Raw genomic sequence first — 115,343 nt, forward strand, 5'->3', positions numbered from 1 at the left:
AGTTGCTGCAGCTGAATCTACCAAGGGTGATCGCAAATCAAAAGGACTGCAACGCCGTGCAGGTGCAGTTGCCATTCAATGCCCCCAGATCAACGCCTCGGTCCACCCCAGTTCGGCAAAGTCCTCAGCGCGTAAACCGGCCTCCCCCGCGCAGAAAAACTCGTCCAGCTGCGGCGGCTCAACCGAGGTAGCGCTGAGCATTGAATGGACTTGCCCGCGATGGTGAATCTGATGTTCGAACAAGTGCGAAAGCATGCGCAAACGGCTGTCATGCTGCGGCGTTTCACGGGCAATGGTGACGATCTTGCCCAGATCGCCATCACGCATCTGCTCGCAATAGGCGATCAGCCTACGGTCCACCAGCGCTTGTTCACGTTGAAGCTCGGCCGTCGTCGCACAGGGGGCATGCCCCCTGAAGAACACCTGGCAATCGGGATGCGGATCATCGCTGCGCAACTCGCGCTCTAGCGCATCCACATAGAACCAGTCGCAGGTCAGAATGTGGTTCAACGTTGCCGTCAGACTCGGGAAGAAGCTGACCCGTGGTGCCGCCAATTCGCCCGGGCTCAGACGGCCCCAGGCTTTGGCGAGCCGGTAATTGGCCCAGGCGTTTTGATAAGCCATGGTCAGCAGATGATGCGACAGCGTTTGAGACATGGCCTCGCCTCCCGGTTGTCAAACCTCGGCAAAACGTTGCAACTGCATTTCCTGTAGCCGACTGAATGTGCGGCGGAATGGGAATTGCAAATAACCCTCAGTGTAAAGCGCAGCCATGGATACCTGCGCCTCGAGATACAGCGGCACCTTGCGGTCGTAGCACTCATCGACCAGCGCGATGAATCGACGCACGCCGTCATCATGCACCGACAACTGCGGTAACTCGCGGTCACCAGCGGCCACTCGCACGACCCCATCTTCAGTGCCCCGGGCAATGCGTCCGGTACGCTTTTGCGCACTGAGGTTCGGCAATTCACTCAATACAATAGCCTTGAAGGTATCGCATAGGACCATGAAATCCATCGCAGCGAAGGGTTGCTCGCACAGGTCGGCGTACCGACACCAGAGGACACTCTTACTGGCCTGTACCACCTTCAGCAGACGGTGACCGACCGCGATCGGCTCGCTGGAGATCGACTGACCGAGGGTCAAAGCCCTGAACACTTCGTGCAGGGCACTGGACTTGCCAGGCTCTGCCACCCAGTAGCGCTGCAGCCCTGTACCGGGGTGCAAGCGGTGATCTTCAGCGCCATCCACTGCGATCACCTGCATATGCTGTTTGATCGCCTTGATGGCGGGCACGAACCGGTCGCGGTTGAAACCGTCGGCATACAGGTCGTCCGGGGGCAGATTGGAAGTGCACACCACGACCACGCCCTGCTCGAACATTACCTGAAACAAACGCCCGAGGATGATCGCGTCGCCAATGTCATTGACGAACAGCTCATCAAAGCACAGCACCCGAACTTCTTCGGCGAGTTCCCGGGCCAGGGTTTTCAGCGGGTCCGCAGTACCGGTCAGTTGAAAGGAACGTTGGTGCACCCAGCCCATGAAATGATGGAAATGCTGACGCCGGGCCGGGATTCGCAGGCTCTGATAGAACTGATCCATCAGCCAGGTCTTGCCGCGCCCCACAGGGCCCCACAGGTAAACCCCGGTCACGGGCGCGCGATCCTCGTGCAAGGCCTCGAAGCATTTCTGCAGGGCCCACACGGCGTGTTCCTGGGCTTCGTCCTGAACGAAGCCGTTTTGTGCGATAGCCTGCTGCCAGGCGCTGAGCGGCGAGTCGATGGTCATGCGCGCCAGTATGCCATGGGCGCTCAGGCGCTAGCTGCAGGCCAACACAAAAATGCCTTGACGCAAAACGGCCCGGCTCGGTCTGCTGGCGCAACTCGCGCGGTCAGAGGTGCCCCGGTGCGGCGATCGCGAGCAAGTCGGCGCCTACAACGCGCCGACGACTTTATGCCTGGCCGCATAGAGGCAAAGCATTTCCATCGCCAATGTCGCCGCAGCCAGTGAAGTGATCTCCGCGCTGTCGTAGGCCGGAGCGACTTCGACCACGTCCATCCCCACCAGGTTGATTCCGCGCAAGCCGCCGAGAATTTCCAGCGCCTGAACCGTGCTCAAGCCACCGCATACGGGGGTGCCGGTGCCAGGTGCGAATGCCGGGTCCAGGCAGTCGATATCGAACGTCAGGTACACCGGGTTATCCCCCACCCGGGCGCGGATGGCCTCGACAATCGACTCGCAACCGCGTCGGTGTACCTGGCGTGCATCCAGTATGGCAAAGCCCATGGCATCGTCATTGGTCGTTCGCAAACCGATCTGCACCGAGCGCGACGGCTCAACCAGGCCTTCCCGGGCCGCATGCCAGAACATCGTGCCATGGTCGACACGCTGGCCCTCTTCGTCCGGCCAGGTGTCGCTGTGGGCGTCGAAATGGATCAGCGACAGCGGGCCATGTTTACGCGCATGGGCCTTGAGCAGCGGATAGGTGACGAAATGATCTCCACCGAAGGTCAACATCGCGCTGCCCGCCGCGAGAATACGCTCTGCGTGGGCCTCAATGCTTTGCGGTATCGAGTGCGGCACGCCGTAGTCGAAGGCGCAATCACCGAAGTCGACCACCGCCAGATGGTCGAATGGATCGAACGCCCAAGGCCAGTGGCGTTCCCAGGCGATCCCGGCAGACGCTGCACGAATGCCTCGCGGACCGAAACGAGCGCCGGGGCGATTGCTGGTCGCGGTATCGAACGGCACCCCGCTGACTGCCACGTCGACTCCCCGCAGATCGCGGCTGTAGCGACGACGCATGAAACTGGTGATACCGGCGTAGGTGCTTTCTGCGGCGGTGCCGTACAGGCTGTCGCGGGTCATGGCCTGATCGTTCGACAATGGAGCGTCCATCTCGTATTCCTTGTTTTGACGTCTACGGAGTGACGCCAGAATGCGCGATCGAATACATTGGACAAATATCAAGTTTGTTGTCCTGACATTATCAAGGAGTAATGTTTGATGCTTGGCCAACTCCACGACCTCGACCTGCATCTATTGCGTCTGTTTGTGCGCGTGGTCGAGTGCGGTGGTTTCAGCGCCGCCCAGGGCGAATTGGGCTTGAGCCAGTCGAGCATCAGCCAGCACATGGCCAAGCTTGAGACCCGGCTGGGCTATCGGTTATGCAGCCGTGGCAAGGGCGGATTTAAGGTCACGCCCAAGGGCCAGGAACTGCTCGGCGCGATACGCAGCCTGTTCGAGTCGATCGAAACCTTCCGCCATCAATCCAATGGCGTGGCAGGGCGTTTGATTGGTGAAGTGCGAGTCGGGTTGTCCGAAGCGCTCGATCAATCGGTGCTGCAACGGGTGGCGGAGGCGATACGGCGCTTTCGCGAACGCGACGAGTCGGTGCGCATCGAACTGATCAGTGCGATGCCCGGCGAAATGGAAAGACTGCTGCTGCAACAGCGCCTTGACCTTGCCATCGGCTACTTCTCCCTGGCGCAACGCGCGTTTGACTACCGTGAGTTGTTCAGGGAAGCCCAGCAGCTGTACTGCGCCTCGGGCCATCCATTGTTCAGTGCCGATGCACCGGTCGACCAAGCGCTACAGGCCAGTGATCGCGTGGACCACCCCTACCGTTTCCTGCGTAGCGATGAACCCTTCCTAGGCACGCGCTGTTCGGCGCGCTCAGAGCAAGTGGAAGGCACGCTCGCATTCATTCTTTCGGGCAGGCACATCGGTTATCTACCCTGCCACTACGCCCGAAGCTGGGAGGACAAAGGCTTGTTGCGCGCGGTGCAGCAGGACGGAATGAGTTTCGACGTGGCGTTTCAGCTCGCCCGCCATCGCGCGCAGTTGCCGGGGGATGCGCAAAAGGCGTTCGAAGAGGATCTGCTGGCAGCGTTCAAGCCCTGGAATTGATGTTCCTGTCACTGGGGGGCAGCAGGTTTTCTGTAACCCTTGGTTACTGTTTCTCGAGCTTTCTGGCATCCTGCGCCTCCATTTTCTGACCCGGCCCGCCTTTCGGCACGAACATCACCATGACCGCCTCTGAAAAAGCCCCTGCTATGCGCAACAACGACCTGATCTATGGCCTCAACGATCGCCCCCATCTCACCGCCACCGTCTTCGCCGCCTTGCAGCACGTACTGGCGAGTTTTGTCGGCATCATCACCCCCACCCTGATCATGGGCAGCGCCCTGGGCCTGCAAAGCGAAGTGCCCTACCTGATCAGCATGGCGCTGTTCGTTTCCGGGCTGGGCACGTTCGTCCAGGCTCGACGCTTCGGGCCGATCGGTTCCGGGTTGTTGTGCCTGCAAGGCACCAGCTTCTCCTTCATCAGCGTGATTCTCAGCGCAGGTTTCATGGTCAAGGCCCGCGGCGGCGGCACTGATGAAATCCTTTCGACGATCTTCGGTGTGTGCTTTTTCGCGGCCTTCATCGAAGTGGTCTTGAGCCAGTTCATTGGCAAACTGCGGATGCTGATCACTCCGGTCGTCACCGGCACCATCATCACACTCATGGGCCTGTCGCTGATAAAGGTCGCGATGACCGATATCGCTGGCGGTTTCGGTGCTACCGATCTGGGTGGCGCCCATCACCTGGCGCTTGCCGCATTGGTGCTGGGGACTATCGTGGTGCTGAACCGGGTCGACGTGCCATTCCTGCGCCTGGGTGCCATCGTCATCGGCCTGACCCTTGGCTACTTCGTGGCCTGGCTGATGGGTGACGTCAGTTTCTCAAGCATGCCCGACGTGCCCTTGATGAGCGTGCCGGTGCCGTTCAAATATGGTTTCAATTTCGACTGGGTCGCGTTTATCCCGGTGGCCGTGATCTTCCTGGTGTCGCCGCTGGAAGCGGCAGGGGACCTTACGGCCAACTCGATGATTTCCCGGCAACCGGTCAAGGGGCCGATCTACATCCGGCGGATCAAGTCCGGCCTACTCGCCGACGGACTCAACTCGGCCATGGCCGCCGTGTTCAACAGCATGCCCATGGTGACCTTCGCCCAGAACAACGGGGTGATTCAGCTGACAGGCGTGGCCAGCCGCTACGTGGCGTTTTTCATTGCCGGCCTGCTGGTAGTGCTGGGGCTGTTCCCGATGATCGGCGCGGTGTTGCAATTAATGCCCAAACCGGTGCTCGGCGGCGCTGAGTTGGTGATGTTTGGAACCGTGGCGGTGGCCGGTATCAAGATCCTCGCGGAGGCCGGCCTGCACCGACGCAATATGCTGATCGTGGCGATTTCCCTGGGCATGGGCCTGGGCGTTGCGGCAGTTCCCCAAGTGTTGCGCGAGTTGCCCTTGGCGCTGCACAACATCTTTGAATCGCCGATCACTGTCGGCGCGTTGTGCGCTATCGTGCTGAACATCTTCCTGCCCGAAGAATTTATCGAACTGGAGGAAGACGATTTTGACCCGGAAGCCTCGATCCTCCAGGTCATGGAAAACCCTGATGTTGCGGCCAAGGGTGAACCGGCAACCGTCGCGGCGGTCGCACAGTTAAACCGCTGACACGACTTGAGGGCTGAGCCGGCGGCGGTTCAGTCCTTTACCTGAAGAGAGCCTGTCCATGCGTAGTATTCACGCCGTTATCCTGTCCTTGCTGATGCTCTCCCTGAGCGCCTGCGCCCTCTTCCCCAATCGCGACCCGGTCAATATCAACGTGGTGGGTATCGAGCCCCTGCAGGGCCAGGACATGGAAGTGCGTTTTGCGGTGAAAATCCGTGTACAGAACCCCAACGAGAGTCCCATTGACTACAACGGCGTGGCCCTGGACCTTGAGGTCAATGGCCAGCCGCTCGCCTCGGGCGTGAGCGATCAGACGGGCTCGATCCCACGCTTTTCGGAAACCGTGCTGACCGTACCCGTCAGCGTTTCGGCGTTCTCGGTATTGCGCCAGACCCTGGGGCTCAGCCAGACGCAGACACTGAACAACCTGCCCTACGTGCTGCGTGGAAAACTCGCCGCAGGCTTGTTCGGCACCATGCGTTTCGTCGATAGTGGCAAGCTCAGTTTGCCGGGGACGACGTCCGGCACCTGGTAACGTTGACTCAGCGGCCTCGCGAGCGTGAACAGTTCGTAAAGCCAGGCTGCAGCCTACTTGGCAGCCATCAGCCGATTGACTTCACTGCGCACCATGTTGGCAAATTCCGGGGGTGACATGGCGTCGAGTTCGGAGCGGACCCATTCGGACCATTTACCTTTGCGTTTGGCGCGCTCGCCAAACAACCGTGCGGCCTCGCCCTTGGCTTTGCCCAGGTTGCTTTGCCAGAGGTCGAACAGACGGGATTTTTCATCTTCTAGCGCGGCGCGCTCGGAAAGGGGTTTGTCGGCCAGATTGAAGCTCATGGGGTTTACCTGCTGTGTAAATTGGCGACATCTTACACCCTGGTAGGAAATGTCCTGCGCTGGATTTTCGCGCGCATCCCATCTTCCCGCTAAATCCCTGCAACTTTTCCTACCGCTCTACACTCCATTGTTCACTGTCTATCCATCAGCAAGGAGTACTTCAATGGCCCGGAAAACTGCCGCGCAAATTGCCGAAGATCAAATCAAGGATCAAGCGTTCAGCGATCTGCAAGCATTGATCGAAGAGTCGGAAAAACTGCTCAAGAGCAGCGCGTCACTGGTCGGCGAAGAGGCGGAAACCCTTCGCGGGCAGGTCGCCCAGAAACTGCAGCAGGCCATGGATTCGGTCAACAGCGTGCGGGATCGGACCAAGCCTGCCGTTGAAGCCACAGAGAGCTACATCGGGGGCCATCCATGGCAAACCGTGGCGATCTCTGCTGGCTTTGGCCTGGTAGTGGGACTGCTACTCGGTCGCCGCTGATTCAACAGCAACCTTTGCAGCGGCTGGCGCTGCCAGCTGCTTGGGCTCTTGAACACAGGCAGGTTCAGCCCCCTGCCAGTGCTCGCAGATTGTCTAATGTCTGCGCATCCAGCTCGATACCTCCAGCCGCTGACTTTGCCCGCTGCTGATGGCGGCGGTCTCCCGGTAAACGTTTAAGCCCTGCACCATGCATCTGCCGCACCAGCTCCTCGCTGCGCTCGGCAAAACTCTGCCCTGCCGCCTTGCTGGGGTCGATCACAATCAGCAGTTGCCCGGTCCACGGCGTCTTGGCCCCCGGGTGATTCGACCAATCGAACTCGAAAGAAAAATTCCCACCCGTCAGCGCCGCCGCCAACAACTCCACCATCATCGACAGGGCCGAGCCCTTGTGCCCACCAAATGGCAGAAGCGCGCCGCCCTCAAGTATGGCCTTGGGGTCCTCAGTCGGCTGTCCAAGGCTATCCACCCCCATGCCCGTTGCCAGACGCTCACCCTTGCGCGCCGCGATCTGCACGTCACCATGGGCAATCGCGCTGGTGGCCAGGTCGAAAACGATAGGATCACTGGCGGCGCGAGGCGCGGCAAAAGCAATCGGGTTGGTGCCGAACAGCGGTCGGTCGGCGCCATGCGGTACTACGCACGTCATGCTGTTGACCACGCTCAGTGCCACCAGCCCTTCGTAGGCAAACGGTTCGACATCCGGCCATAACGCGGCGAAATGATGGGAGTTGCGGATAGCCAGCACCGCGATGCCTGCACTGCGAGCCTTTTCCACCAGCAAAGCACGCGCTGCTGCCAACGCTGGCTGGGCAAACCCATTGCCGGCGTCGACTCGAACGAAACCCGAGGCCACGTCTTCGACCAGCGGAATCGCCTGACCATTGACCCAACCACTTTGCAGGGTCGACACATAGCCGGGTATGCGGAATACCCCATGGCTGTGCGCGCCGTCCCGTTCGGCTCCCGCGCAGTTGAGGGCCAGGGTTCGGGCGACGTCAGCGCTGGTGCCATGGCGCAGGAAGATTTTTTCGAGCAACTGGGTCAATTCATCAAAAGACAGGTTTTGCGAAGCCTTCGCAGGGGCAAGGTCGTGTGGCGCGGACATCTGAAGCTCCAGATTAATTATTGGAGGGGGCAACAGCGTGTGATGAGAAACAAACCGATTAAACAACGAGCGCCGGATGGGCTGTCAATCTTTCAACTGGGCGGCGTTCAGCCCGGCCAATGTAACCGACCCGGCGTCGAGTTTCGCGATAAGTATTTATCACCCGTAGAGGGTAGCCAGCACTCTGGTTTGAAGTCTTATTAAGAAGGGTCGGTCCTGGTCAGCAGCGATCTGAGCTCTTTGGTCGCCTCGCCCCCGGTAGGAGCTGCCGAGCGAAGCGAGGTTGCGATTTTTTGATCTTAAGATCCATCGCCCCTCCCGCTCACTGATCCGCGCCACGCGACAGTGCGGAATCGCTGTCGATGGCCTGGGTTACTTTCACGGCGCGGTTGAAGCCCACCACCCCAAGCGCGAGGAATATCACGCCTTGCCGACATAGCCTCGACAAATTTTCTACATTTGAGCCTTCATGATTTGCCAATCTCGTACGTCTTATTGAATGAGAGCACCCACAATTACCCGGACAAAGCTCGGAAAGGAGTTTTTTGCATGTATAACGCGCAACTGCCAACGGACGGTAGCACTGCACCAATGGGAACCTCCATTGGCTCCGGCGTTTTCGATCAGCGTACCGATCGCCATCGCAACGAACGCATCAGGTGCCTGCTCAAGAGCTTTGGCCTGCGCACCAGCCTGATCCGCCTGAAAGTCATCGACGCCCTGCTGAGCGCTGCCGAGCAGGAGCGCACCCTCGGCGTGCGGGGACTACACAGCCAGCTGCTGGACCTGGATATTCCCCTGTCCTTTCTCAGCGTGCGCGAAGTGTTGAAACGCTTGTGTAACGAAGGTGTCGTCACTCTCAACGCGGACAAGAGCTACAGCCTCACCCCCCAGGCATTCGCCGCATTGCGCGGCGAATAATCATCCGATGTTGCGTCGTTCAGGGCTTTACCTTGCGACGCATCACGCCGTTGATCACGACCACCAGCACCGCCACGCCAATAGCAATGTACTGGAACGTTTTCTCGCCGATGACGCCGGTGTTCTGCAGGTACGACAGGCCGAACATGATCGCCAGTACTACAAGAGAGATCAGAATCGAGTATTTCAAACGTTGCGACTGGGTCATGGGGCATTCCTGGTCTTGAAGAGTTGTCCGCCTGCCTGGGCCGCGGCAAAACGGGTCGGCATATTACAGGACTCGGTTACAACCGGCACCGATGGTTTGCTTCGCATCTGTCCCTCATCCTTCCTTCAGCGTTGATCTACCATGATCCTGGCGCTGCATTTTGTAGTACTTCGAAACACTCCTTGAATGCCTGGCCGCCGAAACTGGTCAGAATGCATGTTTTCGACCGTCATTCGAAACGAGATACCCTATGCGAACCCACCTGCGACTGGCTGCCTTGGGCGCCCTGTTCATTTCTTCCCTGGCCCAGGCCGCTGACCTCATCCCGATCGAGGTCCATCGCGACGCCAACTGTGGCTGCTGCAAAAAATGGATCAGCCACCTGGAAGCTAACGGCTTCAAGGTCGAGGACCACGTTGAAGCCGACATGAACGCTTTCAAGCTAAAACACGGTGTACCGCCGCGTCTGGCGTCGTGCCATACCGGGCTGATCAACGGCAAATTTGTCGAAGGCCATGTACCGGCCGAGCAGGTCATGGCATTGAGCAAGCGCGACGACCTGCTGGGTGTTGCTGCCCCAGGCATGCCCATGGGCTCGCCGGGGATGGAAATGGACGGTATGAGCGACGCCTACCAGGTGATCGGCCTGAACAAGGATGGCGTCGACGTGGTGGTGGCGGACTATCCGGCCAAGTGATTGCTGGCGCTTACCTGGGGCTGTTCCTCGCTGCCTTCGGCGCCGCCACGTTGCTGCCACTGCAATCGGAAGCCGTGCTGGTGGGTTTGCTGCTCAGTGGCAAGTACTGGCTCTGGTCACTGCTGGCGGTGGCAACCCTGGGAAATGTGCTGGGGTCATTGGTCAACTGGTGGCTGGGCCGTGGCATTGAGCGCTTTCGTGATAGACGCTGGTTCCCGGTCAGCCCCAGGCACCTGGAAAAAGCCCGTACGCATTACCAGCGTTATGGGCATTGGTCGCTGCTGCTCAGTTGGCTGCCAATCATCGGCGACCCGCTGACCCTGGTGGCGGGTGTGATGCGTGAACCACTGGGGCGGTTCCTGCTGATCGTCACCCTCGCCAAGGGCGCCCGTTATGGTGTGCTAGCCGTGGCGACCCAAGGCTGGGTCGGTTGAACGATTGGACTTGTGCATTGCCTGTTTACTATTGCCCTCATGAGGCCGTCCCAGGATCGGTCGATTTTCAAGGAGTTAACCCATGCCCCTCGCCTTTTTCCGCTGGCTGCCCGGTCTGCTGCTGAGCGCTGCGTTGCCCACCGTTGCCTACGCCGACGGACCGGAATACGGCCCGCAGCTACAGGGCTTCGAGTACCCCTACACGGTGAAACATTTCGCCTTTGAATCCCAGGGAGAATCCCTGCAGATGGGCTACATGGACGTCGCTGCCGAAGGTAAGGCCAACGGTCGCAGCGTGGTGCTGATGCACGGCAAGAACTTCTGCGGCGCGACCTGGGACACATCGATCAAGGCGCTGAGCAAAGCCGGATACCGGGTCATCGCCCCGGACCAGATCGGCTTTTGCACCTCCAGCAAGCCTGCGCATTATCAGTACAGTTTCCAACAACTGGCGACCAATACCCAGCAATTGCTCAAGGCCCTGGGCGTCCAGAAGGCCACCCTGCTGGGGCATTCCACCGGTGGCATGCTCGCCACCCGCTATGCGCTGCAATACCCCGAACAGGTCGATCAACTGGCCATGGTCAACCCCATTGGCCTTGAGGACTGGAAAGCCCTTGGCGTGCCCTATCGCACTGTTGACCAATGGTATGAGCGGGAGCTGAAAGTGACCGCGCAAGGCATCCGCAACTACGAACGCAGCACTTACTATGACGGGCGCTGGAAGCCCGAATACGACCGCTGGGTGGACATGTACGCCGGCCTGGCCAAAGGGCCGGGCAAGACCCAGGTGGCTTGGAACTCGGCGCGGATCTACGACATGATCTTCACCCAGCCGGTGTACTACGAGTTCAAGGACCTGAAGATGCCCACTCTGTTGCTGATCGGCACGTCCGACACAACGGCCATCGGCAAGGACATCGCTCCGCCCGAGGTCAAGTCGAAAATCGGCCATTACGAAGTGCTGGGCAAACAAGTGGCCAAACTGATTCCACAGTCGACCCTGGTGGAATTCCCCGGCATGGGCCATGCACCGCAAATGGAAGAGCCGGAAAAATTTCACCAGGCCCTGCTCGCCTGGTTGAGCAAGACCAACCCCGTTCCTTGATGAGGTAAGGCCAATGGCTGTGCAGATTGCGGTGCTCGATGACTGGCAGAATGTGGCGCGCGACGTGGTGGACTGGTCAGTGCTGGACGCGATTGGGCAAGTGAGTTTCCTGCACGACTTCCCGGCCGATAACGCCACCATCGCCGAGCGCCTGCAGGCATTCCAGGTAATCTGCGTGATGCAAGCACGCCACGCCGGAGTTGACCTGGGCGCTGATCATGGCCGCCACGCGCAATCTGCTCGCCGTAGCCAGCGCTCTGCGAGCCGGCCAGTGGCAACAAGGCCTGAGCAGCGACTTGCACGGCAAGACCCTGGGCATTCTTGGCCTCGGCAGCCGCGGGCTGGTGGACGAGTCGGCACTGATCGAGGCGTTGCAAAAACAGCGATTAGGCGGCGCGGCACTGGATGTATTCGAACAGGAACCTTTGCCGCCCCATCATCCCTTTCAGAACCCTCGACAACGTGTTGGCAACACCGCATGTAGGGTACGTGAGCCGGCAGAACTACCAGCTGTTCTTTTCGCAGATGATTGAAGACATCCAGGTTTGGTCGGCGGGAGCACCGATCCGGCTGCTGACCTGATCGGCAGTCAAGCAGAACTTCACCACTTGGGCTTTGCTTACAATGGACCGCTGCAAAGAATTGAACATTTGCCGGCGCGGCGATGTTCTATAGGTATCCCCCCTGAGGATTGGCTCATGAATACTCGTCTCGCCTGGTGCTCCCCACTGCTGCTGGCCGTCGCGCTCTCCAGCCCACTTGCCTTCGCCAACGGTGACGAAGAGGAAGAACCGGCCAAGCCCAATTGTCCCAAGGGCCAGGTCTGGGACAGCAAACAGCAAAAATGTCTGATGCAGGACAGCAGCCTGCTGCCTGACGCCGATCGCACCACTTACGCCTATCGCCTGGCCAAGGACGGTCGCTACGAAGAGGCCCTGGCGTTGCTCGACACGCTGAAACAACCCAACACCGCCAAGGCACTGAACTATCGCGGCTACGCCACGCGCAAACTCGGGCGCACCGACGAAGGCATCGGCTATTACCTGCAGGCGGTCAAACTCGACCCGCAGTACGCGCAGGTCCGCGAATATCTCGGTGAAGCCTATGTGATCAAAGGGCGACTGGACCTAGCCCAGGAACAGTTGCAGCAGATCAAGTCCATCTGCGGCAATATCCGATGCGAGGAATATCAGGACTTGGCAGAAGCGATCAACGATTCCTCGAAAACCTGAGGCGGCGTCGGGCCCGCAGGCTGTAGCTTCACCAAGTCCTGGGCCCTGGCGGGTTCGCCTGAAGGCTCGCTGATCAGCGTGTACCTGACCTCGTCGCCGACTTCAAAGCAGGCAGCCTCCTGCAGCGTGGGCAGTCGTATCGCCCATCTCGACGTACGATCGGCGCAGGTGACCATCGCAAATTTCAGGGCGCAGTCCGCGACCCTGACCTGCCTGATTGCTGTGATGGTTCCAGTGGCATGTCTTATTGTTATGGACGCTCCCACATCATCTCTCCCTTGCACTTGAAGACATTGAAGCCCTCAGCCCTTGGGAGTGACAACTGTCAAGGGTGACAGTTATGCCGCTATCAGACCTGGATTGCCGTACCGTTCGTCCATCTCAGGTCGGGCTGGCCAACCATAATCTGAACCTGGCACCGCCCAGGGGCGAAGCCTCCACCGTCAGTGTCCCGCCTTGAGCCTCCAGGGCGCGACGGCTGATGGCCAAGCCCAGGCCGAAACCGCCCGTGGCCCGGTCGCGACTGCGATCAAGCCGGTAGAAAGGTTCGAAAATCCGCTCTCGCTCGTCATCGGGAATCCCGATCCCGTCGTCATCCACCCAGATCTCGCAGCCGTGGGCCAGCACCTGCACGCTGACCTGAATGCGTTTCTCGCAGTAGCGCATGGCGTTGCGCAGGAGGTTCTGCAGCGCCCGCGCAGTGAGGCGCGGGTCGAGGCTGAAGCGCTCGAGTTGGCCATGGAGCCACACGTCGATCACGATGTCCGGCGATTCCAGTTCTTCATCGACACTGCCCAACACGCTGTCGATGAATTCATCCAGTGAGACCTCGACCTGCTCCGGCAGCCGTACAGGGTTTTGCAGGCGGCTGTAGGACAACAATTCAAGCACCAGTTCATCCAGCTCGCGAATGTGCGCCACCAAGCCTTGCAGGCGTTCGCGACTGGTCGCTGGCAAGTCATCGGAGAGTGCCAGAGCCAGGCCGAAATCCAGGCGGGTCAGAGGCGTGCGTAACTCATGGGAGACTGCGTTAAGCAGGTCCCGTTGCTGATTTAGCAGGCTTTCGATATCACTCGCCATGGTGTCGAACACGTGCGCCAGGCTGCCGATATTTGAGCGCGGCGAAATCTTTGTGCGCTCAGTCAGTTGGCCCTTGCCAAAACGTTCAGCGGTGCCCTTGAGGCGCTCCAGATCGCGCCAGTGCGCACGTAGCCACAGCAACAGGCAAGCGAGCATGGTCGCGCCAATCAGCAGGTTGATGCTCCAGTACAACAGGTTAACGTCCAGCGGGTCCGGCGGCACCACCATCTTGACCACGGTTTGCTCGTTCAGCGGCGCTACCGCCAGGGTGCGCCAGCCCCAGTCACCGATGCGCACGACCTTCTCGCCCCGTTGCAGGCGCTCCCTTTCCGCCGGGGTGAAATCGACGTCGTCGATGCCTGCCAACACGATGTGCAGCGGTTCGAATTCCTTGTCCATCTGCTCGGCCAGGCCCGGCCACTGCTCCTGCGGCACGCCATGAAACTGCTTGACGATCAGGCTTTGCAAGCCGCGGGAATAGTCAAGGTTGTAGTTGACGAAGCGCTCGTGGAATAGCTTGATCACCACGTCAGGGACCAGGTAAATCGCCGCGCTGTAGGAAACGATGGTCACCAGGTACAAGCGGAACAGGAGTCTGAACATAGGCTCAGCATTCCCACTCGGAGCGGCTGAACAGGTAACCCTTGCCCCACACCGTCTTGATCTTGCGCGCCTCTGCGGCGGTGTCGTCGAACTTGCGCCGCAGTTTGGAAATCGCCACGTCCACCGAACGGTCGGTGCCGTTGAACTCGATGCCCCGCAGGCGTTGCAGGATCTGGTCCCGGCTCAACACTTCGCCCGCGTGCCGGGCCAGCACCACCAGCAGGTTGTACTCACCGCTGGACAACTCCACCAACTGCCCACGCCAGGTGACGGTGCGCTCGGACAGGTCGATGCACAGGTTGCCCATGAGAATCCGGTCGTTGGCTGTCTGCGGCTCGCCGAGGCTGCTGCGACGCAACAAGGTGCGCACCCTGGCCAGCAGCACCCGGGGCTCGCAGGGCTTGGTGACGTAATCGTCGGCGCCCATTTCCAGGCCCAGGACCTGATCGTGGCTGTCGTCGCGGGCGGTGAGCATCAGGATCGGCAAGGTCGCCGAGTCGGTGCGCAGCAGGCGGCAAACCTGCAAGCCATCGAGCCCCGGCAGCATCAGGTCGAGGATGACCAGGTCCGGCGGATTGAGTCGCGCACGTTCGCGCACATGATCGCCGCGGCCTATCACGCTGACGGAGTAGCCGTTGCGTTCCAGGTAGCTGGCAATCAGCTCGGCGAGGGCAGTGTCGTCTTCGACCAGGAGGATGTTGGGCATGGGTGTTTCCAGAAAGTACGGTGACGCCTGCCGGATTGCTGTCGCGGGCAAGCCTTGCTCACACAGCGATGCTCGTTGGACACAAATCCTGTGTACACCACAGATCCACTGTGGGAGCGGGCTTGCTCGCGAAGGCGGCATAACAGGCGCAATAGGTATCAAGGCATGCAGGATATACGCCCTCACCCACCCTTGAGTAAAACCCTTACACAATTTCACACGGCACGTACAAAGCTTCACCGCTACTCTCGCCACCTCCCCGTAGGATGCCGGGGGTCATTATTGGGGTATTACATGTCGAAGAATCTGCTGGCCAGACTCAGTCTGATTGCACTGGCGCTGACGCTGGGCGCGTGTGACAAGTCGTCGATCGCCGAAGAAGCGGCACCGCTGGCCACCGTGCGCATCGAAACCATTGAGGCGCGACCACTGTCGATTACCAGCGAACTAAGCGGACGAATTGCCGCGCCGCGCATGGCTGAAGTCCGCGCCCGGGTGCCTGGCGTGGTCCTGCAGCGCACCTTCCGCGAAGGCAGCGACGTCAAGCAGGGGGACGTGCTGTTTCGCATTGACCCGGCCCCCTTCAAGGCCGACCTGGACAGCGCCGAAGCTGCGCTGCGCAAGGCCGAGGCCAACGCATTCCAGGCGCGCCTGCAGGAACAGCGCTACGCCCAACTGGTGGAAGGCAACGCCATCAGCGGCCAGGATTACGACAATGCCCGGGCTGCGGTTCGGCAAACCGCCGCCGATGTCGCCGGCAACAAGGCCGCCGTCGAACGGGCCAGGCTCAATCTTGGCTATGCCACCGTCACCGCGCCAATTTCCGGTCGCATCGGGCGTGCCCTGGTAACGGAGGGCGCACTGGTCGGGCAAAATGAAACCACGCCCCTGGCGTTGATCCAGCAACTCAACCCGATCCATGCCGACCTGACTCAATCGACCCGCGAGCTCAACGACCTGCGCCGCGCGTTCCGCTCCGGCCAATTGCAGCAGGTGGGTCAGGGCCAGGCCAAGGCCACGCTGATCCAGGACGACGGCAGCCTCTACCCGCTGCCGGGCAAACTGTTGTTCACCGACATAACGGTCGACCCGGGCACCGGCCAGATCACCCTGCGCAGCGAATTCCCCAACCCGGACCTCGACTTGCTGCCCGGCAGTTTCGTGCGGGTGCGCCTGGAACAGGCGATCGACCAGCAGGGCATCAGCGTGCCGCAACGGGCCGTCCAGCGTGACAGCGCGGGGGTCGCCCAGGTGTTGCTGCTCGATGCCGAACAGCGGGTCGGCCAGCAGCCAGTTGACCTGGGTGCGGTGCAGAACGATCGCTGGATTGTCAGCGGTGGCCTTAAACCGGGCGACCGCATCGTCATCGAAGGCCTGCAGCACGCCCGTCCCGGCGAGAAAGTCCAGATCGACGACACCCCTCTTCCACTTGTCCAGGTTTCTGGCCAGTAAGCAGGACGCTTTTTATGCCGCAGTTCTTTATCGATCGCCCGATTTTCGCCTGGGTGGTCGCCCTGTTCATCCTGCTGGCGGGTGCCCTGGCGATCCCGCAGTTGCCGGTGGCGCAATACCCCGACGTCGCGCCGCCGCAGGTCGAAATCTACGCCGTATACCCTGGCGCCTCGGCGCAGACCATTGACGAAAGCGTGGTCAGCCTGATCGAGGAAGAGCTCAACGGCGCTGACAACCTGCTGTATTTCGAATCCCAGAGCAGCCTGGGCAGCGCGACGATCAAAGCCACTTTCCAGCCGGGCACCAACCCGGAGCTGGCCCAGGTCGACGTACAAAATCGCCTGAAAGTCGTCGAATCTCGACTGCCCCAGGCGGTGAACCAGCAGGGATTGCAGGTAGAAAAAGTGTCTTCCGGCTTCCTGCTGCTGATCACCCTCACCTCCAGCGACGGCAAACTGGACGAGACGGCGCTCAGCGATTACCTGGCGCGCAATGTGATGAACGAAATCAAGCGCCTGGACGGAGTCGGCAAGGCCCAGTTGTACGGCGCCGAGCGGGCCATGCGCATCTGGATCGACCCGCAGAAACTGATCGGTTTCAACCTGACCCCGGCCGACGTCAACGCCGCCATCGTCGCTCAGAACGCCCAGGTTTCGGCCGGTAGCATCGGCGACCTGCCGACCCGCAGCACTCAGGAAATCACTGCAACCATCCTGGTGAAAGGCCAACTGTCGACCCCGGAAGAGTTCGCCGACATCGTGCTCAAGGCCAATCCTGACGGCTCTACCGTGCGCATCGCCGATGTTGCCCGGGTGGAAATCGGCAGCCAGGAGTACCAGTTCGGCACTCGCCTGAACGGCAAGCCGTCGACCGCTGTCAGCGTGCAACTGGCACCCAGCGCCAACGCCCTGAGCACCGCAACCCTGGTCCGGGCGAAGATGGATGAGCTGGCGCGGTATTTCCCCGCAGGCGTCGAGTACAAGATCCCCTACGACACCTCGCCTTTCGTCAAGGTCTCGATCACCAAGGTCGTTTACACCCTGGTCGAAGCCATGGTGCTGGTGTTCGCAGTGATGTTCCTGTTCCTGCAGAACATTCGCTACACGCTGATCCCGACCCTGGTGGTGCCGGTCGCGCTGATGGGGACCTTCGCCACCATGCTGGCCCTGGGATTCTCGATCAACGTGCTGACCATGTTCGGCATGGTCCTGGCCATCGGCATCCTGGTGGATGACGCGATCGTGGTGGTGGAGAACGTCGAGCGGATCATGGTCACCGAAGGCCTGTCGCCCAAGGAGGCGACGCGCAAGGCCATGCAGCAGATCACCGGGGCGATCATCGGCATTACCCTGGTGCTGGTGGCCGTGTTCATTCCCATGGCGTTCATGCAGGGCTCGGTTGGGGTAATCTACCGGCAGTTTTCCCTGTCGATGGCCACCTCGATCCTATTCTCGGCGTTCCTTGCCCTGACCTTGACCCCAGCGCTGTGCGCGACCTTGCTCAAGCCCGTCGCCAAAGGCGAGCATCATGAAAAACGCGGATTCTTCGGCTGGTTCAACCGCCGCTTCGACCAACTGACCGAACGTTATCAATCCTGGGTGGCCTACGCGCTAAAGCGCACCGGGCGCTATCTGCTGATCTACGGCGTGCTGCTGATCGGCCTGGGCATTTGCTTCGTGCGCCTGCCCTCCTCGTTCCTGCCGGTTGAAGACCAGGGCTACACCATCACCGACGTGCAACTGCCGCCGGGTGCGAGCAAGAACCGCACGGTGGCGGTGGTCGAGCAGATTGAGGCGCATAACGCCAAGGAACCTGGAGTGGGCGACAGTACAGTCATCCTTGGCTTCAGTTTTTCCGGCAGCGGGCAGAACGCGGCGCTGGCGTTCACCACGCTGAAAGACTGGTCGGAGCGTGGCAGTGATGACTCGGCGAGCTCGATTGCCGACCGCGCCAACATCGCCCTGAGCCAGATCAAGGACGCTGCGGCGTTCTCGGTTTTGCCGCCACCGGTGGACGGCCTGGGCACCTCCAGCGGTTTCGAGTTCCGCTTGCAGGATCGTGGCGGCCTCGGTCATGCCACGCTGATGCAGGCTCGCACCGAGTTGCTGGAGGCAGCAGAGAAAAGCCCGATACTGATGAACGTGCGTGAAAGCGCCCTGGCCGAGGCGCCACAGGTGCAATTGATTGTCGACCGCAAGCAGGCCAATGCCCTGGGTGTGTCGTTCGCCGAGATCGGTAACGTGCTGTCCACCGCCGTCGGTTCCACCTACGTCAACGACTTCCCCAATCAGGGGCGGATGCAACGGGTGGTGGTACAGGCCGAAGGCGACCAGCGCAGCCAGGTGGCCGACCTGCTGCAAATGCACGTGCGCAACACCGCCGGAAAAATGGTGCCGTTGTCAGCCTTCGTCGAGGCCAAATGGACCCAGGGCCCGGCGCAGTTGACCCGTTACAACGGCTACCCGGCGATCAGCATTTCCGGTGAACCCAAGCCGGGGCACAGCACCGGCGAAGCCATGGCCGAGATCGAGCGCCTGGTTGCGCTGGGACCTGCGGGTTTGGGCCAGGAATGGACGGGGCTGTCCTTGCAGGAGCGGCTGTCCGGAAGCCAGGCGCCGATCCTGCTGGGGTTATCCTTGCTGATCGTGTTCCTGTGCCTGGCGGCGTTGTACGAGAGCTGGTCGATCCCGACCTCGGTGCTCCTGGTAGTACCGCTGGGCGTGCTGGGCGCGGTACTGGCCGTGACCTTGCGTGGAATGCCTAACGACGTGTTCTTCAAGGTCGGGTTGATCACCATCATTGGCCTGTCGGCGAAGAACGCGATCCTGATCATCGAGTTTGCCAAGAGCCTGTATGACGAAGGCCACGACCTGATCGACGCCACTCTGCAAGCGGCACGTTTGCGCTTGCGGCCCATCGTGATGACGTCCCTGGCGTTCATTCTCGGCGTAGTGCCGCTGGCCATTGCGACAGGCGCCAGTTCGGCCAGCCAGCAAGCCATCGGCACCGGGGTCATTGGCGGGATGATCACCGCCACCTTGGCGGTGTTATTTGTACCGGTATTTTTTGTGGTGGTGATGAAGCTGGTGCGCAAGCGCCATAAAGACCTATAGCTGCCCCCCGTTGTAGGAGCGCGCTTGCTCGCGATGAACGCAAGAACGCCGCTGTGGGTGTCAGGCTCCCAGCGTCATCGTTAACGACCATCGCGAGCAAGCTCGCCCCTACAACAGGACCGCGCTATGGTGCACTGACGTTCTGCCACCGTGAGTCCCCATGCCCCTCCTCGCCCGCACCCACCCGCGCCTTTCCGCCGCCATTACCCTCGGCATCGCAGTAGGCATCCTGGCCCCCGCCGACTCGATCATCAGCAAGATCCTCGTCGGCTGGAACGCCGGGGTCTGGACCTATCTGGTGCTGATGCTCTGGCTCACCGCCCGCGCCAAAGCGCCTGACGTGAAACGCATCGCCGAAGTCGAAGACGAAAACGCCGGTCTGGTGCTTTTTGTTGTGTGCATCGCCGCGATCGCCAGCCTGGCCACCATCGCCTTTGAGCTGGCGGGCAGCAAGCAACTGGAAGCCACGACCAGACTGCTGCACTACGGTTTCACTGCACTAACCGTGATTGGCTCATGGTTGCTGATCGGCGTGATCTTCAGCGTGCACTACGCACGCCTGTTCTACACCTGGAGCGGCAAGGACCCGGCACTGCGTTTCGCCGAGGGCCTGACCACGCCCAACTATTGGGACTTCCTGTATTTTTCGTTCACCATCGGCGTTGCGGTGCAGACTGCGGACGTGGGTGTTGCAACCCGTGATATGCGCAAGATCGTGCTGGCCCAGTCGCTGATCGGTTTTTTGTTCAACACGGCGATATTGGGGTTTTCAATCAATATCGCCGCAGGGTTGTTTGGCTGACGTCGCATTATTTAGTCGTCATCTGCGCGATTAACGGCAGCGAGTTGCCACCCGCATTTTTCGCGAAAATCCGCACGTCGTAGCGGGTTTGTGGACGCAGGACCTGCATCAAAACCCTGTTAACTACGCTGTAACGAAGCTCACCTCCCTGTGGGCCGGTCAATACAACCTCATAACCGGTTACCTCCATCGTCGCTATCGGAGCATCCCACTCCATTATTGATAATGCACCCAGTTGTGAGTAACGGAAGTTTTGCGGAGGATTTGGCGGGGCGTTCCTGGAAGACACGCAAGCCGGAATAGACCAATTTCCGGCAGCATCTCTGGCACGTACTTCAAACCTTTCGACGACGCCATCTATCAAACCAGTGACCGGACAGCTGGTTCCACTCACCGCGACCCAGGCTTCGCCATTGCGACGCATTTGATAGCCTGTCACGCCTACGTTGTCTTCAGACGCACGCCAGTCAAGTGTTGCATCACCCCGCGCGGAGGCGGTGAGCTTCAAATTACCCGGCTTGGTGGGGGGCACTCGATCATGAGTGACCACCTGAATAGACACAGGCATCGCAGGAACGGGACCTGCGATTCTGCGAGGCTGGATGTTGAACGTATATGCTTTTTCGGGAATCAAGTCCGTTAAAATGTGTTCCAGTGCAGTGGTGCGTACAGGTTCACGTCCTGGGCAGGTTATTTCGTAATCGATCAAGTATGACTGATCTACCGGGCTTTCCCACTTCAACCACGACTCGGAAAACGTTCTGCCTGGATTGTGTACGCCGCGCGGTTGCGTCATGTCCGGACCGGTTATGACAGAAGTACTAGAGGGCTCTGAGTAACCACTTTCGTTAAAAGCACGAAGCTCTAGGAAGTATTTCGTATCAGGTGCCAGATATATAATGCTGTGATGGAAGTATTTGGTTGTATGCCTGCCAATCACTTCAGGGTACTTATCATCCAGGCCATAAACGAATTCAAAATTCGGGGCTGAACTCCCGACCCAATTGACCTCAACTTTATCGAAGGTCACAACCTTATGCATCGGCCCTGGACGTGACGGGATGGGGGGACCATCCAGGGTTTTTTGGGTGATCCGCGTGGGCAAGGAACTACCGTTGGCGTTGGCTGCAGCGACCTCGACAAAGTACAGCGTATTTTTACTCAACCCCGTTAATTGATAGCTCGTGGAATACACCGTTTCGGTCTGAGCGGCGCCGCCGGACTCGACCCCATGCCTGACAATATATCTGTTCGCCCCTGTGGAGGGGGACCATGTCAGATCCATCGTCAGGATCGCCGGCGTTGCGTGCACGCTTGCCGGAGGGGCGGGAACCTGCAACGTTATTGCAGTGGCGCGCACTGATGGTGAATTGCCAGCAGTGTTATAGGCCAGGAGATCGAAATAATAGGAGGTATTGGAATTTAAACCACTCATTGTACCGCCCGGCGTCAGGAAAGTGGCGGTGTCGATGACCGAGCCATTGGGGTGCAAGCCGTAACTCACACGATATCCAGTTGCAAGCGCAGATTCTTTCCAGGTCAATGCCACTGAATAACTCGCCGAGCCAGCACTTAGATCGGTGGGTGCATCGGGTAACTCCAACCCTTGCTGGGTATGGGTAACACCCTCCGGAAAGTCCACCCATCCTTGACTGGTTAGCACGCGGACATTGACAAAGTATTTGGTTAGAGGCTGCAGCCCTGTAATGGTATTGGTTTTATTAACCGATTCGAACGTATCAATCCGGGTCGGCCACTGGTCGTCGCGCCCATACCCAACCTCGAACTTTATGTGGGCGTCGTTGTACATGGACGTGACTCTAAACGAAGTTGGCGTATGCCCATCAAAATATAAAGGCAGCATTGCTATGGGCGCCAACATTCCACAAGACTGCGTCAATGTAAGCACGCTGAGTATTTCCGAACTAATGACTTGCAAATCTTCAGCCAGCAACGTCATCTGCAACTTCGATTTATCATTTAAACTATTCAAATAGTGCAGGGGGATTTCAAACCGTAGATCACTGTTGCGCGCGCGATCGTCGAGTGGCTCCACCTGGCGCAGTTGCAATCTGGACACTGAACCATCCGCCAGGACCCCGCTGCAGGTCAAAGTGGTCATCTCACTTAATGCAAGCTCTGCCCGAGACTTAATCCGGATCGAAGCGGCGCTAAGCAGATGGCGACAGTCCAATACGCGCTCCGTAGCGTCAGGGCATTCGAAAATCGTAGATATACGGGCCATGGGGTTTCTCTCCGGACGATGGTTCATGCGACATAGTAGAGTTCGCACTCGCTCGGAACGCCACTAGCAGATCAGTTAGTGGCACTTTCCTGTACATGCACTAACGTCGGCGCTGGCTGACAATTTTGTTTCACTCCCCCCTTGACGACCCATCAGGTTATGGTGTCTTCTGAAACCGGTTTCAGCGAAAACACACCGCCGCTGCTTCCTAATAAATTCAATAATAAGGTCGTGCCCGTGAACAGTTTCTCCGCCGCCCAACGCAGCCGCGTAACCATGCTCGATGTTGCCGAGCGCGCTGGGGTCTCCAAGGCCAGCGTGTCGCGGTTCATCGGCGACGACCGCGCCCTGCTCTCTGATGCCATAGCCTTGCGCATCGAACAGGCGATCACCGAGCTCGACTATCGCCCGAACCAGATGGCCCGCGGCCTGAAGCGCGGCCGAACCCGCCTGATCGGCATGTTGGTGGCCGATATCCGCAACCCCTATTCGATTGCCGTGATGCATGGCGTGGAAACCGCATGCCGCCAGCACGGCTACAGCCTGGTGGTGTGCAACACCGACCGCGATGACGAGCAGGAACGCCTGCATCTGGCCCTGCTGCGCTCTTACAACATTCAAGGTTTGATCCTGAACACCCTTGGCCATCACCGAGACGAATTGCTTGAATTACACCGGGAGATGCCGCTAGTGCTGGTGGATCGCAAGGTCGAGCTCCTCGAAAGCGATATGGTTGGGCTGGATAATCCTGCAGCCGTCGACATGGCCCTCGCCCACCTTGAAGAACGTGGTTACCGCGACGTAATAATGGTGACCGAGCCTTTTGACGGCACCAGTTCGCGGATCGAACGGGTCAGCAGCTTCAAGGCGCGGATCGAGCAGCGGCCCGCGCTTCGCGGGACGATCATCGAAACCGGCAGCGAGCTGACGGCGAATATGAAAACCTTCCTCGACACACATGGCCCCGGCCCGAAAGCGCTGTTTTGCGCGAACGGGATTGCGGCGTTGGCCAGTACCCATTCATTGCGTGAACTTGGGTGCAACCTGTTCGAGGACGTGGGACTGATTGCCCTGGATGACCTGGATTGGTACCCCCTGGTGGGCAGCGGCATCACCGCGCTCGCCCAACCGACCACCGAGATTGGCGCCAGCGCGTTCGAGTGTTTGCTCAAGCGTTTGCGGGGGGATGACGGGGCGGTGAGGACGCTGGATTTTTCCGCGCGATTGATTGTGCGGGGGTCGACTCTTGGAGATCTGCGGTGAATGTACCGGCCCCATCGCGAGCCTACTCGCAATGGGGCGCGAAGAAACACTACAACCCTGCACGTCGATATTGTTTCGAGCAAAAATGAAACCGGTTTCAGAGGTAAAAATACAATGCATAAACCCGCCGTTTCCATCAGCCTGTCCAGCTACGGCGCCGACTTAGTGCGCCAGCGTGGCCAAGGCAGCTTCATCGATATTCTGGCCAGCGCCGGCGCCACTCGCATCGAATGGCGCGAAGAATTGCTCACCGTCGAAGCCCCCGCGCAACTCGCTGCCGCCGCTAAAGCCGGGGGCCTTGAAAGCGTGTATTCCTCGCCAATGGAAATGTGGCTGGCCGGCCAGTCCAAACCCAATCGCGAACTGATCGGCGCGTTGCAGCGAGCCGAGGCATGCGGGGCCAAATGGCTGAAAGTGTCCTTGGGTTACTTCACGGACAACAGCGACCTTGCGGCCCTGACTCGCACACTCGCCCAGAGCCCGGTGCAGCTGTTGGTTGAGAACGACCAGACCCTGCACGGCGGTCGCATCGAACCCTTCCAGCGTTTTTTCGATGCAGTGGAGCGGCACAATCTCCCCATCAAGATGACTTTCGACATCGGCAACTGGCACTGGCAGGACCAGTCGGCTGCCAGCGCTGCGCGATTGCTCGGTCGCCATGTGGGTTATGTGCACTGCAAAGCGGTGACCCGTCGCGCCGACGGCAAGCTGGTCGCTATCCCGCCCGCCGCCAGCGACTTGCAACAGTGGGAACACCTGCTGGGGCACATGGCCCAAGGCGTCATGCGCGCGGCGGAATACCCGTTGCAGGGCGATGACCTGGTGCAGTTGACCCGCGAACACGTCGCCACCCTCGCCCACCTGGGCCAATCGAAGCGGAACTTCCCCCATGTCTGAGATCGATATTCTGTCGTTCGGCGAAACCATGGCGATGTTCGTCGCCGAACAGGCCGGCGACCTGTCCAGTGTCAGCGCTTTCCGCAAACGCATTGCCGGGGCCGACAGCAATGTCGCCATTGGCTTGTCGCGGCTGGGGTTCAAGGTGGCATGGTTGAGTCGGGTGGGTGCCGATTCCCTGGGCCGGTTTGTCATCGACACGCTGGAAAAGGAAGGTCTGGATTGCCGCCACGTCGATATTGACCTCGCCCACCCTACCGGTTTCCAGCTCAAATCCCGCACTGACGATGGCAGCGACCCCGCCGTCGAGTACTTCCGTCGCGGTTCGGCAGCCAGCCACCTGTCGCCGCACTCGATCGTGCCCCATTTGCTCAAGGCCCGACACCTGCACGCCACCGGCATCCCACCGGCGCTATCGCAAACCGCACGGCAGATGTCGTTCGAATTGATGACCCGCATGCGCGAGGCCGGGCGCAGCGTTTCCTTCGACCCGAACCTGCGCCCCGGCCTGTGGGACAGCGAGCAACAGATGATCAGCGAGATCAACCGCCTCGCCGCACTCGCGCATTGGGTGTTGCCGGGGCTGAGTGAGGGTCGCTTGCTCACCGGTTTCGACGATCCGGCCGACATCGCCGCCTTCTACCTCGATAAGGGCGCCGAAGCGGTGGCGATCAAGCTGGGGCCGCATGGCGCTTACTACCGCACGCATCTGGATGCCGGTTTTGTCGACGGCGTTCCGGTGAAAACGGTGGTCGATACCGTCGGGGCCGGTGATGGATTCGCCGTCGGCATCATCAGCGCCCTGCTCGACAACCACAGTTTTACCGAAGCTGTGCAGCGGGCCAACTGGATTGGCAGCCGGGCGGTGCAAAGTCGGGGGGATATGGAGGGGTTGCCGACCCGATCCGAGATGTCCGTAGAGTTCGAGGCCGCCAGCGCGAGCAGGCTCGCTCCCACACTGGACCGGATTCCAACACAAATCCCCTGTGGGAGCGAGCCTGCTCGCGATGAGGCCTGACCATTCACTGAAGATTTCGAATTCGTTACCTGCTGCGACAAAAACAACAAGCTCAGGAGCACCACCATGAAAACCGCAACCCTCGCCACCCGCCGCTGGTGGTACATCATGCCCATCGTGTTTATCACCTACAGCCTGGCATATCTGGACCGCGCCAACTACGGGTTCGCGGCTGCCTCGGGCATGGCGGCAGATCTGATGATCACCCCAGGCCTGTCATCCCTGCTCGGCGCCCTGTTCTTCCTCGGCTACTTTTTCTTCCAGGTACCGGGCGCGATTTATGCGCAAAAGCACAGCGTGAAAAAGCTGATATTTGTCAGCCTGATCCTCTGGGGCGGGCTGGCCACCCTGACCGGGATCGTCTCCAATGCCTACTGGCTGATCGTCATCCGCTTCATGCTTGGGGTGGTCGAAGCTGCGGTGATGCCAGCGATGCTGATCTACCTGTGTCACTGGTTCACCCGCGCCGAACGCTCCCGCGCTAACACCTTTCTGATCCTCGGCAACCCGGTCACCATGCTGTGGATGTCAGTGGTTTCGGGGTATCTGGTGCAGCATTACAGCTGGCGCTGGATGTTCATTATCGAAGGTCTGCCGGCGGTGCTCTGGGCTTTTATCTGGTGGCGCCTGGCGGACGATCGTCCGGCTCAGGCCAAGTGGCTCAGTGACCAGGAAAAAAACGATCTGGAAAGCGCCCTGGCCGCCGAGCAGGTCGGCATCAAAGCGGTGAAGAACTACGCCGAAGCGTTCCGCTCACCCAAGGTCATCCTCCTGGCCTTGCAGTTTTTCTGCTGGAGCATCGGTGTCTACGGCTTCGTGCTATGGCTGCCATCGATTCTCAAGGCTGGCGCGCAAATGGACATGATCGAAGCCGGCTGGCTTTCGGCGCTACCCTATCTGGCGGCCGTCATTGGCATGCTGCTGGTGTCCTGGGGCTCGGACAAGCTGCAAAAACGCAAGCGTTTCGTCTGGCCGCCGCTGCTGATCGCGTCGATTGCTTTCTATGGGTCCTACGCGCTGGGCGCCGAACACTTCTGGTGGTCCTACACCTTGTTGGTGATTGCTGGTGCCAGCATGTATGCGCCTTACGGGCCGTTTTTCGCCATCATTCCGGAAATCCTCCCGGCCAACGTTGCCGGCGGCGCCATGGCGTTGATCAACAGCATGGGCGCGCTGGGTTCGTTCGGCGGCTCCTACCTGGTGGGTTACCTGAACAGCGCCACCGGTTCGCCCGGTGCTTCGTACCTGCTCATGAGCGGCGCGCTGATGCTCTCGGTGGTGCTGACCATTTGCCTCAAACCTGGCGCCAGTGACCGGGAGCGTCCCACGGTCGGCTTAACCCGCGCTGCCGCCCACTCCTGATCGAGATCATGACAATGAAAAAGCAGGTTGTTCTGTACAAAAAACTCTCGCCGCTGCAGATGGCTCGCCTGCACGCGCAGGCCGAAGTGACGCTGATCGAACGCCTCGACGCCGATGGCCTGGCCCGATTGCGCGATGCCCTGCCCCGCGCCCATGGCCTGCTCGGTGCCAGCCTGAAGCTGGATGCCGAACTGCTCGATCTTGCGCCTGACCTGGAAGCCATCGCCAGCGTCTCAGTGGGCGTCGACAACTACGACATCGAATACCTGACCGAGCGGCGCATCTTGCTGAGCAATACCCCGGACGTGCTAACCGAAACCACCGCCGACACCGGTTTTGCGTTGATCCTCGCGGCCGCCCGACGCGTGGTAGAACTGGCGAACATGGTTCGCGCAGGCAGTTGGAACCGCAACCTTGGCCCCGCACATTTCGGCAGCGACGTGCACGGCAAAACCCTGGGTATCATCGGCATGGGCCGCATCGGCGAAGCACTCGCCCAACGCGGGCATTGCGGGTTCGGCATGCCGGTGATCTATCACAGTAACTCGCCAAAGCCAGCAGTCGAGCAGCGCTTTAATGCGCAGTACCGCAGCCTGAGCGAGCTGTTGCAACAGGCGGATTTCATCTGCCTGACCTTGCCATTGACCGCTGAAACCGAACGGTTGATCGGCACAGAGGCATTTGCCCTGATGCGACCACAAAGCATCTTCATCAACATTTCCCGGGGCAAGGTGGTGGATGAAGCGGCGTTGATCGAGGCGTTGCGTGCGGGGCAGATTCGCGCGGCGGGGTTGGATGTGTTTGAGCGTGAGCCGCTGAACTACGACTCGCCGCTGTTGCAGATGGACAACGTGGTGGCAACGCCGCATATGGGCTCGGCAACCCATGAGACCCGGGAGGCGATGGCTCGGTGTGCGGTCGATAATCTGCTGGCGGCATTGGCGGGTGAGCGTCCGGCAAATCTGGTGAATCGGGCGGCCTGGAAAGACTAAGATCAAAAGATTACAGCCTGCGGCAGCTCCTACATCGGAACGCGTACATCCGTAGGAGCTGCCGCAGGCTGCGATCTTTTCTCAGGCCCGCCGCGCTTCCAGAAGGTCCATGGCACACAGCGCAATCCGTCGACATGCATCAGCCAGTTTGCGCTGGTCCACCACCAGGCCGATGCGGATATGCCCCGCCGCACTCGGCCCGAAAGCCTCACCTGCCAGCACCGACACGCCATACCCTTGCAGCAGCCGCTCAGCGAAATGCTGAGCGGACAACCCGCTCTGGCGCACATCAGCCATCACGAACATCCCGCCATCCGGCCGAATGGCCCGGATACCAGGACATTGGTTCAGGCTCGCACACACCAGGTCGCGCCGCTGGCGATACTCTTCGCGCATCAGCGCAACCTCCGGAAGATCTTCATCCAGCGCCAGTTGCGCCGCCTTTTGAACGAACTCCGGAATGCCAAACAGCATGCTCAACGAGAGATGCTCCAGATGGTCGTTCAAGGGTTTGGGCCCGATCACCCACCCCACCCTCCAGCCGCTCATAGCATGGGATTTGGACAGGCTGTCGATGGTCGCAGTGCGCTCGGCCATGCCTGGCAGACTGGCCGGGCTGGTGTGTTCGCCCTCGTACAGCAGATCACCGTAGACCTCGTCACTGATCAACCACAGGTCGTGACGTACACACAACAAGGCCAGCTCCTTCCAGATTGTCAGCGACAAACTGGCGCCGGAGGGGTTGTTCGGGCTGTTGAGCAACAGCGCGCGGGTCTTGGGGGTGATCCGGGCCTCAACATCCGCCGGATCGACCCGAAAGCCGTTCTCCGGACGGACCGCCACCGGCACCACGGTGGCGCCGCACGCGCCAAACACGCCTTCATAGGACACGTACATCGGCTCGGCGACTATTACTTCGTCACCCGGATCAAGCAGGCACTGCGCGACCGAATACACCGCGCATTGCGCGCCAGGCATCACGATCACATGGTCGGCATCCACCACCTGACCACTTCGACGCCGATGACGGCGGGCAATGCTGTCGCGCAAAGCCCGATTTCCGCGCACCTGCGAGTAGTGGGTATCGCCGGCCAGCAAGCTGTCGATGGCGGCCTGGACGATGGGGCTGGGTGTATCGAAATCCGGGTCGCCGACCGACAGCAGCAGTACGTCGACACCCTCTTCGCGCATTTGCAGCGCGCGGTTATGAATCTGCCAGGCCGCAGCGCCTTCACCGGCGATGCGTTGGGTCAAGCCTGAATAGCGCATGTATTTCTCCAATCGCGCGAGTTCCTGAGTCAACCCTATCTCAAATCGCGCCGCGCGCCAGTACCACCTTGAAATCGACGAACGGATGGGGTGATAAAAAATTCAGAGATATCTCCTACACAGCTTGATCCCTTTGCTGACAGCCAGTTCTGCGAAGTCCGATTAAAGTCCACTACCTGTAATTTGTGACAGGTTCCAAGCGGGGTGATTCGCGCTATAAGGAAACCGAGCCTCCAGCCCTGAAGTCAGGTGCCTGAAGGACGGTCGCGCGAACCATGCCATCAAGATGTAGGAAGATTCCACCGCGCCCACGCCGTCAATGATGATGAATGGGAGATTCAACTATGTACCGTGCCAATACCGTGTCGGTTCGATCATCGCCAACCCAGACCGGTTTCCAGCCGCCAGAGCGCCCACAACCTGAAGCGATCAAGCTGACGGCGCGGGAACAGGAGCTTTTGCAGTGGGCCGCCATTGGTAAATCCTCCTGGGAAATCGCGCAGATCATCCAATGCACCGAGGCTGGTGTGAATTACCATTTTTGCAATATCCGCCGAAAATTCGGCGTGAGGTCGCGCTGGACCGCCATGGTCATGGCACTGGAACGAGGTCTGATTCACGCACCTTGAACCACGTCTCTTCAGCGGTCGGCCTGTCATTGACCCCTGTTGAGACTTTCATGATGCTGGCCCCCATACCTCGATCCCAACCGTTTGAACTCTCCCGCGCCAATGCCTGTGACGACACGCCAGTGCCCCATGGGCATCAACCCAACAAAGCGCTGCGAATCATCATCGCCGACGATCATCCGGTCGTGCTTTCGGGCATCGAAATGGTGCTCTCCTCCTATGCCGACACCCCATATTCAGTGGTCGCCACGGCTGAAAATGCCGATGAGCTGATCCATCATCTGCAGCGCACGCCCTGTGACCTGGTGATCAGCGACTACGTGATGCCTTATGGATGCTTCCCCGATGGGCTGGCATTGATGAGTTACCTCAAACGGCACTTCGCCTCCCTGCCGCTGATTGTGATAACCATGTTGCGCAACCCCTCCTTGTTGCAAGCCTTGCTCAATGTCGGTGTGAATAGCCTGTTCGACAAGCGCAGCGCCTTGAGCGAGTTGAAACGAGCGGTTTACTCTACCGCTAGGGGACGTCGATACCTTTGCCCGACTTTTGCCGCGATTCTCGATGCCCAGGCCTTGCCCATCGCTGGTTCGAACACACCTTCAGTGAGCCTCTCGAACCGGGAAATCGAAGTGGTCAGGTTGTTTGCCCAGGGACTGTCCGGGCGACAAATTGCCGCGCAACTGAACCGCAGCGAAAAAACCATCAGCAGGCAAAAACGTACCGCCATGGACAAGTTGGGACTTGTGCATGACGGTGGGTTGATGGAGTTTGCGCGGGTGAGTGGGTTGCGAAGTACTTGATTAAAATGTATCCGCATGGAATGCGGATACATTCAAGACACCATCGATCAAAAACATCCCTTACACGTTAAAGCCGAATCGGTCTTTAGTCCGTCGCGCGAGATCTGGCATACGTAGAACCCGGTTGCGCACCGGCAAATCAAAATATATATCTAACCGTTCTTGCCCCCTACCTGTCATCCATACCGCACCTGGTATGGTTTCATGTGGTCCTATAGTTGAGCCTTCCTTACTCATCTTTAGCGCATCTGCATACGCTTCTGGAAAGTGTTTCTTATTATGCTCAGGGTTATGTTCTTTCCATTTCGGCAGTTTGATCTTCGTCGGCCGGGGTACATCAGAACGTACATTACCTCCAGCAGCCCCATTATCCAGTACATCCAAGTCGTAGTCCGGCGCCGGCTCTGGATCTGGCCCTGCTGAAGGAGATCTCTTAATATTAAGCCCCGCCATATCATCTGTGACATTCGACATACCGGATGCGCCGGGCCGACCTGTCCTTCCGGCATGCGAGGAGCCGGACTTAACAGTTCTTGTTACGGATCGCCCCGTTCTTCCCATATTCGCCCCCATCCGAGTCACATCGTCGCCGACACCGCTCATAAGCACCACGAAGAGTTTGGCAAGTGCGGAATGCCCTGAATCATCCCTGAACTTGATCGGATTTTCCCGTAATCGTGTAGGTCACTTCGCCTTTACCCCACGAAATGCCGGTGACGAAAATAGGCTGGATGTGAGTGCCGAAAGGTTCGATAAGCCACACGATTCCCTCATCGGCCTGCTCTTGAGAAATGTTGGTGAAGGTGAATTCTTTCTTGGCGCCGGCCACGTGTTCCGGAGTCGTAAAATTTTTATACGCCTCCCACGTCACCTTGACGTCATCGCCCGCGTTCATGTGAACACTTGGTGGGATTCTGTACTGGAAGCCGTAACTGGTGCTGGCGTCGTTCCAGCGCAAGGAACGACAGGTAAGGGATCGGCCATCGGTCGTATGCAAAGGTTCGGCCGGCGGCATTGTCAGGACCAGGAACTTGATCTCAACCGGTGTACGGATTTTCGGTTCTTGCGGGTTTGCGTGGCCCGGGTTCGTCAGCAAGTACCACACTGGCATAGCATCGTTGGGGCCTTGGCTGCGGATAACGTCCCAGTCGAGCTTGATCTCGATAGTGTCCCCCGCGCTGTCGTCCAGTATATCGATAACATAGGGATTACCGATCGGTGTTCCGTTCCACATGACCTGGTACACATCACCGGTGACCAAGGGTGCGACGAGCGGGATTTTGGCAAATACATCCTTGTTCTCATCGGCAGAGACCAATACGTTATCTACGTCGGAATCCCCTACAATCGTGACCGCCGTCAAATCGGGGTTGCCAGGTTCCGGCAAAGGGTTCACCGGCCCGGTATTGGACAGGTTACATTTAACGGTTTCAACCGCCGAGCCAAAAGGCTCGACACCGCGCTCCACCGTGTAACTTACAGGGGTATCCACACTGCCAGTCGCACTACCATAAACCCGCAAAATTATCTCCCACGGCACGAAAATGTCAAAACCGTTAACTGGGTTAGGTCCCACAGGTGTACCGGGTCTAAGCTCCTGATCTTTCCATTTGACGACGATGGTGTCGGTTTCTTTGCCGTTGGCTATTTTGTCTATATGGACGATGACTCCACCATTGATGATGTCCGAGCGAAGCAGCTCCCCACCGGTAGAATCCGTAACCTCAGGCTTAGCCAGAGGCACAAGCGGTAAGGGCCCCAGCGCTACCGACATGAGCTCATACAAAGACAGCGCGCTGGGATTGCCCGCCTTGTCGATCAGGATGTACCCCCCGCAACACAGGCCGTCCCCCGCATCCGTGAATCGGGATTTGGGGATTTTTACCTTGCCGCCGGCGAGGATCGGCTCCGGTCCGATCAGAGGGATGCCAGCGGGATCTTCGGGCAACTCGCCTTTCAACCAAGCGAAGGCGACCTTGGTGCCAACTGGATCGCCGGTCCAGTTGGGAATTGTTGCCTCCAGGAAATCATCCGTGCCAAACGTTGTATCGATGATGGGAGACGTGATGGAGAACACCATCTTGCTCGGAGGTATCCCTGCATTCGGAGCGATCTTATCGATAAAGATGCGTACGCGGTTGGAGTGGTCAGTAGATCCTTGATGGCTGACATGCTCATACCTGAGGTCGAAAGCACCTTCGTTTTCCGAATCCACCAGAAATACGCTGGGGATAGTGAAGTCCAACTGTGCCCAGGTATCCCCACCGGTGAAGGAATGCTCTGTCAATACTGTCCACTCGTTACTGCCGCCACGCGCAATCTGGAGCCTGAAATAATCAACGTCCGGGGGAGCGTCCGGCAGCGTTCCACCCCATGTAACGATCGTGGTCTTTTGATCTGTATTCAGCGTTGACCGGAGTATTAGTCCGGTAGTGTCCCCGGCTATCACGATATGTCTGACATCCGGATCTTGAACAACCAATGTTGCGGCCCCGCCGGATGTTGCTTGCCCGACAGGCATTGGTTGCTCCTTATTATCTTGACCTGACATGTTGTCGCTCTCCGTGTTCACCACTGCCACCATGGGCTCCCATGGCGCTCGAGTTCGAAAGCAGACCGAATACTGTCGGGAACAGTCCAAAAGCCTCCCGCCGTTCTGCGTTGGGGAGAAGTAGATCGCTTTTTTCAAAACCGCGTAACTGTCAATGTTGACAGGTAACTGCTATTACAGCCGCAAATCCCACAGGGCCTGAATTGATCAATCAGTCAATATTTGCTATTGAAAGCACGTATCCTCCACACCCCGTCTTACCTCCACCGTCGCGAGGACAAGTTGTCTAAAGGCATCGCTCTATCGGTCACGGCCTCCGTGCTGTTTGCCGTCATGTATTACTACACCTCGCTGCTCGCCCCCTTGAGCGGCGTGGAGATTTTTGGCTGGCGCATGCTGCTGACCGTGCCGTGCATGACCGTTTACATGGTGGTGTCCGGCGAATGGAAGCGGGTGGTCGAGCTGGTACGACGTGTTATCGCCACGCCGAAATTAATTGCCGGCCTGGTCGCCTCCTCTGCCCTGCTCGGCGTGCAGCTGTGGTTGTTCATGTGGGCGCCGCTCAACGGCTACAGCCTTGATGTTTCGCTGGGGTATTTCCTGCTGCCTTTGACCATGGTACTCACGGGAAGAATCGCCTTTGGCGAGCGCTTGTCCTATCTGCAAAAAGTTGCGGTGGTGTTCGCCTGCCTCGGGGTGATCAACGAGCTGTACCAGGTGGGTGGTTTTTCCTGGGCGACCCTGCTGGTGTGCATCGGTTATCCAACATTTTTTGTACTGCGCAAACGCCTGAAATCAGACAACCTGGGTGGCCTGTGGCTGGACATGGCGCTGACCCTGCCGGTGGCGTTCTGGCTTGTGCAAAGTGGCGACCAGGGCTTTGCGGTGTTTGACCTGTACCCGTGGTTGTCGCTGCTGATTCCGCTGCTTGGGGTCATCAGTGCGTCGGCGCTGGTGGTCTATATCATCGCCAGCCGTTTGTTGCCGTTCAGCTTGTTCGGGCTGTTGAGCTATGTTGAGCCGGTGCTGTTGCTGGGGGTGGCTTTGTTGCTGGGGGAAAGCATCAAGCCCGGTGAATGGCTGACCTACATTCCGATCTGGATGGCGGTATTGGTACTGGTGTTTGAAGGGTTCAAGCATTTGATGCGCCATCGCCGGCCCTAGAAACACCACAAAACAATGTGGGAGCGAGCCTGCTCGCGAAGGCGGTGTGTCAGTCAACATTAACGTTGAAAGCACAATCGCTATCGCGAGCAGGCTCGCTCCCACAGTTTTTACGGTGTAACGATTTAATCAGTGCTCAGCACGCCACGACGCACTTGATCCCGCTCGATCGATTCGAACAGCGCCTTGAAGTTGCCTTCGCCAAATCCATCATCGCCTTTACGCTGGATGAACTCGAAGAACACCGGGCCCATCAGGGTTTCCGAGAAGATCTGCAGCAGCAGGCGCTTGTCGCCCGACTCCGACGAACCGTCGAGCAGGATGCCACGCATCTGCAGTTCGTTGACCGGCTCACCATGGTTCGGCAAACGGCCTTCGAGCATCTCGTAGTAGGTCTCAGGCGGCGCGGTCATGAAGCGCATGCCGATCTTCTTCAGGCGGTCCCAGGTGTCGATCAGGTTGTCGCTGAGGAAGGCCACGTGCTGGATGCCTTCGCCATTGAACTGCATCAGGAACTCTTCGATCTGCCCGGCGCCCTTGGACGACTCTTCGTTCAACGGGATGCGGATCATGCCGTCCGGTGCGGTCATGGCCTTGGAGGTCAGACCGGTGTATTCACCCTTGATATCGAAGTAGCGGATCTCGCGGAAGTTGAACAGCTTCTCGTAGAAATTCGCCCAGTACGCCATGCGGCCGCGATAGACGTTGTGGGTCAGGTGATCAATGATCTTCAGGCCCGCGCCTTCTGGGTTGCGGTCCACGCCTTCGATGAATACGAAGTCGATGTCGTAGATCGAACTGCCTTCACCAAAACGATCGATCAGGTACAGCGGCGCACCACCGATGCCCTTGATCGCCGGCAGGTGCAGCTCCATCGGGCCGGTCTCGATGTGGATCGGCTGGGCGCCGAGTTCCAGAGCGCGCTTGTAGGCCTTCTGCGAATCCTTGACGCGGAACGCCATGCCGCACACCGACGGTCCGTGTTCGGCCGCGAAGTACGAGGCAACGCTGTTGGGCTCATTGTTGAGGATCAGGTTGATCGCGCCCTGGCGATACAGGTGCACGTCCTTGGAGCGGTGGGTCGCCACCTTGGTGAAGCCCATGATCTCGAAGATCGGCTCCAGGGTGTTCGGGGTTGGCGATGCAAATTCGATGAACTCGAAGCCCATCAGGCCCATTGGGTTTTCGTATAAATCTGCCATGGTTGGCGCCTCATCATGCTTTTAGAATTAACAGCTGAAATAACAAATGTTAGTTGCTGGCAATGCTGAGGTCGGCGGGCGGCGCGCAGGAGATACCTCTCACGCTGCGCGCGAGGAAGTCACCATAGATCAGTTGAAACCCAAATATCTTCATTGTCGACCCAAGGCTAAGACGGGCGAGGCTTCTGCTGCCAGAAGACGATTATTCTTGTATGCGTAACCGGATTCTACACAGCGTAAACATATTTGTCCGCCTTCTGTATCAAATCCTCATTCAACGCTGTCGCGTAAGGGGTGTATTGTCCCGGGCAGACTGGCCAAAGGCCAACTATCATGGCCGCTGTCACACTCTTTTTGGAAGGCCTGTGGTTGTCCTGCCAGCAGTTGAGAGCCCTATCTCGTCACCCAGGTTTACCAAATGCAATTGAGCACCAACACCCGCCGCAAACGCAGTTTCCGCATCATCGTCACCCTGCTCAGCGCACTGCTGCCGATCCTGCTGGGCGTTGTGATTCTTTACCTGCAGGCGCAACGCGCCCTGGAGCAGAGTTCGCGCCTGACTGCCGAAGAGGCCATCCTTCAATTCGACCTGATGCTCGACAACACCGCCCAGGCAGCAGAAGAACTATTGCCGTTGGCCGGTCAGCCTTGTGTCGACGTCAAACTGGCCCTGCGCGAACAAGTCACCCGCCGCCCCTTTGTACGCTCGACGAGCCTGTTGTGGGACGACACGCTCTATTGCAGCTCGCTGTTCGGTGAAGCTCACGAAAAAATAATGCCGGGTGATTATAACCAAGGGCAGTTACTGCTGATGAAGGGTAACCCGGTGACACCTGACACCGCTTTGCTGGTCTATCGGCTGCGCAAAGGCGAACAGGGCGCATTGAGCACCCTGGACGGTTATCACCTGAGCAATATCCTGCGTCTGATCGGGCGCAAGAGCATCTTGCTGTTGCAGGTAGGCCCTAACTGGCTTGACGCCAATGGGCAGTTCCACGAGGGCCCCCTGCCCGTCTTGCCTGTGGCGCAAACGGCCCTAGACTCGCAACATTATGCCTTTAACGTGACAGCGGGTTTCCCCGAAGGCGAGACCTGGCGCTACATCAGCACCGAGTACCCGCCGCTATTCAGCCTGCTGATTTTTTTTGGCGTGATCTCCGGGCTGATCGGGCACATTCTGCAGAAGCGTTCGACTTCGCCAAGTGTCGAGATGCAACGGGCACTGGAAGCCAGGGAATTTGTTCCGTACTTTCAGCCAGTGGTGTCGGGCGACAGCAAACAGTGGTCGGGCGCCGAAGTGCTGATGCGCTGGAACCATCCGAAAGAGGGCCTGGTGCGGCCAGACCTGTTCATCCCCTTTGCCGAACATTCCGGGCTGATCGTGCCCATGACCCGCTCATTGATGCAACAAACCGCCGAACTCCTCGCGCCCATCGCCAGCTCTTTCGATCAACCATTGCGCATCGGCATCAACATAACTGCCAGTCATTGCAAGGACCTGCAACTGATCAACGATTGCCGCGAATTCCTCAGCCATTTCACTCCGGGCTCGGTCTGCCTGGTGCTGGAGTTGACCGAGCGAGAACTGATCGTCCCCACTGACATCACCCACCAACTGTTCGAACAACTGCATGATCTCGGGGTAAATATCGCCATCGATGACTTCGGCACCGGGCATTCGAGCCTCGGCTACTTGCGTCAGTTCAATGTCGACTTCCTGAAAATCGATCAGAGTTTCGTCGCCATGATCGGCGCCGATGCGCTGTCGGGGCATATCCTCGACAGCATTATTGAGCTCTCGGTGAAGCTCAATCTGGGCATCGTTGCAGAGGGTGTGGAAACCGAAGAGCAAAGTGATTATCTGACGGCTCGTGGTGTCGGTTTCCTGCAGGGTTATCTGTTCGCGCGACCGATGCCCGGCGCGCAGTTCATTAAGGCATTAACAAAACGTTAATTTATCGACTCGAACGGAGCACTAATGACGCCGCGCGCGAACACTTCGACACGCGGCTGTTGTTACATGTAGAAAAGTTCATTATTTACTCTTTTCGCGTTAACCACTACACTTTTTACTGCTCGCACAAATATGCGCGAACGAGCCACTAGCACCGAGTCGCTTCAACGCGCCTGGCTTATAGCTTTGTTTGCGGCAGGCATCAGTCACATACACTATTGGAGTAAATATATTGTCCAGACTCGCTGAATTTCGTGCCGCTGAAAAGGCCCTTCAAGAGCAGCTCAAGCAGCTTGAGACCTTGAAGAACGACGCCGGGCTCAAGAAAGAAATGGAATTTGAAGAGAAGCTCCAGGGGCTGATGAAAACCTATGGCAAGAGCCTGCGTGACATCATCGCCCTTCTCGATCCGAACCCCGCGAAATCGAGCCTGCAGTTGGCATCCGCCCCAAAAACCCGGCGTGCTCGCGTAGTCAAGGTCTATCACAACCCACACACCGGTGAATCGATTGAAACCAAGGGCGGCAACCACCGCGGCCTGAAATCCTGGAAGGAACAGTACGGTGCGTCGATGGTTGAGTCCTGGCTGCGCGGGTAAGTACTTGCAGTCATAAAAAAGCCCTGCCCGTACAGGGCTTTTTATACATATCGCCACTAAGTTTTTGCTTAATATTTTAGGACAACCCTATTCAACTTGCATGATCACAACTACAGTTTCAAATTGTTGCGAGCCGCTGCTATCTCATCTTTTCCGGCCTTGTAGGCCTCGGCCTGTCCTGCATAAGAAAGTACGTATGCCTTATCGGAGCCCACTGCCGCAACCAGTGTCTGAGTGAGCACGTGTCGTCCGTTCTGGGTAATGGTGCAGGTTGTCTCCAGGGCCTGCAAATCACTCAGGCGGGCCGCATGGATCTTGTTACAAACACTTTGATATCCGCCCTGGAAAAAGTCCTTTTGTACCGATTTGCGCATTTCCAGCAATACGCCTTGCAGGTTGACCTGATGCCCGGGTTCCACCGGGGTCATGGTCAGCTCCATCACCAGCAAGGGCATACCGCCCGGATCGTTTTTTACTGCACGTTGGCGCGAGACTTTCGAGGCGGCGTCGGCCTGGGGAGCGGCTTCTACCTCCCAGCCGCCAGGCCAGGTGATCAGCGGCGGTGCTGCTTGGGCCGCGGCAATTACCGACACCAGGCCGGTCAACAAACAGAATCGAATCATTGCACAGTTGTACTCAAGGTTTGAGTCTTCAAGTCTGGGCCCGCTCCGACTGTCAGGCAATAGCGGACGCTTTGGGTTTGGTGATGTCGAATCCCTTGCGTATCATTGCTGCCATTCGTTAGCCCATTTATTGACCGGAGGGCCCATGAGCCTGCACGAATTGAACACCTTCCCTGGCGTCACCGCACAACCCGACAGCGCCACGCAGAAGTTCGTCTTCAACCACACCATGCTGCGGGTCAAAGACATCACCAAGTCGCTGGATTTCTACACGCGAATCCTCGGTTTCTCCCTGGTGGAAAAACGCGATTTCCCGGAAGCCGAATTCAGCCTCTACTTCCTGGCACTGATCGACAAAGGGCAGATCCCGGCTGACGCCGCTGCACGCACCGAATGGATGAAGTCGATCCCAGGCATCCTGGAACTGACCCACAACCACGGCACTGAAAATGCCCCGGAATTTGCTTACCACAATGGCAACACCGACCCGCGGGGATTCGGTCATATCTGCATCTCGGTCCCTGACATCGTTGCCGCATGTGAGCGCTTTGAAGCACTGGGCTGCGACTTCCAGAAACGCCTGACCGATGGCCGCATGAAAAGCCTGGCCTTCATCAAGGACCCGGATGCCTACTGGGTCGAAATCATCCAGCCCGCTCCGCTCTGAAGCCGCCCCCTACGGTTTTCGACCTCGCACAAAAAACCCCATGCTCTGTCATGGGGTTTTGTGTTTTCAGCCTTGGCGTTTATGCCGGCGCCGAGGTGCGGATCAGGTGATCGAATGCGCTAAGGGAAGCCTTGGCGCCCTCGCCCACCGCAATCACGATCTGTTTATACGGCACCGTCGTCACGTCGCCGGCAGCGAACACGCCGGGCATCGAAGTCTCACCCCGGGCATCGACGATGATCTCACCACGGGGCGACAACTCGATGGTGCCTTTGAGCCAGTCGGTATTGGGCAGCAAACCAATCTGCACGAAGATCCCTTCCAGCTCGACGGTGCGCAGTTCGCCTGACTGACGATCCTTGTAACGCAGCCCATTGACCTTTTGTCCGTCGCCGGTCACATCAGTGGTTTGTGCACTGGCGATCACGGTCACGTTCGGCAAACTGTGCAACTTGCGCTGCAATACGGCATCGGCACGCAGTTGTGCATCGAACTCCAGCAACGTCACATGGGACACGATTCCGGCCAAGTCGATGGCCGCTTCGACGCCGGAGTTACCGCCGCCGATCACCGCCACGCGCTTACCCTTGAACAGCGGGCCGTCGCAGTGCGGGCAGTACGCCACACCTTTGTTGCGGTACTGCTGCTCCCCGGGAACGTGCATTTCCCGCCATCTTGCGCCGGTCGCCAGAATCACGGTCTTGGCCTTGAGCGTTGCACCACTGGCGAAATGAACTTCGTGCAGTTGCCCGTCCCTGCCTGGGATCAACTTGTCGGCGCGTTGCAGGTTCATGATGTCGACGTCGTATTGCTTGACGTGCTCTTCCAGGGCTACGGCCAGTTTTGGCCCTTCGGTTTCCTGCACGGAAATGAAGTTCTCAATAGCCATGGTGTCGAGCACCTGGCCTCCAAAACGCTCAGCTGCCACGCCAGTGCGAATGCCTTTGCGAGCGGCGTAGATTGCGGCCGATGCACCGGCCGGGCCACCGCCCACAACCAGGACATCAAAAGCTTCTTTGGCGCTGATTTTTTCGGCCTGGCGCTCGATACCGCTGGTGTCGATTTTTGCCAGAATCTCTTCTAGACCCATGCGGCCCTGGCCGAAGTTGACACCGTTAAGGTAGATGCTAGGCACGGCCATGATCTGACGCTCATCGACCTCAGCCTGGAACAGCGCGCCGTCGATAGCCACATGGCGAATATTGGGGTTCAGCACCGCCATGAGGTTCAACGCCTGCACCACGTCCGGGCAGTTCTGGCAGGACAGCGAGAAGTAAGTCTCGAAGCTGAACTCACCTTTGATCGAACTAATCTGTTCAATCACTTCAGCGCTGGCTTTCGAAGGATGGCCGCCTACTTGCAGCAGGGCCAGTACCAACGAAGTAAATTCGTGGCCCATGGGGATACCGGCAAAACGCACGCTGATATCGGCACCCGGCCGGTTGATCGAGAACGATGGTTTACGTGCATCGTGACCGTTGTCGAGCAAGGTAATTTGGTTGGAAAGACTGGCGACGTCTTTCAGCAATTCAAGCATTTCCCGGGATTTCGCACCGTCGTCGAGGGAGGCAACGATCTCGATCGGCTGGGTGACCCGTTCCAGGTATGACTTCAACTGGGCTTTAAGATTGACGTCCAACATACGGGCGATTTCCTTTTTGCTGATTCATATAAAGCAGGCATAAAAAAACGCCCGAACGAGTCTCGCCCGGGCGTTTTTATTGGGCGGTTGCAGCTTACTGAGGTGCGGAAACCCGCCCTGACGAGGCTTTTGTCACAGACTTAGATCTTGCCGACCAGGTCCAGGGACGGCGCCAGAGTGGCCTCGCCTTCTTTCCACTTGGCCGGGCAAACCTGGCCTGGGTGAGCCGCTACGTACTGAGCGGCCTTGATTTTGCGCAGCAGCTCGGAAGCGTCGCGACCAACACCGCCATCGTTCAGTTCGACGATCTTGATCTGACCTTCCGGGTTGATCACGAAGGTGCCACGGTCAGCCAGGCCAGCCTCTTCGATCAGCACGTCGAAGTTGCGGGAGATGGCGTGGGTCGGATCGCCGATCATGGTGTACTGGATTTTGCCAATGGCTGGCGAAGTGTTGTGCCAGGCAGCGTGGGCAAAGTGGGTGTCGGTGGAAACGCTGTAGATTTCGACGCCCAGCTTCTGGAAGGTTTCGTAGTTGTCGGCCAGGTCTTCCAGCTCGGTTGGGCACACGAAGGTAAAGTCGGCTGGGTAGAAGAAGACGACCGACCATTTGCCTTTGAGGTCAGCGTCTGAGACTTTTACGAAGTCGCCGTTTTTGAAGGCGTCAGCTTTAAAGGGTTTAACTTGGCTGTTGATGATAGGCATCGATGACTCTCCGTCAGGGGTTGATAAGTTGATGAGATGAATCCTACCTATCCAATCCCTCGATGGCTCATTGGCAAACCTCATGCTGCTGATTGGCTTTCGCTATTAGCCAACTCTATTAATAGAAGAAAATGGAATCTAGGACGCCAATGGCTTTTCAGTAAGGCGCGTCATGCCGGGGAACGGACTGGCTTCGACGTAGCGCATTGCCGATTTCATGTCTTTCCAGCCGACGTAACTCATCAACGATTTCAGATCCCACCCACTCTGATGGGCCCAGGTGGCAAAACCCCGCCGCAAGGAATGGCTGGTGTAGTGTTCAGCGGCGATGCCCGCTCGCTGCAACGCCTGGCGCAATAGCGGAATCACGCTATTGGGGTGCAAACCCTCATCGCTCAAATGCCCCCAACGGTCGATACCGCGAAACACCGGGCCGCGTACCAGCGCGGCGGCGTTGACCCAGGCGATGTACGCCTGCACCGGACACAAGCGCTGGAGCGCTGGCGTCTGGTAGGTCTTGCCGAGATTGTCGCGATCACCCTTGCTGCGCGGCAGGTACAGGCTAATGCCGGCACCGGCGCTGGCTTGGACGTGCTCAATCTGCACCCGGCATAGCTCGTCACTGCGAAAACCCCGCCAGAATCCCAGGAGGATCAGCGCCGTGTCACGCCTGGCTCGCAGCAAGCCCGATTGATCATGTTCGGCCAGGGCGATCTGCGCCTCCCGCTCAAGCCAGGCAATCACCTGCTCCAGATGCTGCAACTGCAAAGGCTCGGCCTGCTTTTCCTGTGCCGGATGCAGCGCGCGAATCCCTTTAAAAACCTTGCGCACCACCGGCGCCTTGGTGGGATCGGCAAAACCCTGGCTGCTATGCCACTGGGCTAGCGCAGACAAGCGCAGCTTGAGGGTATTGATCGATAGCACGCCGGCATGGGCCACCAGATAACGCGCGACGCTATCGGCGGTTGCGGGCAGGAAGCCGCCCCAGCTGACTTCAAAGTGCTCGATGGCTGCGCGGTAGCTGCGTCGGGTGTTGTCGCGCGTGGCGGCGTTTAGATAACGATCCAGATCGCTCATGGAACCTGCCTCCTGTAGGAGCGAGCTTGCTCGCGAGGGTCGTTAACGATGGCCCGGGGGGTCAGGTGGCCCGCGGCGCTTGGGGGGTTTTCGCAAGCAAGCTCGCTCATGCAGGGATTGGTGTACGGATTTGGGGCCGCTGATCCCTGAAATAGCCCGTCACACGGGATAATACCAATATATCCCATGTTATTATTCTGTAATTATGTCTAATTATTTAATCATGGTACAATCGTATTTTCGTGGTATGTACCACAGTACGAAATCGTAGGAGAGCTCATGGCTCGCGGCGGCATTAACAAAGCAGTGGTTCAAACGGCTCGCCTGGCAATCCTTGCCCGGGGCGAACATCCGAGCATTGATGCGGTACGTATAGAAATGGGCAATACCGGCTCAAAGACCACCATTCACCGATATTTAAAGGAGCTCGACGATGGCGGCGAACCCGCAGACACGGTCTGTGAACCCATCGACGACGAGCTCGCGGGGCTGGTAGCCCGCCTCGCCCAGCGACTTAAAGAGCAGGCACAAGAACCCATCGACCAGGCTCGCGCGCAGTTCGATCAGCAGAAAAAGTTGTTGGATGCGCAACTGGCGCAAGCGCAGCAAGCCAATATCGAGCTGCAACAGCAATACGAAGTGCAAACCCTGGCCCTGACCCAGGAGTCGGACACTCTGCAACACACGCTCCTGTTATTGCAGACCGAACAGACTCGCAACGCAGGACTGAGCCAGGCGCTGGCAGACTTCGAATTGCGACTGCAGGACAAGGATGCGCAGATTCGCTCCCTTGAAGAAAAGCATCTGCACGCCCGCGACGCGTTGGAACATTACCGCAACGCCGTCAAGGAACAGCGCGAACAAGAGCAGCGCCGCCATGAGGGGCAGGTGCAACAAATTCAGATGGAGCTTCGCCAAGCTCAACAGAGCGCCCTGATACGCCAGGACGAGATCACGCAACTGCACCGCGACAACGAACGCCTGCTGACGGAGAACCGCGGCACGCTTCGGGAGCTGAGCTTGCTGCAGGAACAGCTCAAGCATACCCATAACCGCCAGGATCAATTGCTGGAACAGGTGAGCCGCATCGACAGCGAGCGCACCCTTCTTCAGGAACGCCTGCGTGCAGCTTTGCTGGAAAGCCAGTCGCTTAAACAGAGCGCTGAGGAGCAGTCGCAGCTAAAAAAGGGATTGGAAATCGAACTGCTCAAGACCCAGGCAAGCCTTGATGACAGCATGCGCCTGGCGGCTGCCGTTGCGACAGCGCCAGTCACGGCAAAGGCCGATTAACCGCCGACAGGCGTGCGCATGGTGACGAACTCTTCGGCGGCCGTTGGATGGACGCCGATGGTTTCGTCGAAGTCCCGCTTGGTCGCACCAGCCTTTAGCGCGATCGCCAAGCCCTGGACAATTTCACCCGCGTCGGGGCCGACCATGTGGCACCCGAGAACCTTGTTGGACTTCGCGTCGACCACCAGCTTCATCAAAGTGCGTTCCTGGCACTCGGTCAGGGTCAGCTTCATCGGCCGGAAACGACTTTCGTAGCTCACCACCTCGTGCCCGGCTTCCAGCGCCTCTTCCTCGGTCAAGCCGACGGTGCCGATATTCGGCAAGCTGAACACCGCTGTCGGGATCATTTTGTAATCCACCGGACGGTATTGTTCGGGTTTGAACAAGCGCCGCGCGACCGCCATACCTTCCGCCAGGGCCACTGGTGTCAACTGGACCCGACCAATGACATCACCCAACGCGAGGATCGACGGGTCGGCAGTCTGGTATTGCTCATCAACTTCCACAAAGCCTTTCTTGTCGAGCTTGACGCCAGTATTTTCCAGGCCAAGGTTGTCCAGCATCGGCCTGCGGCCCGTCGCGTAGAAAATGCAATCAGCTTCCAGCTCACGACCGTCCTTGAGAGTGGCTTTGAGACTGCCATCGGCCTGTTTGTCGATGCGCGCGATGTCGGCGTTGAATTGCAGGTCCATGCCGCGCTTGGTCAGCTCTTCGTGCAAATGCTTGCGCACTGCGCCGTCAAAGCCGCGCAGGAACAGGTCGCCACGATAGAGCAAGGTGGTCTTGGCGCCCAGACCGTGGAAGATCCCCGCGAACTCGACAGCAATGTAGCCACCACCGACTACCAGCACGCGCTTTGGCAGTTCTTTCAGGAAGAACGCCTGGTTGGAGCTGATGGCATGCTCGTGCCCCGGAATTTCCGGGATCTGCGGCCAGCCGCCGGTAGCGATCAGGATGTTCTTCGCGGTGTGGCGCTCGCCGTTGATCTCGACCGTGTGCGGATCAACGATCTTGGCATGCCCCTCGTGCAAGGTCACACCGCTGTTGACCAACAGGTTGTGGTAGATGCCGTTGAGGCGACTGATCTCGCGATCCTTGTTGGCAATCAGGGTCGCCCAGTCGAACTTCGCCTCGGCCAGGCTCCAGCCGAAACCGGACGATTGCTCGAAGTCCTCGGCAAAGTGCGCCCCGTACACCAGCAACTTCTTTGGTACGCAGCCAACGTTCACACACGTGCCACCCAGGTAACGACTCTCTGCCACCGCCACCTTGGCGCCAAACCCGGCGGCAAAACGCGCAGCTCGCACTCCGCCGGAACCGGCGCCAATCACATAAAGGTCAAAATCGTAGGCCATTTTCAATCTCCTCGGCAGGCGAACAGCATACCTGCAGACGCGTGCCGGGCAAGTGTTGAGCATTTATTGGGGGGCCGAAAAAGAAAAAGCCACCCGAAGGTGGCTTTTCATTCCAAGCAATCCTGGCTATCAGTAAGCCTTGCCAGTCTTGTAGAAGTTCTCGAAGCAGAAGTTGGTCGCGTCGATGTAGCCTTCGGCGCCGCCGCAGTCAAAACGCTTGCCTTTGAACTTGTACGCCATGACGCAGCCGTTCTGCGCTTGCTTCATCAGGGCGTCGGTGATCTGGATTTCACCACCCTTGCCGGGCTCGGTTTGTTCGATCAGATCGAAGATGTCTGGAGTCAGGATGTAGCGACCGATGATCGCCAGGTTCGACGGCGCATCTTCAGGTTTTGGCTTTTCAACCATGCTGTGCACGCGGTAGATGTCGTCGCGGATCATCTCGCCGGAGATCACGCCGTATTTGTGAGTCTCCTGCGGATCGACTTCCTGGATGGCCACGATCGAGCAGCGGAACTGCTTGTAAAGCTTGACCATCTGGGTCAACACGCCGTCACCTTCGAGGTTGACGCACAAGTCATCCGCCAGGACCACAGCGAATGGTTCGTCACCGATTAGCGGACGGCCGGTCAGGATGGCGTGACCCAGGCCTTTCATTTCAGTCTGGCGGGTATAGGAGAACGAGCAGTTGTCGAGCAGCTTGCGAATGCCGACCAGGTATTTTTCCTTGTCGGTGCCCTTGATCTGGTTTTCCAGCTCGTAGCTGATGTCAAAGTGGTCTTCCAGCGCGCGCTTGCCGCGGCCGGTCACGATGGAGATTTCGGTCAACCCAGCGTCCAGGGCTTCTTCAACGCCGTACTGGATCAGTGGCTTGTTTACCACCGGCAGCATTTCTTTGGGCATGGCTTTAGTCGCTGGCAGGAAGCGAGTACCGTAACCGGCTGCTGGAAACAAGCATTTCTTGATCATAAAAGTCCTTGTAAGGGCTGTGTGTACGAGTTTCGGCGCAGTCTAATCAGGCGACGGGCACCTTACAATGCCCCGCACTGGCTAACCGATGCCATCATAGAGAAATATTCTGTCAGATAGTTCCCCAGAACAGATCGCCTCCTATAGCTATAGATAGCAGAGAAGCTGCACTTTGCACTTTGGGGAAACCGGTGCGCAATCCCACCACCATACGCCCATCAGCACCCTATGGGTGCATTTGGCGCTATCATTGCGCAATTGAACCAGCCAAAGAGGCAGATAGATGTCGGAAGCAAAAATAGTCAACGGTTACCAGATCAAGCAAGTCAAGCCTGGCGAATGGCGAGTGGCGGGGGCCAACGGCGAAGATGTCGGCGCCGGGGCCTTTCCGTCCGAGGAGATGGCGATCTCGGTAGCCTCGGTACTGGAGCTGGAGCACCCAAGCGCTGGCCGACGCGTTAATAAAGACAAGCGCTGATCAGAGCTTGTCGCAGCCAAGCCCTGGCTCGTTCAGGGCTTTTTTGCGAGATATCGCAATAGAAGTGGCCTTTAGCTATAACCTTTTGATGCCAGCGCTGTCACAGGCTTAGCCCTATCATCCTGACGACGACAACGACATGAATAAATTTTTGCCACTGATTGCAGTATTGGCCCTTAGCGGCTGTGCCACCTCAGAAACCACTTATCTGAACAACGGAGAACAAGGGTTGGCCATCGACTGTTCCGGAGAAGCCAATTCCTGGGCGACCTGCTATGAAAAAGCCGATGCATCCTGCGCGGGCACCGGCTACCGGATCGTCGGCACCGACGGCACGCCTTCGCTGAAGGAAAGCGACAAGACCCTTGGCGTAGACGTGGGTAACTTCAAGAACCGCAGCGTGGTGGTGGTCTGCAAGTAAGGCGCCCTGCCCTACATGTGGATTTCCGCAAATTTGATCCCGAGGCCGCGCACGGTCTCGATCAGATCGTCGAGACGGCTGAAGGACTCGACTTCGTCGTTGTCATCCACCAGGAAATAACTGCGCCCGGCGCTCTTCTTGAAAAAAACGATCCACTCTCCCGGATTCGCCGGATTCTGAATCACGTGGGTGGCCGAAATGTGCCCCTCTGCGTGACGTACCTGTACCTGCTCTCGCTTCATATTCCACTCCAGAAATGACAATGCCGCCAAAGCATTGTGATGGCGGCATTGGTGCTGACAGGCAGATTCTATCAGCCGGAGATGCAGGCAGTCGCGGCATTGCGCACATCCCAGGGGCGCAATGGCACATTGGAAATGCGCTCGTGCAGCTTGATGCTGCTGCCGCCGGAACGGTCTTCGATGTCAAATACCGCGGCCGGCCCCGAAGAAAACTTCTGCGGCACGATGACGCGCACGCCATCCTTCTGCGGCTCGATCTGCAAGGCACCACGGCTGCTGGCGAGCTTCTCGGAAAGGCACTGTGCATATTCATGGGGCTTCTTACCGGAGATCACGCTCATGGTCGGCAGCGTTTCATTGATCTCCGAGACACTTGCGCAACCACTGATCGCCAACGAGAACGGCAGGAACCATACACCCCACTTCATACAAAACCTCCGATAAAGAACCTCCGACAGCACAAACGCTGTTTTTCTCCGAGACTCACTGCGTTTATCGCTCATGGATCTCCAAATAACCGTTTTTAATTGTCAAAGTGGACCATGGCGACCAGATAATAACCTGTTCGGGCTGATAAACTGCGCCAATCGACCAAGCTATCGTTTTGATTTTGTAGAAAAAGCCCTTCTGGAGGCGCCTCATGAAATTTATCCACCAGCGCGAGCACCTCAATGAAGACGACATCGTCGTCATTCAATGCTCGCAAACCTGCAACATCCGATTGATGAACGACGCCAACTTTCGAAGCTTCAAAAATGGTGGTCGCCACACTTACCACGGCGGCGCGTTCGACACTTTCCCAGCGCGGATCACTGCACCGAGCACCGGTTTCTGGAACATCACGATCGACACGGTGAGCAACCGAGCGATCAGCGTGACCCGCAAACCGACCTTGACGCACTCGATCAAGATCATCCGCCGCTCCAGCTCGAAACTGAGCTGAGTGGTATTTCCACCTCCCGACTCGCAGGTATGAACGTGGCCCAGACGACCAAATACGTCATCAAATACAAGCTCAACGGCGAACGCCGGTTCGAGTTCGCTCTGCTTGAAAACGGCACCGCCGAAGAAGCCAAGGCTGCGCTGGACGCGATTCACGGCCAAGGCGCTGATGTCATCAGCGAGATCAGCGTGAGCAAGGCGCTGTAACGCCGACATCTTCCAAACCGCGGATCATTGTCACGATGAGTGATGACCTATGAGACCTGCCACTCCGGATCTTTTCGCCGATCACGAACCTGTACAACCGCCAACGCGCGAGCAGATCGGCGAACAGTCGTGGGTGCTGCGGGGCTTCGTCCTGCCCTGGCTTGAACGCTTGCTGCCGGGACTGGATGCGGTCCTCGCGGCCGCGCCCTTCCGGCAGATGGTCACCCCCGGTGGCTTCACCATGTCGGCCGCCCTGAGCAGCTGCGGCACCTGGGGCTGGACCACCGACCGCAGCGGCTATCGCTACACCCGTCAGGATCCGTTGAGCGGCAAGCTCTGGCCACCAATGCCCGAGGTGTTTCTTCAGTTGGCCCAGGCCGCCGCCCAGGAAGCAGGGTTTGCAGGTTTTGTCCCGGACTCCTGCCTGATCAATCGGTATGCCCCTGGCGCAAAGATGTCATTACACCAAGACAAGAACGAAACCTCCATGGCGGCGCCTATCGTCTCGGTGTCCCTCGGACTGCCGGCGGTATTTCTGTTTGGTGGATTTGAACGCAGTGACAAATGTCAGCGGGTGTCGTTGTTCCATGGCGATGTCGTGATATGGGGCGGTGTCGATCGCTTGCGCTATCACGCAATATTGCCGATCCAGCACGGCCAGCACCTGCGGCTGGGGGAGCAGCGCATCAACTTCACCTTCCGGACGGCGCGGTGACTTTTTCGAGTTCCATCGCAAGCCGCGGAGTGTTGCGTTGCGCTCCACCCACTAGTCTGGATCAAACACTTCAATGCAGGTGAGGCCATGACCACTTCTTCGACGACCATCGCCATTGCGGACGACCCCCGCTGGGCTGCCGTGGTTGCTCGTGATCCGCGAGCAGATGGGCAGTTCGTCTACGCGGTGAAAACCACCGGCATCTATTGCCGCCCCAGTAGCCTTGCGCGGTTACCCAAACCGCAGAATGTGCTGTTCTTCGATACGGCCGAGCAAGCCCAGGCGGCGGGGTATCGCCCAAGCAAAAGGGCTGCCAAGGACCAGAGCGATCTCGCTGCGCAACATGCGGTGACGGTGGCTGCGGCCTGCCGCCAGATCGAAGCCGCCGAGGAAGTGCCGGCGCTCAATGACTTGGCCTCGACTGCAGGTTTGAGCAGCTTTCACTTCCACCGCGTGTTCAAAGCGGCCACCGGCCTGACTCCCAAGGGTTATGCCGCCGCACATCGTGCGCGCAAGGTGCGGGAGCGGCTCGCCGATGGCGGCTCTGTCACAGAGGCGCTGTACGACGCCGGGTTTAACTCCAATAGCCGCTTTTACGCCGCAGCGGACAATGTGCTGGGCATGAAGCCGGCCGATTACCGCGCCGCCGGCCAGAACAACGACATTCGTTTTGCCGTGGGCCAGTGTTCATTGGGCGCGATCCTGGTAGCGCAGAGCGACCGCGGAGTGTGCGCGATCCTGCTGGGGGACGATCCCCATTTACTGGTGTGCGATCTGCAGGATCGGTTCCGCCAGGCCAATCTGCTGGGGGCTGATCAAGCGTTCGAGCAGTTGGTTGCCAAGGTGGTCGGCTTTATCGAGGCCCCGGCCCTGGGCCTGGATTTGCCCCTGGATGTGCGCGGCACCGCGTTTCAGGCGCGGGTTTGGCAGGCTCTGCGCGAGATCCCGGTGGGCAGTACGGCCAGTTATGCTGAAATTGCCCAGCGCATTGGCGCACCCAAAGCCTTTCGCGCAGTGGCTCAGGCTTGTGGGGCGAATCATCTGGCGGTGGCCATTCCTTGTCATCGGGTGGTGCGCAGTGACGGCGATCTTTCAGGGTATCGGTGGGGAGTGGAGCGCAAGCGGGAGTTGCTGGAGCGGGAGTCGCAACCCAGCTGTGTGAAATGAGGCCTGGGTGAAATGACTTCTGTGGGAGCAAAACGGCCTTGCCTCCAACATCAATGGCGACTGACAAGATGCAATCGCAAGCAAGCGCTGCGCACAGTCTTGTGTGGCGGCTACCAGGCAACAGCGATGGCCTTGGCGCCGCCATTGCTGGTACAAATCCACGTCGACGTCCTGCCCTGTTTACCTCCCCGGGAGCCCCCAAAATGAGTCAATGGCCAGACACCCGCATTCTTGACCTGCTTGGCATCGAACTGCCGATCATTCAGGCGCCCATGGCGGGCGCGACCGGTGCCGCCATGGTGATCGCCGCTAGCAACGCCGGGGGATTGGGATCAATGCCCGCCGCCCTGTTGAGCACCGACCAACTGCGCGAAGAACTCAAGGCCATTCGCGCTCAGACCCAACGCCCAATCAACGTTAATTTTTTCTGCCATCAACCGCCTGTGGCCGACGAACAACGTGCCCGGAACTGGAAGAATCTGCTGCAGCCCTACTACCGCGAACTGAGCGTGGACTTCGATGCGCCGACGCCGGTGTCCAATCGCGCGCCGTTTGATAACGCCACCTGCGAGGTCATCGAGGAACTGCGGCCGGAAGTGGTGAGTTTTCATTTTGGCCTGCCCGAGAAATCCCTGCTCGACCGCGTCAAGGCGACTGGCGCAAAGGTGCTGTCGTCCGCCACTACTGTCGAAGAGGCGATCTGGCTGGAGCAGCATGGTTGCGATGCGATCGTTGCCATGGGCAACGACGCGGGCGGTCATCGAGGCATGTTCCTCAGCGATGACGTGAGTAGCCAGGTGGGTACATTCGCCCTGGTACCGCAGATTGTCGATGCAGTGAAGGTCCCGGTGATCGCGGCAGGCGGCATCAGTGACGCCCGCGGCGTGGCGGCGGCGTTCATGCTGGGGGCAAGTGCGGTGCAGGTCGGCACGGCCTATCTGTTTACCCCGGAAGCCAAGGTCAGCGCCGCCCATCACAAGGCACTGCGCACCGCCAGGGAAAGCGACACTGCAGTGACCAATCTTTTCACCGGGCGCCCGGCACGGGGCATTCTCAATCGAGTGATGCGCGAGCTGGGGCCGATGAATGACAAGGCCCCGGCCTTTCCGCTTGCAGGGGGTGCGTTGATGCCACTGCGCGCCAAAGGGGAAGCGGATTTCAGCAACCTCTGGGCAGGCCAGGCGTTTACCCTTGGGGTGGAGATGAGCACGGCGGCGCTGACCCGAAGGCTGGCGGAGGAAGGGCTGGCGAAGCTAATCCGCTAAAGCGCGAGTCGCTGGCGGTCTCGTGTATACAATCGTGTTCCGTTTGCAGGTATTTCGCTATATATTTCCCTACATAGCGTTTGTTCCCGTTGCTTTACATGCCCGTCACGGAGCCGTTCATGACCCTTCGCGCCTCACGTTTTGCCCCTGCTGCCCTTGCCGGCCTGCTGGCTGCCTGCACTTTGGGAGCGGCCCAAGCCGACGAAGTCCAGGTCGCCGTCGCATCCAACTTCACCGCCCCCATCCAGGCGATCGCTACCGACTTCGAGAAAGACACCGGACACAAGCTGGTGGCTGCATACGGTGCAACCGGCCAGTTCTACGCGCAGATCAAGAACGGCGCGCCCTTCGAAGTGTTCCTGTCAGCCGATGACACCACGCCGCAGAAACTTGAAACAGAAGGCGATACCGTCAAGGGTTCACGTTTCACCTACGCCATTGGCACCCTGGCGTTGTGGTCGGCCAAGGAAGGATACGTCGACAGCGAGGGCAAGGCCCTGAGCGATAATCAGTATCAGCATCTCTCCATTGCCAACCCGAAAGCGGCGCCTTACGGGCTGGCCGCTACCCAAGTACTGGCCCAGCTGGGCCTCACCGATCAAGTCAAAGCAAAGATCGTCGAAGGCCAGAACATCACCCAGGCCTACCAGTTCGTGTCCACCGGCAACGCAGAACTCGGTTTCGTCGCCTTGTCGCAGATTTACAAAGACGGCAAAGTGACCGGTGGCTCGGCCTGGGTCGTTCCGGCCGACATGCACGACCCGATCAAGCAGGACGCGGTGATACTCAACAAGGGCAAGGACAGTCCAGCCGCCAGGGCTTTGGTTGAATACCTGAAGGGGCCAAAAGCCGCCGCCATTATCAAATCCTATGGTTATCAACTTTAAATGAGCCTGACGAGTGCCGATTTTGCTGCCATCTGGCTGACCCTGAAACTGGCGTCGCTGACGACGGTGATCCTGTTGGTGATCGGCACTCCGATCGCGTTATGGCTGTCGCGTACCACATCCTGGCTACGCGGCCCGGTCGGGGCAATCGTCGCCCTGCCCCTGGTCTTGCCCCCTACGGTAATTGGCTTCTATCTGTTACTTGCGCTGGGCCCCCACGGCTTTATCGGCCAGTTCACCCAATCACTAGGGCTTGGCACCCTCTCCTTCAGTTTTGCAGGCCTGGTGATCGGCTCGGTGCTCTACTCCATGCCATTTGTGGTGCAACCCCTGCAAAATGCTTTTTCGGCTATCGGCACGCGCCCACTGGAAGTGGCGGCGACGTTGCGGGCCAGTCCCTGGGACACTTTTTTCAGCGTGATCCTGCCCCTGGCACGACCCGGCTTCGTAACGGCGGCCATTCTCGGCTTTGCCCATACGGTCGGCGAATTCGGCGTAGTGCTGATGATCGGCGGTAACATCCCGGACAAAACACGGGTGGTCTCCGTCCAAATCTACGACCATGTCGAAGCCATGGAATATGCCCAGGCACATTGGCTGGCCGGGACGATGCTGGTCTTTTCGTTTGCCGTGTTGCTGGCGCTCTACTCCAGCCGCAAGACCCGTGCGGGCTGGAGCTGATCGATGATTCAGATGCGTTTGAAACTGGACTATCCGGGGTTTGCCCTGGATCTCGACCTGCAATTACCCGGTCGTGGAGTGACGGCGCTGTACGGGCATTCCGGCTCCGGGAAGACTACCTGCCTGCGTTGCATCGCCGGGCTGGAGAAGGCTGAACAGGGTTTTATCCAGGTTAATGATGAAGTGTGGCAAAACAGCGCGAAGAAGATTTTTGTGCCTGCACACAAGCGCGCCCTGGGGTACGTTTTCCAGGAAGCGAGCCTGTTTCCTCATCTGTCGGTGCTGGCCAATCTGCAGTTCGGCCTCAAGCGCATTCCGACCTCGCAGCGCAGGGTCGACATGGCGCACGCCACCGAGCTGCTGGGAATTGGCCATCTGCTCGATCGCCATCCGCTCAACCTGTCAGGGGGTGAGCGCCAGCGCATCGGCATCGCCCGTGCATTGCTCACCAGCCCCAGGCTCCTGCTGATGGATGAGCCGCTGGCGGCGCTCGACAGCCAGCGCAAGAACGAGATACTTCCCTACCTGCAGCGCCTGCACGACGAACTGGAGATTCCGGTGCTGTACGTCAGCCACTCGCAGGATGAAGTGGCGCGCCTGGCCGATCATATCGTCCTGCTCAGCGACGGTAAGGCCCTGGCCAGCGGCCCGATCGGTGCAACCCTGGCACGTCTCGACCTGCCACTGGCGCTGGGTGACGACGCTGGCGTGGTCATCGAGGGCCTGGTCAGCGCCTACGACGCCGACTACCAGTTGTTGACGCTGCAACTCCCCGCCAGCGACATGAGCATTCGCGTGGCGCACTCCCCGATGAGCCAAGGCCAAGCGCTGCGGTGCAAGGTTCAGGCGCGGGATGTCAGCCTGAGCCTGCACAGCGTCGAGAAAAGTAGCATTCTCAATCGCCTGCCCGTCACGGTGATCAGTGAAATGCCCGCCGATAACACCGCTCACGTATTGATACGCCTCGAAGTGGGCGGCACGCCGCTGCTGGCTCGCATCACCCGTTATTCCCGGGATCAGTTGGGCGTGCACCCCGGTCAGCACCTGTGGGCGCAAATCAAGGCGGTGGCGGTGCTGTCTTGAATCCGCCGGCACCACTGCAACGGCGTGCGGTCAATGGCTGTAACGGCCACTGATTCCAAGCCAGGACTACCGCCATGCACGATACCGATCTGCCCGTTGCACTGCCACCCGCCCTGCTCTATGTCGACGACACGCAACCCGGAATCACCCGCAGGAAATTGCGCGGCAAGTTCTGCTACTTCGACGTGAATGGCCAGCGCATCACCGATCAGGACGAGGTCAAACGCATCAATGCCCTCGCGGTACCGCCGGCCTACACCGACGTGTGGATTTGCGCCGATCCGCGAGGCCACCTGCAAGCTACCGGTCGTGATGCACGCGGTCGCAAACAATACCGTTATCACGCGCGGTGGCGCGAGGTACGCGACGCCGATAAATATTCGCGCCTGAGAGATTTCGGCCTGGCTTTGCCCAAGTTGCGCAAGCAGCTTGAAGTATTGCTGCAGGCCCCGGGTTTCAGTCGTGACAAGGTTATGGCCACTGTCATCACCTTGCTTGACGCGACCCTGATCAGAGTCGGCAACACCCAATACGCGCGGGACAACCGCTCTTATGGCCTGACTACCCTGCGCAGCCGTCATGTTGAAGTCAACGGCAGTGCGATCCTGTTCCAGTTCCGCGGCAAGAGCGGTGTCGAACACCAGATCACCGTCAAGGATCGGCGCTTGGCGCGGATCATCAAGCGCTGCCTGGAAATTCCGGGGCAGAACCTGTTCCAGTATCTGGACGAAAACGGTGAGCGCCACACAGTGAGTTCTTCAGACGTCAACGCCTACCTGCAAACGCTCACTGGCGCCGACTTCACCGCCAAGGATTACCGCACTTGGGCGGGCAGCGCGCTGGCGTTGTCAGTGCTGCGCGAGTTGCACTGGGAGCCGGAGTCGGACGCCAAGCGGCATGTGGTGGAAATGGTGAAGAATGTCGCCAAACAACTGGGCAACACCCCGGCGGTGTGTCGTAAGTGCTACATCCATCCGGCTGTAATGGAGGTTTTCCTCCTGGGCGCTCTGGCTGAACTGCCGAGACCAAGAACGCGCAAAGGACTGCGAGCCGAGGAAGTTGGCTTGGCGATGTTCCTGGAGAAATGGGGCAAAGCTACGCACGACGCCGACTTGCGATAATCCTCGAAATACTTGTAGGCTAGGCATCCCCGCTCTCACAGGTTGACCTTCGACGTGAATAACTAAGCCTTCCAGAAATGCGCTCGCGACAAGCCGTTCATTGCGCTTGTTGATCTTCTCGAGATTTTTCGGAGGTGCCGATGACTCACGTCACGCGTCTGCCTGCACTCGTTTCCCTGAACCAACTGGGCTTTCATTTCGCCGATGGCGAAACAATTTTTAACGGCCTCAACTTAAAATTTGATCGCGTCCCCACCGCCATCGTCGGCCGAAACGGCAGCGGCAAAAGCGTGCTGGCACGCTTGATTGCGGGACAGCTGCGGCCCACCTCCGGGACCCTGACGGTCCAGGGCCGGGTCGCCTATGTAGCACAATATCTTCCCGACGAGCCGGGGCATACTGTCGCCGATGCGACGGGTACTCGTGCGGTGTTGCAAGCATTGGCGAGAGTCGAGCTTGGCCACGCTGGCGACGAGGACCTGCAAGCCCTGGCCGGGCGTTGGAACCTGGCTGCTCGCCTGCGCAGGCAACTCGACGACGCGAGGCTTTGCCACGTCAATCCCGATACCCCGACCCACACTTTGAGCGGGGGCCAACAGGCGCTGGTTGCATTGATCGGTGCGTTCCTGGGTGATGCGCAGTTGATCGTTCTGGATGAGCCAACCAACCACCTGGACGAAGAAGCGCGTGGTTGGCTAATGCATCAATTGGCACAGTGGCGCGGTGGTCTGATCGTGGTCAGCCATGATCGGCGATTGCTGAGTAGAGTTGATCGAATCGTCGAAATCAGCCCAATCGGCGCCAGGACCTTTGGCGGCAATTATGCTGAGTTTCAGGCTCAGCGGGAGACGGAAAAGGCGGCGGCGCACGCAATGCTTGATCAGGCCCGCACCGAGCGCAAACGCGAGAGCACCCGCCTGCAACACGAACATGACACTGTGCAGCGCCATGCCGCCTCGACCCGAAAGAAGGCGGAGATCGCCAACGTCTCGGGCTTCGAGCGGGCAAAAATAAAGAGCGCGGCCAGGGACGCCATGGGCCCGCTTCGCCAGACTCATCAAGCGCGCAAGGACGGCCTGGTGGCCAGGGTGCGCGATGCCAGCGCCAGAGTTCTGGTCGAGGACAGTGTGCTGGTCAACCTGCCCGGCACCCGGGTCCCGGCTAATCGCCAGGTGCTGACGTTACTCAATATGCACCCTGCCCCTGCAGGGGTGGCGACGGCCAGTCTGACCTTATCCATCGCAGGCCCCATGCGCATCGCAGTCAGCGGACCCAACGGTTGCGGTAAAACTACTTTATTGCGCACGCTGGCCGGGTACATCGCCCCGCGTAGCGGTCAGTGCCAGACCCACGTCCCCTGCGCCTTTCTCGATCAGCATCTGGCGATACTCGATGACCAGCACTCCGTCCTCGAACAACTGCACATGCAAGGTACTCCGTTACCAGAGGATATCCTGCGCAGCCAGCTGGCGCATTTGCAACTGAACGCCGACCGGATCACACGACCTTGCGGTTCGCTGAGCGGCGGCGAACGCCTGAAGGCCGCTATCGCCGTCGCGTTCTGGGGCCAGACGCCTGCGCAGTTACTTTTGCTGGACGAGCCGACTAATCACCTCGACCTTGAGTCTGTAGAAGCTTTTGAGAAAGCTCTGCAGACTTTTCCCGGTGCGATCATCGCGGTTTCCCATGACGAGCATTTCCTGGCGGCACTGGCGACGACCCACCTGCTCAAATGGCACCCGCAGGGATGGCTGCTGTCACCCAATACGCTGGATCAGTAGAAAATTTGCGCTACGGAATTTTTGCACGATTGCAAATGGCTCCTATAGTTGATGTGAACAAGAATCTGCTGCGGTGGAGCCATGGAAGACATATTCGTCGTCAAGCGTTGCAACAAGATCATCATCCATGGCCGCAGAGCCGGTGAAGTCAGCCATGCGCCGCCCGATGCAACGGTCTGGTACCGCGTGGCGGACACGCGCACCCGCGGCTTCATCGGCGACGGATTCGATCTGGAAGAAGACGCGCGCCGCGAATGCAAGCGCCTCAATGACAGGTCGTGTGTGACGGCCCGACAGGGCTGAAGTTCGGGTCTATACTTGAAGCGCTGACGGAGCAGCTTACCCATCGGCAGACTGCTCGCACCTTGCGAGGTTTTTGCTGCCATTTACCAGGTTTCTTGAACGGAGGTGTGTCATGTCCGAAAAAGAGTCCATCACCACCCTGCTTACCCTGCTTGATTCACGCCAGGCGCGACTGGCGGCTGCGTGCAAGGAAATTGCCGACTGGGTCGATCATCAAGGGGGGCACCCGACTGCCCTGCGCATCCGTGATCGGCTAAATGACATTGAAAAAGACACGCCGCTGATTCGTAACACGCTGTCTTCGCTGCAACCGATCGACAGGCCGCTGCCGCGATTCAGATAGTTCGACCTGGACACCTCGATGCACACACTGGTCTGACTCAGGACGCATGAATGGCGACGTGATCGTCACCGTCTGCGTCCTTGCCTGGTTGTCCTTTCTCCCCCGCTTTTGTCGCTCCGGTCTGGCACAGTTTCTTTCACGCCCCTTTCACATCTGGTGCCCTACAGTGGATTCACTCCTTTGATGAATCCCCTTGACCCGCCCGCATGCGGGTCATTTTTTTGCGTTGGGATTTAGTGGGCGCCCATGTAATGGAACTAGCCAATTCAACACTTTTCAAATCCCATAGGCCCCGATTTGAGACTGCCTCCGGGGTTCGAGGAGCGCGCATTTAAAAATGCGCAACAAAAAGGGCCTGCATGAAGTATCTCATGCAAGCCCTTGATATATATGGTGCCCGAAGCCGGAATCGAACCGGCACGCCCTTACGAGCGGGGGATTTTAAGTCCCATGCGTCTACCAGTTTCGCCATTCGGGCGGTAGCGCGGTGAAGCAGCCTGAACCTGGCCAACGAAAATCTGGCAGATACGACGCTTATGCAGCAGAGGTGGGAATATATACATCCCGACCGGGTGAAGCAAGTTCCCAAGCGACCTTTTCAAGACTAAATCTTGCAAGTCTGCTTGGTTAAATCTCTCAGCGAATCATGGATCTAGAGCGCATGTCTACAGTGGTGGGCGAAGTCGCACACTGGCGAATGAAGAATATCCCTCCATTACCTGTAAAACTAGCCATTTCAATAGGTTATCAGCTTTTTGGCTGCGTAAGCTACTGATTTCAAAGAGATGCCTACCAGACGTATCCCCCCGTCCGGATCGCTTGGCACGCCTTCTCTAACTAGAAACAGACATCTCCACTGGACAGCCTCGCGCCCGACAAATCTTCTCGTTGCACCGTCAGCAAATGCGTCGCGCATCATCCTGGACATTGGTTAGCAAACCTAGAGCCCTTTCAAGTAAGGGGGCTAGCGTTTGCTGCTGTTCGGTGGTGAGCGTTTCCAGGACCTGTGCGTGACCTGCGCACGGGCCTGCAACACCTTGCAGGCCCGCTGTTGGCCCTCAGGAGTGACACGCAATACCACGGCTCGCGCATCTTTTTCACTGCGAAGGCGTTCAACCAAGCCTTCCGGCTAAATCAGCCGCACCGGACCGGACCGGAAACAGGCTGCACCTATGAATACCGAAACCCTACGATATAAAAAGCAATTCAAAACCATCCCCGGCAAGCGTATCGACTGAGGGGAACAAAATGGCTCTTGAAGATAATTTTTTCATTGAAACCCTATTGCCGAGCGCGATTCTCCGACCTTTAAGCAAGGCTGAGCACTCAGAGTATCGCCGCCCGTTCTTGAGGGCGGGTGAAGATCGTCGCACCACGCTGGCAGGGCCGCGGCAATTACCGATTGCTGGTGAGCCTGCCGATACCGTTGCACTAATTGCCAGCTACGCGGACTACCTTTCGAACTCGAAAGACGTGCCAAAGCTCTTCATAAATGCTGAGCCAGGCGCATTCCTGGTTGGTTTCGCACGCGACTTTGTGCGTACATGGCCGAACCTCAAAGAAGTAACAGTCAAAGGCGCTCATTTTATTCAGGAAGATTCGCCGCATGAGATTGGTGAAGCTATCTCTGAATGGCTGCCTGACTGAAGCGGCCATCCAGTGCATGTCACTATCCGCGTGCTTTCTTCAGCCCTTTCAAGCGTACATTCGCCCTTTGCACAGCGGCCATTTTTTCAGGCCGCTTCATGCGTTTCCACTTTCTGATGTCTTCCTTGCTGCGCCCGCAGCTCACACACATATCACCACTCAGCTGGCAAACGGAGATGCAGGGGTTTTCGATGTCTTTAGCCATCATCAATAACCTTTGGCCAGACGCTTCTGCCAATCGCCACCGTGAGTGCGCTGGCACTCTTCCTCGGAGTCAAAGCGGACACTGCGGTCTGAAGGGCTCAGATCGATGTTAGCCTCATTGAACGCGATGGCCGTCAACTCAAAAATGCGCGCCTTGGCGCCAACCAGGGCGAGCTTTCTGTCGGCGAGGGTTTCGAATACCCAGATTACCTTCAGGGTTTCATCCAACGCGTTCAGGTCAGCGATGTGGGTGAGCCAAGTAAAGCCTTTGATTTCAGCTTTTGCTGTTTCGCATGCTTCGGTGAGCGTGGTAATCAATCGGCGCTCGACCCGCGCCAGTTCACGTTTCCCTATGGGCATTGCAGGTTCCTTTGAAGACAATGGAGGGGTAATCAGACCGGTCTAAACTCGACCGTCAGATGACTGACTTCGTGAACCGACTTGAGACGTTCACGAATGCTGTCTGCGTTCGCAGTTGCCTCACCGAGGACGCTCACGATGGCTGCATGGGCTTGCGGCCCAACCCGCCAAACGTGCAAGTCCGTGATAGTGGCATCCCCCGGTTTCTCAACCAGCTCGCGGATTTCCTCGGCAACGTGCGTATCAGTCTGATCCAGCAGTACACCTGCAGTGACCCCCATCAAGGTCCATGCCCAGCGCGCGATAACGACTGCGCCGACGATGCCCATGACCGGATCCAGCCATACCCAACCAAGATACCGGCCGGCGAGAAGTGCCGCGATGGCCAGAACCGAAGTCAGCGCGTCTGCGATGACGTGGACGTAGGCAGATTTCAGGTTGTTGTCGTGGCCGTGATGGGCATGATCATGATCGTGGCCATGACTGTGCCCATGGCCCAGCAGGAGAGCACTGACAATATTGACGATCAAACCGGCAATCGCGATGAGCGTCGCGGTGCCGAACTGAACGTCCGTTGGCTGCAAGAGGCGCATGACAGACTCAACGCCAATTCCCAGAGAGACCATACCAAGAATTAATGCCGAGGCGAATCCTCCCAAGTCTCCAACCTTTCCTGTGCCGAAACTGTAGCGCTGGCTGGAAGCGTGGCGTTTCGCGTATCCGTAAGCGGCCGCCGCGATGCCCAATGCGCCGGCATGGGTTGCCATATGAAAGCCATCGGCCAGTAACGCCATCGAGCCCGTGATATAGCCGGCGGTGATCTCGCCCACCATCATCACAACGGTCAGCGCCACAACCCAAAGCGTTCGCTTCGCATTTTCGTCGTGTGCTGAACCAAGGAACACATGGTCGTGCGTGTAGTTAATGTTCGTACTGTTCATTAGTGTATGCCTGGATACGCTCACTTGGAGTAACGGCGGATCGCCTCAAGAAGTTCTTCGACGCCCTTGTTACGCTCTTCTTCGCTGAGTGCAGGGTTCGCCACATGCTCCCGCGCATGATCCTCAATGATTTCCTCCATCAAGCCGTTGATGGCTCCGCGGGTGGCGGCAACAAGGTGCAGTGTTTTGGCGCAATCAAGATCCGATCCCAATGCCCGCTCAATGGCCTGTATTTGTCCGGCGATGCGCTTCACGCGCTTGAGAAGATCGTCTTTGTTGGCTGCGATATGACCCATTGGATACCCCCTACCTATACCTATGCATAACGCATGATAGGCATACCCCCTACCCCTATACAAGCTCGCTGGACAGAGCCCTTATCTACAGCCCCTGGCAGCAGAGCATGGCGTCACTGTGAGGGGTGACGGGAGAGGAACGGCTCGTCCGACGTATAGTTGCTCTTATAAAACACCGATGGTGAACTATCAGCCACTAACTATCGGCGTACATATATTAGAGATTTTTTTGACGCCATAATTGAGTCAATAGCCCACTCGTCACAACGCCACAAACCGGCTTGCTCTTTCAAAGACCAATGCTAACGTATTACCAGTTGTGTAATTTTATTAAAAATCATCCAACCCCTGAATCCATCATCAGGCCTTATATTGATCCACAGCCATGGTAACTCCGTGCAATATAAATTTAGAGTGTTTTTTATAACACGGGTTTTCGAATGTTTCATGCCGCACCTATTAATGTTAGGTGTCTTTATATTATTAGCGTGCAGCAGCTATATCGCTTTCCCCTTCCCCTTCGATGCCACCTTCCGAGCCACACTGATAAGGATATCGCCATGAATTTCTCACTCCAGGCTCCCGCCGACAAGCTGGAAAGCGTTCAAATGCTGCGCGCCATCGCAGCACTCGCCGTGGTGTTTTTTCATATACCATTGTTCCGCAATGGCGACTGGGGTGTAGATATTTTTTTCGTTATCAGCGGCTTCATCATGGCCATGGTCACCGCTCAATCAGGTGGCCACTTTTTTACCAAACGAGTTATTCGTGTCGTTCCGCTGTATTGGCTCGGCACCCTTGGTGTTTTCGCCGTTGCGCTACTGTTGCCGAGTCTGTTGGACAACACTACGGCAGATGTGTCAGGGCTGCTAAAATCGCTATTCTTCATTCCATACCAGAAAGGCGAGTTTGTTCAGCCCTTGCTGTACTTGGGCTGGACTCTGAACTTTGAAATGTTCTTCTATGCCTTGTTCGCCATCTCCATGACCATCAGCCACCGTCACCGCCTGCTGATTTGTTCGAGCCTGCTCTTGGCCCTAGTACTGGCGGGACACCTGGTGACGTTCGACGCGCTATTGGCCAAATTCTATACCCAACAGATTCTCGCCGAATTCGTCTTGGGCATGGGCTGCTATGCCGTATACGCACGCACGGCTGTGTGGCGCGCCTACGGCCCCCGCAACGGTGCGCGCGTTATCTTGATACTGATCGGCCTGGCTGCTCTGCTTTACATGCCGTTTTCCGCTCATTTGACGGAGTCCCTGGGACGTGGACTGGCCTGGGGCCTACCGGCAGCAGTTATATTCCTGGCAGTGGTGCATGGGTTGTCGGGAGTCCATTTGCCTGGATGGGTGGTTTTGATCGGCGATGCCAGTTACTCCCTCTACTTGTTTCACCCGTACGTGTTGAAGGTCTTCAATAAGGTATTCCATGTTTTCGACGCACCCGGCGCCCTCGCCTATCTGATGACCCCCGTGAGCATTATCCTGTGCTGCATCGTGGCAATCGGTATTTACCGCCTGGTGGAACTTCCAATGACCCATTGGCTACGAGCCATTTTCATCGACAGGAGAAAGCTGCCCAACCGGCCGCAGATCTTGCCCGCGGGAGGCGGCGAGTCATAAAACACTGCAGTCGCAGGACGGCTTTGCCCGCTTGCACGGAGCACTGCGCCGGAGAGGAATTTCATGCGCTGTTACAACAACGAACACCGGCACAGTCGAAATCGCTTCATCATGCCGGCTGAGCCGCATTGACTGGACTATCAGTTCCTGCGCGGTGACATTAGCGGTACAAACTAGCTAAATAGAAAAAGCCGGCACGGTGGTCGGGACCAACACCACACTTTCCCGAAACCAAAAAAAAACCCGCAACTCAGTGAGTTACGGGTTTTTTAATAGTGGAGGCCGAGGTCGGAATCGAACCGGCGTAGGTGGATTTGCAATCCACTGCATAACCATTTTGCTACTCGGCCTCAAAACATTCGGTGTCGTGTAGCGCAACATCAAATGTGTACAAACTTGGAGCGGGAAACGAGACTCGAACTCGCGACCCCGACCTTGGCAAGGTCGTGCTCTACCAACTGAGCTATTCCCGCGTCTTGGTGTGGCGCATTCTATAGAATCCAGAAGCCCCGTCAACCCCTTGATTCAAAAAAGTTTTATTTCTTTTCAACCTCAGTCTTCAGATGCGGCCAGGCAGCCCGCAGGTACTGGACCATCGACCACAATGTGAGGCCAGCAGATATCAGCAACAGCGCATAACCCACCAGCACCCAGAAGGTGAAATCCGATGGGTTGGCCAGCAAGATCACCAGCGCAAGCATTTGCGCGGCGGTTTTCCATTTGCCCAGGCTCGACACCGCCACATGAGCACGGGCGCCGAGTTCGGCCATCCACTCGCGCAATGCCGAAACGACAATTTCTCGACCGATGATCACGGCAGCCGGCAGCGTGAGCCACAGATTGCCATGCTCCTGCACCAGCAGCACCAGCGCCACAGCAACCATCAGCTTGTCGGCCACAGGATCGAGAAACGCCCCGAAAGGTGTGCTTTGCTCCAGACGGCGGGCCAGATATCCGTCCAGCCAGTCCGTCGCGGCGGCAAATGCGAAGACCGACGCGGAGGCCATATAGCTCCACTGGTAAGGCAGGTAGAACAGCAAAATAAAGATCGGGATGAGCAGGACGCGTAAAACGGTAATCAGATTAGGGATATTCATCGGCACAACTGGCTACGAGGTGAGGTGGCATTCTACTCGCTGTGCAGATTTGCATAAATCAACTCTGCGAGCTTTTTACTGATTCCTGGTGCTTTGGCTATCTCTTCGATGCTTGCACGAGACAGCTCCTGCAATCCACCAAAATGTTTCAACAAATCACGACGACGGGTTGGCCCGACACCGGCTACGCCTTCCAGCGTAGACGTTCGACGGGTTTTACCACGGCGGGCACGGTGACCGGTAATGGCAAACCTGTGTGCTTCGTCGCGGATCTGCTGGATCAGGTGCAAGGCGGGGGAATCGCCACGCAGGGTGAATTCGTGGGCAGCGTCATTGAGGTACAGGGTTTCAAAACCTGCCTTGCGGGTTGCGCCCTTGGCCACGCCCAGCAGAATGAGGTCGGGTACCGCCAGCTCATTGAGCACGTCGCGGGCCATGGAGAGCTGGCCCTTGCCGCCGTCCACCAGAAGGATATCCGGCAGTTTGCCCTCCCCGTCCTTCAGCTTGCTGAAGCGCCGGGTGAGGGCTTGGTGCATCGCCGCATAGTCATCGCCCGCAGTAACACCTTCGATGTTGTAACGTCGGTAGTCGGCCTTGATCGGCCCCTCGGGACCGAACACCACGCACGACGCAACAGTCGCTTCGCCGCTGGAATGACTGATGTCGTAGCATTCCAGGCGCTGGGGCGGCTCGTCGAGGTTCAACACTTCTGCCAAAGCATCGAAACGTGCCGCAACATGTTGCCGGTTGGCCAGGCGTGCGCCCAGGGCCTGTTCGGCGTTGGTTACCGCCAATTGCTGCCAGCGTGCACGGGTACCACGCACCCTGTGACTGATGGACAACTCACGACCGCGCAGCTCTTCAATGGCCGCGATCAACGTCGGGAAGTCTTCGTGAACCACGTTGACGATCAACTCGCTGGGCAAGTCGCGCTCGGGGCTGCTGATGAAATAGTGACCGAGAAAAGCCGCCATGACCTCTGAAACGTCTTCGTCGATACCCACCTGCGGAAAGAAATTCTTGCTGCCCAGGACCCGGCCTCCGCGCACGCTGATCAGGTGCACGCAAGCACCGCCGGGGTTAACGAACGCTGCGATGACGTCCACGTCGCCGGTTCCGCCTTCCATGCTCTGCTGATCCTGCACCCGGCGCAGCAGGGAGATCTGGTCGCGCAACTCAGCCGCGCGTTCAAACTCGAGATTGATCGCGGCTTCTTCCATGCCTGCGGACAATTCATCGGTCAGCGCATTGCTGCGCCCTTCCAGGAACATTACCGAGTGCCTGACATCTTCGGCATACACTTCGGGCTCCACCAGGCCCACGCACGGCGCTTTGCAACGCTTGATCTGGTATTGCAGGCACGGTCGCGTGCGGTTCTTGTAGTAGCTGTCCTCACACTGGCGGACGAAAAAAGTCTTCTGCAGCAAACTCAGGCTTTCGCGAATGGCCCCCGCACTGGGATAAGGACCGAAATATTTACCCTTGGCCTTTTTCGCGCCGCGATGAATGCTGAGCCTCGGGAACTGGCCATCCGAAAGAAACACATACGGATAGGACTTATCGTCGCGCATCAGGATGTTGTAGGGTGGACGCCATTCCTTGATCAACGTCTGCTCGAGCAACAGCGCCTCGGTTTCATTGGCCGTGATGGTCGTCTCAACTTGGGCGATACGTGCCACCAGCGCGGCAGTCTTCGGCGCGAGCCCAGACTTGCGGAAGTAGCTCGACAGCCGACTCTTGAGGTTCTTGGCCTTGCCGACGTAGAGCAGGCGCGCATCGCTGTCGAACATGCGATACACACCGGGGCGCCCACTGACCGTGGACAGAAAAGCGCTGGGATCGAAAATTTCAGTCATTTCAGAGACTGGCATCGACCATGCCGTGACGTACCGCCAACAGCGTCAACTCGACGTCACTACTGATCGAGAGCTTTTCGAAAATGCGGTATCGGTAGGTGTTGACGGTTTTTGGTGACAGGCACAATTTATCGGAAATGATCTGCACCTTCTGGCAACCGACAATCATTAGCGCAATCTGGATTTCCCGCTCGGACAATGCGTCGAACGGTGAATCGCTGGTTGGCTGGAAGGACTTGATCGCCAGTTGCTGGGCGATTTGCGGGCTGATGTAGCGCTGCCCGGCAAACACCAGGCGTATGGCCTGGACCATTTCCGGCAGTCCGGCGCCCTTGGTCAGATACCCCGCCGCCCCGGCCTGCAATAGCCTGGTAGGAAACGGATCTTCTTCGCACACGGTCACCGCGACCACCTTGATGTCAGGATGACTGCGCAACAACTTGCGCGTGGCTTCAAGGCCACCGATGCCTGGCATCTTCACGTCCATGAGGACCACATCGGGTTTCAACTCGCGCGCCTTGAGCAGAGACTCTTCCCCTGACTCGGCCTGGCCGACTACTTGCAGGCCATCGATGTCAGCCAGCATTCGTGTAATGCCTGTACGAACGAGATCATGGTCATCGACTACTAGCACCCTAATCAAGCAGACACCTCACGCAATGGTCTTGTTGGTTGCCGGACACCTTAGCAAAAAGCGACTGCCAGACCTAGCGCCAAGCGCCAACTAAAAAGTTTCAATACGTCTTGCGAAGCTTGTCGCCTGCGCGCTTCAGCGAATACTGCGGTCACGGACAATTTCTGATTGAATCCGCCGGGCAGCCTCTAGTAAGCTCCACGCATCCATCGGAGACAGACAATGTTCAATGCCCTTTCACAGCTTCGTACCGCCAGCGCCCCGCGCTCGGTTGCGGCTGCCCGGGTCAATGACGTCTGTGCGCCGGTCAGCTTTTATTTTGGGTATTGGTTTAGCCACTGGCGCGCCTGATACCCACACGGCGCCCACTTAAACGGGTCGCCACCAGAGATTTCTCAACCCCCGGTCGGCCTCCCGACCGGGGGTTTTGTTTTTTTGGCTCCACATATTTTTAGCGTCACAACAGACACCTTGAGGATTACGCAATGAACTACGCCACTTATTACCGTTACGACACTTTTACCGCCTGGCGATTTACCAGCCTCCGCTCGGGACAGCCTGCCGCCTCCGATCGGTCACCCACAGGTGGCAAGCACACACACGCAGCCAATCCGGCCAATTGTCGAACACCCCAGTAGGGCCGAGCGCGCGGGAACGAACCCGCCACTCGCCCAGGAAACCTGAATATGAACTCGTCCGTCTCCGCTCTGCCGCTGTCCCCCCTGAGCCCTGCCAACGAAGCGCTGACCCTGCGCCTGCCCAGCTCGTTGCAACTCAAGCAGCAATTGCCCCTCAGCACCGCCCTGACCCAGCAAGTTGCCGCCCACCGCGATGCCGTCCGCGCGATCCTCAACGGTGAAGACTCCCGTTTGTTGGTGATCGTCGGCCCCTGCTCGATTCATGACCCACAGGCCGCCCTCGAATACGCCGCCCACCTTGCACGCATGGCCGCTGACGTCAGCGACGAAATGCTGCTGGTGATGCGCGCCTACGTTGAAAAACCGCGCACCACCGTTGGCTGGAAAGGCCTGGCCTACGATCCCAAACTGGATGGCAGCGATGACATGGCTGGCGGCCTCACGCTGTCGCGGGAGTTGATGCGCGAAATGCTGCGACTCGGTTTGCCGATCGCCACCGAGCTATTGCAACCCATGGCGGCAGGTTACTTCGATGACCTGTTAAGTTGGGTGGCCATTGGCGCACGCACCACCGAGTCGCAGATTCACCGGGAAATGGCCAGCGGCCTGGGCATGCCGGTCGGGTTCAAGAACGGCACCGATGGCGGCGTCGGCGTTGCCAGCGACGCGATGCGCTCGGCCGCCCACCCACACCGTCACTTCGGCGTCGACAGCCAGGGGCACCCGGCAATCATCCAGACCCCGGGCAACCCGGATACCCATCTGGTATTGCGTGGCGGTCATCGCGGCCCGAACTACGATCGAGCCAGTGTGGCCCAGGTAAACAGCGACCTGAACCGCCTGAAGATCCCGGCCCGGGTCATGGTCGACTGCAGCCACGCCAACAGCGGCAAGGATCCACTGCGGCAACCGGCGGTATTCAATGAAGTGCTCGAACAACGCCTGCAAGGTGATCGTTCGCTGATTGGGATGATGATCGAAAGCCATCTGCTTGAAGGCTGCCAGCCACTGGGCTCGGCCCTGCGTTATGGCGTGTCGGTCACGGACGGGTGCCTGGGCTGGAACGCGACCGAGCAATTGCTGCGCGAAGCGGTGCAGCGCCTCAGGGCTCGGCGTGACATTGCGATATAAGAAACGGGGGCATGTTTACTGACGCCCCCGCAATTTTTCTCACCTCGCCAAATCCTTTTTCCGCAACAGAGCGCGGCCTTTTCAGACAGCTCGCCTCGCAGCAGTGCATTAGAGTGGGCCGCAGGACACGTCCCGACACTCGCGTAACAAAAGGAATCCACACATGCAACGGAATGCACAGACCCACTACCCGATCCTGCTGGTCCACGGGCTTTTCGGCTTTGATAAAATCGGCCCGTTCGAACACTTCCACGACATTCGGCCCGCACTCTTGGGCGCGGGCGCCAGGGTGTTTGTCCCGCACCTGTCTGCCAGCCACAGCAACGAAGCCCGAGGTGAACAGTTGCTGGCGCAAATTCAAAGGGTGCTCGACGGCACCGGGGTGAAAAAGGTCAATCTCATCGGCCACAGCCAGGGCGCACTGGCCGCGCGCTACGCCGCCGCAGTGAACCCTCGGGTGGTTGCGTCGGTCACCTCCGTCAGTGGTCCCAATCACGGCTCAGAACTGGCGGATTGCCTGCGCAACGCGCTCACGCCCGGGCGCCTGCCGGAGCAGGTGGCCGAGACTATCGCGAGCTTGTTTGCCGACTTCCTCTCTGTGCTCAGTGGCAAACCCGAAATGCCACAGAACGCCGTCGCGGCGCTAAACGCACTGACTACCGAGGGCGTTGCTGCGTTTAACCGCAAGTACCCCCAAGGTTTGCCCGATACCTGGGGCGGGATGGGCCGCGAAGTCGTTGCAGGGGTTCGCTACTTTTCCTGGAGCGGCACCGTGCAGGGCAACCTGATCGAAGCCGGGCGCAATGCGCTGGACCCGCTGCACATCTTTTCCCGGGCCCTCTCCCGCTACTTCACCAAGGAAATCGATCAGAACGACGGCATGGTCGGTCGCTACAGCTCTCACCTGGGTAAAGTGATACGTTCCGACTACCCGATGGATCACCTGTATGCCATTAACCAGACCGCAGGACGCGTGAGCAAAGGCGTCGACCCCGTCGAGTTGTATGTGCAGCATGCACAACGGCTGCGCAAGGCCGGCGTGTAGGACCGATTGAACTTTGAGAAGAAATGGGCCACTGAATCCGGTAGGCTCACCACTTTACTGAACATTGATTGGAGTTTTACCCATGCCTAAAGCCACTGCCCGTCACATCCTCGTTGCCAGCGAAGCCAAGTGCAACGAACTGAAAACCCAGATCGAGGGCGGCGCAGACTTCGCCGAAGTCGCCAAATCCAATTCCACTTGCCCTTCCAGCCGCCAGGGCGGCGACCTCGGTTCGTTCGGCCCGGGCCAGATGGTCAAGGAGTTCGACACCGTAGTATTCAGCGCACCGATCAACGTGGTGCAAGGTCCGGTCAAGACCCAGTTTGGCTACCACCTGCTGGAAGTGACCAGCCGCCAGGACTGATCAGTCCGCGCAGCTTGTACGACGACGGCCCGCCCTTTGGTGGGCCGTTGTGTTTGGGACGATTAATTCGGCTGGCGAGGGATGCGCCGCTAGCGTACAAATTACGGTTATCGACCACCCGCTTCTAAGGCTGACAATGCGACTGGCTTTCCCTACTGTGTTATTCACTGCCATGGCCCTGTTGATCGGCGGCGCTGGTGTGAATGCAGCACCGCAACATGCGCTGACCGTGTACGGTGAACCGGCCAAGTATCCCTCCAGTTTCAGTCATTTTGCCTACACTAACCCACTCGCTCCAAAGGGCGGCACCCTGCGACGTTCGGCGATCGAGATCGGCCACTTCGACCACATACTTCCGTACATCGACAAGGGCATCGGCGTCTCGCAGATCGACGGCATGCTCTACTCTCCCCTCGCGCAGCGTTCGATGGACGAGCCCTATACCGTGTATGGCCTGGTAGCGCAGCAGATGGAACGCTCCGATGACGGGTTGTCCCTGCGTTTCTACCTGAACCCCAAAGCACGCTTCGCCGATGGCACACCCATCACTGCTGCAGACGTGCGCTACACCTTTGACCTGCTGATGACCCAAGGCAGCCTGCGTTACCGCACCCAGTTTGCCGACGTCAAAGGGGTCGAGATCGAATCGCCGCTGACGGTTCGGTTCGATTTCAAGAACAACGAGAACCGCACCCTGCCCTTGGACATCGCCACCCTGCCGGTGCTGCCCGAGCACTGGTGGAAGACTCGGGACTTCGCCGGTGGCGGCGGTTACGAGCCCCCGCTGGGTAGCGGCCCCTACAGGGTCGGCAAAGTCGACTCCGGACGCAGCATCACTTTCGAGCGCAACCCCGGCTGGTGGGGCAAGGACTTGCCGGTAAGTCGCGGCCTGTACAATTTCGACCATTTCAGCATTGAGTATTTTGGTGATACCGACGTGGCCCGACAGGTGTTGCGCGGCGGCGCCTATGACTACAACCGCGAGTTTTCCGCCACTGGTTACTCCATCGGCTATGACAGCCCCGCCCTGCGTGACGGCCGCTTGCAAAAAGCCCACCTGGCCACCCAGGCTCCACAGCCGAGCCAGGGTTTCGTGTTCAATCTGCAAAACCCGATGTTTCAGGATCGGCGCACGCGCCAGGCGCTGGCCATGCTCTGGGATTTCGAATGGAGCAACCGGCAGATGATGCGCAACCTGTACATCCGCCAGCAGAGCTTCTTCTCCAACACCGAGCTAGCCGCGCGGCTTCTGCCCGATGCCGCAGAACTGGCGATACTCCAACCGCTACGCGGGCAGATACCCGACGAAGTGTTCAGCCAGGTGTTCGAAGCCCCGAAAACCGATGGCAGCGGGGTGATTCGCGACAAACAGCTGCAGGCCCTGGACCTGCTTGAACAGGCCGGCTGGAAACCCGAGGGCGATCAACTGGTGAACGCCGAAGGCAAGCCGCTGAGCTTCACCTTCCTTGTTAGTCAGAACGGCATGGACCGTTTGCTGCTGCCTTACAAGCGCACGCTGAAACAGATCGGCATCGACCTAAACATCCGTCGCATTGATGCCTCCCAATACGTCAACCGCCTCATGAGCCGCGATTACGACATGATCGTCACCGGCTACCCGGTCACTACTTCACCCGGCGGCGAGCTGCTCAACTATTTCGGCTCGGCTTCGGCCAACGACCCGGGTGCCAATAACTACATGGTGCTGAAGAACCCGGCGGTGGACACCCTGATCAACGGCCTGATCCGCGCCTCGACCCAGACCGACATGCTGCGCTATGCCCATGCCCTGGACCGGGTGCTGCAGTGGAACTACTACTGGATCCCCAACTATTACCCGCCGGGCACGTCCACCGTCTGGTGGAATCGTTTCGGCATGCCCAACGAGCAGGCCAGCAATGACGAAGCGATCGAAAGCTGGTGGGAAATGAGCACCACGCCCCTGACCAACCAACAGATGACCGCCGAGCGCATCAGCCGCAGCAAACCCGGAGGGCCGCACTGATGTGGGCTTACACGTTACGGCGGTTGCTGCTGATCATTCCAACGCTGGTGATTATTCTGCTGGTCAACTTCGTCATCGTTCAGGCAGCACCTGGCGGCCCGGTAGAACAAGCTATCGCGCAGCTGCAAGGCATCGGCGGTGGGAGTGTCGGCGGCGGTTCCGGAGAGGCACCGTCAGTTACTTCGCGGGCCAGTCGCGGGCTTGATCCGCAATTGATCAAGGAGATCGAAAAACAGTACGGTTTCGACAAACCGGCCCATGAGCGGCTGTGGCTGATGCTCACCAGCTATGCGCGCCTGGACTTTGGCAAGAGCTTTTTCCGCGGTGCCACGGTCACCGACCTGATCTTGGAAAAGATGCCGGTTACCATTTCCCTGGGCCTATGGGCCACGCTGATCACCTACCTGGTGTCGATCCCACTGGGCATTCGCAAAGCGGTGCACCATGGCAGCCATTTCGACATCTGGAGCAGCACCGCGATCATCATCGGCTATGCAATGCCGGCGTTCCTGTTCGCCATGTTCCTGATCGTCATGTTCGCCGGTGGCACCTCACTGAATTGGTTTCCGGTGCGCGGCCTGGTCTCGGACAACTTCCAATCGCTGTCCACCATGGGCAAGATCGCCGACTACTTCTGGCATCTGGTGCTACCGGTGACGGCTCTGGTCATTGGCGGATTCGCCACCCTGACCATCCTGACCAAGAACTCCTTTCTCAACGAAATCACCCGCCAATACGTGGTCACGGCCCGCGCTAAGGGCATGAGCGAGCGCCGAGTGCTGTACGGCCATGTGTTTCGCAACGCCATGCTGCTGGTGGTCTCGGGCATTCCCCAGGCGTTCATCAGCGTGTTCTTCGCCGGCTCGCTGCTGATCGAGGTGATTTTCTCTCTAGACGGTCTAGGCCGCATGAGTTACGAAGCCGCCGTTTCGCGGGACTATCCGGTGGTCTTCGGCTCACTGTTCATCTTTACCCTGTTCGGCCTGCTGATAAAGCTGATCGGCGACCTGTGCTACACCCTGGTCGACCCGCGCATCGACTTCGCCGCGAGGAACGCCTGATGTTCAAGCTCTCGCCGCTAGGTCGTCGCCGCTTCGAACGTTTTCGCAAGAATCGTCGCGGCTGGTGGTCCTTATGGCTGTTCATTGGCCTGTTCCTGCTGACCCTGGGGGGCGAACTGATCGCCAATGACAGGCCGCTGCTGGTGAGTTACCAGGGCGAACTGTATTTCCCGGCTTTCAAGCGGCATACCGAGCAGGAGTTCGGCGGACAGCTGCCCTTCCAGGCGGATTACCGCAGCGAGTATGTGCAGAAGCTGATCGAGAAAGACGGCGGCTGGATGCTGTTCCCGCCCATCCCTTTCAGCGCTGACACGCCCAATTACGAGCTGAGCAAACCCGCCCCCAGCCCTCCTTCGAGCGTGAACTGGCTGGGCACTGACGACCAGGCTCGCGATGTGCTGGCACGGGTGATTTTCGGCGCACGGGTGTCAATTCTGTTCGCCCTGATGTTGACCGTGGTCAGCGCGCTCATCGGCGTTGCCGCCGGCGCCTTGCAGGGCTATTACGGTGGCTGGGTGGACTTGATCGGCCAACGCTTGCTGGAGGTGTGGTCCGGGTTGCCGGTACTGTACCTGCTGATCATTCTCTCGGGTTTCGTCGAGCCGAATTTCTGGTGGCTGCTGGGGATCATGGCGCTGTTCTCCTGGCTGGCCCTGGTGGACGTGGTGCGTGCCGAGTTCCTGCGGGGGCGTAACCTGGAGTACGTCAAGGCTGCGCGAGCACTGGGGCTGACTGATCGAAAGGTCATCGTGCGACACATCCTCCCCAACGCCATGAATGCGACACTGAGCTACCTGCCCTTTATTCTGACCGGCGCGATTTCAACACTCACGGCCCTGGACTTCCTCGGTTTCGGCATGCCCGCCGGTAGTGCGTCCCTGGGTGAACTGATCGGCCAGGGCAAGCAGAACCTGCAGGCACCCTGGCTCGGGTTAACGGCATTTTTCACCCTGGCGCTGATTCTTTCCCTGTTGGTGTTTATCGGCGAGGCACTGCGCGATGCATTTGATCCCCGGTCCTGATCCACGATCCTGAGAAGCGAATATGAGTAACCTGATCGAAATCCGTGACCTCAGTGTCGCCTTCAGCGGGCAGGCCGTGGTGCGTAACCTGTCCCTGGACATCCGCCCCGGCGAATGCCTGGCACTGGTGGGCGAGTCCGGCTGCGGCAAATCGGTGACCGCGCACTCCATCCTGCAACTGCTGCCAGAGACCGGCACCGAGACCAGCGGCAGTATCCGTTATCACGGCAAGGAGTTGCTCGGCGCCGACCCCAGGGTGCTGCGCGAATTACGCGGCAACCGGATCGCGATGATCTTCCAGGAGCCGATGACTTCGCTCAACCCCCTGCACAGTATCGAGAAGCAGATCGGCGAAACGCTCCTGCTGCACAAGGGCCTGACCGGCAAACCGGCTCAGGCACGCATCCTTGAGTTGCTGCAACTGGTGGGCATTCAAAAACCCGGGGAGCGGCTCAAGTCCTACCCGCACCAGCTGTCTGGTGGTCAACGGCAGCGGGTGATGATCGCCATGGCCCTGGCCTGCGAACCGCAGTTACTGATCGCTGACGAACCCACCACGGCGCTCGATGTCACGGTACAGCGCAAGATCCTGCTGCTGCTCAAATCCCTGCAGCAGCGACTGGGCATGTCCTTGCTGCTGATCAGCCACGATTTGAACCTGGTGCGCAGCATCGCCCAGCGCGTATGTGTCATGAAGGCCGGGGAGATCGTTGAACAGGCGCCCTGCGAGACCCTCTTCACTGAGCCGAAACACCCTTACAGCTGCGAGCTGCTGAACGCCGAGCCGGAGGGCGAAGCATTGCCCCGGGATGAGCGCGAGAATGTGCTGGAAGTTGATGGCCTGAGCGTGAAGTTTGTGCTGGCCGGCGGGCTTTTCCAGCGAAAGACCTATCTGCACGCCGTCGATGGCATCAGCCTGAACATCCAGCGCGGCAAGACCTTGGGCATTGTCGGCGAGTCGGGCTCGGGCAAGTCGACATTGGGTCAGGCGATCCTGCGCCTGCTCGAGTCCGAAGGCAGCATTCGCTTTCAGGGCGAGGCGCTGGACGGCCTCACGCAAAAACAGATGCGCCCGTGGCGCAAGAAAATGCAGGTGGTGTTCCAGGACCCCTTCGGTAGCCTGAGCCCACGAATGTCGGTGGCACAGATCATCAGCGAAGGTCTCGAAGTGCACAGCCAACTGACCCCTGATGAATGCAAGGCCGAGGTGATCCGGGCGCTGGAAGAAGTCGGCCTTGACCCGCAAAGCCGCCATCGTTATCCCCATGAATTCTCTGGTGGCCAGCGCCAACGCATCGCTATTGCCCGGGCACTGGTGCTGAAACCGGCGCTGATCCTGCTGGACGAACCGACCTCGGCACTGGATCGCACCGTACAAAAACAAGTGGTCGTCCTGCTGCGTCAGCTCCAGGAAAAACATGGCTTGACGTACATGTTCATCAGCCATGACCTGGCCGTAGTACGCGCGCTGGCGCACGATATGATCGTGATTAAGGACGGCAAGGTGGTCGAACGTGGGGCGAGCCATGAGGTGTTCGATTCGCCACAACATCCTTATACCAAGGAGTTGTTGGCTGCGGCGCTGCTTGGGGCCACATGAATGGGTGCATGCCTTGAGACTGAGCCGCAGCCATCGCGGGCAAGCTCGCTCCCACAAGAGACCTGTTTCGCCAACGAATTCCCTGTGGAAGCGGGCTTGCTCGCGAAGAGGCCTGAACAGCCACCGCATATTCTGGATTAGAACCCCATGAACTCCACCGAAAGCCTCAAGGACTACCAGCGCGTGCGCCTGCTGGCGATCCGTTCGCTGTTCGAAATCATCGAGCAGTCGAGCGAAGGCACGGTCATCGTCGACCGCGATGCCAACATCGTCTGGATGAACGAGCGCTACGCCCGACGGTTTGGCCTGGATTCGGCTGAAGTGGCGATCGGCAAGCCGTGCGAAAGCGTGATCCCTGGCAGCCTGCTGCGTGAAGTGGTGCGCACCGGCCGGCCGATTCTGCTCGACATGCAGGACACCCCCAAGGAGCCGCTGGTGGTTATGCGCCTGCCGATCCATGACGACACCGGCGTGGTGATCGGCGCCATCGGCTTTGCGCTGTTCGACGAATTACGCAGCCTTTCGCCGATGCTCAAACGCTACATGAGCATGCAGGAGGAACTCGCCTCGACGCGCTCGCTGCTGCGGGCACGCCAAAGCAAATACAACTTTGCCCACTTCATCGGTACCAGCACCGCGACCCTCGAGGTCAAACGCCGCGCCCGTCGCGGTGCCAGCGCCGATTCCCCAGTGCTATTGCTCGGCGAAACCGGCACCGGCAAGGAATTGCTCGCCCAGGCGATCCACGGCGCATCACCCCGGGCGCACAAAGCCTTCGTCAGTATCAACAGCGCGGCCATCCCCGAAGCATTGCTGGAAGCCGAATTCTTTGGCACCGCACCGGGTGCGTTCACTGGCGCGGATCGCAAGGGCCGCCTCGGCAAGTTGCAGCTGGCTCAAGGAGGCACGCTGTTCCTCGATGAGATAGGTGATATGCCGCTGCCCTTGCAGAGCAAATTGCTGCGGGTGCTTCAGGAGAAGGAATTCGAGCCAGTAGGCTCCAACGAAATGATCCAGAGCGACGTTCGCGTCATCGCCGCGACCTCAACTGACCTGGAAGCGGCGATCAAGCGCGGCGAGTTTCGTGCAGACCTGTATTACCGCCTCAATGTCCTGCCGATCCATGTGCCACCCCTGCGTGATCGACTCGACGACCTGCCAGCGCTCAGCGAGGCGATCCTGGAGGAGCTGCGCAGCCAGCATGAACTCAACCACGAGGCGCTGGGGCTATTGGCGCAACACGCCTGGCCGGGGAATATTCGTGAACTGCGCAATGTGCTGGAGCGTGCGGCATTGCTCAGTGATGATTTGATCCTCGACGCGCAGCAGATACGCGCGGCGATCGGTACGTTTACGCCCGTGGCGCGCACGGCGCAGCGGGTGATCGAGTCGGTTGCGCATGAAACGTTCAGTGAGGCGCGCGAACGGTTTGACCGACAACTGATTGAATCGGCCCTCGCGCAATGTGCTGGCAAGGTGACTGCAGCGGCGGCGAGATTGGGATTGGGGCGGTCGACGCTGTACAAGAAGATGGTGGCTTTAGGTATTGCAGAGTCCAAATAAAGAGACTTTTGTCTCTATAGGGAGACAACCGCATTTCAGCGCTGCAGGCTGCTTCCTACACTTCATCTCCTTGACAATCTGCGCAGCGCTGAAACCGGCTCGTTAGTAAAAAGGCCCTGAAAATCCAATAAAATCTCAAAACAGAGACAAAACTGTCCACCAACACTAAAGAATTAAAGAAATATCCTTATATTTCAATGCGTTGTTGGTTTGGCACAGATCTGGCTATAGCCCTCTCCACACGCTTCACCCCAAAAAAATAACAATCCAGGAGACACACCATGAGTGTGATCATCGCCTTGGCAGCCCTGGCGCTGCTAATGCTGGCCGCCTATCGCGGCTACAGCGTCATCCTCTTTGCCCCTATCGCCGCCCTCGGTGCCGTCCTGCTCACCGACCCTTCCGCCGTTGCACCTGCCTTCACCGGCGTGTTCATGGAAAAAATGGTGGGTTTCATCAAACTGTACTTCCCGGTATTCCTGCTCGGCGCAGTATTCGGCAAGCTGATCGAGCTGTCCGGCTTCTCGCGCTCGATCGTCGCAGCAGCGATCCGCCTACTGGGCACCCGCCAGGCGATGCTGGTGATCGTTCTGGTGTGTGCGCTGCTGACCTATGGCGGCGTGTCGCTGTTTGTCGTGGTGTTCGCGGTCTACCCGTTCGCCGCCGAAATGTTCCGCCAGAGCAACATCCCCAAGCGCCTGATCCCGGCGACCATCGCCCTCGGCGCCTTTTCGTTCACCATGGACGCCCTGCCCGGCACCCCACAGATCCAGAACATCATCCCCAGCACCTTCTTTAATACCACCGCATGGGCGGCGCCGTGGCTGGGAGTGATCGGTGCTATTTTCGTGTTTTGCGCCGGCATGCTGTTTCTGCAGCGCCAGCGCAACAGGGCCCAGCGCGCTGGCGAAGGCTATGGCACCGAGCTGCGCAACGAGCCGGAGACCGCCGAAGACATCCGGCTGCCCAACCCCTGGCTCGCACTGTCGCCTCTGTTGGCGGTAGGCGTCATGAACCTGCTATTCACCCACTGGATTCCCCAATGGTACGGCAAGACTCATAGCCTCGCGCTGCCGGGCATGAGCGCGCCGGTCACCACCGAAATTGCCAAGCTCACGGCTATCTGGGCGGTACAGGCCGCACTGCTGATCGGCATCCTCATGGTCTTGGCGTTTGGCTTTAAGGCGATTCGCAGCAAGCTCGCCGAAGGCAGTAAAAGTGCAGTCAGCGGTGCGCTGCTGGCGGCCATGAACACCGCCTCGGAATATGGTTTTGGAGCGGTGATCGCCTCGCTGCCAGGCTTCCTGGTGCTGGCCGACTGGCTGAAGAACATACCCAACCCACTGGTCAACGAGGCGGTGACAGTGACGTTACTGGCGGGAATTACCGGCTCGGCTTCCGGGGGCATGAGCATTGCCCTGGCGGCGATGTCCGAGCAGTTCATTAGCGCTGCCAATGCCGCCAACATTCCCCTGGAAGTGCTGCACCGGGTGGCCGCCATGGCCAGTGGCGGCATGGACACCTTGCCGCACAACGGCGCGGTAATCACCTTGCTGGCCGTTACCGGCCTGACTCACCGGGAAGCCTATAAAGACATTTTCTGTATTACGCTGATCAAGACCCTGGCGGTTTTCGTGGTGATCGGCACTTTCTACGCCACTGGCATTGTGTGAGGTATTCATGACCACTCTTTCGGGCAAGACCGCACTGGTTACCGGCTCCACTAGCGGCATCGGCCTGGGCATTGCCCTGAGCCTGGCCAAGGCCGGCGCCAACGTGGTGCTCAACGGCTTCGGCGATGCCACGACAGTGACCGCCGAGGTCCGGAAATTCGGCGGCAAGGTTGGCCATCATCCGGCTGATGTCAGCGATCCGGCGCAGATCGCCGAGATGATTGCCTACGCCGAGCGCGAGTTCGGCGGCGTCGACATCCTGGTCAATAACGCCGGCATCCAGCACGTGGCGGCCGTGGAGGATTTCCCCGTGGAGCGCTGGGACGCGATCATCGCGATCAACCTCTCGTCGGTGTTCCACAGCACGCGCCTGAGCCTGCCCGGCATGCGGGCGAGAAACTGGGGACGGATCATCAACATCGCCTCGGTGCATGGCCAGGTAGGCTCCGCCGGTAAGGCCGCGTATGTGGCTGCCAAACACGGGGTTATCGGCTTGACCAAGGTGGTCGGCCTGGAAACTGCCACGACCGGCGTCACCTGCAACGCGATCTGCCCGGGCTGGGTGCTGACACCGCTGGTGCAGAAACAGATCGATGATCGCATTGCCAAAGGTGCTGATCCGCAGCAGGCGCAGCATGATTTGCTGGCGGAGAAACAGCCGTCACTGGAGTTCGTCACGCCGCCGCAGCTGGGTGAGTTAGTGTTGTTCCTGTGCAGTGAGGCGGGAAGCCAGGTACGGGGGGCGGCGTGGAACATTGATGGTGGATGGCTGGCGCAGTAAGTCACCGATAAGTGTGTGAATAAATAACAAGAAAGAGGCCACGCCATGTCTAACATCCTCTGGCAACCCGACGCCAAACGCATTGGCAAGACTCGCATGGACTCGTTTCGGCGGTTTATCAATCAACGCCATTACCTGCATATCAATGACTACCCTGCCCTGCATCAATGGTCCATCGACCAGCGCGAAGACTTCTGGCAAGCCATTGTCGACTTTTTCGACATCCGCTTTCACGATCAACCGGACGCCGTATTGCTCGAAGGCGCGCAGATGCCCAGCGCCCAGTGGTTCCCCGGCGCCACTTTGAACTTCGCCGAACACCTGTTGCGGCGCCGCGACGATGCAGTTGCCGTGGTCGCCATCGCAGAGAACGGCCAGCGCGAACAGTTGACCTGGGCGGAACTCGGCGAACACGTCGCTGGCTTCCAGAACAGCCTGAAGGCTGTTGGCATCGGCCTGGGCGACCGGGTTGCCGCGTGCATGCCGAATACCTGGCAAACACTGGTGGCAATGCTCGCCACCACCAGTCTGGGGGCCATCTGGTCCTGCTCCTCGCCAGACTTCGGCACCCAGGGCGTGATCGACCGCTTTGGCCAGATTGAACCGAAAGTGCTCATCACCTGCGCCGGATACCGCTACGCCGGCAAGGACATAGACCAGACCACCAAGGTCAATGAAATTCTCGAGCGGTTGCCGTCCCTGCAACAGCTGATCGTAGTTCCTTACGCACGGCCACAGGCCCGCGCTGACGACTTCCACAGCCAGGCCAATGTCAGCCTTTGGGCCGAATTCTACGAAGTCGGTGGTGAACCCGATTTCGTCGCCGTGCCCTTCGCGCACCCGCTGTGCATCCTCTACTCCAGTGGCACCACCGGCGTGCCCAAATGCATCATCCACAGCACCGGGGGCGTGCTGCTACAGCATATGAAGGAACACGGCCTGCACGCCGATCTCGGCGTCGGCGACCGGCTGTTCTACTACACCACCTGCGGGTGGATGATGTGGAACTGGCTGGTGTCGGCCCTGGCGGTGGGCAGCGCGGTGGTGCTGTACGACGGTTCGCCGTTCCATCCTGGCCCGGAACGCTTGATCGACCTGATCGACGACGAACGCATCAGTGTCTTTGGCACCAGCCCGAAGTTTCTCGCGACCCTGGAAAGCAGCGGTGTGACCCCCCGGCAGAGCCATGACCTGAGCAGCCTGAAAACTCTCCTGTCCACCGGCTCAGCGTTGTCGCCACAGAGCTATGACTACGTCTATCGGGATATCAAGAGCGACCTGTGCCTGGCCTCGATGTCCGGCGGCACCGACATCGTCTCGTGCTTTGTCATCGGCAACCCGCTATTGCCGGTGCGCCGTGGCGAAATGCAGGGCAAGAGCCTGGGCATGGCCATTGAAGTGTGGAACGACAATGGCCAGCCGGTCATCGGCCAGAAAGGCGAACTGGTGTGTACGCGGCATTTCCCGGCAATGCCGATCGGACTGTGGAATGACGCCGATGGCGAAAAACTGCGGCTCGCCTATTTCAGCCAGTTTCCCGGCGTATGGGCTCAAGGTGACTACGCCGAGCAGTTAGTGCATGGCGCGATGATGATTCACGGGCGCTCGGATGCTGTGCTCAACCCGGGCGGTGTGCGCATCGGAACTGCGGAAATCTATCGCCAGGTGGAAAAAGTGCCGCAGGTCGCGGACAGTGTGGCCATCGGTCAGCAATGGCAAGACGATGTTCGGGTGGTGCTGTTCGTGAAGCTGCGCGATGGCGTGGAGCTGGACGAAGGACTGGAACAGCAGATTCGTCAAACCATTCGCGCCAGTACCACGCCACGGCATGTGCCGGCGAAGATTGTCGCGGTCACGGACATTCCCCGCACCATCAGCGGCAAAGTGGTGGAGTTGGCGGTGAGAAACGTGGTGCACGGGCAGAATGTGAAGAACACCGACACCCTGGCCAATCCCGAAGCGCTGGAGCAATACCGTGACCGCCCCGAATTGCAGAACTGACAACCCTATCACGTAGCTGCCGCAGGACAGCGTCAATCCAAAAGGCCCCACTCACCGGACGCAGGCGCGGCCCCCGGCGTCGCGTCCGAATGCAGCTTAAGCCGCAAGCGCAGATTGTTCGCCGAGTCCGCATGCTTCAACGCTTGCTCCTCGTCGATCGCCCCTTCGACCACCAGCCCGAACAACGCGCCATCAAACGTCTGCATCCCCTGCTCGGCCGATTTCTCCATGATGCCCTTGAGTTCATCGAGCTCATTGCGCCGGATCAGGTCGGCGATGGTCGGCGTACCCAGCATCACCTCCACCGCCGCCCGACGCTGGCCGTCACGGCTGCGGACCAGGCGCTGGGAGACGAACGCCTTGAGGTTGTTGCCCAAGTCATGCAGCAACTGGGTCCGGCGCTCATCTGGAAAGAAATTGACGATTCGATCCAGTGCCTGATTGGCGTTGTGGGCATGTAACGTGGAAATCACCAGGTGCCCAGTGTCGGCAAAAGCCAGGGCGTGCTCCATGGTTTCGCGGTCGCGAATCTCGCCGATCAGCACCACGTCCGGGGCCTGACGCAAGGTATTCTTCAGCGCGGCGTGAAAGCTGCGCGTATCGACCCCCACCTCGCGCTGGTTGATGATAGAGCGCTTGTGCCGGTGGATATACTCAACCGGGTCCTCAATCGTGATGATGTGGCCGCTGCTATGGCGATTGCGGTAGTCGATTAACGCGGCCAGCGAGGTCGACTTACCCGAACCGGTGGCGCCAACGAACAGAATCAGGCCTTGCTTGAGCATGATGGTTTCGAGCAGCACTGGGGGCAGGCTGAGGTCTTCGAAGCGGGGAATGTCGAGCTTGATATTGCGCGCCACAATGGACACGTCGTTGCGCTGCTTGAAGATATTGACTCGAAAGCGCCCAATGCCCGGCATGGAGATCGCCAGGTTCATCTCCAGCTCCCGATCGAACTCCACGCGCTGTTCGGCGTCCATGATGGACGCCGCAATGGCGGCGATCTCTCCCGTCTTGAACGGTTGCTCGGCCAGCGTCTGTAGTATTCCATCGAACCGGGCGCTGGGCGGCGCTCCGGTGGAAAGATAAAGATCGGAGCCGTTGCGGCGGGCTAAAAGCGTTAACAGTGCATCGATTTGCATGGCAAAAAACACCCGCGAAGCATTCAATTGAACAGTATGACCCCAACAGGCCACCCAGCGTCTACCGCCTTGCAAGCATACATAGTAGACGCCGTCAGACCGACATTAGTGCAGGACAATTTGATGAACGCATCACCGACCGGCAGCGATGCCCAGGCCTTGATCGCCCGAACCGACTGGAGCCGCAGTGCATTGGGCGCCGCCAGCGCCTGGCCGCAAAGCCTGAGAACCGCCGTGGACATCGTGATTCATTCGCCGATGCCGATGCTGCTACTGTGGGGGCCAGAGCTCACACAGATCTACAATGACGGGTTTGCCCTGCTGGCCGGCAGCAAACACCCTCACGCGTTTGGCCAACCGGCACATCGGGTCTGGCCGGAGCTCAAGGACTTCACCGACCCGATCTATAGCGCAGTGCTGCAAGGCCAGGTGCGCACCTACAGTGAACAGCGTTTCACCTTGCAGCGCGACGGTATTGACTCGGACTTCTGGCTCGACTTGACCTACAGCCCGATCCGCGACGAAGCGGCGCAGGTCGCTGGCATTCTGGTCACTGCGATTGAAACCAATGAACGCCGGCGCATTGCCGTTGAACTCGAGCAACGCTCCGCAGCCAGTCTCAAGGCCCAGCGCGAAACCGAAGAGCGCCTGCAACTGGCCCTCGCCGCGACTGACTCGGTCGGCACCTGGGACTGGGATATCAACGAAGACCACTTCATTGCCGACACCCACTTTGCCCAGTTGCACGGGGTCGACCCGCTACTGTCCAGCCAGTTACCCATCAGCGCCTACCTGCAAGGCGTGCACCCCGAAGACCGGACCATCGTTGCCCGAGGCATCAAGCACGCCATCACCCAAGGCAGCGAATACGCCGAGGAATACCGCCTGCTGCAGGCTGACGGCCAGGTGCGCTGGGTGTTCGCCCGAGGACGTTGTTACAAGGATCATCACGGCCGGCCGATCCGTTTCCTCGGCGCCGCTTTGGACCTGACCGAACGCAAACATACCGAGCAGGCCCTGCGCCAGAGCCAGACCGAATTGCAGCTGATCATCAACGCCATGCCGATCCTGATCAGCTACGTAGATCGTGAAGAACGCTTTCGCCTGAACAACGCCGCCTATCTAGACTGGTACGGCCGCACGCCACAGGAACTGTATGGGCGCACTATCCGCGAAGTGTTGGGCGAGCAAGCCTACGCGTTACGCGCCACCCACATTGCCGAAGCGCTGAGCGGCAAGACCTGTTGCTTCGGCATCAACACCCGCCACCGTGACGGCAGCCACCGGCACGCTTTGATGAACTACCTGCCGCGCCATGGGGCGGACGGTGCGGTGAACGGCTTCTACATTTTCGTGATTGACGAGACTGAGCGCAAAAACACTGAAGAGGCCCTGCGCAATCTCAATGAAACCCTGGAACAGCGCGTGGCCGCCCGCACCCAGCAACTGGCCGAAGCCAACCAGCGCCTGCAAAACGAGATGCTCGAACGCGAACGCGCCGAAGATGCCTTGCGTCATGCGCAAAAGATGGAAGCCGTCGGTCAACTCACCGGGGGCATCGCCCATGATTTCAACAACATGTTGACCGGGATCATCGGCAGCCTCGACCTCATGCAACGCTACATCGCCGACGGGCGCGCCGCCGAGGTCGGCCGATTCACCGAAGCCGCCGTGTCGTCAGCCAATCGCGCCGCCGCCCTGACCCACCGTCTGCTGGCCTTCTCTCGCCGCCAATCGCTGGATCGCAAACCATTGAACGCCAACGACCTGATCCACTCCCTGGAAGATCTACTGCGCCGTACCAAAGGCGATCATATTGAGCTGCGCCTGCGGCTGGTCGAAGGCGCATGGCCGGTCAGTACCGACGTCAGCCAACTGGAAAATGCGCTGCTCAACCTGGTGATCAACGCGCGTGATGCCATGCCCGACAGCGGCGAGTTGCTGATCGAAACCGCCAACGTCTACTTGGAAGACAGCGATATCACCACCCTGGAACCGGTCGACGCAGGGAATTACCTGATGATTGCCGTCAGCGACAACGGCACCGGCATGACGCCCTCGATACTGGCCAAAGCCTTCGATCCGTTCTTCACCACCAAACCGATCGGCCAGGGAACGGGCTTGGGCCTGTCGATGATCTATGGTTTTGCCCAGCAGTCCGGCGGTCATGTCCACATCGACAGCGTACCGGGCCAGGGTACCTGTGTTCGCCTGTACCTGCCTCGCTTGCAAGACATTGAACCGCCAGGCACCCTGCTGCCCTTCACAGGCGAAGCGCCGGCAGCCAATGCCGGTGAGACCGTGATGCTGGTCGAGGATGATCCGGCAGTACGCATGCTGGTGCTGAACCTGCTCCAGGAGCTGGGTTACCAGGCCTATGAGGCGCGGGATGCGAAAAGCGCCCTGCCCTTGCTGGAGTCGGACGCGCGGGTCGACCTGCTGGTGACTGACGTCGGCTTGCCGGGCATGAACGGACGTCAACTCGCGGAAATCGCCCGTCAGCGCCGGCCCGACCTCAAGGTACTGTTCATGACCGGGTACGCTGAAAAAGCTGCCGAACGTCAGGACTTTCTTGAGCAGGGCATGGACATGGTGGCCAAGCCTTTCTCGATCGACCTGTTGGCCAACAAGATTCGCACGATGCTCGGTCAACCGGGGTGAGTTGAGGCATAATCGCCCGCCCCACGCGGGGACCAACATAGCCACCACCGTTGCAAGGTACCGCCAATGAAAGCTCAAGCCCGCCATATCCTGGTGAAAACCTCGGAAGAAGCCGAGCAGCTCAAGCAGCGCATCGCCAAGGGCGAAGCCTTCGATGTGCTGGCCAAGAAGTACTCCACCTGCCCGTCAGGCAAACGCGGTGGTGACCTGGGTGAGGTGCGGCCCGGGCAGATGGTCGGGGTAATTGACGCGGTGATTTTCAAGAAGCCGTTGCGAGTGGTGCATGGGCCGATCAAGAGCAAGTTCGGTTATCACCTGGTGCAGGTGTTCTATCGGGACTGATCTTGCGGGATCAGCGCCCCCGCTACCTGAATCACCCGTCTCGCCAGGTAAGCCGCGTTGAACGAATCCCCAGCCACCATATGGAACAGAGCCTGCTCGTCCTGCACGGTGAACAATGCCAGATCGACATGGGGGCCGCACTAAGGTCCCAAACCTAAAAACAGGTTTCCATGGTCTCGATGACATTCAACTGCTCGTCCACCAGACACCCCACCCGCCACTTGTCGAACGTCAGGCAGGGATGCGAAGTGCCAAAGGAAATGATGTCCCCCACCCGCAGCTCAATCCCAGGCGCCACTGTCATGAATGCATGCTGGTCCATGACCGAAGTCACTTTGCAGGCACCCACGTCGTCGCCGACTGCGGGCACTACCCCGGCCTTGTAACGCCGCAACGGCAGGGGCAACCCGGCATCATAGGCGACGTCGCGCTTGCCCAGGGCAATCACCGCAAACCCTGGCTCCGGAAGCGACTGCACGTGGGCCCACACTTCCAGTGACGGGCGCAAGCCTTCGTGCAGATCACTGCGCCGCTCAAGTACGCAGCACTGCGCCTCCTTATAGATGCCGTGGTCATGGGTCACATAACTGCCTGGGCGCAGCACGCTGAGGAACCGTCCTGCGGCATTCTGCGCCTCGAAGGATTCGGCGATTAGGTCATACCAGGCCGACCCCGAGGCGGTGATGATGGGCTTGGCTATGGCGAATGCGCCGCTGTCCTGCAACTGTACAGCCAGACGCACCAGGGACGTGGCGAACGCGCGTATCCCATGCTCGGCATGATCACCATGGATCACCCCTTCGTAGCCTTCGATGCCGGTCAGCGCCAGGGCCGGTTGCGCGCAAATGGCTTTGGCCAGCTCGACCACTTCCTGTTCGGTGCGACAACCGCACCGGCCGCCGACCACGCCATATTCGATCATCACGTTCAAACGCACACCGCGGGACGCGAAGTAGGCACCGAGGTCGGCGACGTTATCCGGATGATCGACCATGCAGTGAAAGTCAAATTTCGGGTCCGCTAGCAGATCGGCGATCAATGCCATGTTCGGTGTGCCGACCAGTTGATTGGCCATTAATATCCGGCGCACCCCATGAGCGTAGCCCGCCCGGGTCTGAGTCGCGCTGGCCAGGGTAATGCCCCAGGCACCAGCGTCCAGTTGGCGACGAAACAACGCCGGCGTCATGCTGGTTTTGCCATGAGGGGCAAGCTCGGCGCCGCTGTTGCTGACAAAGTCCTGCATCCAGCGAATGTTGTGTTCCAGCGCTTCGCGATGCAGCACCAGTGCCGGCAGGCTGACGTCGCGGACCAGGCTGGCGCCGGCCCGGGCCGCCCCCTTGTCCACAACGGAACTGATTTGGGCAGTAGTCATGGTCGAACTCCTCAGATTTCGCGACCTCATACAGCCGCGGTCATATCTGCGTTCATGATTTCAGGCCTTTTTCCTATAGGCCACGCAGTCAATCTCAACCTTGCAGTCGACCATCATATTTGCCTGCACACACGCCCGGGCAGGGGCATGTTCCGGGCTGAAGTACTCGGAAAATACCTTGTTGAAGCTCCAGAAATCCCGCGGGTCTTCCAGCCACACACCGGTACGAACCACGTCCTCCAGACCATAACCGGCCTCTTCGAGGATCGCGACCAGGTTCTTCATAGTCTGGTGAGTCTGCTCGACGATACCGCCGACAATGATCTCGCCATCCAGCGCCGGAACCTGGCCAGACACGTACAACCAGCCATCGGCCTCCACAGCTCGGGCAAAAGGCCGCGGCTGGCCACCTCCTGCGGTGCTGCCGGTGCCGTAACGAGTAATGCTCATGGGTATTTCTCCTGATTGGGAATGCTGGGTGCACCTATCCTGAACTTGCGCCAGCTGAGAGATTGAATCGCGAGCAGGCTCACTCCTACAGGAAATTGTGATCGATCACAAAATCTGTGGGAGCGAGCCTGCTCGCGATGAGGCCTTCAAGAGCCCGACAAGATTACTCGCTGTGAGGTACCAGCAACACTCGGGTCACTCGACGCTCCTCAACCGCCATCACCGTCATCCGCCAGCCGTGCCACTCAAGGCTGTCACCCATGACCGGGAGGCGATCCAGCAAGCTCACTACCAGGCCAGCCATAGTCTGGTAATCCTCGTTTGGTTCTGCCGCGAAGCCGGTACGCTGGCGAACCCGCATCAGGTTCAAGGCCCCGCTGACGATGAACCCGCCATTGTCCTCAACCACATCTGGGCCTTCGATTTCGCTGGCGTCAGGCAACTCACCGGCAATCGATTCGAGAATGTCGGTCATGGTCAGCAACCCAACGAAGTCACCGAACTCATTGACCACAAAGGCGATGTGAGTCGAGGCCTTACGCATCTGTTCCAGGGCATTGAGGACCGAATAGCTTTCCAGCAGGTTGATGGTCTTGCGCGCCAGGTGCTCGAGGTCAGGCTCGTTGCCGGCCAGGTACTCCTTAAGCAACTCCTTCTTGTGCACGAAGCCCAAAGGCTCGTCCACCGCACCGGCGCGTATCAGTGGCAGGCGCGAATAGGATGAGTGCATGAGCCGCGCACGAATGGCTTCGGCGTCATCTGCCAAGTCAATGTGATCGATGTCGGCACGCACCGTCATCAAGGTGCGTATCGGTCGTTCGGCCAACTGCAGCACACCGCTGATCATCACCCGCTCGCGCCGGTCGAACAGCGCTTCACTCGGTGCTTGGCCATTGTCCAGCAGGTCGGCGATCTCTTCGTCGACGTCCTCTGCCGCTAATGTGCGCCCGCCCAGCAAGCGCATCACTGCATGAGCTGTGCGTTCGCGCATTGGCCGCACGCCCTGCAACGACCGTTTGCGACGAGCGCGGGCGATCTGGTTGAAGACTTCGATCAGGATCGAGAACCCGATGGCCGCGTACAGGTAGCCCTTCGGAATATGGAAGCCCAGGCCTTCGGCGGTCAGCGCGAAACCGATCATCATCAGGAAGCCCAAGCACAACATGATCACAGTCGGGTGAGCGTTGACGAAACGGGTCAGCGGCTTGCTGGCGACGATCATCAGGCCAATGGAAATGATCACCGCGATCATCATCACAGCCAACTCATCGACCATACCTACGGCGGTGATCACCGCGTCCAGGGAGAACACCGCGTCGAGCACCACGATCTGCGCCACGATGGGCCAGAACAGAGCGTACGCCGTATTGGACGTGCGCTCGCCGATATGCCCCTCAAGGCGCTCGTGCAATTCCATGGTGGCCTTGAACAGCAGGAATACACCACCAAACAGCATGATCAGGTCGCGGCCGGAGAAGCTCTTGTCGAACACCTCGAACAACGGCTGTGTCAGGGTCACCAGCCAGGAAATACTTGCCAGCAGGCCCAGGCGCATCAACAACGCCAGGGACAAACCGATGAGTCGCGCGCGGTCGCGCTGCTCGGGGGGCAGTTTGTCCGCCAGAATCGCGATAAACACCAGGTTGTCGATACCCAGTACCAGTTCCAGCACAATCAAGGTCAACAGGCCCAGCCACGCGGTGGGGTCAGCTATCCATTCCATGAAAATTTCTCTACCTCTTCAGTTGATTCAGAATGCCAGACACGGCAAGGCGCGGCGTGCACGCCGTAAAAATGCTTGGGGAGTAGATATCTGGATTCGGAAGACTGGGTGCTTCGCGTGCATCAAGACTGCGCGGGTGCGCTTGGAGGAAGGGAAACTGGGAGGCTCCGAGAGGGTGTTCATGCAAATCCTGCAGAAAAAAAGGATTTCTAGCGTACAGGGAAATGTGAATTTTCCTACACATGAAAATCATTACAAAATCTGTACATTCTTCTGGCTTTCGCACCACCCCCTGGACTGGCGAGCTCGCTCGCAGAAGACCTGAGGGCTGCGGGGCATCAGGCTTTTCCCGTTATCGTTGACGACCATCGCGAACCTGATCGATATACCTGCCCACCGCCGCCGACTTCTCAAACCGCCGATAAATCAATGACAACCACGAACTCGCCTCACAACCCTCGATCTGCCGATACCAAACCCCGGGCAAGCCGACATGACCGACCACCGATTCCGGCACCACGGCAACGCCTTGCCCCAGGGACACCAGCGCCAGCACCGCCACCAGTCCGCCCGGTTGCGCCCCAAGCTGGGGCGCAAAGCCGCCTTCGGCTGCCACCTGCAAGGTGCCGCTGATCTGTTCGGGCAGAATGAATGTTTCATCCTGCAGGTGCATCGGGCTGATTTGTGCCAGACGGCTCAGCCATGATTGGCCCGATACCGCCAACACAAAACCTTCCGCATCCAGGCGAACAGCTTCCAGGCCCTCCGGCAAGGTCATCGGCGAACGCACGTAACCTACGTCATGTCGTCCATCCAATACCATCGCCGGTAACGCTGCCATTGGGCTTTCGCGCACATTGAGGCTGACATCCGGATAGTCGCGAGTGAAGGCCTGAACCTGCTTTTGCAGGAGCCCGGAATAGACTGCTGACGCCACATAACCCAATTCGATGTGCCCGATATCCCCGCGCCCGGCGCGCCGGGCACTGCGCTGTGCCGATTCGAACTGGCGCACGGTAGCCTCCGCCTCAAGCACCAGCGCGGCGCCGGCCTCGGTCAGGCTAACGTCACGCTGCTGACGGGAAAACAGTCGGGTGCCGAGTTCGCTTTCCATGTCCTGGATCTGGCGACTCAAGGTGGGCGGTGCGATGCCCAACTGTTCGGCGGCACGGGTGAAGTTACGCTGACGAGCCACGGCAAGGAAATAACGGAAATGGCGGATATCCATCGGGGCATTAGCTCAAAGGTAACGAAGTCATGGAGTTTGCCTAACATGGAACAGAGCTGCCAGCCATAAGCTGCCAGGACGTCCACAGTAGAGAACAGCCGCCATGCCCGTCAAATCCAAGGTCAGCCCACACTTGACGTTACTCACAGCCTCAGGCGTCTGCTCGCTGATCGTCCTTGACACCAATATCGTCGCCGTAACCCTGCCGACCATTGCCCGTGATCTGGGGGCCAATTTTGCCGACATCGAATGGGTGGTCAGCGCCTACATGCTCGCATTCGCTGCCTTGTTGCTACCGGCGGGGAGCATCGCCGACCGTTTTGGCCGGCAGAAAACCCTCCTGTGGGGCTTGGGCATTTTCATCCTTGCCTCCATCGGTTGCGGGGCCGCACCCAACGCTCTGTTCCTGGACATCGCACGGGCGATCAAGGGTGTTGGTGCAGCGCTGCTGCTGACCTCGGCACTGGCGTCCATCGGCCACGCTTTCCACGATGAGCTGGAACGGGCCAGGGCCTGGGCGTTTTGGGGCGCCTGCATGGGGGTGGCGATGACCGCCGCACCGACCCTCGGCGGGTTGATCACCGAAACCATAGGCTGGCGCTGGATCTTCTACCTCAACCTACCGGTGGGGCTGTTCCTGATGTTCATGGTGTGGCGCGCTGTTCCCGAATCGCGCGACCCGCAATCCGCCCGCCTGGACCCTTGGGGCAGCCTCGCCTTCAGTGCCAGCCTGCTGTGCCTGATCTGGGGCCTGATCGAGGCCAACCGCATTGGCTGGAGTCATCCGCTGACCTACGCCCGGCTCATCGGCGGCGCGACGTTGATGGGGGCATTTGTGCTCATCGAGCGGATGCAACAACGGCCCATGATTGACCTCCAGTTGTTCCGGCACCCGCGCTTCATCGGCGCCCTGCTCGGCATGTTCGCCTACGCCGGCTGCGCCCAGGTCATGATGACGCTGCTGCCGTTCTACCTGCAGAATGGTCTGGGCTTTTCTGCCATTGGCTCGGGGCTGGGGATGTTGCCGTTCGCAGCGACCATGCTGATTTTCCCCAGGATCGGCGTCCGCCTGGCGGCCAAATTTGCCCCGGCCAACATGATGGCGACTGGGCTTGCCCTGATTGCCAGTGGCAACCTATTGAGTGCCTTGGCGGTCACTACCACCAGCTACCTGCCCTTCGCCCTGGCGATTGCAGTCACCGGCGCCGGCGCCGGGCTACTCAATGGCGACACACAAAAAAACATCATGGCGTGCGTGCCTCGTGAGCGCACGGGAATGGCATCAGGCATAAGCACCACCATGCGCTTCAGCGCAATCGTCCTGTCTATCGGCGTCTACGGCGCTTTGCTGTCGAGCTACTCAACGCAGGTATTGCACGCCGATCTGGCGAACTACGGTCCGCAATGGCTCGAGCACACCCAAGGCATCAGCTCGCGAATGGTCGCCGGGGACATGCCGGCGGCCATGAGCCTGCTGCCCGAAGCCGCACATGCTTTGGTGGAGCCCCTGGCCCGGCAAGCATTCGTCAGCGGTTTCAGCCTGTTGTTGCTGGTTGCGGGGCTGCTGGCGGGGTTGAGCGCGCTGGTAGTAGGCGCCTTGATGCGTCATCCAATTCCGGCGCAGAGCGGTTTTTCCCTTAACCCCGAATAAACAGGGGGAGTCATGACCGGCATTGAGTTGTCCTCTTTTAACCCCGAGGACAACTCATCGATCGATCGATCGATCTCATAGAATGGAGTACCCCATGGCGAAAATCACCATTGCCCAGCAACTGGCCACGACCCTTGAACAGGCCGGGGTCAAGCGCATATGGGGCCTGACAGGCGACAGCCTCAACGGCCTGACTGACGCACTGCGCACCATGGACAGTATCGAGTGGATGCATGTGCGCCATGAAGAGGTCGCCGCCTTCGCTGCCGGCGCTGACGCTGCAGTCACTGGCCAACTGGCGGTGTGCGCCGGCAGTTGTGGGCCGGGCAACTTGCATTTGATCAACGGTCTGTTCGATTGCCACAGGAACCATGTGCCGGTGCTGGCGATTGCCGCGCAGATACCCTCGTCGGAAGTCGGCCTGAATTACTTTCAGGAAACCCATCCGCAGGAACTGTTCAAGGAGTGCAGTCACTTCGTCGAATTGGTGAGTAACCCGGCCCAAATGCCCCAGGTGCTGCATCGGGCGATGCGCAGTGCAATCCTCAACCGCGGCGTGGCGGTGGTGGTCATTCCCGGCGACGTGGCTCTGCAGGAAGTTGAGGACAACTTGAAGGCCTGGCCTGCGCTCGCCAAACCTCGAATCTTGCCGGCGCCCCATGACCTTGATCGACTGGTCGAGCTATTGAGCCAAAGCAAGGCTGTGACCCTGATGTGCGGTGCCGGCTGCGCGGGCGCCCATGATCAGGTGGTGGCGTTGGCCGATGCCCTCGGCGCGCCGGTGGTGCACGCATTGCGCGGCAAGGAACACCTGGAATGGGACAATCCGTTCGACGTGGGCATGACCGGCTTGATCGGCTTCAGCTCCGGTTACCACGCCATGCTCAACTGTGACACCTTGGTGATGCTCGGCACCGACTTCCCCTATCGCCAGTTCTATCCCACCGACGCCACCATCATCCAGATCGACCATGATCCGCAAGCCCTAGGGCGGCGCACGACCCTGGACCTGGGCATCGTCGCTGACGTCAGTGAGGCCCTTGCGGCCGTGTTGCCGCGCCTGCCCTATCGCGCCGATCGAAGCTTCCTGGAGGCGTCACTTAAACACTACGAAAAAGCCCGCCAGGGCCTGGATGACTTGGCCCAGCCGTCGGCACCGGGCCGCCCGATCCACCCGCAGTATCTCACCCGTCTGCTCAGTGAACTGGCGGATGAAGATGCGATCTTCACGGCCGACGTCGGCACGCCAACGGTGTGGGCCGCTCGCTATCTGAAGATGAATGGCAAACGACGCCTGCTCGGTTCGTTCAGCCACGGTTCAATGGCTAATGCGATGCCGCAAGCGATCGGCGCCCAGGCAGCCTTCCCTGACCGCCAGGTGATTTCCCTTTCCGGTGATGGTGGTTTCAGCATGCTGATGGGGGATTTCATTTCCCTGGCGCAGCTCAGGTTGCCGGTGAAAATCATCGTTTATGACAACGCCTCCCTGGGTTTCGTTGCCATGGAAATGAAGTCCAGCGGTCTGCTGGATACTGGCACTGACCTGCATAATCCGGATTTTGCGGCGATGGCCAATGCGATGGGGATCCTCGGGATCCGCGTCGATGCCAGCGAAGATCTGGGCGCGGCATTGCGCCGGGCGCTGGCGCATGACGGGCCGGTGCTGGTGGACGTGGTGACCGCGACGCAGGAGCTCGCAATGCCGCCGACCATCAAGCTGGAACAGGCCAAGGGCTTCAGTCTGTATATGCTCAAGGCGGTAATGAGTGGGCGTGGGGATGAGGTGATCGAGTTAGCGCGGACTAATTTGTTTCGTTGAAGGCGCTGCCCCATGAGGCCACGGTTAGCACAGCCCCCTGTAGCCAGCTTGCTGGCGATGGTGGTAAACGCTAACGCGGGGCTGCGATTGTTCGCAAAGATCGCAGCCGCGTTTCTCCCGGCGGCTTCTACACGGGAATCAGTTCGTCTATGTGGCGATAGTCGATTTGCAGATCTGCCGCCAACAGCTTCGATCGGCCCAGGCGGATTGGGCCGCGCTCAATGTCCACCAGCAGCCCAGGGCAAGCAAGCGCCAGCGCAGGCGCCCCTTCCTTCAACCGTCCATCAGTAACCAGCAACACCTTCTGGCGCTCCGCCGGCAGGCGCTGTTGCCGGGCCGCCAACCAACGGCCCGCCTCTCCCAGTGCTGCCAGCAATGGCGTGCCGCCCCCGGCACCCAACTGATCCAGCCAGGCGTGCAAACTGCTGGAAGCCTTCAAGCCTTGTACCTGCCAAGTCGGGGTCGTACCGCTAGCAGTCAACAGCGCCAACCGCGCACGCTGGCGATAGGCATCATCGAAAAACTGCGCCAGCAATCCCTTGGCATCACTCAATGCCTGGTGACGACGAGTGGAAGCAGAGGCATCGACGATCACCAGCCACAGTTCATGGGGCGAGCGGGTGCGCGCCTGGAACTGCAGATCATCGGGCCGACGCGGTCGCCCATTGAGCAAGGTGCCTGGCCAATTGACCGAACCGTCGAGCGTCACCTTCCGCGGGCCGTGCTTGCCGCTATCGAGGTGTCCGGCGCGGGCTTTGGCATTCGCCCCCGCTTCAGATCGGGGGCGAATGCCTAGGGCTTTTTTGGCCAGCTAGGTACTTCGCGACGGGCGCCTGTAGGCTGTGCCTGGGCGGGCATTTCGCCCCACTGCCCCTGCCCTTCGCTTGTCTGCGAACTTTGGCTTGAGGGGGGCTGGCTGACTTGCGGCGCTGGTGGTGTGTGCTCGCGCCGACGATGGCGTAAGGCGAACTCGGCGACGGCCTCGATATCTTCTTCGCCTATCCCTTGCGCACCCCGCCACGCCGCGTGGGCACGGGCGGCGCGCAACCAGACGAGATCCGCGCGCAAGCCATCCACGCCAGCAGCGAAGCAGCGCTCGGTGATTTTGCCCAACGCCTGGTCGTCCAGGGGGATGCTTGCCAAGACATTCCGAGCCTGCTCGCAACGCTCGCGCAAGGCGTGCTGGGCTGTTTCCCACTCGGCGCAAAACGCCGCTGGATCATGATCAAACCCCAGGCGCCGGCGGATGATTTCGCCTCGCTCGTTCGGTACGGTGTGGCCACCGAGGGCGACGTTCAGGCCAAAACGATCCAGCAGCTGCGGACGCAGTTCACCTTCCTCCGGGTTCATGGTGCCAATCAGGACGAACTTCGCCGAGTGCCGATGGGAAATGCCGTCACGTTCGATCAAGTTGATGCCGCTGGCCGCCACGTCGAGTAACAGGTCTACCAAGTGATCGGGCAGCAGGTTGACTTCATCGACGTACAGCACGCCGCCATCAGCCCTGGCCAGGACCCCAGGAGAAAATCGGGCACGGCCTTCGCTCAGCGCCGCATCGAGATCGAGGGTGCCGACCAGACGTTCTTCTGTAGCACCCAGCGGCAGCGTGACGAACAGACCGCTGGCAAGCAGGTCCGCTAGCCCCCGGGCCAGGGTGGACTTGGCCATGCCGCGTGGGCCTTCGATCAACACACCGCCAATTTTCGGATCGATCGCGGTGAGGCACAGGGCGAGCTTCAGATCGTCGGCGCCGACCACGGCGGATAAGGGGAAGTGCGGGGTTTCAGTCATTAGTAAGTCTCGGTCATGGTCGGCAGGTACATCTAGTACCTCTGGGCGGCACTCTGGATCTGTGGCTCACTCGCACAGGGTTAAAAACAACGTCAATTATCTTCTTCAATATCCAGCAGCAGATTCTCCAGCGCCTCCCGGTACTCGCCGGGCTCTTTCCACATCCCCCGCTGCTGCGCCTCAATCATGCGCTCAGTCATGTCGCGAAGGGCGTGGGGATTGTGCTCGCGCACAAACTCCCGGGTCACCGGGTCCAGCAGGTAAGCATCCGCGAGCAGGGCGTATTGGTGATCATCGATCAACTGCGTGGTGGCGTCGAACGCGAACAGGTTGTCGACGGTTGCCGCCAGTTCGAACGCGCCTTTATAACCGTGGCGCTTCACCCCGTCGATCCACTTGGGATTGGCCGCGCGGGAGCGAATCACCCGATTGAGTTCTTCCTTGAGCGTGCGGATTTTCGGCAGATCGGGCTGGCTGTGATCGCCATGATAACTGGCCGCCGCTGCACCGCTGAGGCTCTCGACGGCTGCGAGCATGCCACCCTGGAACTGATAATAGTCGTTGGAGTCAAGCAAGTCGTGCTCACGGTTGTCCTGGTTTTGCAGTACGGCCTGAACCTGGCTGAGACGCTGGGCAAATTGTTCCCGGGCGGCCGTTCCTTCGTCCGAGCCGCCATAGGCATAGCCACCCCAGTTCAGGTAAACCTCGGCCAGGTCTTCGCGGCTTTGCCACAAGCGACCGTCGATGGCGCCCTGCACGCCGGCACCATAGGCCCCCGGTTTCGCACCAAAAATGCGCCAGCCGGCCTGGCGGCGCGCAGCCTCCTGGTCGAGCCCCGCTAACAACAACGCCTCCCGCTCGGCACGCACCTTGGCTGCCAGGGGATTGAGGTCATCGGGTTCGTCAAGTTCAGCGACCGCTTGCACGGCAGCATCGAACAGACGGATCAGATTCGCGAACGCGTCGCGGAAGAATCCGGACACCCGCAACGTCACGTCCACCCGTGGGCGGTCCAGCAGGCTCACTGGCAGGATTTCAAAGTCATCAACCCGCTGGCTGCCAGTGGCCCACACCGGTCGCACGCCCAGCAATGCCATCGCCTGGGCGATATCGTCGCCACCGGTGCGCATGGTTGCGGTGCCCCAGACCGACAGGCCGATCTGGCGCAGGTGATCGCCATGGTCTTGCAGGTGGCGTTCAAGGATCAGGTTGGCCGACTGGAAGCCGATACGCCAGGCAGTAGTGGTCGGTAGATTGCGCACGTCCACCGAGTAGAAGTTGCGGCCGGTGGGCAGCACGTCCAGGCGTCCGCGGCTGGGCGCACCGCTTGGGCCTGCAGGGACGAAACGGCCGTTCAGCGCATCGAGCAGACCACGCATCTCTGCCGGGCCGCAGGCGTCCAGGCGGGGGGCGACTACTTCGCGCAGATGGTCGAGGATGGCCCACACTTGCGCCCAGTTTTCACCTTGTGGGAGTGAGCCTGCTTGCGATGGCGGTGGGTCAATGGACAGCCATGTTGAATGATCGACTGCATCGCGAGCAGGCTCGCTCCCACAGGTGGCTTGCGCGATCAGTTGCGTGGCGAACAGCTCAAGGCGCTCGCGGGTGTCGCCCGCCGTGCGCCAGGCGTCATCATTGAGTGATTGCAGTTCCATGGGGCGAAGCCCGGTCCACGGCTCGGCCAGCTCACAATCCAAGGGATCGAAACCCAACTCAAACGCCTTCGCCAGCGCCCGCAACACACTCGACTGGGCGCCACGTCCATCGCCACGGGGAATACGCAGCAACGCCAGCAAAGTGTCGATGCGCAACCGCCCGCTGGGCGACTCACCGAAGATATGCAGACCGTCGCGGATCTGCGATTCCTTCAGATCACACAGATAAGTATCCAGGCGCGGCAACCAGATTGCCGCGTCGGCATCACTGTCCAACTGTTCGTCCAGCTGCAGTTCGCGGTCGATGTGGCTGTCGCGCACCAATTGCAGAATGTCGCGCTGCAGCTCCCGCGCTCGACGCGGATCCAGCAACTGCGCTTCGTAGTACTCGTCGGCGAGCAGTTCCAGGTCGCGCAGCGGGCCGTAGGTTTCGGCGCGGGTCAGCGGTGGCATCAAGTGATCGATGATCACAGCCTGTGTGCGACGCTTGGCCTGCGCGCCCTCGCCCGGGTCGTTGACGATGAAGGGATAGATGTTCGGCAACGGCCCGAGCAGCGCATCCGGCCAGCAGTGCTGCGACAGCCCGACGCCTTTGCCCGGAAGCCATTCGAGGTTGCCGTGCTTGCCGACGTGAATCACGCCGTGGGCGCCGTAGGTGTTGCGCAACCAGAAATAGAACGCGAGGTAGCCGTGAGGCGGCACCAGGTCCGGGTCGTGATACACCGCGCTCGGATCAACCTGATATCCCCGTGCCGGTTGAATGCCGACAAACGTCAGGCCCAAACGCAGACCGGCGATCATCATCCGGCCGCTGCGGAACATCGGATCATGTTCAGGTGCGCCCCAACGCGCCAGCACGGCCTGGCGGTTGGCCTCAGGCAGCGCGTTGAACATCGCCAGATAGTCCTCCAGCCCAAGGCTTTGCTGGCACGGACGTTGATCGATAGTGTCAAGGTCATTGCTGACACCGCCGAGCAGTAGCTGGATCAGCGCGGTTCCGCTCTGCGGTAGTTCAGCCGGCAGCGGATAACCTTCCTGGCGTAGTGCTCGCAGGATATTCAGCGCCGCCGCTGGTGTATCGAGCCCGACTCCATTGCCGATGCGTCCGTCGCGGGTCGGGTAGTTGGCGAGAATCAGCGCGATGTGTTTTTCGGCATTGGGCACCCGCGCCAGATCGGTCCAGCGCCGCGCCAGTTCGGCGACGAAATCCATACGATCAGGTTGCGCGCGATAGCACACCACGTCCGACTGGCTGCGCTCGCTGCGCCACGCCAGGTCCTTAAAGCTGATCGGTCGGCTGATGATCCGTCCGTCCAGCTCCGGTAGCGCAATATGCATGGCCAGGTCTCGTGGCCCGAGGCCCTGCTCGCTGGCTTGCCAACCGGCCTCGTTGTCCTGGGCGCAGATCGCCTGGATCACCGGTATGTCGCGACGGAACGGCCGGATATGGGGTGTCTCAGGGCTCGATTGAGCAAAGCCGGTCGTGTTGAGAATCACCGAGGCGCCGACTTCGTCCAGCCAGTCCTCGACCACCGACAGGCAGCCGGGCTCTTTCAGGCTGGCCACCGCGATCGGCAACGGGTTCAACCCCGCCGCCTGCAGCCGCTGGCAGAAAATATCAATGAACCCGGTGTTCGCCGCCTGCAAGTGCGAACGGTAAAACAACACCGCCGCCACGGGTTGCCCGGCCTGCCAGTCGGCTTGCCAATCACCTGGGGCAGCGGGACTTATGCGCGGATGGTAGATCACCGTGCGCGGCAAAGCCTGCGGCTCGGCCCAAGGATATTCGCGCCCCAGCCAGCGACTGGCAAGGCAGCGAAAGAAATCCAGGGCATTGCCCAGACCGCCCTGACGCAGAAACTGCCAGAGGCGGTCGCGGTCTTCGGCGCCCACAGTACTGAGGTCGCTGAGTTCCGGGTCCGGACGATCATCGCCTGGCACCAGAATCAATTGCACGCCGTGTTCGGACAATTGCACCAAGCGCTCGACGCCATAACGCCAGTAGGCGATGCCGCCGTGCAGCGAGATCAGAATTACCTTGGCGTGGCGCAGCACCTCATCGACATACAGGTCGACCGAGGCATGATTCTGCACCTGCATCGGGTTGGCCAGGCGCACGCTTGGGTAGTCGTCGGGCAGCTGCTGCGCCGCTTCGGCGAGCAGCGCCAGGCTGGAGTCGCCGCTGCACAGGATCACCAGTTCGGCGGGTGTCTGTCCAAGGTCGGCAATATTGTCATCCGAAACGAAACCGCCGGGCTGGGTCCTTAGCAGGTGCATGGCTTATACGCAGAGCGCAGCGCGCAGTTGTGCTTCGAGTTGCGCGGCGTCCAGCTCCTGGCCAATCAGCACCATGCGCGTGGTGCGCGTTTCCTCGGCACCCCAAGGGCGGTCGAAATGCTTGTCGAAACGCGTGCCCACGCCCTGGATCAGCAGGCGCATCGGTTTGTTCGGGATAGCGGCGAAACCCTTGACGCGCAGGATGCCATGCTTGACCACGAGCTGGGTCAGAGCGTCCAGTAGCAGGCTCTCATCCGCCTGGGGCAGTTCGATGGAAATGGAATCGAAGGCGTCGTGATCGTGATCGTCCTCACCTTCGTGGTGGTGATCATGATGGCTGTGGCGGCTGTCAATGTGCTCTTCGGAACCGGCACCCAGGCCAATCAGCACGTCCAGTGGCACGCGACCGCTGCTGGCTTCAATAACCTTGACCGCCGGCGGCAACTCCTCGGCGACTTCCAGGCGCACCCGAGCCAGGTCTTCCGGGCTAATCAGGTCGGCTTTATTGAGAATCACCAGATCGGCGCTCGCCAACTGGTCGGCGAACAGTTCGTGCAGTGGCGATTCGTGATCCAGGTTCGGGTCGAGTTTGCGCTGGGCGTCGACCTGATCAGGGAACGCGGCAAAAGTGCCCGCCGCTACAGCCGGACTATCGACCACGGTGATGACGGCATCAACGGTGCAGGCGCTGCGGATTTCCGGCCATTGGAAGGCTTGCACCAGGGGCTTGGGGAGGGCCAGTCCGGAGGTTTCGATCAGGATGTGGTCGAGGTCGCCACGACGGGCCACCAGCTCGCGCATCACCGGGAAAAATTCTTCCTGGACTGTGCAGCACAGGCATCCGTTGGCCAGTTCATAGACTCGGCCGCTGGCTTCTTCTTCAGTGCAACCGATGGAGCACTGCTTGAGTATTTCGCCATCGATGCCCAGCTCGCCAAATTCGTTGACGATGACCGCAATGCGCCGGCCCTGGGCGTTGTCGAGCATGTGCCGCAGCAAGGTAGTCTTGCCCGAGCCGAGGAAGCCCGTGACGATGGTGACGGGAAGTTTGGCCAGTGTTTTCATCGGATGCCCTTTGGCAAGGTGGCGGGCATACGGGACGACAATCGCTGCGACAGGTGCGCGCGCGGGAGAGTTCGCCACCGGATCACCCCGCCCGGTTGTAGTGAGAATCTGTATCGAGGCAGGTCTCCTGGCTGACGGCGTGCCGGGCTTAGAGCCTGGCATTCGCTGCGCCTTCCCGTTAACCCAGAGTGCAGGGCTTGCAGTGGCATGGCAGCGAACATCACCGTTCACAGTTGCGGGGGCAGCCGCGGCTTTGACCGCGTTCCCTTCTTAGCTTCGGCCAACGCCGAAGAACCTCGAAAGCGCAAGGCTACGCATGGTATCGGGGCGGGTCAATCATTGAGCTTCGTGCCAGTTGAGAACCCTTGCCAATTGACGTCAAACCCCCACCCATGCTCTCCTACGCAACTTGTTACGGGTGCCCTTCACAGGGTGAAACGGGAAACCGGTGAATCATGTGCTTTACTCAAGCCCATGTCAGTCCGGTGCTGCCCCCGCAACGGTAAGCGAGCGAAGCGTCAGATCCACTGTGCCAGCAGTACGGCATGGGAAGGCGACTCTTGCAGGTGAAGGCGTAAGCCCCGCACCCCTCGCGAGCCCGGAGACCGGCCCGCAACACATGGCGAACATCAGGTTCGCTGACTAACAAACCCGCGGTGGGCGGGCGCTGTTTGAGCTTCTGCTTGCCCGTCTCGCAGGGGTTTACCATGCGCTCCATTACCCCGCTGACAGACCAGAGGGAAGCGCCATGTCGACCATCAGTACCACCGGTAGCCGTACCGCCAGCAGCACCACTACCCTGACTCAACGCCTGACCGCCGCCGCTTTTGCGTCGATCCTGGGTGCCGGCCTGGTATATTTCGCCGGCTTCTCGCACATTGAGGCAGTGCACAACGCCGCGCACGATACCCGTCACAGTTCCGCGTTCCCGTGCCACTGAGACCTGCCCAGATGATCAAGCGTATAGCGCAAACCGCAGGTTTCACCGGGTTGCTGGCCGCCCTGCTGCTGACCCTGCTGCAAAGCTTCTGGGTCTCTCCGCTGATTCTGCAGGCGGAAAGCTACGAAAAATTCGAACCTGCCACGGTTGAAATCCACGAACACGCAGCCGGCGCTGCCGCGGCGCACAGCCACGACGCCGAGGCCTGGGAACCGGAAGACGGCTGGCAGCGCCTGTTGTCGACCACTGGCGGCAACCTGGTGATAGCCGTGGGTTTCGCCCTGATGCTTGCAGGCCTCTACACCCTGCGCGCGCCGACCCGCACTTCGCAGGGCCTGCTCTGGGGCCTGGCTGGCTACGCGACCTTCGTCCTGGCACCCACCCTTGGCCTGCCACCTGAATTGCCGGGCACTGCCGCTGCCGACCTGACTCAACGGCAAATATGGTGGATTGGCACAGCCGCTTCCACAGCCGTCGGCATTGCCTTGATTGTCTTCAGCCGCCAATGGCTGATGAAAGTCCTTGGCGTGGCGATCCTGGTGGTGCCGCACGTTATCGGAGCACCGCAACCGCCAGTGCATTCGATGCTCGCGCCAGAGGCCCTGGAAACTCAATTCAAAATCGCCTCGCAGTTGACCAACGTGGCGTTCTGGCTGGCACTAGGCCTCATCAGCGCCTGGTTGTTCCGCCGAAAAAGTGCTGGTCAATACCCAGCATGACGGAAGCCAGCACAGCGCCGACGCTGGTCGTCGGCCTGGGCTGCCAGCGTGGCTGCCCTGTCGGTACATTGCGGGCGCTGCTGGATCAGGCGCTGCAGGCACATCAGATCGAGCTTCAGCAGATCAAGGCCCTTGCCAGCATCGACCTCAAACGTGAAGAGCCTGGCCTGATCGAACTCGGCGAACAGCTTGGGCTTGAGGTGAAGTTTTTCAGCAGTGAGGAACTGGCCAGATACCAAGGCCAACTCAGCCATCACTCAGACATCGCTTTCGAACGTACCGGCTGCTATGGAATCGCTGAAAGTGCCGCCCTCGCCCTGGCCGAATGGCTGGCCCAGACACCGGCGAAACTGTTGATTTCACGACAGAAATACGCGCAGGCCACCCTCGCATTGGCCTGCGCCGTTTAAAATCCCCAATAATCCCATGCCTGATCATGAGCAATCTTCATCTGAAGCCTGCCCATGTCGCCTTTTTCACAGGATACGACGATGACCGTCTACTTCATCGGCGCCGGCCCCGGCGACCCCGAACTGATCACCGTCAAAGGCCAGCGCCTGATTCGCAGTTGCGCAGTCATCATCTATGCGGGCTCGCTGGTGCCCGCCGCCGTGCTGGAAGGCCATCATGCCGAACTGGTGGCCAACAGCGCCGAACTGCACCTGGAGCAGATCATCGAACTGATCAAGGCTGCCCACGCCAAAGGCCAGGATGTGGCGCGGGTGCATTCCGGTGATCCGAGCCTGTATGGTGCCATTGGCGAGCAAATTCGCTACCTGCGCGAACTGGGCATCCCGTTTGTAATCGTGCCAGGGGTGACGGCCACGGCGGCTTGTGCCGCGCTGCTGGGTGCCGAATTGACGCTACCGGACGTTTCCCAGAGCGTTATCCTGACCCGCTACGCCGACAAGACGTCGATGCCGGCCGGTGAAGAACTGGCCAGCCTGGCGCAACATGGGGCGACCATGGCAATCCATCTGGGCGTTAGCCACTTGCAGAAGATCGTGCTCGAATTAATGCCGCATTACGGTGCCGATTGCCCAATCGCGGTGATCCACCGGGCGACTTGGCCGGATCAGGACTGGGTGGTGGGGACATTGGCGAATATTGCCGAGAAGGTTGAAGCGAAGGGTTTTCGGCGTACGGCGTTGATATTGGTGGGCCGGGTATTGGGCAGTGATCAGTTTGGTGAGTCTTCACTGTATCGTGCGGGGCATGCGCATCTGTACAGGCCCTAATATCAAAAGATCGCAGCCTTCGGCAGCTCCTACAGGAGTACGCACTCTCTAGTAGCAACTGCCGAAGGCTGCGATCTTTTTTTCGCAGCGAACACCTTACTCAGTAGTAGGCGTTTTCTTTCTGCGTATGGTCAGTCACATCGCGCACGCCCTTAAGCTCCGGAACACGCTCGAGCAAGGTGCGCTCGATGCCTTCGCGCAAGGTCACGTCTGCCTGGCCGCAACCCTGGCAACCGCCGCCGAACTTGAGCACGGCGATGCCGTCGTCGACTACATCGATCAGGCTAACCTGACCGCCGTGGCTGGCGAGGCCCGGGTTGATCTCGGTCTGCAGGTAATAGTTGATGCGCTCGTTGACCGGGCTGTCGGCGTTAACCATAGGCACCTTGGCATTCGGCGCCTTGATGGTCAGTTGGCCGCCCATACGGTCAGTGGCATAGTCAACTACCGCGTCGTCCAGGAAAGCTTCGCTGAACGAATCGATATAAGCGGTAAAGCTTTTCAGCCCCAGCGCAGTGTCTTCAGGTTTTTCTTCACCCGGCTTGCAGTAGGCAATGCAGGTTTCGGCGTACTGGGTGCCGGGCTGGGTGATAAAGACGCGGATGCCGATTCCCGGGGTGTTCTGCTTGGAGAGCAGATCAGCCAGATAATCGTGGGCGGCGTCAGTGATGGTAATAGCGGTCATGGAAACTCCTCGCAGGCTTGGGCGCAGTTTACGCCAATCAACGCGCGGGACAAAGTCCTAGTATTTTTGTCGGGAAAGCGCTGACGCCGATTCAGTGGCGGGTAGGCCGTCGACGCGCTGTTTAAGCCAGCGATAGCTGGATTGTTCCACCCAGTGGTAGCTGGCCCAGGAGCCCAAGGCGATGGCCAGTACGCACAACACAAACATCAGGTAAGGGTTCACCCCATAGCGTTGTGCGATAAAACCGCCTGCGGACAACACCAGCACGTGCATGAGGTACACCGAGTAGGAACAGTCGCCCAACAGCTTGAGTGTTCGATTGTTTGCAAAGAAACGCTCCAGCGCCATGCACGCCATGACCAACACTGCGCTGGGCAGGCCCCAGACTAGAAATCGCGGTTGCGGTGGCGTGTGGTAGATCATCAGCAACGCGCCGGCTATGCCCACCAGCGGCAGCCACAGCCCCGGGCGGATCCAGCCACGGCGATAAAGCATGCCGATGGCGATGCCCAGCAGGAACTCATAGGCGATGTCCGAACGATAGAACTCGCTGACCCAGCCATACCCCGTCCATGCCCGGCACACCGCGAACAACAGCGCCGCCACCACCAGCAACCTGAATTGCAGGCGAAATAGCAGCGCCCAGGCGAACAAGACGTAGAACAGCATTTCGTAGTTGAGGGTCCAGCCGACATTGAGTGTCGGATAAATACCGTAGCCGCCGGGGTTTTCGGTGGGAACGAACAGCAGGGACAGGAGGAAGTGCGACCAGTCGACGCTCTGATCTGGCAGCAGTGGCTGGGCGAAGACCACCAGCAGCGCCATCAGCAGCGTGTAGAACCAGTAGGCCGGCACGATGCGAAACAGTCGATACAGCAGGAACTTCGCGGGCGGCAGGGATTTGCCTTCGGTGGACAGGAAGATCACCAGGCCGCTGATCACAAAGAAGATATCCACGCCAACCGCGCCCTTGTCGATGAACATCTGGCCAATCGGGCCGCGAGCCTGGAAGTCGAAGAATATCTGCATGAAGTGGTGGCAGACCACCGTCCAGGCGGCCAGGGCGCGTAACGCCTGTACCGAAATCAGCATTGATGGCCCTCCGATCGCCAGTCTGCAAACCACCGTAAATCCCTGGTGGGATCAGTGGTGCCTGTTAGATCGGACAACGCCCCGCCCGCAAAGGTCGATCAAAGATTTTCGTAGCGGTTCATGTCCAGTACGCCCTCTTCCTCCGGCTGAGTTTCGCGCACGTAACGGCTCAAGTCGTGAAAGTATTGCCAGAACTGCGGATGACTGCGGCGGATGCCCCAGCGCTCGATGATGGCCTCCAGGCGATTGGCGTCCTTGGCGTTCTCCATGGCATCAACAAAAGCCGGCACCTCGTCGGCAGGAATATTGAACATGAAGTTCGGATAGCTGCTCAGCACGCCGGGGAAAATGGTCAGCGTATCCAGCCCGGGTTGATAACGCAGGGATTCGCCCAGGAGAAACGCGACGTTGCTGTGGGCGCGATTGCGCAAAAGGCTGTAGACCTCGCGATGACCACTGGCGCTCTGCACGCGCAGCAGGGTTGCTTCCGGCAGTTGGTCAATGACTCTGAGCCCGGCGGCCGGGCGCGAGGTCAGGCGACTCAAGGCTTGTTCGGCGTACTGAAGGTCCGGGTCGATATTGGGGCGCGAGCAATACGCGCCGGCACAGCGGTTGATCGGGTCGGGGCTGGCGTTGAGGTCGCCGTAGCGGGCCAGCAACTGCAAAGCAAAGTCTCGCTTGGGGTCCTTTTCATCGAGCTTGAGTGCGGTTTCCTTGTCGTCGTCGACGGTCTCGTAATCCAGCCACATCTTGATTTTGCCGCTGTTCTGGTACCAGTCGTCGAGGTAGCGCTTCCGGGAATCGGCGGGCATTAGCCGCAGGAAGTTCTGTTCGGCGCCATTGCGGATCAAGTCGAAATACAGGCGAGTCTGGGCCTGGTGCGACACGTTGCCGTACACATCGAAGTTGACCGCCAACTGGTAATAGGTACGCTCCAGCAGCGGATAGTCGAACAGCCACATCGTCTGCGGCACCTCGCCAATCAGACCCTTGTTCACCGAGGTGCTGTCGAAATGGCGGAAGATGCTCAGCAGCGCATTGTCGTTGCCCGCCCACAGGGTTGACCAACTCGGCGCCGGCGCGTCGGCGTAACTATCGCGGCGCAAGGCTTCGTACTCATTACGTTTATTGCGGTAGTCGTGCCAAAGGGTCAGCACGCTGCCGACGTCGTCGTTCTGCCCGGGCATTGCCAACAACGGCGTGGCCTGCCCTCGGTAGTTGGGGTCGATGATGTAGAGGTCGTGCTCCGGGGCCTGGAACAGCGCCCAGAAGTTGTCGCGGATCACGTCGGTAGCAATCTGGCCACGGCACACCGGGCCACGAATGAAGGTGCGCACAAAGTACTCGGCGTTATCGAGCATGAACTGATAACGCGCCTGGACTGGAATCGCTTCAAAGGTGCTGAACGGATTGGCCCGCCGTTGAGGGCCGTAGCCAGGCAAGGCGTCAACCTGCCAGTTGCCGTTGTAGAAAAGACTCTTAACCCGGGCCAGCTTTGCCCCGCTCAGCGGATAGGTAATGTGGGTCTTCTGCACGATCACCCCTTGCACCGGCCACAAGCGGTAATACACCTGGGTGCCTGGATCGTCGTTGGGGCGCCGGGTCTTGATCAGGTCGATGGGCTGGCCGGTCGGAGTCCGCGAGCGTACCCACTGGAAAAAATGCCCGGCCTCGCCATCCTTGAAATAGACGTGGGCAAGAAACCAGTGCTCGAACAGCCAGCGGCCTACCAGGCTTTGCCGGGCGCCCGGGGCATTGAGCAGATTTTCCCATTGCAGCACCTGCAACGCTTCCCTGGCTGAGGGCTGCAGGCCCTGCTCATCAATGGGCGCCCCGGAAGCCAGCCAGCGTTGCAGCGTCTGGTACTGCTGGTCGGTCAGGCCCGTCACTGCCAGGGGCATGCCCTCTTTGGCATGAGCACTGGCGTAGCCGTCGAATTCCCCCGGCATCGCGCACATGTTCGCCCGGTTCAGACCGAGCACGATGTCCTGGGGTAGCTTGGCGTTGGGTTGCAACGGCGCGTTGTGTCCCAGCTCCAGCATCCGCGCCATTAGGGACGCCTGGCTCGCCTGGGCGTCGAGCACTGAATAGAAGCCCTTCTGCTGCCAGGCCTGCTTGCCGAACGCGTCGTGATACAGCCGGGTCGGGGCGGCCGCGCTGCTGCGTTCGCCGTCGTAGACCGGGGTCTTGGTCGCGCCACGTGCTGCGCCCTCGCCGCTGCCCAAGTTCAACTGACAGGCGGCGTCATTGCAGGCGTGGCAGGCCACGCACTTTTCGGTGAAGATCGGCTGAATATCCCGGGTATAGGAAATTACCGGAGCAATGGCCGGCTCCTGCGCCGCAGCGCCCCAGCTCAAACTCAACACCAGCATGCTGATGACGACGCGATACGACATGTCACTGGTCCTGATCATGAGAAAACGCCGCGATTCTACCGGTCCCGCCCCGTCACCAACATGAGCGATATTCATGGAAAACCGGTACATGCTCTAAAAGCGCGCAGGTTTGCTATGATCCCGGCCCTTCGTAATGGTCTTTCCGAGTAGTCCACATGTCCGATCGCAGTGTTCGCCTTCAAGCTCTCAAGCACGCCCTCAAAGAGCGCATCCTGATTCTCGATGGCGGCATGGGCACCATGATCCAGAGCTACAAGCTCGAGGAGCAGGATTACCGTGGTAAACGCTTCGCTGACTGGCCAAGCGACGTCAAGGGCAACAATGACCTGTTGGTGCTAACTCGCCCGGACGTGATCGGTTCGATCGAAAAAGCCTATCTGGATGCCGGCGCCGACATTCTGGAAACCAACACCTTCAACGCGACCCAGGTGTCCCTGGCCGATTACGGCATGCAGGGCCTGGCGTACGAGTTAAACGTAGAAGGTGCACGTCTGGCGCGCAAGGTGGCCGATGCCAAGACTCTGGAAACCCCAGACAAGCCGCGCTTCGTCGCCGGCGTCATCGGGCCGACCAGTCGCACCTGTTCGCTGTCGCCGGACGTGAACAACCCCGGCTACCGCAACGTGACCTTCGATGAACTGGTGGAAAACTACACCGAGGCAGCCAAAGGCCTGATCGAGGGCGGCAGCGACCTGATCCTGATTGAAACCATTTTCGATACCTTGAACGCCAAAGCGGCGATCTTTGCCGTGCAAGGGGTGTTCGAAGAACTGGGCCTCGAACTGCCAATCATGATCTCCGGCACCATTACCGACGCCTCTGGCCGCACCTTGTCGGGCCAGACCACCGAAGCCTTCTGGAACTCCGTGGCCCACGCCAAGCCGATATCGGTTGGCCTGAACTGCGCCCTCGGCGCCAGCGAGCTGCGCCCGTACCTGGAGGAGCTGTCGAACAAGGCAGGCACCCACGTCTCGGCGCACCCGAACGCCGGCCTGCCCAACGAATTCGGCGAGTACGACGAACTGCCAGCGCAAACCGCCAAGGTTATCGAGGAGTTCGCCCAAAGCGGCTTCCTCAACATCGTCGGCGGCTGCTGCGGTACTACCCCGGGCCACATCGAAGCCATCGCCAAGGCGGTGGCTGGCTATGCGCCGCGGCAGATTCCGGACATTCCCAAGGCGTGCCGCCTTTCCGGGCTTGAGCCGTTCACCATTGATCGCAGCTCGCTGTTCGTCAACGTCGGCGAGCGCACCAATATCACCGGCTCGGCAAAGTTCGCCCGCCTGATTCGTGAAGACAACTACACCGAAGCCCTGGAAGTCGCCCTGCAACAGGTCGAGGCTGGCGCCCAGGTGATCGACATCAACATGGACGAAGGGATGCTCGATTCGAAGAAGGCGATGGTGACCTTCCTCAATCTGATTGCCGGTGAACCGGACATCTCCCGCGTCCCAATCATGATCGACTCCTCGAAATGGGAAGTGATCGAGGCCGGCCTGAAATGCATTCAGGGCAAAGGCATCGTCAACTCGATCAGCATGAAAGAAGGCGTCGAGCAGTTCATTCATCACGCCAAACTGTGCAAGCGCTACGGCGCTGCCGTGGTAGTGATGGCCTTCGACGAAGCCGGCCAGGCCGACACCGAAGCGCGCAAAAAGGAAATCTGCAAGCGCTCCTACGATATTCTGGTCAACGAAGTCGGCTTCCCGCCGGAAGACATCATTTTCGACCCGAACATTTTCGCCGTGGCCACCGGCATTGAAGAACACAACAACTACGCGGTGGACTTCATTAACGCCTGCGCTTACATCCGCGACGAACTGCCGTATGCGCTGACGTCGGGTGGTGTGTCCAACGTGTCGTTCTCGTTCCGTGGCAACAACCCGGTGCGCGAGGCCATCCACTCGGTCTTCCTGCTATATGCGATCCGCAACGGCTTGAGCATGGGCATCGTCAACGCCGGCCAGCTGGAGATCTATGACCAGATCCCTGCCGAATTACGTGACGCCGTCGAAGACGTCGTGCTCAACCGTACACCGGAGGGGACCGACGCCCTCCTCGCCATCGCCGACAAGTACAAGGGCGACGGCAGCGTCAAGGAAGCCGAGACCGAAGAGTGGCGCGGCTGGGACGTCAACAAACGCCTGGAACACGCGCTAGTCAAGGGCATTACCACCCACATTGTCGAGGACACCGAAGAGTCGCGCCTGTCGTTCGCCCGCCCGATCGAAGTGATCGAGGGCCCGCTGATGTCCGGCATGAACATCGTGGGTGACCTGTTCGGCGCCGGCAAGATGTTCCTGCCACAAGTGGTGAAATCCGCCCGGGTGATGAAGCAGGCCGTTGCGCACCTGATTCCGTTTATCGAACTGGAAAAAGGCGACAAGCCCGAGGCCAAGGGCAAGATCCTGATGGCCACGGTGAAAGGCGACGTGCATGACATCGGCAAAAACATCGTCGGCGTGGTCCTGGGTTGCAACGGTTATGACATCGTCGATCTGGGGGTTATGGTGCCGGCGGAGAAGATCCTCCAGGTGGCAAAGGAGCAGAAGTGCGACATCATTGGCCTGTCCGGCTTGATCACCCCGTCGCTGGACGAGATGGTCCACGTGGCCCGAGAGATGCAGCGCCAGGACTTCCACCTGCCGCTGATGATCGGTGGTGCGACCACCTCCAAAGCGCACACGGCGGTGAAGATCGAGCCCAAGTACAGCAATGACGCAGTGATCTACGTCACCGACGCCTCCCGCGCCGTGGGCGTGGCGACCCAGTTGTTGTCCAAGGAGCTGAAACCGGCTTTTGTCGAGAAGACCCGCCAGGACTATGTCGAGGTACGCGAGCGAACAGCCAATCGCAGTGCCCGCACCGAACGCCTGAGCTACCCCGCAGCGATTGCCAAGAAGCCGCAGTTCGACTGGAGTACCTATACGCCGGTCAAGCCGACGTTCACCGGGGCTCGGGTACTGGACAATATCGACTTGAAGGTACTGGCCGAATACATCGACTGGACTCCGTTCTTCATTTCCTGGGACCTGGCCGGCAAGTTTCCACGCATCCTTACCGACGAAGTAGTCGGTGAGGCTGCTACCTCGCTTTACGCTGATGCCCGGGAGATGCTGGACAAGCTGATCAACGAAAAACTGATCAGTGCCCGTGCGGTGTTTGGTTTCTGGCCGGCCAATCAGGTACGCGATGACGACATCGAAGTCTACGGCGATGACGGCAAACCATTGGCCAAGCTGCATCACTTGCGCCAGCAGATCATCAAGACTGACGGCAAGCCGAACTTCTCCCTGGCCGACTTTGTCGCCCCCAAGGACAGTGAGATCACCGACTACGTCGGCGGATTCATCACCACGGCCGGCATTGGCGCCGAAGAAGTGGCCAAGGCGTATCAGGACGCCGGTGACGATTACAACTCGATCATGGTCAAGGCCCTGGCCGACCGCCTGGCGGAGGCCTGCGCCGAGTGGCTGCACCAACAGGTGCGCAAGGATTATTGGGGTTATGCCAAGGACGAGACCCTCGACAATGAGGCGTTGATCAAGGAGCAATACACCGGCATCCGCCCTGCTCCGGGCTATCCGGCGTGCCCTGATCACACGGAGAAAAGCACACTGTTTACCCTGCTCGATCCGCAAGCCAGCGAGATGCACGCCGGTCGCAGTGGCGTGTTCCTCACCGAGCACTACGCAATGTTCCCCGCCGCCGCCGTCAGCGGCTGGTACTTCGCCCATCCGCAGGCGCAGTATTTTGCAGTGGGCAAGATTGACAAGGACCAGGTGCAGAGTTACACCTCACGTAAAGGCCAGGAACTCAGCGTGACCGAGCGCTGGCTGGCACCGAACCTGGGTTATGACAACTGATTGACTGCAAGCCCCGGAACCTGGAGTCGAACTTGCGTCGACTCCAGGTTTTATTTCAGCTCACCGTTAGCTAGCAGTGGCCTGCCCGGCGATCTCACGGGAGGTGAGCTCGCTTATCAGGTTGCGCACATCAACGTCATTGGCCGATTGCAGCGCGACCCCCTCTTCGAAGTACGCCGGACCGAATTCGGTGTACTTATCTTCAAGCGCTTCGCGCTTCGCGTTGAACTCGCGCTGCACGCGGGCGAAATCGGACGGGTATTGTTCCCGCAAGAAGTCCTGCCAGTATTTATGCTGGACCACTTGTTCGGCAAATTCCGCGGTCTGCTCGCGGGCGATGATTCTGAGGTACGCCTGGTCAAGGTCCGCCGCGCTGACCTGCGCCAAGCCGGCAAAGAGCATGCCTTCGGGCTGCGGCGGTAGATCGAGGCGGTGCGCCAGGCCGATGCGGTAGGCCAGGCGCACTTCGGCCGGATCAATCCCCGGGTTGAGCTCGATTCGCGTCCTGGCAACCTCCTCGACCTGAGCCAGGCGAAACAGGCGCCTGGACAACTTGAGTAACTCTTGCCCTTTGCGCTCAGGAGTTATGGCCTTCAAGGCTTCAAACTCGAAGACTTCAACCTCCAGCGCGTTGAACAGCAGGATCCGCCCATCGCCACAGGTCGCCCGGTCGCGCATCGCCTCCGCCAGGCCCATCAATCGCTGGCTCAGCGTCTCATCACTGTTGGCCGACTCAAGCACGCGCCACACGCGTTGCGTAAGACCGGGGCGATCCATCATGAAGTCGCGAGTGTGCCGCAGTTGCGACAGGATGTAGCACAGATGGTTGTGGGTATCCTGCGCCATCACGGCGCTCCAGACCGCGTGTTTTTCCGAGTCGGCCGCCACCCCGACAAACCATCGGTCTTTCTGCACGGCCGATGCCTCGATATCCGGATGCAGATCTGCCCCGCCGGTGTTAAAACCAGCAGGTCGCACAGGTTCGTCGCCGGAATCGGAGGATTCACCGTGATAACCCTCAATGATGTGGTCGATATCCATGGAAGTGAAGCCCAGGCCGCGACCGGTCGTGCGCAAATAGTCCTGCAGGCGGATGAGTTCATCCGGATCCAACAGGTTGTCGAACAGATTGGTGCCGGCCATCAAATTGGCGTGCTCCGGCTGCAGCGCCTGTACGGGAATGGTCGAAATCTCGTTGTTCGTCAGGTCCAGTGTCGTCAGCGCAGGCAACTCCAGTACTCCCGCTGGCCAGTCCCGCAGGCTGTTGCCACGCAGGTCGAGGCTCTGTAGCTGGTCGAGGCCAGTGACGTCAAAATCCCACAAGCGGTTTTCACCCAGGTCCAGCACTTGCAAGCGCGGCAGCAAGCGTAACTGTCCCTGCAACGGTTCACTGCGACGAATATCGTTAAAGCTCACGTCCAGATGGGTGAGCTCCTGCAGTTGCGTAACGGCCTCAGGCAATACACCCATCAGATTCTGATTGAGCGTGAGGTTGCGCAACCTGGGAAACGAACGCAAAAAGCCGTCTGAATTGCCCGAAATCCCCACGCCGCTGAGCTTCAACTCGAGCACATGCTCAAAGTTGAAGGGCATGGCGGGTATATCGCCAATGACCAGCCCGGTAAAATCAAGCCTGGACTCTGCGTGCTCTGCACCTCCCACCGAGAAATCGCGCAGGCTGGTGCGCCAGCTCTCCAGCAACCGGTCTGCGGCTCGACGGCGATCCACGGCGTTCACCCAGGAGCGCCGCAAGCGCGTGGCCGGGACATCGATCCACTCATTCAATCGCCTGATCATCTGGGTCTGTTGCTGCTCCCATTGGACGAGGCGGTTTTCAATCTCGATGGCGCCCATGCCTTGGGCGAGCCATGCGTCGATTCTCGCGACGGCCTGGGCATCGCCCAATTGCGGATCCAGGCTTTGCAGCCTGGCGGCTGATGTGCGCGAGCCGGCTCCCTCGCCCGGGTCCAGCTCAAGCGCCAGCAACAGGTTCGGCCGCTGCGAGACCTCCACCGGGAAAAATGCCGGATCGCCTCCGGTCCTGCCCTGTGCCAGATGCTCACGGGTGATGCCCATTGGCGTCTGGGACGCCGTTCGTTGCGCGTAGCCACGCACCGCCTCCAATCCTTGGGGGTTCAGGCGGCAGCCTTGCAACGAGGTCACTTCCAGCAAGCGGTCATGCCCCATCAGCGCCGCGATGGGAACGTCCGTCACGGCACTGTGATTCAACGCCAGGCGACGCAGCCGGGTGAGCGTCAATATGCCTTCGGGCCATCTCACGAGCCGGGTGTGCCCCAAGTAGAGACTTTGCAAGTTAGTCAGGGCAGTGACGTCCAGCGCACCGACTCGATTGAAGGCCAGGTTCAGCGTTTGCAAGGAGGTCAGTTGGTTAAACAGCGCTTGGGTGGACGGTGTGATCGTCAATTCGTTGGCCGATAGATCGAGCGCGGTGAGATGCTCCAGCTCGGCAAGGCTCTGGGGCAGCACGGTCAGTCGATTGCCGCTGAGCTCAAGGGTGCGCAGGTTGGGAAAGCCACGCAGGAACTCATTCACCTCGGCGCTGGTCAGCTTGCACGCGCCCAGGTTCAAGCGGTGAATATGCTCAAAGGTGGTATCGCCTATGGCGGGCAGATCACCCAGCGGTCCAAAACCTGACAGCTCGAGCACTGCGCTGGCCTGTGGCGCACGCCACACCGAGGGGCCCGCAACGGGTTCTTGCGACGCATAGCGGCCACGCAAACTGTTCCGCGCGCACTCGTTGATTCTCTCAGCGAACAGCTCGCGATGGTGGACGGCCATTTCCTCGCCCTCGACCCTGACCGTCCGGTTCTTCCAGGCGTCCAATTCCAGGCTCAGCTCGTTGCTTTGGCGCAGTAATGAATCGACCTGATCCAGCAGTGCCCAACCTGTCAGGCCATCGGCATTAAATTTGGCCAATGCGTCGCCGGCGAAGGAATAATTGTCGGGCATGAGTTCCATCAAGCGCGCACGGCAATATCCGTCCACCATTTGCGCCTCATTGACCAGATGCGCCGGGTTGTCGTGGGTATAGTTGAACGCCTTGCGCATGTGTTGCGTTTCCAGTGCGCCCCAATCCAGGCGCAAGCCCCGCCAGAGCGATTCGTGACCTTCATACAGCCCATCCGGCAGTTCCTTGATAGGCACGGCCTGCAAGTCCAGGGTTTGAAGCCTGGGCAGTTGCAATACGCCAGCCGGCCATTGCTCCGGGGCACCAGCCAGTCGCAGTGAGCGCAGATGGGTGAGCTTGCTGAAATCCATCGACGCTGTATCGCCTTGCAGCGCCAACGCCTCCAGCTGCGGCATGGCTTCGATTGCCTGCAACAAATCCGCCGTGTAGGGCTGGGCCGTGCCTTCGAGACTCAACTCGGTGATAGCGCTCAATTCGCGCAGCTTGCCAGCCAAGGCTGGCATGTCCTGCTCTTGTACGGTGATCTCCAGTTTGCTGACCCCGCTGAAGTTGCGCAGCATCG

Annotated in this window: 102 protein-coding genes, 3 tRNA genes, 2 pseudogenes and 2 riboswitches (1 of these 109 cut by a window edge); of the genes and pseudogenes, 62 read left to right on the forward strand and 45 right to left on the reverse strand. The window is 59.4% G+C overall.

From position 1 onward, the window contains the following. Positions 1-75 precede the first annotated feature (75 nt). The 3 genes from L9059_RS09500 to speB all read right to left on the reverse strand — a co-directional run bounded on the left by L9059_RS09500 (position 76) and on the right by speB (position 2,904). Complete coding sequence (locus L9059_RS09500) at positions 76-657, reverse strand: DinB family protein (protein ID WP_247290313.1); 582 nt, start codon at positions 655-657, stop codon at positions 76-78. Positions 658-675: 18 nt separating this feature from the next. Beyond that, the gene (zapE, locus tag L9059_RS09505) at positions 676-1,794 is read right to left on the reverse strand and encodes a cell division protein ZapE (RefSeq protein ID WP_247290316.1); all 1,119 of its coding nucleotides are present in this window, start codon (positions 1,792-1,794) and stop codon (positions 676-678) included. Positions 1,795-1,938: 144 nt separating this feature from the next. Beyond that, positions 1,939-2,904, reverse strand: a complete 966-nt coding sequence (speB, locus tag L9059_RS09510; RefSeq protein ID WP_247290317.1) for an agmatinase — start codon at positions 2,902-2,904, stop codon at positions 1,939-1,941. A gap of 108 nt (positions 2,905-3,012) precedes the next feature. Between speB and L9059_RS09515 the strand changes: the two genes are divergently transcribed. The 3 genes from L9059_RS09515 to L9059_RS09525 all read left to right on the forward strand — a co-directional run bounded on the left by L9059_RS09515 (position 3,013) and on the right by L9059_RS09525 (position 6,039). Continuing rightward, the gene (locus L9059_RS09515; protein WP_247290320.1) at positions 3,013-3,915 is read left to right on the forward strand and encodes a LysR family transcriptional regulator; all 903 of its coding nucleotides are present in this window, start codon (positions 3,013-3,015) and stop codon (positions 3,913-3,915) included. Positions 3,916-4,034: 119 nt separating this feature from the next. Then, positions 4,035-5,507 (forward strand): nucleobase:cation symporter-2 family protein, encoded by a 1,473-nt coding sequence (locus tag L9059_RS09520; RefSeq protein WP_247290322.1) that lies wholly within the window; start codon positions 4,035-4,037, stop codon positions 5,505-5,507. A 58-nt stretch (positions 5,508-5,565) separates the two neighbouring features. Beyond that, complete coding sequence (locus L9059_RS09525) at positions 5,566-6,039, forward strand: LEA/WHy family protein (RefSeq protein ID WP_247290324.1); 474 nt, start codon at positions 5,566-5,568, stop codon at positions 6,037-6,039. A 53-nt stretch (positions 6,040-6,092) separates the two neighbouring features. Here L9059_RS09525 and L9059_RS09530 read toward each other — a convergent pair whose 3' ends face one another. Beyond that, the gene (locus L9059_RS09530) at positions 6,093-6,344 is read right to left on the reverse strand and encodes a hypothetical protein (protein WP_247290326.1); all 252 of its coding nucleotides are present in this window, start codon (positions 6,342-6,344) and stop codon (positions 6,093-6,095) included. 163 nt (positions 6,345-6,507) lie between these two features. Between L9059_RS09530 and L9059_RS09535 the strand changes: the two genes are divergently transcribed. After that, positions 6,508-6,825: an ElaB/YgaM/YqjD family protein gene (locus tag L9059_RS09535; protein WP_247290328.1), complete on the forward strand. Its 318-nt coding sequence runs from the start codon at positions 6,508-6,510 to the stop codon at positions 6,823-6,825. Between the two features lie 64 nt (positions 6,826-6,889). On the opposite strand, the gene L9059_RS09540 is transcribed toward L9059_RS09535, so the two are convergent. Continuing rightward, positions 6,890-7,930, reverse strand: a complete 1,041-nt coding sequence (locus L9059_RS09540) for an Ldh family oxidoreductase (protein ID WP_247290330.1) — start codon at positions 7,928-7,930, stop codon at positions 6,890-6,892. A 549-nt stretch (positions 7,931-8,479) separates the two neighbouring features. On the opposite strand from L9059_RS09540, the gene L9059_RS09545 reads away from it, so the two are divergent. Beyond that, positions 8,480-8,851, forward strand: a complete 372-nt coding sequence (locus tag L9059_RS09545; protein ID WP_247290332.1) for a fe2+ zn2+ uptake regulation protein — start codon at positions 8,480-8,482, stop codon at positions 8,849-8,851. Positions 8,852-8,870: 19 nt separating this feature from the next. Here the strand turns inward: L9059_RS09545 and L9059_RS09550 are convergent, their stop codons facing one another. Next, positions 8,871-9,059 carry a hypothetical protein gene (locus tag L9059_RS09550; protein WP_045058337.1) on the reverse strand — a complete coding sequence of 63 codons (189 nt, stop codon included), beginning with the start codon at positions 9,057-9,059 and terminating at the stop codon, positions 8,871-8,873. 250 nt (positions 9,060-9,309) lie between these two features. On the opposite strand from L9059_RS09550, the gene L9059_RS09555 reads away from it, so the two are divergent. The 3 genes from L9059_RS09555 to L9059_RS09565 all read left to right on the forward strand — a co-directional run bounded on the left by L9059_RS09555 (position 9,310) and on the right by L9059_RS09565 (position 11,298). Next, complete coding sequence (locus L9059_RS09555; RefSeq protein ID WP_247290333.1) at positions 9,310-9,756, forward strand: DUF411 domain-containing protein; 447 nt, start codon at positions 9,310-9,312, stop codon at positions 9,754-9,756. Then, positions 9,756-10,190: a YqaA family protein gene (locus tag L9059_RS09560; RefSeq protein WP_247290561.1), complete on the forward strand. Its 435-nt coding sequence runs from the start codon at positions 9,756-9,758 to the stop codon at positions 10,188-10,190. Before L9059_RS09555 ends, L9059_RS09560 begins: the two co-directional genes overlap by 1 nt. A gap of 82 nt (positions 10,191-10,272) precedes the next feature. Further along, positions 10,273-11,298 (forward strand): alpha/beta fold hydrolase, encoded by a 1,026-nt coding sequence (locus tag L9059_RS09565; RefSeq protein ID WP_247290335.1) that lies wholly within the window; start codon positions 10,273-10,275, stop codon positions 11,296-11,298. A 76-nt stretch (positions 11,299-11,374) separates the two neighbouring features. Here L9059_RS09565 and L9059_RS30890 read toward each other — a convergent pair whose 3' ends face one another. Then, a complete protein-coding gene (locus L9059_RS30890; RefSeq protein WP_428480253.1) occupies positions 11,375-11,518 on the reverse strand; it encodes a hypothetical protein in 144 nt (47 codons plus the stop codon). Here L9059_RS30890 and L9059_RS30895 point away from each other — a divergent pair. The 3 genes and pseudogenes from L9059_RS30895 to L9059_RS09575 all read left to right on the forward strand — a co-directional run. Continuing rightward, positions 11,517-11,576: pseudogene (locus L9059_RS30895) on the forward strand (hypothetical protein); the annotation flags it as partial. The gene L9059_RS30890 and the pseudogene L9059_RS30895 overlap by 2 nt on opposite strands. Before the next feature lie 60 nt (positions 11,577-11,636). Next, a pseudogene (locus L9059_RS30900) lies at positions 11,637-11,720 on the forward strand (NAD(P)-dependent oxidoreductase); the annotation flags it as partial. A 276-nt stretch (positions 11,721-11,996) separates the two neighbouring features. Beyond that, on the forward strand, positions 11,997-12,530 hold the full coding sequence (locus L9059_RS09575; RefSeq protein WP_247290337.1) for a tetratricopeptide repeat protein: 534 nt from the start codon (positions 11,997-11,999) through the stop codon (positions 12,528-12,530). A 381-nt stretch (positions 12,531-12,911) separates the two neighbouring features. On the opposite strand, the gene L9059_RS09580 is transcribed toward L9059_RS09575, so the two are convergent. Together L9059_RS09580 and L9059_RS09585 are read right to left on the reverse strand one after the other, a co-directional pair. Then, on the reverse strand, positions 12,912-14,213 hold the full coding sequence (locus tag L9059_RS09580) for an ATP-binding protein (protein ID WP_247290339.1): 1,302 nt from the start codon (positions 14,211-14,213) through the stop codon (positions 12,912-12,914). 4 nt (positions 14,214-14,217) lie between these two features. Beyond that, complete coding sequence (locus L9059_RS09585) at positions 14,218-14,919, reverse strand: response regulator (RefSeq protein WP_247290340.1); 702 nt, start codon at positions 14,917-14,919, stop codon at positions 14,218-14,220. A 294-nt stretch (positions 14,920-15,213) separates the two neighbouring features. Here L9059_RS09585 and L9059_RS09590 point away from each other — a divergent pair, with 294 nt between their 5' ends. The 3 genes from L9059_RS09590 (at position 15,214) to L9059_RS09600 (ending at position 20,286) form a co-directional block, all read left to right on the forward strand. Continuing rightward, entirely contained in the window at positions 15,214-16,371 is a 1,158-nt protein-coding gene (locus L9059_RS09590; protein ID WP_247290342.1) for an efflux RND transporter periplasmic adaptor subunit, read from the forward strand. A gap of 14 nt (positions 16,372-16,385) precedes the next feature. Next, positions 16,386-19,484 (forward strand): efflux RND transporter permease subunit, encoded by a 3,099-nt coding sequence (locus L9059_RS09595; protein ID WP_247290343.1) that lies wholly within the window; start codon positions 16,386-16,388, stop codon positions 19,482-19,484. Positions 19,485-19,644: 160 nt separating this feature from the next. Next, complete coding sequence (locus L9059_RS09600) at positions 19,645-20,286, forward strand: DUF1345 domain-containing protein (RefSeq protein ID WP_247290345.1); 642 nt, start codon at positions 19,645-19,647, stop codon at positions 20,284-20,286. 7 nt (positions 20,287-20,293) lie between these two features. Here L9059_RS09600 and L9059_RS09605 read toward each other — a convergent pair whose 3' ends face one another. Next, complete coding sequence (locus tag L9059_RS09605; RefSeq protein WP_247290348.1) at positions 20,294-22,531, reverse strand: fibronectin type III domain-containing protein; 2,238 nt, start codon at positions 22,529-22,531, stop codon at positions 20,294-20,296. Positions 22,532-22,768: 237 nt separating this feature from the next. On the opposite strand from L9059_RS09605, the gene L9059_RS09610 reads away from it, so the two are divergent. The 5 genes from L9059_RS09610 (at position 22,769) to L9059_RS09630 (ending at position 28,063) form a co-directional block, all read left to right on the forward strand. Then, positions 22,769-23,794: a LacI family DNA-binding transcriptional regulator gene (locus L9059_RS09610; RefSeq protein WP_345894295.1), complete on the forward strand. Its 1,026-nt coding sequence runs from the start codon at positions 22,769-22,771 to the stop codon at positions 23,792-23,794. 114 nt (positions 23,795-23,908) lie between these two features. Next, on the forward strand, positions 23,909-24,691 hold the full coding sequence (locus tag L9059_RS09615; RefSeq protein WP_247290350.1) for a sugar phosphate isomerase/epimerase family protein: 783 nt from the start codon (positions 23,909-23,911) through the stop codon (positions 24,689-24,691). After that, the gene (locus L9059_RS09620) at positions 24,684-25,709 is read left to right on the forward strand and encodes a sugar kinase (RefSeq protein WP_247290352.1); all 1,026 of its coding nucleotides are present in this window, start codon (positions 24,684-24,686) and stop codon (positions 25,707-25,709) included. Before L9059_RS09615 ends, L9059_RS09620 begins: the two co-directional genes overlap by 8 nt. Positions 25,710-25,775: 66 nt before the next feature. Then, the gene (locus L9059_RS09625) at positions 25,776-27,071 is read left to right on the forward strand and encodes an MFS transporter (RefSeq protein ID WP_247290354.1); all 1,296 of its coding nucleotides are present in this window, start codon (positions 25,776-25,778) and stop codon (positions 27,069-27,071) included. Positions 27,072-27,085: 14 nt separating this feature from the next. Then, positions 27,086-28,063, forward strand: coding sequence for a 2-hydroxyacid dehydrogenase (locus L9059_RS09630; RefSeq protein ID WP_247290356.1), 978 nt, complete (start codon positions 27,086-27,088; stop codon positions 28,061-28,063). Positions 28,064-28,144: 81 nt separating this feature from the next. On the opposite strand, the gene L9059_RS09635 is transcribed toward L9059_RS09630, so the two are convergent. Next, entirely contained in the window at positions 28,145-29,332 is a 1,188-nt protein-coding gene (locus L9059_RS09635) for a pyridoxal phosphate-dependent aminotransferase (RefSeq protein ID WP_247290358.1), read from the reverse strand. Positions 29,333-29,661: 329 nt separating this feature from the next. On the opposite strand from L9059_RS09635, the gene L9059_RS09640 reads away from it, so the two are divergent. Together L9059_RS09640 and L9059_RS09645 are read left to right on the forward strand one after the other, a co-directional pair. After that, entirely contained in the window at positions 29,662-29,961 is a 300-nt protein-coding gene (locus L9059_RS09640) for a helix-turn-helix transcriptional regulator (protein WP_247290359.1), read from the forward strand. A gap of 50 nt (positions 29,962-30,011) precedes the next feature. Then, a complete protein-coding gene (locus L9059_RS09645; protein WP_247290361.1) occupies positions 30,012-30,764 on the forward strand; it encodes a response regulator in 753 nt (250 codons plus the stop codon). Positions 30,765-30,824: 60 nt separating this feature from the next. On the opposite strand, the gene L9059_RS09650 is transcribed toward L9059_RS09645, so the two are convergent. Then, positions 30,825-31,238 (reverse strand): hypothetical protein, encoded by a 414-nt coding sequence (locus L9059_RS09650; protein ID WP_247290363.1) that lies wholly within the window; start codon positions 31,236-31,238, stop codon positions 30,825-30,827. Positions 31,239-31,407: 169 nt separating this feature from the next. Next, the gene (locus L9059_RS09655; protein ID WP_247290365.1) at positions 31,408-33,315 is read right to left on the reverse strand and encodes a hypothetical protein; all 1,908 of its coding nucleotides are present in this window, start codon (positions 33,313-33,315) and stop codon (positions 31,408-31,410) included. A 282-nt stretch (positions 33,316-33,597) separates the two neighbouring features. Between L9059_RS09655 and rarD the strand changes: the two genes are divergently transcribed. Beyond that, positions 33,598-34,479, forward strand: coding sequence for an EamA family transporter RarD (rarD, locus tag L9059_RS09660; RefSeq protein ID WP_247290366.1), 882 nt, complete (start codon positions 33,598-33,600; stop codon positions 34,477-34,479). Positions 34,480-34,604: 125 nt separating this feature from the next. On the opposite strand, the gene hppD is transcribed toward rarD, so the two are convergent. Beyond that, entirely contained in the window at positions 34,605-35,681 is a 1,077-nt protein-coding gene (hppD, locus tag L9059_RS09665) for a 4-hydroxyphenylpyruvate dioxygenase (protein WP_122840599.1), read from the reverse strand. Between the two features lie 418 nt (positions 35,682-36,099). On the opposite strand from hppD, the gene L9059_RS09670 reads away from it, so the two are divergent. Together L9059_RS09670 and L9059_RS09675 are read left to right on the forward strand one after the other, a co-directional pair. After that, on the forward strand, positions 36,100-37,635 hold the full coding sequence (locus L9059_RS09670) for an EAL domain-containing protein (RefSeq protein ID WP_247290368.1): 1,536 nt from the start codon (positions 36,100-36,102) through the stop codon (positions 37,633-37,635). Between the two features lie 232 nt (positions 37,636-37,867). After that, positions 37,868-38,233, forward strand: a complete 366-nt coding sequence (locus L9059_RS09675; RefSeq protein WP_247290370.1) for a histone-like nucleoid-structuring protein, MvaT/MvaU family — start codon at positions 37,868-37,870, stop codon at positions 38,231-38,233. Positions 38,234-38,343: 110 nt separating this feature from the next. Here L9059_RS09675 and L9059_RS09680 read toward each other — a convergent pair whose 3' ends face one another. Beyond that, entirely contained in the window at positions 38,344-38,856 is a 513-nt protein-coding gene (locus tag L9059_RS09680) for a DUF4946 domain-containing protein (protein WP_247290371.1), read from the reverse strand. Between the two features lie 145 nt (positions 38,857-39,001). Here L9059_RS09680 and gloA point away from each other — a divergent pair, with 145 nt between their 5' ends. After that, positions 39,002-39,523: a lactoylglutathione lyase gene (gene gloA, locus L9059_RS09685; protein ID WP_247290373.1), complete on the forward strand. Its 522-nt coding sequence runs from the start codon at positions 39,002-39,004 to the stop codon at positions 39,521-39,523. A 79-nt stretch (positions 39,524-39,602) separates the two neighbouring features. On the opposite strand, the gene ahpF is transcribed toward gloA, so the two are convergent. The 3 genes from ahpF to L9059_RS09700 form a co-directional block, all read right to left on the reverse strand. After that, the gene (gene ahpF / locus L9059_RS09690; protein ID WP_247290375.1) at positions 39,603-41,165 is read right to left on the reverse strand and encodes an alkyl hydroperoxide reductase subunit F; all 1,563 of its coding nucleotides are present in this window, start codon (positions 41,163-41,165) and stop codon (positions 39,603-39,605) included. A gap of 140 nt (positions 41,166-41,305) precedes the next feature. Further along, positions 41,306-41,869, reverse strand: coding sequence for an alkyl hydroperoxide reductase subunit C (gene ahpC, locus L9059_RS09695; RefSeq protein ID WP_247290377.1), 564 nt, complete (start codon positions 41,867-41,869; stop codon positions 41,306-41,308). A gap of 138 nt (positions 41,870-42,007) precedes the next feature. Then, positions 42,008-42,946: a site-specific integrase gene (locus L9059_RS09700; protein WP_247290379.1), complete on the reverse strand. Its 939-nt coding sequence runs from the start codon at positions 42,944-42,946 to the stop codon at positions 42,008-42,010. A gap of 279 nt (positions 42,947-43,225) precedes the next feature. Here L9059_RS09700 and L9059_RS09705 point away from each other — a divergent pair, with 279 nt between their 5' ends. Continuing rightward, entirely contained in the window at positions 43,226-44,236 is a 1,011-nt protein-coding gene (locus L9059_RS09705; RefSeq protein WP_247290381.1) for a DNA-binding protein, read from the forward strand. Here the strand turns inward: L9059_RS09705 and gorA are convergent. Both gorA and galU read right to left on the reverse strand, forming a co-directional pair. Then, positions 44,233-45,591 (reverse strand): glutathione-disulfide reductase, encoded by a 1,359-nt coding sequence (gene gorA / locus L9059_RS09710; protein WP_247290383.1) that lies wholly within the window; start codon positions 45,589-45,591, stop codon positions 44,233-44,235. The two genes, L9059_RS09705 and gorA, sit on opposite strands and share 4 nt — an antisense overlap. 129 nt (positions 45,592-45,720) lie before the next feature. After that, positions 45,721-46,560, reverse strand: a complete 840-nt coding sequence (gene galU / locus L9059_RS09715) for a UTP--glucose-1-phosphate uridylyltransferase GalU (protein ID WP_247290385.1) — start codon at positions 46,558-46,560, stop codon at positions 45,721-45,723. Positions 46,561-46,843: 283 nt separating this feature from the next. Here galU and L9059_RS09720 point away from each other — a divergent pair, with 283 nt between their 5' ends. Together L9059_RS09720 and L9059_RS09725 are read left to right on the forward strand one after the other, a co-directional pair. Beyond that, a complete protein-coding gene (locus tag L9059_RS09720; protein ID WP_247290386.1) occupies positions 46,844-47,038 on the forward strand; it encodes a hypothetical protein in 195 nt (64 codons plus the stop codon). A gap of 139 nt (positions 47,039-47,177) precedes the next feature. After that, positions 47,178-47,459, forward strand: coding sequence for a lipoprotein (locus L9059_RS09725; RefSeq protein WP_045058309.1), 282 nt, complete (start codon positions 47,178-47,180; stop codon positions 47,457-47,459). An 11-nt stretch (positions 47,460-47,470) separates the two neighbouring features. Here L9059_RS09725 and L9059_RS09730 read toward each other — a convergent pair whose 3' ends face one another. Then, positions 47,471-47,701 (reverse strand): hypothetical protein, encoded by a 231-nt coding sequence (locus tag L9059_RS09730; protein ID WP_247290387.1) that lies wholly within the window; start codon positions 47,699-47,701, stop codon positions 47,471-47,473. Positions 47,702-47,772: 71 nt separating this feature from the next. Further along, positions 47,773-48,129 (reverse strand): hypothetical protein, encoded by a 357-nt coding sequence (locus tag L9059_RS09735; RefSeq protein ID WP_247290388.1) that lies wholly within the window; start codon positions 48,127-48,129, stop codon positions 47,773-47,775. A 212-nt stretch (positions 48,130-48,341) separates the two neighbouring features. Between L9059_RS09735 and L9059_RS09740 the strand changes: the two genes are divergently transcribed. The 12 genes from L9059_RS09740 (at position 48,342) to L9059_RS09795 (ending at position 58,196) form a co-directional block, all read left to right on the forward strand. Beyond that, on the forward strand, positions 48,342-48,644 hold the full coding sequence (locus tag L9059_RS09740; RefSeq protein ID WP_247290389.1) for a DUF1883 domain-containing protein: 303 nt from the start codon (positions 48,342-48,344) through the stop codon (positions 48,642-48,644). 35 nt (positions 48,645-48,679) lie between these two features. After that, positions 48,680-48,850: a hypothetical protein gene (locus L9059_RS09745; RefSeq protein ID WP_247290573.1), complete on the forward strand. Its 171-nt coding sequence runs from the start codon at positions 48,680-48,682 to the stop codon at positions 48,848-48,850. A 49-nt stretch (positions 48,851-48,899) separates the two neighbouring features. Continuing rightward, positions 48,900-49,565 (forward strand): DNA oxidative demethylase AlkB, encoded by a 666-nt coding sequence (gene alkB, locus L9059_RS09750; RefSeq protein WP_247290390.1) that lies wholly within the window; start codon positions 48,900-48,902, stop codon positions 49,563-49,565. Positions 49,566-49,652: 87 nt separating this feature from the next. Then, positions 49,653-50,732: a bifunctional DNA-binding transcriptional regulator/O6-methylguanine-DNA methyltransferase Ada gene (gene ada, locus L9059_RS09755; protein ID WP_247290391.1), complete on the forward strand. Its 1,080-nt coding sequence runs from the start codon at positions 49,653-49,655 to the stop codon at positions 50,730-50,732. Between the two features lie 203 nt (positions 50,733-50,935). Next, complete coding sequence (locus L9059_RS09760; RefSeq protein ID WP_247290392.1) at positions 50,936-51,997, forward strand: NAD(P)H-dependent flavin oxidoreductase; 1,062 nt, start codon at positions 50,936-50,938, stop codon at positions 51,995-51,997. A gap of 119 nt (positions 51,998-52,116) precedes the next feature. Then, positions 52,117-52,884 carry a molybdate ABC transporter substrate-binding protein gene (gene modA / locus L9059_RS09765; RefSeq protein ID WP_247290393.1) on the forward strand — a complete coding sequence of 256 codons (768 nt, stop codon included), beginning with the start codon at positions 52,117-52,119 and terminating at the stop codon, positions 52,882-52,884. Next, the gene (gene modB / locus L9059_RS09770; RefSeq protein ID WP_247290394.1) at positions 52,885-53,565 is read left to right on the forward strand and encodes a molybdate ABC transporter permease subunit; all 681 of its coding nucleotides are present in this window, start codon (positions 52,885-52,887) and stop codon (positions 53,563-53,565) included. Between the two features lie 3 nt (positions 53,566-53,568). Then, positions 53,569-54,648 (forward strand): molybdenum ABC transporter ATP-binding protein, encoded by a 1,080-nt coding sequence (modC, locus tag L9059_RS09775; protein WP_247290396.1) that lies wholly within the window; start codon positions 53,569-53,571, stop codon positions 54,646-54,648. 74 nt (positions 54,649-54,722) lie between these two features. Beyond that, positions 54,723-55,769, forward strand: coding sequence for a DNA topoisomerase IB (locus L9059_RS09780; RefSeq protein ID WP_247290398.1), 1,047 nt, complete (start codon positions 54,723-54,725; stop codon positions 55,767-55,769). A 140-nt stretch (positions 55,770-55,909) separates the two neighbouring features. Next, positions 55,910-57,550, forward strand: a complete 1,641-nt coding sequence (locus L9059_RS09785; protein WP_247290400.1) for an ABC-F family ATP-binding cassette domain-containing protein — start codon at positions 55,910-55,912, stop codon at positions 57,548-57,550. Between the two features lie 81 nt (positions 57,551-57,631). Further along, positions 57,632-57,853 (forward strand): hypothetical protein, encoded by a 222-nt coding sequence (locus L9059_RS09790; protein WP_247290401.1) that lies wholly within the window; start codon positions 57,632-57,634, stop codon positions 57,851-57,853. A 112-nt stretch (positions 57,854-57,965) separates the two neighbouring features. Further along, positions 57,966-58,196, forward strand: coding sequence for a hypothetical protein (locus L9059_RS09795; protein ID WP_247290403.1), 231 nt, complete (start codon positions 57,966-57,968; stop codon positions 58,194-58,196). A 391-nt stretch (positions 58,197-58,587) separates the two neighbouring features. Here the strand turns inward: L9059_RS09795 and L9059_RS09800 are convergent. After that, positions 58,588-58,674, reverse strand: a tRNA-Leu gene (locus L9059_RS09800). Between the two features lie 770 nt (positions 58,675-59,444). On the opposite strand from L9059_RS09800, the gene L9059_RS09805 reads away from it, so the two are divergent. Then, positions 59,445-59,843: a hypothetical protein gene (locus L9059_RS09805; protein ID WP_247290405.1), complete on the forward strand. Its 399-nt coding sequence runs from the start codon at positions 59,445-59,447 to the stop codon at positions 59,841-59,843. A gap of 22 nt (positions 59,844-59,865) precedes the next feature. Here the strand turns inward: L9059_RS09805 and L9059_RS09810 are convergent, their stop codons facing one another. The 4 genes from L9059_RS09810 to L9059_RS09825 are packed head-to-tail and all read right to left on the reverse strand — an operon-like array spanning position 59,866 to position 61,644. Beyond that, positions 59,866-60,048: a DUF1289 domain-containing protein gene (locus L9059_RS09810; RefSeq protein ID WP_247290407.1), complete on the reverse strand. Its 183-nt coding sequence runs from the start codon at positions 60,046-60,048 to the stop codon at positions 59,866-59,868. Between the two features lie 2 nt (positions 60,049-60,050). Next, positions 60,051-60,407 carry a hypothetical protein gene (locus L9059_RS09815; RefSeq protein WP_247290409.1) on the reverse strand — a complete coding sequence of 119 codons (357 nt, stop codon included), beginning with the start codon at positions 60,405-60,407 and terminating at the stop codon, positions 60,051-60,053. Between the two features lie 32 nt (positions 60,408-60,439). Beyond that, positions 60,440-61,348 carry a CDF family Co(II)/Ni(II) efflux transporter DmeF gene (gene dmeF / locus L9059_RS09820; protein ID WP_247290411.1) on the reverse strand — a complete coding sequence of 303 codons (909 nt, stop codon included), beginning with the start codon at positions 61,346-61,348 and terminating at the stop codon, positions 60,440-60,442. Between the two features lie 20 nt (positions 61,349-61,368). Beyond that, positions 61,369-61,644 carry a metal/formaldehyde-sensitive transcriptional repressor gene (locus L9059_RS09825; RefSeq protein ID WP_247290412.1) on the reverse strand — a complete coding sequence of 92 codons (276 nt, stop codon included), beginning with the start codon at positions 61,642-61,644 and terminating at the stop codon, positions 61,369-61,371. Between the two features lie 608 nt (positions 61,645-62,252). Between L9059_RS09825 and L9059_RS09830 the strand changes: the two genes are divergently transcribed. Then, positions 62,253-63,269 (forward strand): acyltransferase family protein, encoded by a 1,017-nt coding sequence (locus L9059_RS09830; RefSeq protein ID WP_247290414.1) that lies wholly within the window; start codon positions 62,253-62,255, stop codon positions 63,267-63,269. Between the two features lie 276 nt (positions 63,270-63,545). Here the strand turns inward: L9059_RS09830 and L9059_RS09835 are convergent. From L9059_RS09835 to gacA, 5 genes are all read right to left on the reverse strand, one after another. After that, a tRNA-Cys gene (locus tag L9059_RS09835) sits at positions 63,546-63,619 on the reverse strand. Between the two features lie 47 nt (positions 63,620-63,666). Then, a tRNA-Gly gene (locus tag L9059_RS09840) sits at positions 63,667-63,742 on the reverse strand. Between the two features lie 63 nt (positions 63,743-63,805). Next, on the reverse strand, positions 63,806-64,366 hold the full coding sequence (gene pgsA, locus L9059_RS09845) for a CDP-diacylglycerol--glycerol-3-phosphate 3-phosphatidyltransferase (protein ID WP_247290416.1): 561 nt from the start codon (positions 64,364-64,366) through the stop codon (positions 63,806-63,808). Between the two features lie 32 nt (positions 64,367-64,398). Beyond that, positions 64,399-66,222 carry an excinuclease ABC subunit UvrC gene (gene uvrC / locus L9059_RS09850; protein ID WP_247290418.1) on the reverse strand — a complete coding sequence of 608 codons (1,824 nt, stop codon included), beginning with the start codon at positions 66,220-66,222 and terminating at the stop codon, positions 64,399-64,401. A gap of 1 nt (position 66,223) precedes the next feature. Continuing rightward, complete coding sequence (gene gacA, locus L9059_RS09855) at positions 66,224-66,865, reverse strand: response regulator transcription factor GacA (RefSeq protein ID WP_082069126.1); 642 nt, start codon at positions 66,863-66,865, stop codon at positions 66,224-66,226. A gap of 677 nt (positions 66,866-67,542) precedes the next feature. Between gacA and L9059_RS09860 the strand changes: the two genes are divergently transcribed. From L9059_RS09860 to L9059_RS09910, 11 genes are all read left to right on the forward strand, one after another. Continuing rightward, on the forward strand, positions 67,543-68,625 hold the full coding sequence (locus L9059_RS09860) for a 3-deoxy-7-phosphoheptulonate synthase (protein ID WP_247290420.1): 1,083 nt from the start codon (positions 67,543-67,545) through the stop codon (positions 68,623-68,625). Between the two features lie 163 nt (positions 68,626-68,788). After that, positions 68,789-69,670, forward strand: coding sequence for a lipase family alpha/beta hydrolase (locus tag L9059_RS09865; RefSeq protein WP_247290421.1), 882 nt, complete (start codon positions 68,789-68,791; stop codon positions 69,668-69,670). Positions 69,671-69,752: 82 nt separating this feature from the next. Continuing rightward, positions 69,753-70,034: a peptidylprolyl isomerase gene (locus L9059_RS09870; protein WP_247290424.1), complete on the forward strand. Its 282-nt coding sequence runs from the start codon at positions 69,753-69,755 to the stop codon at positions 70,032-70,034. A 136-nt stretch (positions 70,035-70,170) separates the two neighbouring features. Then, positions 70,171-72,039 carry an extracellular solute-binding protein gene (locus tag L9059_RS09875; RefSeq protein WP_247290426.1) on the forward strand — a complete coding sequence of 623 codons (1,869 nt, stop codon included), beginning with the start codon at positions 70,171-70,173 and terminating at the stop codon, positions 72,037-72,039. Beyond that, positions 72,039-73,100, forward strand: coding sequence for a microcin C ABC transporter permease YejB (locus L9059_RS09880; RefSeq protein WP_247290428.1), 1,062 nt, complete (start codon positions 72,039-72,041; stop codon positions 73,098-73,100). Before L9059_RS09875 ends, L9059_RS09880 begins: the two co-directional genes overlap by 1 nt. Further along, the gene (locus L9059_RS09885) at positions 73,100-74,122 is read left to right on the forward strand and encodes an ABC transporter permease (protein ID WP_247290430.1); all 1,023 of its coding nucleotides are present in this window, start codon (positions 73,100-73,102) and stop codon (positions 74,120-74,122) included. The genes L9059_RS09880 and L9059_RS09885 overlap by 1 nt, the downstream gene beginning before the upstream one ends. 22 nt (positions 74,123-74,144) lie before the next feature. Next, complete coding sequence (locus L9059_RS09890) at positions 74,145-75,722, forward strand: ABC transporter ATP-binding protein (RefSeq protein ID WP_247290432.1); 1,578 nt, start codon at positions 74,145-74,147, stop codon at positions 75,720-75,722. A 147-nt stretch (positions 75,723-75,869) separates the two neighbouring features. Beyond that, on the forward strand, positions 75,870-77,285 hold the full coding sequence (locus L9059_RS09895; protein ID WP_247290434.1) for a sigma-54 interaction domain-containing protein: 1,416 nt from the start codon (positions 75,870-75,872) through the stop codon (positions 77,283-77,285). Positions 77,286-77,566: 281 nt separating this feature from the next. Beyond that, positions 77,567-78,958: a GntP family permease gene (locus L9059_RS09900; protein WP_247290436.1), complete on the forward strand. Its 1,392-nt coding sequence runs from the start codon at positions 77,567-77,569 to the stop codon at positions 78,956-78,958. A 7-nt stretch (positions 78,959-78,965) separates the two neighbouring features. Then, positions 78,966-79,739, forward strand: a complete 774-nt coding sequence (gene hbdH / locus L9059_RS09905) for a 3-hydroxybutyrate dehydrogenase (protein ID WP_247290438.1) — start codon at positions 78,966-78,968, stop codon at positions 79,737-79,739. Between the two features lie 45 nt (positions 79,740-79,784). Then, the gene (locus L9059_RS09910) at positions 79,785-81,740 is read left to right on the forward strand and encodes an acetoacetate--CoA ligase (protein ID WP_247290440.1); all 1,956 of its coding nucleotides are present in this window, start codon (positions 79,785-79,787) and stop codon (positions 81,738-81,740) included. 32 nt (positions 81,741-81,772) lie between these two features. Here L9059_RS09910 and L9059_RS09915 read toward each other — a convergent pair whose 3' ends face one another. Beyond that, complete coding sequence (locus L9059_RS09915) at positions 81,773-82,882, reverse strand: PilT/PilU family type 4a pilus ATPase (RefSeq protein ID WP_247290443.1); 1,110 nt, start codon at positions 82,880-82,882, stop codon at positions 81,773-81,775. A gap of 123 nt (positions 82,883-83,005) precedes the next feature. On the opposite strand from L9059_RS09915, the gene L9059_RS09920 reads away from it, so the two are divergent. After that, positions 83,006-85,543, forward strand: coding sequence for a PAS domain-containing hybrid sensor histidine kinase/response regulator (locus L9059_RS09920; RefSeq protein WP_247290445.1), 2,538 nt, complete (start codon positions 83,006-83,008; stop codon positions 85,541-85,543). A gap of 66 nt (positions 85,544-85,609) precedes the next feature. Beyond that, complete coding sequence (locus tag L9059_RS09925; protein WP_007898282.1) at positions 85,610-85,885, forward strand: peptidylprolyl isomerase; 276 nt, start codon at positions 85,610-85,612, stop codon at positions 85,883-85,885. Positions 85,886-86,039: 154 nt separating this feature from the next. On the opposite strand, the gene L9059_RS09930 is transcribed toward L9059_RS09925, so the two are convergent. From L9059_RS09930 to L9059_RS09945, 4 genes are all read right to left on the reverse strand, one after another. Further along, complete coding sequence (locus L9059_RS09930) at positions 86,040-87,257, reverse strand: amino acid deaminase (protein ID WP_247290447.1); 1,218 nt, start codon at positions 87,255-87,257, stop codon at positions 86,040-86,042. 60 nt (positions 87,258-87,317) lie between these two features. After that, the gene (locus L9059_RS09935; RefSeq protein WP_247290449.1) at positions 87,318-87,707 is read right to left on the reverse strand and encodes a RidA family protein; all 390 of its coding nucleotides are present in this window, start codon (positions 87,705-87,707) and stop codon (positions 87,318-87,320) included. 163 nt (positions 87,708-87,870) lie between these two features. After that, entirely contained in the window at positions 87,871-89,430 is a 1,560-nt protein-coding gene (locus tag L9059_RS09940) for a TerC family protein (protein WP_247290451.1), read from the reverse strand. Between the two features lie 352 nt (positions 89,431-89,782). Then, positions 89,783-90,658 carry a LysR family transcriptional regulator gene (locus L9059_RS09945; protein WP_247290453.1) on the reverse strand — a complete coding sequence of 292 codons (876 nt, stop codon included), beginning with the start codon at positions 90,656-90,658 and terminating at the stop codon, positions 89,783-89,785. A gap of 103 nt (positions 90,659-90,761) precedes the next feature. On the opposite strand from L9059_RS09945, the gene L9059_RS09950 reads away from it, so the two are divergent. After that, positions 90,762-92,309, forward strand: a complete 1,548-nt coding sequence (locus L9059_RS09950; RefSeq protein ID WP_247290455.1) for an MFS transporter — start codon at positions 90,762-90,764, stop codon at positions 92,307-92,309. Positions 92,310-92,403: 94 nt separating this feature from the next. Continuing rightward, positions 92,404-94,128: a ubiquinone-dependent pyruvate dehydrogenase gene (gene poxB, locus L9059_RS09955; RefSeq protein ID WP_247290457.1), complete on the forward strand. Its 1,725-nt coding sequence runs from the start codon at positions 92,404-92,406 to the stop codon at positions 94,126-94,128. 127 nt (positions 94,129-94,255) lie between these two features. Here poxB and L9059_RS09960 read toward each other — a convergent pair whose 3' ends face one another. The 4 genes from L9059_RS09960 to cobW all read right to left on the reverse strand — a co-directional run bounded on the left by L9059_RS09960 (position 94,256) and on the right by cobW (position 100,916). Then, entirely contained in the window at positions 94,256-94,939 is a 684-nt protein-coding gene (locus tag L9059_RS09960; protein WP_282615416.1) for a vWA domain-containing protein, read from the reverse strand. Next, positions 94,921-95,919: a magnesium chelatase ATPase subunit I gene (locus tag L9059_RS09965; RefSeq protein ID WP_247290461.1), complete on the reverse strand. Its 999-nt coding sequence runs from the start codon at positions 95,917-95,919 to the stop codon at positions 94,921-94,923. Before L9059_RS09965 ends, L9059_RS09960 begins: the two co-directional genes overlap by 19 nt. Positions 95,920-96,011: 92 nt before the next feature. After that, positions 96,012-99,851 carry a cobaltochelatase subunit CobN gene (gene cobN, locus L9059_RS09970; RefSeq protein ID WP_247290463.1) on the reverse strand — a complete coding sequence of 1,280 codons (3,840 nt, stop codon included), beginning with the start codon at positions 99,849-99,851 and terminating at the stop codon, positions 96,012-96,014. Between the two features lie 3 nt (positions 99,852-99,854). Beyond that, complete coding sequence (cobW, locus tag L9059_RS09975) at positions 99,855-100,916, reverse strand: cobalamin biosynthesis protein CobW (protein ID WP_282615406.1); 1,062 nt, start codon at positions 100,914-100,916, stop codon at positions 99,855-99,857. 100 nt (positions 100,917-101,016) lie between these two features. Then, positions 101,017-101,230: riboswitch (cobalamin riboswitch) on the reverse strand. Between the two features lie 85 nt (positions 101,231-101,315). Continuing rightward, positions 101,316-101,544: riboswitch (cobalamin riboswitch) on the forward strand. A gap of 120 nt (positions 101,545-101,664) precedes the next feature. Between cobW and L9059_RS09980 the strand changes: the two genes are divergently transcribed. The 4 genes from L9059_RS09980 (at position 101,665) to cobM (ending at position 103,813) form a co-directional block, all read left to right on the forward strand. After that, positions 101,665-101,856, forward strand: coding sequence for a CbtB domain-containing protein (locus tag L9059_RS09980; RefSeq protein WP_247290465.1), 192 nt, complete (start codon positions 101,665-101,667; stop codon positions 101,854-101,856). Between the two features lie 11 nt (positions 101,857-101,867). Further along, positions 101,868-102,575, forward strand: a complete 708-nt coding sequence (locus L9059_RS09985; RefSeq protein ID WP_247290467.1) for a CbtA family protein — start codon at positions 101,868-101,870, stop codon at positions 102,573-102,575. Beyond that, on the forward strand, positions 102,572-102,985 hold the full coding sequence (locus tag L9059_RS09990; RefSeq protein WP_247290469.1) for a cobalamin biosynthesis protein: 414 nt from the start codon (positions 102,572-102,574) through the stop codon (positions 102,983-102,985). Before L9059_RS09985 ends, L9059_RS09990 begins: the two co-directional genes overlap by 4 nt. 81 nt (positions 102,986-103,066) lie before the next feature. Further along, entirely contained in the window at positions 103,067-103,813 is a 747-nt protein-coding gene (cobM, locus tag L9059_RS09995; protein WP_247290470.1) for a precorrin-4 C(11)-methyltransferase, read from the forward strand. A 100-nt stretch (positions 103,814-103,913) separates the two neighbouring features. Here cobM and nfuA read toward each other — a convergent pair whose 3' ends face one another. The 3 genes from nfuA to L9059_RS10010 all read right to left on the reverse strand — a co-directional run bounded on the left by nfuA (position 103,914) and on the right by L9059_RS10010 (position 107,986). Continuing rightward, positions 103,914-104,498, reverse strand: a complete 585-nt coding sequence (gene nfuA / locus L9059_RS10000) for a Fe-S biogenesis protein NfuA (RefSeq protein ID WP_017339169.1) — start codon at positions 104,496-104,498, stop codon at positions 103,914-103,916. 57 nt (positions 104,499-104,555) lie between these two features. Continuing rightward, positions 104,556-105,590 (reverse strand): acyltransferase family protein, encoded by a 1,035-nt coding sequence (locus L9059_RS10005; protein ID WP_247290471.1) that lies wholly within the window; start codon positions 105,588-105,590, stop codon positions 104,556-104,558. Positions 105,591-105,688: 98 nt separating this feature from the next. Next, complete coding sequence (locus tag L9059_RS10010) at positions 105,689-107,986, reverse strand: fatty acid cis/trans isomerase (RefSeq protein ID WP_247290472.1); 2,298 nt, start codon at positions 107,984-107,986, stop codon at positions 105,689-105,691. 155 nt (positions 107,987-108,141) lie between these two features. Between L9059_RS10010 and metH the strand changes: the two genes are divergently transcribed. Beyond that, positions 108,142-111,852 carry a methionine synthase gene (gene metH, locus L9059_RS10015; RefSeq protein WP_247290473.1) on the forward strand — a complete coding sequence of 1,237 codons (3,711 nt, stop codon included), beginning with the start codon at positions 108,142-108,144 and terminating at the stop codon, positions 111,850-111,852. Positions 111,853-111,918: 66 nt separating this feature from the next. Here the strand turns inward: metH and L9059_RS10020 are convergent, their stop codons facing one another. Beyond that, positions 111,919-115,343: the 3' end of an NEL-type E3 ubiquitin ligase domain-containing protein gene (locus L9059_RS10020; protein ID WP_247290474.1), read on the reverse strand. It continues 3,580 nt past the right edge of the window; only the last 3,425 of its 7,005 coding nucleotides appear in the window; the start codon falls outside the window, past its right edge; it ends in the stop codon at positions 111,919-111,921.

The sequence above is a fragment of the Pseudomonas violetae genome (assembly GCF_023072615.1).
Classification (GTDB): Bacteria; Pseudomonadota; Gammaproteobacteria; order Pseudomonadales; family Pseudomonadaceae; genus Aquipseudomonas; species Aquipseudomonas violetae.

Excerpts from the sequence above, each read along its gene's own strand:
- L9059_RS09555 (WP_247290333.1), top strand. The coding sequence starts at position 9,310 with ATGCGAACCCACCTGCGACTGGCTGCCTTGGGCGCCCTGTTCATTTCT.
- L9059_RS09650 (WP_247290363.1), bottom strand. The coding sequence starts at position 31,238 with ATGTCGAATGTCACAGATGATATGGCGGGGCTTAATATTAAGAGATCT.
- ahpF (WP_247290375.1), bottom strand. The coding sequence starts at position 41,165 with ATGTTGGACGTCAATCTTAAAGCCCAGTTGAAGTCATACCTGGAACGG.
- modB (WP_247290394.1), top strand. The coding sequence starts at position 52,885 with ATGAGCCTGACGAGTGCCGATTTTGCTGCCATCTGGCTGACCCTGAAA.
- L9059_RS09805 (WP_247290405.1), top strand. The coding sequence starts at position 59,445 with ATGGCTCTTGAAGATAATTTTTTCATTGAAACCCTATTGCCGAGCGCG.
- L9059_RS09535 (WP_247290328.1), top strand. The coding sequence starts at position 6,508 with ATGGCCCGGAAAACTGCCGCGCAAATTGCCGAAGATCAAATCAAGGAT.
- L9059_RS09900 (WP_247290436.1), top strand. The coding sequence starts at position 77,567 with ATGAGTGTGATCATCGCCTTGGCAGCCCTGGCGCTGCTAATGCTGGCC.
- cobM (WP_247290470.1), top strand. The coding sequence starts at position 103,067 with ATGACCGTCTACTTCATCGGCGCCGGCCCCGGCGACCCCGAACTGATC.
- cobN (WP_247290463.1), bottom strand. The coding sequence starts at position 99,851 with ATGCACCTGCTAAGGACCCAGCCCGGCGGTTTCGTTTCGGATGACAAT.
- L9059_RS09930 (WP_247290447.1), bottom strand. The coding sequence starts at position 87,257 with ATGACTACTGCCCAAATCAGTTCCGTTGTGGACAAGGGGGCGGCCCGG.
- L9059_RS09875 (WP_247290426.1), top strand. The coding sequence starts at position 70,171 with ATGCGACTGGCTTTCCCTACTGTGTTATTCACTGCCATGGCCCTGTTG.
- L9059_RS09940 (WP_247290451.1), bottom strand. The coding sequence starts at position 89,430 with ATGGAATGGATAGCTGACCCCACCGCGTGGCTGGGCCTGTTGACCTTG.
- L9059_RS09590 (WP_247290342.1), top strand. The coding sequence starts at position 15,214 with ATGTCGAAGAATCTGCTGGCCAGACTCAGTCTGATTGCACTGGCGCTG.
- L9059_RS09515 (WP_247290320.1), top strand. The coding sequence starts at position 3,013 with ATGCTTGGCCAACTCCACGACCTCGACCTGCATCTATTGCGTCTGTTT.
- L9059_RS09625 (WP_247290354.1), top strand. The coding sequence starts at position 25,776 with ATGAAAACCGCAACCCTCGCCACCCGCCGCTGGTGGTACATCATGCCC.
- L9059_RS09815 (WP_247290409.1), bottom strand. The coding sequence starts at position 60,407 with ATGCCCATAGGGAAACGTGAACTGGCGCGGGTCGAGCGCCGATTGATT.
- L9059_RS09645 (WP_247290361.1), top strand. The coding sequence starts at position 30,012 with ATGATGCTGGCCCCCATACCTCGATCCCAACCGTTTGAACTCTCCCGC.
- L9059_RS09630 (WP_247290356.1), top strand. The coding sequence starts at position 27,086 with ATGAAAAAGCAGGTTGTTCTGTACAAAAAACTCTCGCCGCTGCAGATG.
- L9059_RS09785 (WP_247290400.1), top strand. The coding sequence starts at position 55,910 with ATGACTCACGTCACGCGTCTGCCTGCACTCGTTTCCCTGAACCAACTG.
- L9059_RS09720 (WP_247290386.1), top strand. The coding sequence starts at position 46,844 with ATGTCGGAAGCAAAAATAGTCAACGGTTACCAGATCAAGCAAGTCAAG.
- nfuA (WP_017339169.1), bottom strand. The coding sequence starts at position 104,498 with ATGACCGCTATTACCATCACTGACGCCGCCCACGATTATCTGGCTGAT.
- L9059_RS09890 (WP_247290432.1), top strand. The coding sequence starts at position 74,145 with ATGAGTAACCTGATCGAAATCCGTGACCTCAGTGTCGCCTTCAGCGGG.
- metH (WP_247290473.1), top strand. The coding sequence starts at position 108,142 with ATGTCCGATCGCAGTGTTCGCCTTCAAGCTCTCAAGCACGCCCTCAAA.
- modC (WP_247290396.1), top strand. The coding sequence starts at position 53,569 with ATGATTCAGATGCGTTTGAAACTGGACTATCCGGGGTTTGCCCTGGAT.
- L9059_RS09865 (WP_247290421.1), top strand. The coding sequence starts at position 68,789 with ATGCAACGGAATGCACAGACCCACTACCCGATCCTGCTGGTCCACGGG.
- L9059_RS09575 (WP_247290337.1), top strand. The coding sequence starts at position 11,997 with ATGAATACTCGTCTCGCCTGGTGCTCCCCACTGCTGCTGGCCGTCGCG.
- alkB (WP_247290390.1), top strand. The coding sequence starts at position 48,900 with ATGAGACCTGCCACTCCGGATCTTTTCGCCGATCACGAACCTGTACAA.
- L9059_RS09700 (WP_247290379.1), bottom strand. The coding sequence starts at position 42,946 with ATGAGCGATCTGGATCGTTATCTAAACGCCGCCACGCGCGACAACACC.
- modA (WP_247290393.1), top strand. The coding sequence starts at position 52,117 with ATGACCCTTCGCGCCTCACGTTTTGCCCCTGCTGCCCTTGCCGGCCTG.
- L9059_RS09520 (WP_247290322.1), top strand. The coding sequence starts at position 4,035 with ATGACCGCCTCTGAAAAAGCCCCTGCTATGCGCAACAACGACCTGATC.
- L9059_RS10010 (WP_247290472.1), bottom strand. The coding sequence starts at position 107,986 with ATGTCGTATCGCGTCGTCATCAGCATGCTGGTGTTGAGTTTGAGCTGG.
- poxB (WP_247290457.1), top strand. The coding sequence starts at position 92,404 with ATGGCGAAAATCACCATTGCCCAGCAACTGGCCACGACCCTTGAACAG.
- speB (WP_247290317.1), bottom strand. The coding sequence starts at position 2,904 with ATGGACGCTCCATTGTCGAACGATCAGGCCATGACCCGCGACAGCCTG.
- pgsA (WP_247290416.1), bottom strand. The coding sequence starts at position 64,366 with ATGAATATCCCTAATCTGATTACCGTTTTACGCGTCCTGCTCATCCCG.
- L9059_RS09600 (WP_247290345.1), top strand. The coding sequence starts at position 19,645 with ATGCCCCTCCTCGCCCGCACCCACCCGCGCCTTTCCGCCGCCATTACC.
- L9059_RS09655 (WP_247290365.1), bottom strand. The coding sequence starts at position 33,315 with ATGTCAGGTCAAGATAATAAGGAGCAACCAATGCCTGTCGGGCAAGCA.
- L9059_RS09705 (WP_247290381.1), top strand. The coding sequence starts at position 43,226 with ATGGCTCGCGGCGGCATTAACAAAGCAGTGGTTCAAACGGCTCGCCTG.
- L9059_RS09885 (WP_247290430.1), top strand. The coding sequence starts at position 73,100 with ATGTTCAAGCTCTCGCCGCTAGGTCGTCGCCGCTTCGAACGTTTTCGC.
- L9059_RS09990 (WP_247290469.1), top strand. The coding sequence starts at position 102,572 with ATGACGGAAGCCAGCACAGCGCCGACGCTGGTCGTCGGCCTGGGCTGC.
- L9059_RS09500 (WP_247290313.1), bottom strand. The coding sequence starts at position 657 with ATGTCTCAAACGCTGTCGCATCATCTGCTGACCATGGCTTATCAAAAC.
- hbdH (WP_247290438.1), top strand. The coding sequence starts at position 78,966 with ATGACCACTCTTTCGGGCAAGACCGCACTGGTTACCGGCTCCACTAGC.
- L9059_RS09860 (WP_247290420.1), top strand. The coding sequence starts at position 67,543 with ATGAACTCGTCCGTCTCCGCTCTGCCGCTGTCCCCCCTGAGCCCTGCC.
- cobW (WP_282615406.1), bottom strand. The coding sequence starts at position 100,916 with ATGAAAACACTGGCCAAACTTCCCGTCACCATCGTCACGGGCTTCCTC.
- L9059_RS09985 (WP_247290467.1), top strand. The coding sequence starts at position 101,868 with ATGATCAAGCGTATAGCGCAAACCGCAGGTTTCACCGGGTTGCTGGCC.
- L9059_RS09585 (WP_247290340.1), bottom strand. The coding sequence starts at position 14,919 with ATGCCCAACATCCTCCTGGTCGAAGACGACACTGCCCTCGCCGAGCTG.
- L9059_RS09635 (WP_247290358.1), bottom strand. The coding sequence starts at position 29,332 with ATGCGCTATTCAGGCTTGACCCAACGCATCGCCGGTGAAGGCGCTGCG.
- uvrC (WP_247290418.1), bottom strand. The coding sequence starts at position 66,222 with ATGACTGAAATTTTCGATCCCAGCGCTTTTCTGTCCACGGTCAGTGGG.
- L9059_RS09795 (WP_247290403.1), top strand. The coding sequence starts at position 57,966 with ATGTCCGAAAAAGAGTCCATCACCACCCTGCTTACCCTGCTTGATTCA.
- L9059_RS09525 (WP_247290324.1), top strand. The coding sequence starts at position 5,566 with ATGCGTAGTATTCACGCCGTTATCCTGTCCTTGCTGATGCTCTCCCTG.
- L9059_RS09580 (WP_247290339.1), bottom strand. The coding sequence starts at position 14,213 with ATGTTCAGACTCCTGTTCCGCTTGTACCTGGTGACCATCGTTTCCTAC.
- L9059_RS09980 (WP_247290465.1), top strand. The coding sequence starts at position 101,665 with ATGTCGACCATCAGTACCACCGGTAGCCGTACCGCCAGCAGCACCACT.
- L9059_RS09760 (WP_247290392.1), top strand. The coding sequence starts at position 50,936 with ATGAGTCAATGGCCAGACACCCGCATTCTTGACCTGCTTGGCATCGAA.
- L9059_RS09935 (WP_247290449.1), bottom strand. The coding sequence starts at position 87,707 with ATGAGCATTACTCGTTACGGCACCGGCAGCACCGCAGGAGGTGGCCAG.
- L9059_RS09920 (WP_247290445.1), top strand. The coding sequence starts at position 83,006 with ATGAACGCATCACCGACCGGCAGCGATGCCCAGGCCTTGATCGCCCGA.
- L9059_RS09545 (WP_247290332.1), top strand. The coding sequence starts at position 8,480 with ATGTATAACGCGCAACTGCCAACGGACGGTAGCACTGCACCAATGGGA.
- L9059_RS09895 (WP_247290434.1), top strand. The coding sequence starts at position 75,870 with ATGAACTCCACCGAAAGCCTCAAGGACTACCAGCGCGTGCGCCTGCTG.
- L9059_RS09540 (WP_247290330.1), bottom strand. The coding sequence starts at position 7,930 with ATGTCCGCGCCACACGACCTTGCCCCTGCGAAGGCTTCGCAAAACCTG.
- L9059_RS09735 (WP_247290388.1), bottom strand. The coding sequence starts at position 48,129 with ATGAAGTGGGGTGTATGGTTCCTGCCGTTCTCGTTGGCGATCAGTGGT.
- L9059_RS09825 (WP_247290412.1), bottom strand. The coding sequence starts at position 61,644 with ATGGGTCATATCGCAGCCAACAAAGACGATCTTCTCAAGCGCGTGAAG.
- ada (WP_247290391.1), top strand. The coding sequence starts at position 49,653 with ATGACCACTTCTTCGACGACCATCGCCATTGCGGACGACCCCCGCTGG.
- L9059_RS09550 (WP_045058337.1), bottom strand. The coding sequence starts at position 9,059 with ATGACCCAGTCGCAACGTTTGAAATACTCGATTCTGATCTCTCTTGTA.
- dmeF (WP_247290411.1), bottom strand. The coding sequence starts at position 61,348 with ATGAACAGTACGAACATTAACTACACGCACGACCATGTGTTCCTTGGT.
- L9059_RS09595 (WP_247290343.1), top strand. The coding sequence starts at position 16,386 with ATGCCGCAGTTCTTTATCGATCGCCCGATTTTCGCCTGGGTGGTCGCC.
- L9059_RS09620 (WP_247290352.1), top strand. The coding sequence starts at position 24,684 with ATGTCTGAGATCGATATTCTGTCGTTCGGCGAAACCATGGCGATGTTC.
- L9059_RS09915 (WP_247290443.1), bottom strand. The coding sequence starts at position 82,882 with ATGCAAATCGATGCACTGTTAACGCTTTTAGCCCGCCGCAACGGCTCC.
- L9059_RS09870 (WP_247290424.1), top strand. The coding sequence starts at position 69,753 with ATGCCTAAAGCCACTGCCCGTCACATCCTCGTTGCCAGCGAAGCCAAG.
- L9059_RS30890 (WP_428480253.1), bottom strand. The coding sequence starts at position 11,518 with ATGATCAGCGCCCAGGTCAACTCCGGCGTGGCGTGCTTGCATCACGCA.
- L9059_RS10005 (WP_247290471.1), bottom strand. The coding sequence starts at position 105,590 with ATGCTGATTTCGGTACAGGCGTTACGCGCCCTGGCCGCCTGGACGGTG.
- L9059_RS09640 (WP_247290359.1), top strand. The coding sequence starts at position 29,662 with ATGGGAGATTCAACTATGTACCGTGCCAATACCGTGTCGGTTCGATCA.
- L9059_RS09730 (WP_247290387.1), bottom strand. The coding sequence starts at position 47,701 with ATGAAGCGAGAGCAGGTACAGGTACGTCACGCAGAGGGGCACATTTCG.
- L9059_RS09880 (WP_247290428.1), top strand. The coding sequence starts at position 72,039 with ATGTGGGCTTACACGTTACGGCGGTTGCTGCTGATCATTCCAACGCTG.
- L9059_RS09780 (WP_247290398.1), top strand. The coding sequence starts at position 54,723 with ATGCACGATACCGATCTGCCCGTTGCACTGCCACCCGCCCTGCTCTAT.
- galU (WP_247290385.1), bottom strand. The coding sequence starts at position 46,560 with ATGATCAAGAAATGCTTGTTTCCAGCAGCCGGTTACGGTACTCGCTTC.
- zapE (WP_247290316.1), bottom strand. The coding sequence starts at position 1,794 with ATGACCATCGACTCGCCGCTCAGCGCCTGGCAGCAGGCTATCGCACAA.
- ahpC (WP_247290377.1), bottom strand. The coding sequence starts at position 41,869 with ATGCCTATCATCAACAGCCAAGTTAAACCCTTTAAAGCTGACGCCTTC.
- L9059_RS09790 (WP_247290401.1), top strand. The coding sequence starts at position 57,632 with ATGGAAGACATATTCGTCGTCAAGCGTTGCAACAAGATCATCATCCAT.
- L9059_RS09530 (WP_247290326.1), bottom strand. The coding sequence starts at position 6,344 with ATGAGCTTCAATCTGGCCGACAAACCCCTTTCCGAGCGCGCCGCGCTA.
- L9059_RS09910 (WP_247290440.1), top strand. The coding sequence starts at position 79,785 with ATGTCTAACATCCTCTGGCAACCCGACGCCAAACGCATTGGCAAGACT.
- L9059_RS09725 (WP_045058309.1), top strand. The coding sequence starts at position 47,178 with ATGAATAAATTTTTGCCACTGATTGCAGTATTGGCCCTTAGCGGCTGT.
- L9059_RS09945 (WP_247290453.1), bottom strand. The coding sequence starts at position 90,658 with ATGGATATCCGCCATTTCCGTTATTTCCTTGCCGTGGCTCGTCAGCGT.
- L9059_RS09615 (WP_247290350.1), top strand. The coding sequence starts at position 23,909 with ATGCATAAACCCGCCGTTTCCATCAGCCTGTCCAGCTACGGCGCCGAC.
- gorA (WP_247290383.1), bottom strand. The coding sequence starts at position 45,591 with ATGGCCTACGATTTTGACCTTTATGTGATTGGCGCCGGTTCCGGCGGA.
- gloA (WP_247290373.1), top strand. The coding sequence starts at position 39,002 with ATGAGCCTGCACGAATTGAACACCTTCCCTGGCGTCACCGCACAACCC.
- L9059_RS09810 (WP_247290407.1), bottom strand. The coding sequence starts at position 60,048 with ATGGCTAAAGACATCGAAAACCCCTGCATCTCCGTTTGCCAGCTGAGT.
- L9059_RS09830 (WP_247290414.1), top strand. The coding sequence starts at position 62,253 with ATGCTGCGCGCCATCGCAGCACTCGCCGTGGTGTTTTTTCATATACCA.
- L9059_RS09740 (WP_247290389.1), top strand. The coding sequence starts at position 48,342 with ATGAAATTTATCCACCAGCGCGAGCACCTCAATGAAGACGACATCGTC.
- hppD (WP_122840599.1), bottom strand. The coding sequence starts at position 35,681 with ATGGCAGATTTATACGAAAACCCAATGGGCCTGATGGGCTTCGAGTTC.
- L9059_RS09680 (WP_247290371.1), bottom strand. The coding sequence starts at position 38,856 with ATGATTCGATTCTGTTTGTTGACCGGCCTGGTGTCGGTAATTGCCGCG.
- L9059_RS09605 (WP_247290348.1), bottom strand. The coding sequence starts at position 22,531 with ATGGCCCGTATATCTACGATTTTCGAATGCCCTGACGCTACGGAGCGC.
- L9059_RS09670 (WP_247290368.1), top strand. The coding sequence starts at position 36,100 with ATGCAATTGAGCACCAACACCCGCCGCAAACGCAGTTTCCGCATCATC.
- L9059_RS09950 (WP_247290455.1), top strand. The coding sequence starts at position 90,762 with ATGCCCGTCAAATCCAAGGTCAGCCCACACTTGACGTTACTCACAGCC.
- L9059_RS09925 (WP_007898282.1), top strand. The coding sequence starts at position 85,610 with ATGAAAGCTCAAGCCCGCCATATCCTGGTGAAAACCTCGGAAGAAGCC.
- L9059_RS09565 (WP_247290335.1), top strand. The coding sequence starts at position 10,273 with ATGCCCCTCGCCTTTTTCCGCTGGCTGCCCGGTCTGCTGCTGAGCGCT.
- L9059_RS09965 (WP_247290461.1), bottom strand. The coding sequence starts at position 95,919 with ATGACTGAAACCCCGCACTTCCCCTTATCCGCCGTGGTCGGCGCCGAC.